This window comes from Pseudoduganella sp. R-32 (assembly GCF_049913245.1).
In the GTDB taxonomy this organism is placed as follows: domain Bacteria; phylum Pseudomonadota; class Gammaproteobacteria; order Burkholderiales; family Burkholderiaceae_D; genus Rugamonas.
Genome location: NZ_CP183987.1, coordinates 3,387,359 through 3,501,597 on the forward strand (window position 1 = coordinate 3,387,359; position 114,239 = coordinate 3,501,597).

Consider the following 114,239-nt stretch of genomic DNA (forward strand, 5'->3'; position numbering starts at 1 on the left):
TTATTCGTTTTGTGATGCAAGTCATCTGTGTGGCGGGAAAAACTATCTCCGTGATAAGATTTTTTCACAGTGCTTCCAGGAAGAGAGGCCGCGATGCCCAAGACAGGCGATTCACTGAAGTGGGTACTGGTTACCGGCTGCATCTGCAGCCAGTCGCTAACGGCAGTCGCTGCCGCCGGCGGCGCTGCTGCGCCGGAAAACTTTGCCAACCTCTCGCTCGAGGAATTGAGCGACGTGCGCGTGGTGTCCGTGTCAAAGCGCGAAGAGCGGCTGGGCGACGCCCCGGCCTCCGTCTTCGTGATTACCGCCGACGATATCCGCCGCAGCGGTGCGCGCAGCCTGGCCGAAGCGCTGCGCATGGCGCCCAACCTGCACGTCGCGCAGACGCCTGCCGGCAATTACACCATTACCGCGCGCGGTTTCGCCGGCAACAGCGCCAACAAGCAACTGGTGATGATCGATGGCCGCTCGGTGTATACGCCGCTGCTTTCCGGGGTGTCCTGGGACGTGCAGCAGGTGCCGGTGGACGCCATTGAACGCATCGAAGTGGTCAGCGGGCCAGGCGGCACGCTTTGGGGGACCAATGCGGTCAATGGCGTGATCAATGTGATTACCAAGCACGCGTCGTCCACCCTTGGCGCGATGGCCGACCTGCGCTGGGGGCAGGCGCAGTCCGGCGCAGCCTTCCGTTACGGCGCGGCGATGGACGATGGCGCCTGGCGCGCCTATGGCATGGATTACGCCATGCCGCACGGCGAAACGCTGGCCGGCAAGCCGCTGGGCGATGCCTGGCACAACGCGCAGGCGGGCTTTCGGGCCGACTGGCTGCGCGGCAGCGATGCGCTGACAGTGCAGGGCGATGTGTACCGTATCGGCGCAGGACAAATACCGACGCCCCCTGTCACCATGCTGCCTGCCGCATCCATGCGCGGCGCCAATCTGATGGGGCATTGGAGCCGCCAGTTGTACGGCGGCGCCAGCTTGTCCTTGCTGGCCTATTACGATCGCACCGAGCGCGACCAGGTCGGCGTTTACAAAGAGAACCTGGATGTGGCCGACCTGCAGGCACTCTACAACTTCGCCCCGCTTGGGCGGCATACGCTGGCGGCCGGCGCCGAATACCGCTTCGCGCGCGACAAGGTGGCGGTCACCAGCGGTACCGCCTTCCATCCCGAGCGCGCCGCCATGCATTGGGTGAGCTTGTACGGGCAGGACACCGTCGCCCTCAGCGAGCAACTGAACCTGACGGGAGGACTGCGCATCGAGCGCAATCAGTACACCGGGACGGAATTCCTCCCCAACTTGCGCCTGGCGTGGAAAGCAACAGCCTCGACCTCCTGGTGGGCCGCCTTGTCGCGCACGGTGCGGGCGCCGTCACGCGTTGACCGCGAGATTTTCTTCGCCAGCCCGCGCGGAACGCTGAGCGGCGGGCCGAATTTCCAGTCCGAGACGGCCCGCGTGCTGGAAACCGGCCTGCGCCAGCAGTTCGGCAACCGCGCCAGCTATTCGCTCACCGTTTATCGCGCACTGTATGACAAGCTGCGAACGATCAAGCCGGTTGCCCTGCAGGTTTTCGAGATCGGCAATGGCATGGAAGGCGAAACGCGCGGGCTGGAAGCCTGGGGCAGTGTCCAGGTCACGCCCGGCTGGCGGCTCAACGCGGGCCTGACCCTGATGCATGAAGAGTTTTCGCTCAAGCCGGGTGAAGCCGATTTCGGCAACCGTTCGGTCACCGGGAACTGGGATCCCCGCCGCGTGGCGAAGCTGCGCTCTTCTTACACCTTCGGCGAAGGGCGCGACCTCGACCTGACCTTGCGCCATGTCGGCCCGTTGCGCTTTACCGCGGTGGCTGGCTATACCGCGCTGGACGTGAACTTCAACTGGCAGGTCAAGCCAGGGCTTGAGTTGGCGCTGGGCGCCAGCAATGCGCTCGACCGCGATCACGAAGAGTTCGGCGGCAACAACCGGCTGTCGCTGGGACGCGGCGCCTATGTCAGGGTGGTAAGGCGCTTCTAAGGCGGGCATGTTAATATCGCTGCCCATGAAATCCATGATCCGTGTCATTGTACTTTGGCTAATGCTGGTGGCTTTGCCTTTCCAGGGTTTTGCCTCGGCCAGCATGCTGCTGTGCGGTACAGCCAAGCCGGCGGCACAGGCGATGCCGGACGGACCACACGATCATGCCGCCATGCAGGCGGCCGCCCAGCACGACGGCGATAAAACCGCCCATTGTGCCGGAGGCCAGCATGGCAGCCCCATGGGCGCTTGCTGCGTCGGCGCCGCGCCGGCCTACGCGATGCCGCAAGCTGCATCGCAGCCGCAGCTTGCCGAGCGCCTGCGCCTGCCCGAACCCGTGCCGCCGTTGCCGGTCGACCTTGCCCTTCCCAAACGCCCGCCGCGGGCGATCCTTGCCTGATCCATGCCAGCCGTGGCGGCTGGCTCATTCCTGCGTCCCCGCGCAGGACGACCAAGCATTGGAAAGACAAACATGAACCAAGCATTCAAGCTGGCGGCAATGGCCGCCGCGGCTGCGCTGCTCTCCGGTTGCGCCACGTTCTCGAACGATGGCGGTTTCGGCGCAGTGGCACAAGCCACGAAGAGCCGTAGCGGCGCCGAGACGCGCCTGTTGCGCAACGACGATGACCGGCGCGCGCTGGACGAACAGCTCAGGAAATTGCTGGCCGAGCCGCTGAGCGCCGACGCGGCTGTCCAGATCGCACTATTGAATAACCGCGGCCTGCAGGCCCGCTACTGGGATCTCGGCATCGCCGAAGCGGAACTGGTGCAGGCGGGCCGCATGGCCAATCCTGGCTTCAGTTTCAAGCGCACGCATGGCGGCGGCGAAGTCGCCATCGAGCGCACCTTGAGCATGAACTTCATCCAGCTGCTGACGCTGCCGCTGGCCAGCCGTATCGAAGCCCAGCGTTTCGAGCAGGTCAAGCTGGAACTGGCGGGCGAGGCGGTCTCGATGGCCCACCAGGCCCGCCTGGCCTGGATCGAGGCGGTGGCGGCGCAACAGGGCGTTGCGTATGCCCAGCAGATCAGCGATGCGGCGGAAGCCAGCGGCGAACTGGCGCGGCGCATGCAGGCGGCCGGCAACTGGAGCAAGTACGACGCCGCCCGCGAAGAAGCTTTCCATGCCGACGCCATGGCCGATGTGGCGCGCGCCCGCAAGGCCGCTAGCGCCAGCCGCGAAAAGCTGACCCGCATCCTGGGCCTGTCCGGCGCGGAAGCTACCAGCTACCGCCTGCCGGAGCGGCTGCCGGAACTGCCGGCAAGCCCGCGCAAGGTGGACGATGCGGAGGCCGCGGCCTTGCGCGACCGGCTTGACGTCCAGGCTGCCCGGCTGTCGTCGCAGCACACTGCCAGTTCCCTCGGACTGACCAAAACCACGCGCTTCATCAACGTGCTGGAGCTGAGCGGCATCAGTGAGCGGGACGGCGAGCGCCGTTCGCGCGGCTACGAGATTTCGCTGGAGGTGCCGCTGTTCGACTGGGGCGGCGCCCGCGTGGCGCATGCCGAAGCGACTTATATGCAATCGGTGAACCTGCTCGCCGCGGCCGCCGTCAATGCCCGCAGCGAAGCGCGCGAAAGCGACCAGGATTACCAGGCTTCCTACGAGCTGGCGAAACATTACCGCGATGTGGTGATACCGCTGCGCCAGAAGATCTCCGAAGAGACCCTGCTGCGCTACAACGGCATGTTGCTGTCGGTGTTCGAACTGCTGGCCGATGCCCGCGAACAGACTACCGCCGTCAATAATTACATCACCGCGCTCAAGGAATACTGGATCGCGGACGCCAATCTGGATGCCGCGATTGGCGGTAAAGGAGTACAGCAATGAGCAATCGTAGAACTTTTCTCGCAAATGGCGCTGCCGCCCTGATCGGAGCAGGCCTGGTGAGCCGCGCCGGCGCCGCCGGCCTGCCGGAAGCGCCTGTGCAATCGAGCGCGTCGACCGCGCCGCCGCTGATGCCGCCCAATGGCCGTCCTTACAACCCGGTCGTCACCCTGAACGGCTGGAGCCTGCCGTGGCGCATGAAAGATGGCGTCAAGGAGTTCCACCTGGTCGCCGAACCGGTCGTGCGCGAAATCGCTCCCGGCATGTATGCCAAGATGTGGGGCTACAACGGCCAGAGTCCGGGCCCGACCATCGAAGTGGTGGAGGGCGACCGCGTGCGCATTTTCGTCACCAACAAACTGCCTGAGCACACCAGCGTGCACTGGCATGGCCAGTTGCTGCCAAGCGGGATGGATGGCGTGTCCGGCGTGAGCCAGCCCGCGATCCAGCCTGGCAAGACCTTTGTCTATGAATTTGTCGCCAAACACGCCGGTACTTTCATGTACCATCCCCATGCTGACGAGATGGTGCAGATGGCGATGGGCATGATGGGCTTCTGGGTGACCCACCCGAAAGACCCGCGCCAGCATGCGGTGGACCGCGATTTCGTGTTCCTGCTCAGCGCTTACGATATCGAACCGGGGAGCATGGTCCCCAAGGTCAACACGATGACGGACTTTAATATCTGGACATTCAATAGCCGCGTCTTCCCCGCGATCGACCCGCTGGTCGTGCGCCAGGGCGACCGGGTGCGCATCCGCGCCGGCAACCTGACCATGACCAACCACCCGATCCACATCCACGGCCACCGCTTCGAGGTCACCGGTACCGACGGCGGCTGGGTGCCGCCAACCGCACGCTGGCCGGAAGTGACCACCGATGTCGCGGTGGGCCAGATGCGCGCCATCGAGTTCGTCGCCGACAATCCGGGCGACTGGGCCTTCCACTGCCACAAATCGCACCACACCATGAACGCCATGGGCCACAACGTGCCGACCCTGATCGGCGTCGACCACAAAGGCGTGGCCGAGAAGATCAACAAGCTCGTGCCGGGCTATATGGTGATGGGCGACAAGGGCGGTTCGATGGGCGGCATGGAGATGGAAATCCCCGAAAACACGCTGCCGATGATGACCGGCACCGGCCCGTATGGCGATATCGAAATGGGCGGCATGTTCACGCTGATGAAGGTGCGTGCGGACCAGAAGAAGGGCGATTACAGCGATCCGGGCTGGTACAAGGCGCCGCAAGGCACTACGGCTTACGAGTGGACTGGCGAACTGCCGCCGGCCCCCGCCGCGCCGAACGCAGCGCCGCCTGCCGGCGTCAAGCCGATGGAAGTGACCCGCGACAAGAAGGGACACGACCATCATTAAGCGACTGCGCTACCTGGGAAAATGGAGCCTGCTTTCCGGCATCGTCGCGCTGCTGGCGGGCAGTGCTTCCGCATTTTTCCTGCTGGCGCTGGACGTGGCCACGGCCTGGCGCGATGCCTATCGCTGGGTAGTGTGGCTGCTGCCGCTGGCCGGCTTTGCCGTCGGCTGGATCTACCTGCACGTCGGCAGCCGCGTCGAGGCGGGCAATAACCTGCTGATCGACGAGATCCACGATCCGAAGAATGTGGTGCCGCTGCGGCTCGCGCCGCTGATCCTGTGCAGCACTGTGGTGTCGCACCTGTTCGGCGCCTCCGTCGGGCGCGAAGGCACGGCTGTGCAGATGGGCGGCGCGCTGGCCGACCAGCTCACCCACGTATTCCGCCTGCCGCGCGAAGATCGCAGCACCGTGCTGATGGCTGGGATCAGCGCCGGTTTCGCTTCGGTGTTCGGCACGCCGCTGGCCGGCGCCATCTTCGGCCTGGAGGTGCTGGTGATCGGGCGCATGCGTTTTACTGCGATCTATCCCTGCATGCTGGCGGCGGTCCTGGCCGACCAGGTCACGCGCTGGTGGGGCGTCGGGCATACGCATTATCCTGCTGGCACGCTGGGAGCACCGGACGGCCCGCTGCTGCTGGCGCTGGCCGGGATCGTTGCCGCGGGCGTCGTGTTTGGGCTGGTGGGACGGGCCTTTGCCGCTGTCACGCATGGCTTGTCGGCATGGTTCAAGGAGCGCTTTGCGTACGCGCCGCTGCGGCCCCTGGCTGGTGGCGCGGTGATCGCGCTGGCCGTGGCCGCCGGCGGCGCGTTCGGCATCGACTTCTACCGCTATCTCGGCCTCGGCATCGGGCCGATGGTGGAGGCCTTCCGCGTACCGCTCGACTGGTGGGACTGGCTGGGCAAGTTCGTGTTCACCGTCGGCTCGCTTGGTTCCGGTTTCAAAGGCGGCGAAGTGACGCCACTGTTCTATATCGGCGCCACGCTTGGCAATGCCCTGGCGCCGATCCTGCACCTGCCGTTCCCGCTGCTGGCGGCAATCGGCTTTGTCGCCGTGTTTGCCGGCGCGGCCAACACACCGCTGGCCTGCACGGTGATGGCGATGGAATTGTTCGGCCCTGAAATCGGGCCATACGCCGCGCTGGCTTGCGCGGTCGCCTTCATGTTTTCCGGCCACTCCGGCATCTATCGCGCCCAGCGCCGGCCGTCAGCCGAGTAGGCGCTGCGCCAGGTTTTGCGCGTCGAACGGCGCGTGCACTTTCACATCGTTGTCGAAGTAGCAGTAGATGTCGCGCGAGGCGCGCTTGGGCGGGGCGCTGTCGGTGATCAGTTTTGCATCTGCCGGCTGCCCTCCCTTTGACCAGGCACGAATGCGGGCGGCCCAGCGGTCCAGGGACTCCGGCGTGTAGCCGCTGGCGTAAAGTTCCTTCTCGCCATGCAGCCGAAGGTACATGAAGCCGCCTGTCACATCTTCGTAGTCGGGCCATTTGCCCGCGGTATCGGCCACGACCAGTGCCACCTTGTACTTGCGCAGCAGCCGCACGAAGGCAGGATCGGCGAAGGATTCGTTGCGGATTTCTACGGCGTGCAAAAGCTTGCGCCTGGCGTCCGTTTCGGTGGCGGCACGGCCATTCATGCGAGGCTCGTGGCGGCGGGCGAGGGCAGATGCCTGTTCGGTGTCCCTCGGCAGCAGGCTGAAAAAGTGCTCGAACAGCTCTTCATCGAACTTGAAATTGGGCGGAAACTGCCACAGGAAAGGGCCAAGCTTCTCCCGCAGCAGCAGGACGCCGCTGGCAAAGACGTTGGCCAAGGCTTTATCAGGTTCGCGCAGGCGGCGGATGTGGGTGATGTAGCGGTTGCCCTTGTGTGCAAACACGAAGCCGTCGGGAGTGGCGTCGTACCAGGCCTGGTAGCTTTCGGGCCGCTGCAGCGAGTAGAAGGAGCCGTTGATCTCGATGGTGCGAACGGCGCGCGAGGCGAACTCCAGCTCGCGCGCCTGGGTCAGGTCGGGCGGGTAGAACACGCCGCGCCACGGGGTATAACGCCAGCCGGAAATGCCGATACGGATCACCGCGCCAGGCGCTTCAATGTGCCAAGCATGGCCAGGCCGGCCAGCAGCATTGCGTATTGTCCGGGCTCGGGGATGGGCAAGGGGGCGCCGCCGACCGTGATGGCATCCAGTGCGAGCCCGGAGTCGAAGTCGCGGTCATCCCAGTTGGTCACGCCGAATTCAAGCCGGTACTTGCCTGCGTTGGCGATGGCATACTGGCCGCGCACCCAGCCAGTGGCGCCGCAACCGGTGTCATAACATTCGTCGGAATCGGGACCCAGCGGCGACCACATGGTCTGGCCCGGCGCCACGGCGACCGGGAAAGGCGTCAGCGTGGCCTCGGACGGCGGCATGTCGAAGCCGGGGATGGCATTGCCGTCTTCGCTGGTGCGGGCAGTGAACAGTAGCGCCACTTGCTTGTCATCGGCATCGAGCAGGCGCGCCCACGCATAGTCGGCGTAGCCCGCACCATCGGTCGTCACGTAATTGAAGCGAAAGTCGAGCGCGGCGTTTGCGCCGGCCATGAACGAGACCGAGCGCAGGATCGAACCGTTGTTTGCGCCCTCAACGCCACCAGCGCCGGGTAGCGAGACTTCACTTGTGGAGTTATAGGTGGAAATCCAGCCGTAGGCGCTGCCTCCACCAGGCGCAAGGCCCACTACGCCGTCCGCGCCCAGGGTGCCGCACATCCCGGTGCAGCGCCAGGGAGCAGGCAAGCCGTTGTCAAACGTGCCTGCGAAAGCAGGTACAGCCAGTGCTGACGATGCCACGCAGGCGGCAAGCATCAGAAAGTTTCTTAGCTTCATTTTGCAACCCCGTCGAAGAGAACGCCATCATTCTCCACGCACAGGACGCATCCGCCGAAAGCTTGCCGCTATCGTGCGGGCGAGGGCCATAGCTAGTTTCGCGAAGGAACGGTAATAATGATGGGCTGCGGAGGCGGTTGGAACGCCGCTTGCCGAAGTGGGGAGGCATAGTTGAGCACGAAGGTCATGATGGTATTTCCCGCGATCAGGCTGCCGGCCAGCGTGTCGTTCTGAACGGGTTTCATACTTCCCCCATGTTCAATATAGGACATGGACTTGGAGTGCGCGGAGCAGGAAAAGTTCTATCTGAATGGTGCGGCAGGGCCCGGCCAGACGGTATCGGCCAACGGGCGGCCCTGGCAGCGCGATGGATCGACGAGGGCGCCGGTCTGTACGCCGCGGCAGGCCCAGATCTGGCTGCCATTCTCGCCGGTGTAGCGATCCCATGCCCACTCGCGGTCGGTGTTCGGGGCGTAGGTTGGCTCGGAAGAGTACCAGTCGTCGTTGTACAGGCCGATCGTGCCGCCAACGCCGATGCTGACGTCGTTATGCTTGCTGGCCGCGACGGCGAGCGCGACCACGCCGGCCGTGACGCCGACCGTCACCCAGGTTTCGCGTTCCTTGATGACTTCCGGACAGGCCGCTTCGGCAACGCCGCGCCGCCCCAGTTCCATGCGCAGGGCATTGGCAAAGTTCATGTCGGGCGAGCCGGTCGTGAGCGTCTTGCACATTTCGAACGGGCTCGCTGCCGATGGATTGGCGTAAAAGCTCTGCGCGCCAATGCCGGCACAGCCAGTGAGGAGCGCAGCCAGTGCCGCGGCAGGAAGCAGGGTTTTCATGCCGCTAGTATAGCAACCCCGGCAGAGCCCAGGTCACTCCCAGTGCCAGCTGATGCGGTGCTCCGGGTGTTTTTGCAACGCTGGCATCCAGGTCGAGGCGGCCCTCGACCAGCGCATAGCGCAAGCCTGCTTGCCTGGTCGGCGGGCGGTGATGGCTGCCGTAGCTTTCCAGCGAGGCGCTCCAGCGCGGGGCGAGCGCATATTCACCGCCCACGCTCCATGTGGCGCGTCCCGGTGCGGCGTACGGACGCATCCAGCCGGCGTTCAAGTGCAACAGCAGCGCATCGCCGGCGAACGAGATCGTCAGCGGCACGTTGACCGTGTGTTGGCGTGTCATGCCATGCTGGGTTGCGATGGCCAGGCCCAGGCCCCAGCCGTTCGTTTGCAGGCCGCGCAGCACCGTCTTTGCCTGCAAGGCGGCGTTGCGCGACTGTCCTTTGCCCGCAGCCAGCTCCCAGCCGCCGACGCGGCACGCCGGCATGGCCCACCATTCGTGCAGTCCACCGCTTTGCTGATGCCAGGCTTCGACCTGGCAATCGCCTGGTTCGAGGATCGTCGCGTCATCCGTGGCCAATGGCCGGCCGGCCCACGCTGTGGTCGACAGCAATGCTGCGGCGGCCAGCAACAGGCAATGTTTGTCAGGCAAGGCGCAAGCGGCGCGTGTGGAAATCAAACTCATAAATCTCTCCATAACGGCCCCATTCGATGGCGGTACGCATGATGCGGCGCGCCTCTTCAGGCTCGTTGGATTCCAGTAGTGGCGACAACACCTGCTCTTCCGGCAGCGCACCGTCCGCCGAGGCTCGCAGCATACTGTAAATGTGCTGCGGCAGCGTGACGTGCGCCAGCAACTGGCGGCCAAAGATGGCCTGCCGGGCTGCATGGTCGGCTGCTTCATAACGACGGCCAAGCGCTGTCATGGTGATGTCTCCGCCTTCCACGGAAGCCAGGCCAAGCTGGGACAGCGCTTCGCAGGCCGGGAATAGCGCCTCGTCCGGCAGTTCGCTTTCATCGGACAGGCGCGGCAAATCGGCGCGGCCTTCGAAGGGATCGGATGCCAGCAGCGACAGCACCGCTTCGATGCGCTCGATATCGGCATCGGGCAGGCGGTAGTCGGGACCGGCCTCGCGCGCCGGGCTGGCGGCCGGTGCGCGCATGGTCATCAGGCCATACACTTCGTCGATCAACTGGCGCACGGCCGGCCTGTCCGGATTGCGCGGACGCGGCAGGTCGATGCGGATTTCGGTGCGGATGCGGCCCGGGTCGCTGGAGAGCATGATGATCCGGTCCGACATCATCACCGCTTCCTCGATATTGTGCGAAACGACCAGGATGCCACGCGTCGGGATGCGGCCATGGTCCCACAGCTCGAGGATGTCGTTGCGCAGGGTCTCGCCGGTCAGCACGTCGAGGGCGGAGAAGGCCTCGTCCATCAGCAGCACGTCCGGGTTGGTGACCAGGGCGCGGGCGATGCCCACGCGCTGGCGCATGCCGCCTGACAGCTCGCGCGGCAGTGCGCCTTCGAAGCCGGAAAGGCCCATCAAGTCCAGCATCGCTTCGCTGCGTGCTGCGCGTTCGGCAGCCGGAACGCCTTGAGCCTCCAGGCCAAGTTCCACGTTCTGCTGCACGGTCAGCCAGGGGAACAGGGCGAAAGACTGGAACACCATGGCGATGCCCGGCACCGGCTCTGCCAGCGGCGCGCCGCGATACTTGGCAGCGCCGGCGTCGGCTTGCACCAGGCCCGCGATAATGCGCAGCAGGGTCGATTTGCCGGAACCTGACTTGCCAAGCAGCGCCACGATCTCGCCCGACTCCAGCGCGAAGTCGACGCCATCGAGCACGGTGCGGCTGGCGCCGTCGCCAGTGCGGAAGGATTTGCCGACGCCTTGCAGGTCGACCAGGATTTCTTTTTTCATGCTTGCTCCTGATACAAACGGCTCCAAACGAAGCGGTTGATTGCCATTACAAATACACACATGACGCCGATGCCGAGGGCGATCCGGGGGAAGTCGCCTGCATCGGTCATCTGCTTCACATAACTGCCAAGGCCATGCGCCACCAGGGTGGTTTTGCCCCAGGTGACGTATTCGGCCACGATGCTGGCGTTCCACGAGCCGCCGCTGGCCGTCACTGCGCCTGTTATGTAACTGGGGAATATGGCAGGCAGGTAGACCCGCCACCATTTCAGCCAGCCCTTCAAGCCCAGATTCGCCGCCGCCAGCCGCAGGTCGGTGGACAGGGTGGACGCACCGGCGACGACATTGAACAGGATGTACCACTGGGTACCGAACACCATTAGTGGACTGAGCCAGATGTCCGGATTGAGCCCCAGGTGCAGAACTGAATACACCACCACCGGGAACAGCAGGTTGACCGGGAAGGCGGCCAGGAACTGCGCCACCGCTTGGATTTTCTGTGCATAGCGTGGGCGTAGCCCGATCCAGACGGCCACCGGCACCCAGAACAGGGAAGCCAGCGCGATCAGCACTGCCACGCGCGCCAGCGTCGCCAGGCCGAGGCCAAACACGCCTGCTGCCTCGCGCCAACCAACCTCGGTATGGATGAAGGCCGCCACGCGGTAGCTGGCCCAAACCGCGAGCACCAGCAACAGCGTATCGGCGGCGCGCGCCGGCAGGCGCCAGCGGCGCGTGGCCTTGGCCGCAGCGGCCGCTTCGACCGGACGGGCCGGAAACCAGCCCAGGGTCGAGCGCATCAGCTTCCACGCGATGTCGGTGAGGCGGCTGGCGATACGGCTGCGGCGCACCCAGTCGAGCAGCCAGGAACGGCGGCCCACTTCACCGTCCAGTTCTTCAAAGCGGAACTTGTCCGCCCACACCAGCAAAGGACGGAAGAAGAGCTGGTCATACATGACGATGCCGACGAACATGGCGCCGATAGCCCATGCGATGGCACGGCCGTTTTCAGCTTCGATGGCCACCGCGATGTAGGCGCCGATGCCGGGCAGCTTGACGTCCTGCCCGGCGACGGAAATGGCCTCTGCCGCCACCAGGAAGAACCAGCCGCCGGACATGGACATCATCATGTTCCACAGCAGGCCCGGCATGGCGAACGGCAGCTCCAGGCGCCAGAAGCGCTGCCAGGCCGAGAGGCGGAACATGCGGCTTGCCTCGTGCAGTTCGGCCGGCACGGCACGCATCGACTGGTACAGGCTGAACGCCATGTTCCAGGCCTGCGAAGTGAAAATCGCAAAGATGGCCGCGCATTCGACGCCCATCTGGCTGCCCGGGAACAGGGCGATGAAGGGCGCGATGGCAATCGCCTGGAAGCCCAGCACCGGCACCGACTGCAGCACGTCCAGCAGCGGCACCAGGACCTTTTCAGCCAGCCGGTATTTGGCCGCCACCGCCGCGAAGACGAAGGCGAATACCAGCGACACTCCCAATGCGGCGAACATGCGCAAAATGGTGCGCAACAGGTAATAGGGCAGCGAGGCCGGGTCGAGGCTGACCGGCATAGGCTGGCCAAGCACGAAGGGGCGCGCCATCTGCATGGCGCCATAGGCGACAGCAATCAACACTGCCAGTACCAGTGGCAGCAAGGCCCAGTCCCAGCGATTGGGACGTGTGGTGAATGAAGCGAACATCAGGCTCTCCGCAAAGGATGCGGGCCCGCTATCTTGCGCGCTTGAGTATCAGAGTTTGGGATGGGTGACCATCATCCGCGACGGCGGATGACGTGAGGCGGGAGCCCAGGACGCGATCGTGCCGTTATGCGGGGCCGGAATGAACCGGCTGACAACTATGACTCGAACAAGTGCCCATGAAAGGGGACTCCAAAAATTGATAACGGTGCGGAGTGTAGGCGCATAAGATCCCCGGAGTCAACTTAGGGAGTCACGTAATTTAATGGCTCTCGGGCCGAATCAACATTGCCCTACCAATGCGGCGGCTTGCGAATTGGCTTTTTGTTTGTGGGTACTATGTCCGGTAAGCGGGCATGCTCAAGTTGACCGTCCTGGAGGTGAGGTAGGACCCAGTCCGCATGCCTGGACAGCGACCCGCTCGTCCGACGGTGCTTTTCTGTGCCTGGGACAGGTGGATGAATCGGCATCACAACGCCAATCATGATCCTGGGGAAGTCCGCGCGTATTGCTTCCAATGCTGGCTCAGCGTCGCTGTCGTTAGTGACCAGTATTATTCGATCGTAGAGGCCTTTACATGCATCGCGGTACATACAGAGTGCCAAATTTACGTCAGTCTTTTTCTCCTCCAGTTTCCAGACTCGTATGCGATTCGTCCGATCACATGGTTGACCAGCAACGAAACTCGGGAGCAGGGCGCCGCTTTTGTCATACGAATGGTTACCATAAATCACCTCGAAGCGGTCCTTATGCTTCGCTTTCAATGCGCGATGATATGCTGATTGCGCCTCCACGGAGGCCGCACCGTGTGTCGCAAAATGCGCCAGCGCCGGCGCGGTGAAGTGTTTCACCACCACTAATTGCTCATTTTGATCACGTTGCGCAAGAAGAGCATCGAACAGCTTAACAATATCAAGCCATTTGAAGTCGGTGCCCCTCAATCGGCCATAGTAGAGGTTATAGCCGTCAACGTAGACGGCGATCCTTAGAGGAGGCTTTGGAATTGTCGACACCACTGATATCTTTCCAAATGTGAAAAAGCCGCCCATGTGAGCGGCTTTTCCGTCTCAAGAGGAGCCAACCTAATGACACCTCAAAAGATGAGTGGTATGGATAGTGTGACGGATGCTGACAGCACTGTCAACTAGCACGGATCAGAGTGCTGAGCGAAGTTGAAGTTAGTTCAAATTAGTCAGCCGCACTGCAGCACATCTTCGGATATGCAGGCTTGGTGCCCCGGGCCGGAATCGAACCGGCACGCCCTTGCAGGCAACGGATTTTAAGTCCGGTGTGTCTACCAATTTCACCACCGGGGCACTTTGAAGCCCGCTATTATGACATGTCTCTTGGTTAACATCCAGTAGTGGCAATTCTGGCAATGCTTGTAATCGCCGCGGAATGTTGTAGCATGCTGGTCGCAGAATCCCCTGGAAAGCCCCATGCAAATCAAGATTAACGACGTCCTGCGGGACTATATCGAGCCGTTGACCGAGGCTGAGCGTACTGCGCTGGAGCGCAGCCTGCTGGCCGAAGGCTGCCGCGATGCGTTGGTGCTGTGGAACGATGTGTTGGTCGATGGCCATAACCGCTATTCGATCTGCCAGCAGCACGGCATTCCGTTTAAAGTCACCCAGAACACGAGCTTCAAGGATATTGAAGACGTGATGCTGTGGATGATCGATAACCACCTGGGCCGCCGCAGCGTGTCGGACTTCCAGCGTGGCGTGCTGGCCCTGCGCCAGCAGGAAATCCTGGGCAAGCGCGAACAGGCTGTGAAAGAGCAGGCCAAGGCGGAAGATGCCGCCATTGCGCCGCCGGACCCGGAAGCCGAGGAACCGGCGGCTCCGCCGAAGGCCAAGGCCAAGCGCGAAGACATTGCCCGCGCGGCGCGCCTGAGCGCCAATACCCTGGGCCAGATCGAAAAGATCACCCGCAGCGCGACGCCGGAACTGGTGGAAGCCGTGCGCTCCGGCACGATCTCGATCAATGCCGCCGCCACCGTGGCTTCGTTGCCGGAAGAAGACCAGAAGTCGGCCGTCGCCGGCGGCCGCAAGTTCCTGCAGCAGGCAGCGCGCGAGATCCGCGAACAGCGCGCCGCCAACCGCCCGCCGAAACCTCCGAAAGAAGATGCTGGCGAGGCGCATTACGAAGCAGCTGAGCGTCCGGCCCCGCTGACCGAGGTGGAGGTGCTGCGCCTCGAGATCTCGCAATTGAAGGAAAAGAATGCCGCGCTGCGCGCCGAAAACGCCGAACTGCGCGAACGCATTGCACAACTGGTGGAGCAATAAAGCATGCTGAAGCTGAATGCCGCGCTCGTCGCGTTCTGCGCCATTCCTGCGATTGCCGCCCCCGCCGCTTCACAGGCGGGTGGAGCCTTGAGTCCTGCGGAAGTACTGCGCCTGCAAGCGATTGCCAAGCGCGTCACCATCCTGCGCGACAAATGGGGCATTCCGCATATTTACGGCAAGAGCGACGCGGAAGCGGTATTCGGCATGATGTACGCGCAGTCGGAAGATGATTTCAAGCGTATCGAGCTGAATTTCATCAACGCCATGGGCCGGCTGGCGGAAGTGGAAGGCGAAAAGGCGCTGTATCAGGACTTGCGCATGAAGCTCTTCATCACGCCCGAGCAGTTGAAGGCCCAGTACAAGGCCAGCCCGGACTGGCTGAAGAAGCTGATGGTGGCATGGGCCGATGGCCTGAACTTCTACCTGCACACCCACCCGCAGGTGCAGGCGCGCTTGCTGAACCGCTTCGAGCCCTGGATGGCGCTCAGCTTCAGCGAAGGCAGTATCGGCGGCGACATCGAAACCGTCAATATCGAGCAGTTGAAGGCGTTCTACAGCAAGCGCCCGGCGCCGTCCGTGGCTGCCGTTGGCAGCGATCTGGATAACGAGCCGCGCGGCTCGAACGGCTTCGCGATCGCGCCGGCCATGAGCAAGTCTGGCCACGCGCTGTTGATGATCAATCCGCACACCTCGTTCTACTTCCGGCCGGAGATCCACGTGAACAGCCAGGAGGGCCTGAACGCCTATGGCGCGGTAACCTGGGGGCAGTTCTTTGTCTACCAGGGCTTTAACGACCGCATCGGCTGGATGCACACTTCCGGCGGCGGCGACGTGATCGACGAATACCTGGAAACCGTGGTGGAGAAGGACGGTAAATTCTTCTACCAGTATGGCAAGGAGCTGCGCCCCTTCCGCACCGTGCAAGTGCAACTGCCGTACAAGGCGGAGGATGGCAGCCGGGCTGAGAAGACGGTAACGGCCTATTTCACGCATCGCGGCCCTGTGGTGCGCGAACAGGATGGAAAGTGGGTCTCGGTGGCGATGATGAACGAACCGCTGAAGGCGCTGACACAGTCCTTCATTCGCACCAAGGCCCGCAACTATCCGGCTTTCTACAGGTCGATGGAGCTTCGCACCAACTCATCCAACAACACCGTGTATGCGGATGCGGACGGCAGTATCGCCTATTTCCACGGCAATTTCATCCCCGTGCGCGACCCGCGTTTTGACTACAGCAAGCCGGTCAACGGCGCCGATCCGGCGACCGACTGGAAAGGCTTGCACCAGGTGCGCGAAACCATCCAACTGTTCAACCCGAAAAATGGCTGGATTCAGAACACCAACAACTGGCCGTTCTCGGCCGCCGGCCCCTATAGCCCGCGCCCCGAGGATTATCCGGCCTACATGTCGGTCAACCCCGAGAATGCGCGCGGCATTCACGCCGTTCGCGTCCTGCAAGGGAAGAAGGACTTCACCATCGACAGCCTGATCGCCGCCGCCTACGACAGCCAGTTGCCCGCCTTCGAACCGCTGCTGCCGCTGCTGGTGCGCGCCTATGACGAGGCACCGGCCAGCGACCTGTCCAAGGCCGCCGTGATCGAACAGGTCACGCTGTTGCGCGATTGGGATATGCGCTATTCGCTGACATCGGTGCCGACTTCGGTCGCCATCTACTGGCTGCAGGACCAGGTGAAGCAATACGGTGCCGCGGCGAAAGCCAAGGGCATGCCGGTCCTCGATTACCTGGCGACCCAGCTGACGTCGAAACAGCGGCTGGAAGCGCTGGTGCGTGCTTCGAACAAGCTGGCCGCCGACTTCGGCAGCTGGAAAACACCATGGGGCGAGATCAACCGCTTCCAGCGCCTGACCGGCGATATCGCGCAGCCGTTTGACGATAACAAGCCAAGCATTCCAGTACCTTACGCGTCCGGCAATTTCGGCGCGCTGGCTGCTTACGGCATGACGTCGCAGCAGCGCACCAGGCGTATTTATGGCGAGCGCGGCAATAGCTTCGTGGCGGCTGTTGAATTCGGGCCGAAGGTGAGGGCCAAGAGCATCCTGGCCGGCGGCGAAAGCGGCGATCCTGCGTCGCCGCACTTCAATGACCAGGCCGAGATGTATGCGCGCGGCGAATTCAAGGACGTGCTGTTCTACAAGGAAGACATCGAAAAGAACCTGGAACGCAAGTACCATCCGGGCGAATAGGGTTCACGTTTGAGCTAGCGCAAAGTCCTCCCCGCCTTGGCAGGCGCACAATGAAGTGACAACATGCTAATAGGGAGGCGGGCATGTCTTCCAATCGTGAGGAAAATGGCGGCGAACCCTGCCAGCGGATCGAAGAGTTCATCTTCGTGCGTGAGCTGAATGAAGTCTTCCTGCTGCTTGACCACATCTCCGGACGCTGGGACAAGAGCCTCTACAATTTCCATAACCACGACGACGGCGAGCCGCACATCGATGAACTGTGTGCGATCGGCCTGGCGCAGCCCGATAGCGAGCAACAGCGCGTGGCGCAGGCGGTCAAGGTATTGTGTGCGAAGGATAAGCTGAATGCCGCGGCACGCCCGGCGACGGGCCTGACCATTGCCTTTACTTTGCTGGTGGTGGGCGAGGACAACCGGCGCGACTGGCGCAACTGGTTGCGCGACAAGATGTTCGGGGGCGGCGGCAGCGGGAACGGCTCCGCACACAGCCCGCACTGGGACAAGCCGACACGCCTGACCCTGGCCCGCACTGCATTTCCAGGCCTGGTACGGGTGGCTTCTAGTTTCAACCTGCGCATGAAGCTGGTGGTCTACCTGCTGCTGATTGGACTGGTGCTGACCTGTGTGACGTCCTGGCATGTTGCCGGTGGCAGCGCCATCCTGCAGCACCTCGATGCGGTGCAGGCCGCGCAAGCCGCCCTGTCCAAAGAGATTGCGGAAGCTGAATTCAAGCACACGGCCAGCACTACCGCGCCTCCGATGCAGTTCTGCACTGAGGCCGATACGGCGGGCTCGCCGCACTTCCGCAGTACGGAGGAGTACCAGCTTTGCACGCGGCGCCAGCAGCTGACGGCGCAGGCGGCCGCAATCAGCATGAACCTGCGCGATTGGCTTGTCCCCTGGCAGGCCTGCTACAGCGTGCTGGCTCGCCCGTTCGGCCGCATGCCGGAGAACGGCGCGGTGCAGGCGAGTGCGACACCGGCGGAAATGCAAGGCCGCGTTCAACGCGCCCTGGAGGAGCAGGCGCGCGTCGTCACGCTGGTGGTCGGAACGGCTGTGCTGCCGTTGTGCTACGGCGTGTTGGGCGCGGGCGCCGCAGTGGTGCGCGGCCTGTGGGCCAAGATGCGCGAAAGCCTGTTGTCGCCGCGCGATTTCACCCTGGCCTTGCTGCAGTTGGCGCTGGGCGCCACGATTGGCGCCTGCATTGCCTTGTTCGTCAATCCATCCGGCCAGACGCCGGGCAGTGAGATCGGGCTGTTGGGCAACTGGGCACTCAGCACGTCGGCGTTATCGTTCATTGCCGGCTTTGGGGTGGAGGGCGTGTTCGTGGCGCTGGAAAGCCTGGTCCGGCGCGTCTTCAACATCAGCGATCCTGCACGACGGCCAGCCGATTAACGCGCTTCCAGCACCTCGATGATGTGAAAGCCGTCCTCGGCAAGTAGTGGCGGGCTGATTTCATGGACAGGCAGGCAGAACGCTGCGCGTTCCACTGCGGCCAACGCTTCGCCGCGGCGAAAGAGGCCTGTCGGCAGGCTGCGTGGGTCCGCATTCGGTACGCCGAACTGTTGCTCGAGCATGTCAAATGCGCCGCTGGCTTCCCATTCGGCTCGCACGGTCTTGGCCTGCATGTAGGCTGCCTGCATCGCGCCGTAGGTGGCGTTGGCCGGCCCCGGCCCCGGCGCACCTGGCGCGATAATCAATTGGCGCACCCGCACTTCGCGCCTTACCGATGAATGCAGGTCGCACTTCAGCTCCGCCTCCTTGAAGCGCGGAGCGTACGAAATCAGCGGCGCCTCCTGGCGTTTCCAGTTGGCACGTTGCGCCGGCTGCCGGTACCAGGCCATGAGTGCGAGCGCAATGCCGCCAATCAGGAGTCCGACGGCCAGCCGGAATTCGACATTCCGCAGCCGCTGCGTGCGGCGGTCTTCGCCAAAATTGACCAGCGCATGCTGGCTTGCGGTCTTGAGTCGGGGGGAGTCGTCCCGCACGGAGGCCAATGCCGCCTCCGCCGCGCTAGCGGCTGCCGTGGCGGAAGCTGAGGCATCTTCTGTATCCCGGCGCAATACCGGCGTCTGGCAGTGGGGGCAATGGATGTCGCGCGTCAGGTCGATGGCGCCGCCGCATGCGTGGCATTGATGCTGTTCGACTGCCGGGGCATTAACGCTACTGGACGGACCGTCCGGCGCGACGGCCAGCGCCAGGCGGGCGGGGTCGATTACCCCGACGGCCGAGTGACAAGCCGGACACGCTTCGACCGGCCGCGCGGGAAGCGGACAACCGCAGCCTGCGCAAAAAACTTCCTTCCCTGCGGCATGCAGGGAACGGATATCGGACCATGCGAGGGGGCGGGCAAAGCCTTTCTCGGCCAGGTAGAGAATGTAGGTCTGGTAATAGCCATGCCCGTGCGGGCACTGGAGTTTGGAAGTGCGCCCGAAGCGCGACATGTCGAACACACGCTTGAGCGGCGCGTTGCAGACCGGGCAGGCCTGGATGCGCGCCAGCGACACCGCATGCGCGTGCTCGCCGCCGGCTTGCATTGCCCCATGGATCTCGCGCACGAATTCGGCGATGCCGGGGCCTGCCAGCCGCACCGATTCCGTGTCGTCGAACCACACCAGGCAGCAATGCGGGCAGGTGTCGATCTCCACCCGCCGCTGGTAATGGCCGGAGAGATCAAGCACCCGCATCGGGCGCTTGCAGTTGCTGCAGTGGCGTTCAGATGGCGTCAAGGGCATTGCGCAGGTCTTGGCGCAAATCCTCGATGTCTTCGATCCCGACGGAGAGACGGATCAGGCCATCGCCGATGCCCAGCGTGGCGCGCTGGGTCGCCGGAATCGATGCATGGGTCATCAGGGCAGGGTGCTCGATCAGCGATTCCACGCCGCCCAGGCTTTCCGCCAGCGCGAACACTTCGCAGCGTTCCAGGAAGCGGCGGGCGCCAGCCAGGTCGGTATCGAGGTCGATCGAAATGATGCCGCCGAAGCCGTCCATCTGCGCCTTGGCCAGGGTGTGCTGGGGATGCGACTCGAGGCCTGGATAGAACACCTTTTTCACCTTGGGCTCGCGTTCCAGCCAGCGCGCCAGCTCCAGTGCGCTCTTGCAGTGGCGTTCCATGCGGATCGCCAGCGTTTTCACGCCGCGCAGGGCCAGGAAGGCGTCGAACGGACCGGCAATGGCGCCGACGGAATTCTGCAGGAAGGCCAATTGCTCGCGCCAGGCCGACTGGCGTTCTTCGCCGCCAACCACCGCGATGCCGCCGATGATATCCGAGTGCCCGTTCAGGTACTTGGTGGCGGAGTGCACGACGACGTCGAAGCCCAGCTCCAGCGGGCGCTGCACGATCGGGCTGGCGAAGGTGTTGTCGGCCACGGCCAGGATGCCGCGTTCGCGGCAGATGCGCGCGATGGCCGCGAGGTCGGCCAGTTTCAGCATCGGGTTGGTCGGCGTTTCCACCCACACCATTTTCGTTTCCGGGCGCAGGGCGGCCAGCAGGTTTTCCGGGTTGGTCAGGTCGGCATAGGTGAACTCATGGCCCGCGCTGCGTCGCCGTACACGTTCGAACAGGCGGAAGGTGCCGCCGTACATATCGTCGCCCGCCACGATGTGCGAACCCGCATCGAGCAGTTCCAGCACGGTGGAAATCGCGGCCAGGCCGGAGGCAAAGGCGAAGGCCTGCGCGCCGCCTTCCAGGTCGGCCACGCAGCGCTCCAGCGCCCAGCGCGTCGGGTTGTGCGAGCGGCCGTAGTCCAGGCCCTTGTGCACACCGGGGCTTTGCTGGACGAAAGTGGACGTGGCATAGATCGGCGGCATGATGGCGCCGGTCGATGGATCAGGGTGCTGGCCAGCGTGGATGACGCGCGTGGCCAGGTGGGCTTTGGTCTTTTTTTCGCTCAAGATAAGGTCCTGCGCAGGTGGTTGAGTAAGTCGTAGCGGGTGATCAGGCCATAGAACTTGCCGCCTTCGGCAATCACGGCGGTCAAGCCACGGTCGAGGGTATCACGAAGGGCGGGCATGCCGGCAGATGGCGCCAGGGTTTCGACACGGCTGGTCATGGTGCCGCCTACGTCGCCCTTGAACCGGGCCGCATCCTTTTCGACTTTCAGCAGGAGGTCGGACTCGTCGATGAGGCCGACCAGCTTGCCGTTGTCGATTACCGGCAGCTGCGCCAGGTCGGCTGCACGCATGCGGTTGAAGGCGATCAGCAAGGTGTCGCCCGGCGCCACGCTGACCACGTCGCCGTTTTCGAACAGGCGCCCGATCAGGTCGCGCAGGTCGCCCAGCTTCTGGCGCTGCAGTAGGCCCTGGTCGAACATCCAGCTATCGTTGTAGACCTTGGACAGGTAGCGGGTGCCGGTGTCGCAGACGAAGGTCACCACACGTTGCGGCTTGCTCTGTTCGCGGCAGTATTTCAGGGCCGCTGCCAGCAGGGTGCCGGTCGAGGAGCCGGCCAGGATGCCTTCGGCGCGCAACAGGGCGCGTGCGCTGTCGAAGCTTTCCTGGTCAGTGATGGTGTAGGCCTGCGAGATCGCCTCCATATCGGCGATAGCGGGGATGAAGTCCTCGCCGATGCCTTCCACCGCCCAGGAGCCGCTGGTATCGGCGACTTTGCCGGTATCCACGTATTCCTTCAGGATCGAACCCTTGGGATCGGCCAGGATGAACCTGACGTGCGGGGCGACCTTGCGGAAGTAGCGCGCCAGGCCGGTCAGCGTGCCGGAGGAGCCGACGCCGACCACGATGGCGTCGATCTCGCGCGCCATCTGCTCCCAGATTTCAGGGCCGGTGGTGGTTTCGTGGGCCAGCGGGTTGGCCGGGTTGTTGAACTGGTCGGCGAAGAAGGCGCCGGGGATCTCGCTGGCCAGCCGGGCAGCGTAATCCTGGTAATACTCGGGGTGGCCTTTGCCGACGTCGGAACGGGTAATGCGCACGTCGGCGCCGAGCGCCTTCAGGTGCAGGATCTTTTCGGTGGCCATCTTGTCTGGCACCACCAGCAGCACCTTATAGCCTTTGATGGCGCCGACCAGGGCCAGTCCCAGGCCGGTGTTGCCTGCCGTGGCTTCGACGATGGTGCCGCCCGGCTTGAGCAAGCCTTCGCGCTCGGCGGCTTCGATGATGGACAGGCCGATGCGGTCCTTGATGGAGCCGCCGGGATTTTGCGATTCAAGCTTGAGGAACAGCCGGCACGGGCCGGTGTCGAGGCGGGTGACTTCGGCAAGCGGTGTATTGCCGATCAGGCTGAACAAAGCTGCAGGACGGGTATTCTGCATTTTCTCTCCTTGCGAAAAACGCGCATTGTGTGGCGATTCGATTGAACCAAGAAGGAATTTCTTTGCGCTAGCTTATACCTTTTTTGGCGGGTTGAGCCTCGCGTATAATCGCGCAGCGACTTTTAATATAATTTCCACCGTGGCAAAACTCTACTTCCGCTATTCTGCGATGAACGCAGGCAAATCGACCTCCATGCTGCAGGTCGCCCATAACTACGAAGAACAGGGCTTGATCGTGCGCCTGTTCACCGCCGCCATTGACGACCGCTATGGCGTGGGCAAGGTGACTTCCCGCCTGGGGCCGCAGCGCGAAGTCGAGCTGTTCTCGTCTGAGACCAACTTCCTGCAAGACATGCAGAAAGTGGCCTGTGTGCTTGTCGACGAGGCGCAGTTCCTGTCACCGGAGCAGGTCAAGCAGCTGCACCAGCTGGCGCAGGCCAAGGGCGTGCCGGTGATCTGCTACGGCTTGCGCAGCGACTTCCGCGGCGAGCCGTTCCCGGGTTCGGCCTACCTGCTTGCGCTGGCCGACGATATCGAGGAAATCAAGAATATCTGCACTTGCGGCAAAAAGGCCACGATGAACATCCGCGTGGACGAAAAGGGCGAGCGCATTCGCGAAGGCGAGCAAATCAGCATCGGCGGCAACGAGGCTTATCGCCAGGCCTGCGGCCGCTGCTTTTATACGGGTTAATTGGATAGACTGTTTTACCTGACGCCGTCGCTATGCCTTGCGGCGGCAATCTGGGTGCTGTCGCAGCGCTATGTGGCGTTCACGCTGATGCAGCTGCCGGGCACCCTGTGCCATGAACTGGCCCATTTCGTGGCCGGGCTGCTGACGTTTGCGCGGCCGGTTTCCCTGTCCATCATCCCGCGCCGCGAGGGCAAGGGCTATCGCCTGGGCGAGGTCAAGCTGGCCAACGCGCGCTGGTACAACTCCGCTTTCACCGCGCTCGCGCCGCTGCTGCTGGCGCTGATCCCGTGGTGTGTTGCCGTGCTGCGCACGCGCGGCACCTGGCATTTCGAAGCGCTGGACGCCGGCCTGGCCTTCCTTGTCGCGCCGCAGTTCCTGGCCTGCTGGCCGTCTGCGACGGACTGGAAGCTGGCCGTGCGCTCATGGCCGTTGCTGCTTATCGCAGGCGCAGGGTGGTACGCCTGGACGACGATCCCGTGGCTGCATGGCCTGGTAGCTTGAAGGCGCGCACTTCGCGGACCAGCGCTTCGGCCTGATCCTGCATGGCGCCGGCGGCTGCGGCGGCTTCCTCTACCAGGGCGGCATTCTGCTGCGTGACCTGGTCCATCTGGCCGATGGCCTGGTTGACCTGGTCGATGCCGGCGCGCTGTTCCTCGCTGGCGGCACTGATTTCGCCCATGATGTCGGTCACGCGGCCGACGCTGTTCACCACTTCTTCCATCGTCGCACCGGCCAATTCGACCAGTTTGGCGCCGGCTTCGACTTCACCCGTGGAGTTGGCGATCAATCCCTTGATCTCCTGTGCTGCAGCGGCGCTGCGCTGGGCCAGGTTGCGCACTTCGCTCGCCACCACGGCAAAGCCGCGGCCCTGTTCGCCCGCGCGTGCCGCTTCGACAGCCGCATTCAGGGCGAGGATGTTGGTCTGGAAGGCGATGCTGTCGATCACGGAGATGATGTCTTCGATCTTACGGGAGGCCTCGTTGATGGCTCCCATCTTCTCCACCACTTGCGCCACCTGCGCTCCGCCGCGCGAAGCCACGTCCGATGCTTCGCGCGCCAGCGCATTGGCTTGGCGGGCGTTGTCGGCGTTCTGGCGCACGGTCGAAGTCAACTCTTCCATCGAAGCGGCGGTTTCCTCCAGGCTCGAAGCCTGCTGCTCGGTACGCGCCGACAAATCCTGGTTGCCGGCTGCGATCTGCGACGAAGCAGTGGCGATCTGGTCGGCACCCTCGCGCACGCCTCCAACCACGTCCGCCAGGCGTTCGCTGATGCCGTTCATGGCGCCCAGGACCTTGCCGATTTCATCGCCGGTGGTCACGTCCAGCCGCACGGTCAGGTCGCCGCCGGCAATACGGTCGGCCGCGCCCTGCACCTGCAGCAACGGGCGGCTGACAATGGCGCGCACCAGCAGCAACAGGCTGGCGGCAAAGGCGAGCAGGGCGACGATGCCGCATACCGCATAACGGTTGCGAGCAGTGACGGCATCCCTGGTGATCTCCTGGACGTAGGTGCCGCCGGCAACGATCCATTTCCAGTCGTCGAAGTAGCGGTACACCAGCAGTTTTTCCTGGGGCGAGGTCTTGCCCTCTGCATCGGACCACATATAGCGCACCTCGCCCGATTTTTGCTCAAGCATCTCGCGGATGAAGGCCTTGCCGTTGCTGTCTTTGGTCTCCAGCATCGATGCGCCTTCGCTGGAAGGGTGGACCAGCAGCGTGCCGTAGTCCTTGCCGGGGGCTGCATTCAACACGTAGACGTAGCCGGTTTCGCCAATGCGGATGCCCTTGATCTTGTCCTTCAGGGCCGTAATGTTCTTGCTGATGTCCAGGCCGATGAACAGCACGCCGACAACCTTGCCCGAGGCGTCCTTCACCGGGTCGTATTGGGTGATGTAGGGCTTGCCGAACAGTTGTGCGAGTCCGGTATAGGAGCGGCCTTCGCGCAGCCGCGCATAACTTGGGTTGTTGTGATCGAGCTGGGTGCCGATGGCGCGCTCGCCGTTCTCTTTTTTCACCGAAGTGGTCACGCGCACGAATTCGTTGCCGTCGGCTGCAAAAATGGTGGCGATGGCACCCGTTTGGGCGGTGAAGTTGTCGGGAATGCTGAAATCGTTGTTGACGGCCTTGCCGCCGGCGGCCAGGTCGCTGCCTTCGAGTGAAAACGGGCCGGGCACCTGGGCGGCGAATTGGCGCGCGTAGTTCGCGGCATCGTTGACCATCGCAGCGTTGAATACGTCCAGCATATTGGAGACGCCATTCAGGTCGGCAGCAACCTGGTTGCGAGCGCGCTGCTCCAGCATGGCAGTGCTGTTCCAGTTGATGAAGACAATAAGTAGCGCTAACAGGGCGCTGACAAGGATAAACGTGAAGGCGGCAATCTTGGTGCCGACGCTCCAGCTGCGAATGGGAGGCGTTGGATGGGACATGGTTCTTGATTATTTTTGAGGCAGGGCCGATATGATATCGCGTTGCCACCTGGAAATTTCACCTGTTACAAAATGTTTCTTCGAAAATTCAATGACTTAGCGTAAATCTTGTCAGATGGCTCAGCCTTCAGGCTGGCTTAAGTGAAGCCCAGCACACTGCCCATCGTCCCCTCTCTCCCAGAGAGTGTCCTATCCTGTAGAATGGGATCAGCACTATTCTTATAGAATCACCTACGTTCGGAGCAAGCCGATGAAGAAGCACACCCTGTTGGCCACCCTGTCCCTGGCACTGGTCACCGCTTATGCGGGCGCCGCCCAGGCAGACAAGGCGACAGACGTCACCGTCAAGCCTGCAGCACAGCAGACCCAGGCCGCCTTGTGGGCGTCCCGCGTGCTGTCGCGCTACCATTACAAGGCTACGCCGCTGGACGACGCGATGTCGGAGAAGATCTTCGACCGCTATTTCAAATCGCTCGATGGCGAGAAACTGTTCTTTACCCAGGCCGATATCGATTCCTTCAGCAAGGAAAAGTCGCGCCTGGATGACGCGATCAACAGCGAAAACCTGCAAACGCCTTTCGCTATCTACAACCTGTACCAGCAGCGCTTCGCCGACCGCATGGCCTATGCCCGCGAACTGCTGAAATCCAAGTTCGACTTCACGCAGGACGAGAGCTACCAGTTCGACCGCGAGAAGGCCGACTGGCCGAAGTCGGAAGCCGAAGTGAAAGACCTGTGGCGCAAGCGTGTGAAGAACGACTGGCTGCGCCTGAAGCTGGCCGGCAAGGACGAGAAGTCGATCCGCGAGACGCTGGACAAGCGCTACGAAAACTACGTGACCCGTTCGCGCAAGCTGAATAGCGAAGACGTGTTCCAGATCTTCATGAACGCCTACGCCATGTCGATCGAGCCGCACACCAACTACCTGGGCCCGCGCGCTTCCGAGAACTTCGACATCGCCATGCGCCTGTCGCTGGAAGGCATTGGCGCCGTGCTGCAGAACCGCGACGAGTACACCGTGATTCGCGAAATCGTGCCGGGCAGCCCGGCCGGCCTGTCCAACAAACTCAAGGTGGGCGACCGCATTGTCGCCGTGGCACAGGGCGAATCCGAGAAATTCACCGACGTGCTGGGCTGGCGTATCGACGACGTGGTGCAGTTGATCCGCGGCCCGAAAGACTCGACCGTCAGGCTGCAGGTGCTGGGCGCTGATGCAGGCCCGGACGGCAAGCCCTTCGTGCTGTCGCTGGTGCGCAAGAAAATCAGCATGGAAGAGCAGTCGGCCAAGCGCTCGATCCTGGAAGTCAAGGATGGCGCCGTCAAGCGCCGCATCGGCGTGATCTCGCTGCCGACCTTCTACCAGGACTGGGATGCGCGCCGCAAGGGCGACAAGGACTACAAGAGCGCCACGCGCGACGTCGCCCGCCTGCTGGGTGAACTGAAGAAAGAGAAGGTCGACAATGTACTGATCGATCTGCGCAACAACGGCGGCGGTTCGCTGACCGAGGCGGTCGAGCTGACCGGCCTGTTCATCGACCGTGGTCCGGTGGTGCAGCAGCGTAACGCCGAAGGCCGCGTCGAAGTGGAAGCGGACAACGTGCCTGGCCTGTCGTGGGATGGTCCGGTGGGCGTGCTGATCAACCGCGGTTCGGCATCGGCTTCCGAGATCTTTGCGGCGGCAATCCAGGATTACGGCCGTGGCCTCGTGATCGGTGAACCGAGCTTCGGCAAAGGCACCGTGCAGACTCTGGTCAACCTGGACCGCTTTGGCCAGAGCGACAAGTCGCGCTTCGGTGAACTGAAGATGACGGTGGCCCAGTTCTTCCGCATCAACGGCGGTACCACCCAGCTGCGCGGCGTGACGCCGGACATCAAGCTGGCTTCCACCAGCGATGCTGAAAACTTCGGCGAATCGAGCTACGACAACGCGCTGCCATACACCCAGATCAAGCCTGCGGTGTATATCCCGGCCGGCGAGTTGAAGGAAATCGTGCCGATGCTGGATAAAAAGCACGAGGCACGCGTTGCCAAGGACAAGGACTACCAATACCTGCTGGACGACATCAGCTATGTCAAAAAGCAGCGCCAGGACAACGTGGTGTCCCTGAACGAAACCGTGCGCCGCAAGGAGCGCGACCAGCAGGAGGCGCGCGCCAAGCTGCGTGAACAGCGCCTGGCTGCCGGTCCATCGCCGGATGATCCGATCCTGGTGCCGGACCCGAAAGATGCGCTGAACAAGGCGATTGCCGCCAAGCCTGCCAACCCGCGCGCCGCCCAGCGCCAGGCCAACCAGGTGCGCGGCGCGATCCGCACCGATGACGGCCTGCAAGCGGACGAACGGTCGCTGTCGGCCGAATTGGATGCCGAAAAGGCCGCCAAGAATGCCAAGGACGTACTGCTGAACGAAGCAGTGCATATCCTGGCCGACGAGGTGAGCGTGCTGCGCACCGATACCCGTCTGGCCAGCCGTGTGCTGCCTTACGTCAGCGACAAGTGATATTGCGGATGGTTATATCTAGTATTACTACAATAAAGTAGACAGATATACCGCGCCGCAGCATACTTGCACCTGTCTCCTCTATTCTCCTCCAAGGAAATAGACTTCAGCCCGCTCCCAGAGCGGGCTTTTTTTTTGGTTCATCGCGGATGATCGGGCCAGTGCCGCGGCAAAGGACGGGTCAGACCCAAGGGTCTGACCCGGATAGGCTACGGCCGATGAACCCTGTTTGATCGCCCCGGCGATGGGACGGTAAAATCCCGCCTGTGCGTACATCTATCAAATTGACTGTTTTTGCGGCTGCAGTACTGGCGATTGCCGGGGCGGGTGGCTATTTCTACTATTCTTCGCCGGCGAACACCGTAGCGGCGCGTTTGCCCGAACTGGTCAAGCGCGGCCCGGCGCCGACCGAGCGCGCCTGGCCAGCGCGGCTGGAAACCTTGCTGGACGCCGGCTTGACCGACCCCTACGGCATCGCTGCCGACAAGCAGGGCAACGTCTATTTCTCGGACGGCGGCGAGAAAAATACCGTGTCGGTGTTGGCGCGAGATGGCAGCGTGCGCGTGCTGGCGGGTGGCATAGAGGGTTACCGCGACGGTGCAGGCGCCGCCGCCGCCTTCAACACTCCTTCCGGCATCGCGCTGGACAAGCAAGGCAACGTCTACGTCGCCGATACTGGCAACCACGTGATCCGCAAGATCGCAGTGGACGGCACGGTTTCGACCCTGGCCGGCAGCGGCATTGCCGGCTTTGCGGACGGGCAGGGCGCCCAAGCCCAGTTCAATGGCCCGGTCGGCGTGGCGGTCGATGCAGCCGGCGTGGTATATGTCGCCGATACCTATAACGACCGGATTCGCAAAATCGCTCCCGATGGCACCGTCACCACGCTGGCGGGCAGCGGGCGCCCCGGTTTCGTTGACGGCATGGGCGAGGGAGCGCAATTCGATACACCTTGCGGGATTGCGCTTGGCAAGGACGGCATCTACATCGCCGACACCAGCAACGATGCCGTGCGCCGCATTAACAAAGACGGCTCGGTGGTGACGATTGCCGTCGCGCCGGAGCTGGAAAAAGAGCCGCTGCTGCGCCGCCCCATGGCGCTGGCGGTGACGCATGATGGATTCGTCTACATTGCCGTGTCGTCGCGCGGACGCCTGCTGCAACTGGCGCCCGACGGCAACCTCGCCGGAATGCCGGACGCCGCGCGGCCCGCCGATCCTGTCACGGGCATCGATGGCAATATCCAGCTCTACGGCCCGCGCAGCCTCGCCCTGGCGGCCGATGGCACCCTGGTCATCGCCGACGGCTCCGCCCAGCGCCTGCACCGCGTGGTACATGCCGGCGCGGGGGCTGCCCCTGCGCAGCCAGCCGCGCAGGTCGCCAAGGCGCTGTCATCCAGCCCGGGCGTGCAGGCTGGCGCGCCGCTGATCGGCGCTGCACACGCCGCGGAGCCGATGCCGCCCGCCGGCGCACCGGCCGCGGCAGCCAGCGATCTCATGGCCCGGCGCAACGAAGGCCCAATGCCGTGGCCCGTTCTTCCGCAAAACCAGCCGCACGAGGTGGTTGGCCTGATGGGCGAGGTGAGGGGAAGCTATGACGGCGACAGCCGCCACCACTTCCACGCTGGCCTCGATGTACAGGCCGATGTCGGCAGCTCGGTCCATGTGGTCGAGAAAGCCAAGGTCAGCGACCCTCTGCCCAACTGGGCGTATGGTTCGCTCGGCGAGGGCATCAACCTCGGCACGACCAGCTACATCCATATGAAGGTCGGCCGCGACAAGAAGAACCGTGCGCTGGACAACCGGTTCCAGCTCCTGCTGAACGATCAAGGCAAGCCGGAACGGGTGCGCGTCCGCCGTGGCACGCGCTTCTATGTTGGCGAACAACTGGGCGTGGTGAACCAGATGGCCCACGTCCACCTCAACCTGTACGACCACGGTCGCGTGGTGAATCCGCTTGCGCTGCCATTCCCCGGCCTGCGCGACACCATTGCGCCGGTCATCCAGGGCATTGCGCTGTATGACGCCAGCGACAAACGCCTGCCGGCCAGGAAAGGCAAACGCGTGGAAGTAGCGCGCAGCCTGGGCGAAGTGAACGTGGTGGTGGACGCTTTCGACCAGATGGACGGCAACCTCGCACGCCGCCGCCTGGGCTTGTACAAGCTGGGCTACCAGTTGCTGCAGGCTGACGGCACGCCGGTTGCGGGCTATGAGCAGCCCCGCATCATGCAAACCTACGACCAGTTGCCCAAGCAGCGCGAAGCGGTGAAGGTGGTGTACTCCGCCGACAGCGGCATCACCGTTTACGGGAGCAAGGCCACGCGCTTCACCTATTCGCTGCTAAGCCATCTGTCTGAGGGCGAAGTCGTACCCGGCCGCTGGCAAGTAAGCGAACTGGCGCCGGGCGACTACACGCTGCGCATTTACGCCGCCGACTACGCCGGCAATACCGCCACCTCCGGCCGCGACCTCGCACTAACGGTCAACTGACTTCGTTATTGTATCGAGGTATTGCGGCCGTACAGGCTGCGCTGGGATGGGTTGCCGGTGACGGCGATGCGTCCGGAACCGTTGGCGCGGGCGTCGACCTTGTGCTGGACCCAGGCTTGCACGCCGCCGGAGCCGTTGCTGGTGATGTTGGCTTCGTCGGCGCGCAAGTCGTTCAGCTGGGCGCTACCCGAGCCTTGCACCTGCACGTCAAGCGCGTGCACGATGCCGCGCGCGTAGAAGCTGCCGGAGCCGGATGACGTGACGCGCAAGGCATTGCCGCGCACGGAGCCGATATTCACGCGGCCCGAGCCGACCATATCCACCACCGCCGACTTGCTTTCCAGGCCGTCCGCATACAACTGGCCCGAGCCGGCGTGGCGCAAATCCAGCTGCTCGACGCGGCCGCGCAGCTCGAGATAGCCGGAGCCTGTGTGCGAAACGGCCAACGGTCCGCCTGCCAGGCCTTGCACCTCCGTGCGCACGGAGCCGCTCGATTCCAGATTGTCCAGGCGCTGGACCGTGTACCGCACGTGGATCGGCTTGCGGCTGTCCAGGCGATCTTCCGTCCACACGCGCAGCGTATCGCCGCGCACTTCGGTATGCACCAGCGGCACCAGATTGCCGTCGCCCTCGATCACCAGCGATGGCGCGCTGCCTACCTTGACGTCGACATCCATATCGACGCGATGGCGGTTCTCGATTCGCAGGCCGGTGGCGCTGGTGATGTCGCGGGTTTCAGTAATGGTCGTTCCGTTGCCCTTGACGTAGTCGCTGCTGTCGTTCAGCACGATGACGCAGCCTGCCAGGGTGAGGGAGATCATGGCGGCGAGGGGGAGCTTGGTGCGCATGGTTGTGTCCTTGTTGTGCGAGCCAGTTTGGATGAGAGCATCCTATCGGCCATCTCGGTTGCATATGGCGGGAATGCGACGAAATGCAGAAATTGAGTGCTGAGTTGTAAAAATTGATAATATGAAAGTGTCGGCATACGGCCGGCCCGGCAGCTCCGCTGCTGAGAACAATCTAGGTAATACCCCTTACTTACGCCGCGGATAGGCCATCTGCGGCGTTTCTTTTGCATGCCCGTGCTTTTTCGGCCAGTCAAGGCTTGTGCCCGCACAAACCCCTCTAACGCCGGGCTACCTAAGCTGTTGAAAGGTTCAGTCTTTTTCAGAGGGGAGGGCTCTATCATGTGCGCAATTGCAAGAAAGCTGGCCTTGGCCGCCACCAGCCTGTTACTGGCGGCAAGCGCTTTTGGCGCGACTGGCATCGGCAATACTTCGGCCGATGACGTCACGCTCGGTGGTTTCGATGCGGATGCCTTTGTTTTTTCCGCTGGCTGGAATCCGCATGCAGGGGTGAACGGCGACACCACTGGATTTGGTACTGCCTTCGATGCGTATGGCAGCGGTGCCTGGAGCTTGCTCGACAAATACGACCTCAATGCCGGCTTCGCCAATATGGGCGTGTTGCAGTTCGGCTTTGCAATGAACAGCGGCACGGCGGGTACCTGGTCGGTGCACAACGCGGGCCCAGCGAACATGGTGCTTGACCTCGTCTTCGCCATGCACGCGGCAGATGCGGGCGCGGGCTTCCTGTTCGATAACCAGGCCATCAACGCCGGGCAGACCCTGAACGGGACCTGGCGCATCGAATGGTTCACGGGGGCCAACAACGCGTATCCGGACTTTTCCAACCTCGCCTTGTTTGGGCGCGACGTGTCGGCCCTGCCTGAGCCTGGCGAATACGGCATGCTGCTGGCGGGCCTTGGCGTGCTTGGATTGCTTGCGCGCCGGCGCAGCACGGAGTGACTATATTTCGGAAAGGTAATGAACGCCGTCGAGGTCGCTAAACCGCTACATTGAAGTGGCAGTCTTAACTTCACCAGAAGGGGAATCGGAATGGAACCAATTGCAAAGAAGTTTGCATTGGCTGCCAGCAGCATGCTCCTGGCGGCAAGCGCCTTCGGCGCTACAACTATCGGTAATACCTCCGCAGACGATGCCACGCTCGACGCGCAAAGCGCCGACGCCTTCGTTTTCACCTCGGGCTGGAATCCTCAGGCGGGCCTGAGCGGCAACACCAGCGGCATGGGCGCCACCTTCGACAGCTTCGGCAGCGGCGACTGGACCTTGCTGGGCAAGCACGAAGGCGGTTCCGGTACGGGCTTCAGCCTGTTTAACGCGTTGAATTTCAGCTTCGATGCAGGGGACGGCAAGACCGGCACCTGGACCGTCACCAATACCAGCGCGCAAAGCGTTTCGCTGGACCTGGTGCTGTCGCTCAAGGCTGCAAACGGCGCCGGTGCCTTCCTGTTCGATAACCAGGCCATCAATGCCGGCCAGACCCTGAGCGGCACCTGGAATATCGGCTGGTTCACCGGAAATAATCAAGCCCATCCCGACTTTTCCAACCTGACCATGTTCGGCCGTGATATCGCTGTTTCGCCGGCGCCTGAGCCTGGGGAATATGCCATGTTGCTGGCTGGCCTGGGCCTGATCGGCTTTGTGGCGCGGCGGCGCAAAGCGCTGTAGACTCTTTGAAACGGTCGTGCTATTTTGCTGGCGCGACCAATTCAAGGAGACAGCATGGACCTGAATTACTCTGCCAGGGATGAGGCCTTCCGCGCTGAAGTGCGGGCTTTCCTGGCAGCGAACCTGCCCGCCGACCTGCAAGCCAAAGTCCGCAAGCACCTTCGCCTGAAGCGCGAAGATTATGTGCGCTGGCACAAGATCGTCGCCAAACAAGGCTGGGCTGCACCGGCCTGGCCGACCGAATTCGGCGGCCCGGGTTGGGATGCTACCCAGCGCCACATATGGGAAGAGGAGTGCGCAATTGCCGGCACCCCGCCCATCCTGCCCTTCGGTGTCAACATGGTGGCGCCGGTCATCATGGCTTTCGGCAGCCCGGAGCAGAAGGCCTATTACCTGCCGCGCATCCTCGATTGCACCGACTGGTGGTGCCAGGGCTATTCCGAGCCGGGCGCAGGGTCCGACCTGGCGTCGTTGAAGACTACGGCGGTGCGCGCGGGCGATCATTACATCGTCAATGGACAGAAGACCTGGACCACGCTGGGCCAGCACGCCGACATGATCTTCTGCCTGGTGCGCACCGACCAGGACGTGCGCAAGCAGGAGGGCATTTCCTTCCTGCTGATCGACATGAAGACCCCAGGCATCACCGTACGGCCGATCATCATGCTGGACGAAGACCACGAGATCAATGAAGTCTTCTTCGACAATGTGCGTGTGCCGGTTGCGAACCTGGTCGGCCAGGAGAACAAGGGCTGGACTTACGCCAAGTACCTGCTTGGCCACGAGCGCACCGGTATTGCGGCGGTGGGACGCTCCAGGCGCGAACTGCTGTTCCTGAAAAAGATAGCGAACCAGCAGCAGAAGAACGGCAAGTCCTTGCTCGAGGACCCGCTGTTCGCGACGCGCGTGGCGAACCTGGAAATCGAGTTGATGGCGCTGGAGGTCACCGTGCAGCGCACCATCGCGCAGGAAGCGCATGGCCCCGGGCCGCAGGCTTCGGTGCTGAAGGTGCGTGGCTCCGAGATCCAGCAAATGCTGACGGAGCTGATGGTCGAAGCACTGGGCCCGCAAGCCTTGCCCTTCGATCCGGATTACCTCGATGGCAAGCGCGAACATGCATTGGCCGGTGACGACGAGGCGTCGCCCCTGGCAGCCTGCTATTTCAACTTCCGCAAGACTTCGATCTACGGCGGCTCGAACGAAATACAGAAGAACATCATCACCCAGATGATCCTGGGACTGTAAGGAGGCGGCATGGACTTCAGCTTCAAGGAAGAGCAACAACAATTTGCCGATGCGCTGCGACGCTGGGTCGACAAGGACTACAGCTTTGAGGTGCGCAAGAAGATCATCCATTCGGAGTCCGGCGTTTCCAGCCAGGCCTGGGCTACGCTGGTGGAACTGGGGATGCTGGCGCTGCCGGTGCCGGAAGAGCAGGGCGGTTTCAACGGCAGCGCGGCCGACATGATGGTCGTGATGCAGGAACTGGGTCGCGGCCTGGTGGTCGAGCCGTACTTTGCCACCGTGCTGGGGGCGCAGTTCCTCAAGCTGGCGGGAGGCCAGGACGATTTGCTGGAGCGCGTTGCCGCCGGCGAGCTGAAGCTGGCATGCGCGCTCGGCGAGCAGCAGTCGCGCCACGCGCTGAACGACATCCTGGTTACCGACGGCGCCGGCGCTGGCCGCATCTCGGGCCGCAAGACGGTGGTGCTGCATGGCGGCCAGGCCGGCGCCTTGATCGTCTCCGCACGCAGTAGCGGCGCCCAGGGCGATACTGACGGCATTTCGCTGTACCTGGTGCAGCGCGACGCGCCAGGCGTGCAGGTCACCGACTACCGGACCATCGACGGCCAGCGCGCCGCAACGGTGGAATTCAAGGACGCGCAAGGCACGCTGCTCGGCGCGCAGGGCCAAGGTTGGCCGCTGATCGAGGCGGCCACCGACTACGGCGCTGCGCTTCTCTGCGCGGAAGCCATTGGCGCCATGGACGCGCTCTTCGCCGCCACGCTCGAGTACTTGAAAACCCGCCAGCAGTTCGGCGCACCGATCGGGAAATTCCAGGTGCTGCAGCATCGGATGGCTGACATGTTCATCCACCTCGAGCAGGCGCGCTCGATGGCCATGCTGGCGGCGGCCAAGGCCGGGTCGGACGACCACGAAGAGCGCCGCCGCGTGGTTTCAGCCGCCAAGGCGCGGATAGGGCAAGCTGCACGCTTTGTTGGCCAGCAGGCGGTGCAGCTGCATGGCGGCATGGGCGTGACGGACGAACTGCCCGCCGCCCACTATTTCAAGCGACTGGCGATGATCGAGATCACGCTGGGCGACGCAGATCATCACCTGGAGCGCTTCATCGCGCAGCCGGGATTCAAGGAGGCAGCTTAATGGCGCGCTTGGTGCGTAACGTGGCGGAACTGGAAGCATTGGTGGGGCAGGAAGTGGGCGTCTCCGGCTGGGTCGACATCACGCAGGAGCGTGTCAACAGCTTCGGCGTTTCCACCAACGATGAGCAGTGGATTCACACCGATCCGGCGCGCGCCGCTGCTGAATCGCCCTATGGCGGCACGGTGGCGCATGGCTTCCTGACGCTGTCATTGTTGCCCGGGCTGCTGCAGGATGCCGTGTTCATGGAAGACATGCGCATGGGCGTGAACTACGGCCTGGACAAGGTGCGCTTTCCCGCGCCGGTCCCGGTCGGCAGCCGCGTGCGCGGCCACGTCGTCCTGCGCAGCATCAGCGCGGTGGCCGGCGGCCATCAGCTGGCATGGGAAGTCACGGTCGAATGCGAAGGCAGCGAAAAGCCCGCGTGCGTAGCGGAATTCCTGATGCGCCGCTACTCCTGATCTCAAACCTCGACATAGAAGCGGTTGCGGCCATCTTTCTTGGCCCGGTACAGGGCGTTGTCGGCGCAGCGCACCAGCGCATCCGGGGTGCCGCCCGTGCCGGGCAGCAGGGTGGCCACGCCCAGGCTGACTGTTACCGTGTCGCCGGCCGACGACATGCGGTGCGGGATCGCCAGCGCGCGCACGCTGGCCAGGATGCGCTCGGCCACCGTCTCCGCGCCCTGGGCACCGACCTGGGGCAGCAGGATGACGAACTCCTCGCCGCCGTAGCGCGCCAGCAGGTCCGGCGAACGGCCGGCGCATTGCAGCATGGTGTCGGCGACTTGCTTCAGGCAGGAGTCGCCGGCCTGATGGCCGTAGGCGTCGTTGTAAAGCTTGAAGTGGTCGATGTCGATCATGATCACTGAAAGCGGCATGGCCGAACGGGCGCAGCGCCGCCATTCGTTCTGGATTGCTTCGTTGAAGCTGCGGCGGTTGGCGACGCCTGTCAGGGCGTCGGTCAGCGTCAGCTCACGCATGGCGTCGGACTGGCGCTTCAATGTAAGGTGGGTGCGCACCCTGGCGCGCACTACGGCTACATTGAATGGCTTGGTGATGAAGTCGACCGCGCCCGCTTCCAGCGCCCGGGTCTCGTCCTCGGGCGTGGTCAGCGCGGTGACGAAGATGATCGGGATATCGCGCACATCCGACGCGGCGCGCAAGGCGGCGCATACTTCGTAGCCGTCCATGCCCGGCATGACTGCGTCCAGCAGGATCAGGTCGGGCTGGTGCTGGTGCGCCAGTTCCAGCGCCTTCTCGCCATTCATGGCAAACAATACTTCATGCTCCTCGCCCAGCACGTGGTTGAGGATCTGGATATTCTCCATGGCGTCATCGACGATCAGCAGGCGCCCATTGTGCGCCTGGTCGGTCCATGTCATGCGGTTTCCTCCCGTTTCATGATCTCCTGCAGCCGTTGCTCGGCGTCGCTGAAGTCGAGCGTTTCGATGGCATTGGCCAGGCCGGGCAGCAGGTCCGGGCAGCGCTGCTCAAGGATGGGGGTGAGCGCCTTGAACGCCGCCAGGGCGCGCATATTGCTGTTCCGGAGCAGCATTTGCAGGTCCCCAAGGGCTTGCGGCAAGTTGGACACGGGCGTGCTGCCGGCGGCGGCATGCACCGGCGCCGGCAATTCGCGTGCGGCGTTGATCACCACGGCCAGTGCCTGTTCAAGCGCCAGCAGCAGGGCGGCGGCCGAACTGTCCTGCCCTTCGGCGACAGCGCTCTCGGCCTGGGCGCTCAGGCGCGCCACATCGGTGGCGCCGAGGTTGGCGGCCACGCCTTTCAGCCGGTGCAGCACGCGCGTGGCGGCGTAGCGCTTGTCCTGGGCCAGGCAATCGCGCACTTCGCGCACGGCGTCGCCCTGCGAATTCTCGAAGCGCTTCAGCAGGCCGGCGAAGGCCGAATAATTGCCGGCCACGCGCCGCAATGCAGCTTCCAGGTCGATGCCGGGCACCGTGGACGGGCGGCCATCCTTGCGGTGCTCAGCGTGCGTTGCGGCCGATGGACCGTTCGCCAGCTCCGGGTGCAGGGGCGCGAGGCGCCTCAGGGTAGCGATCATTTCGTCGACGTCGATCGGCTTGGCGATATGCGCGTCGACGCCTGCCTCGATGGCGCGGATGCGGTCTTCCGGCATGACGTTGGCGGTCATGGCGATGATGGGCATGCTGCGCAGGCCCATGGAGCGAATCGCTTCGGTGGCGCGGTAGCCGTCCATCACGGGCATCTGCAAGTCCATCAGTACCGCGTCGAAACGTTGCGGGTCGTCGCGCAGCATGTCCAGTGCGATCTCGCCGTTGGACGCCACTTCCACCAAGGCCCCGCAGTGAAGCAGGATGTAGCGCGCCATTTCCTGGTTGATCTCATTGTCTTCCACCAGCAGCACGTGCATGCCGGCCAGGCTGCCGGAAAGCGCCGCCTGGCTGCCGCGGTGCTCCGGCTGGTTGATGCCGGTGATTGCGGCCAGGGCCGCATCGTGCAGGCGCGACGGCGTGAAAGGCTTGGCTAGCACCGCATCGATCTGCAGGCTGTCGGCCAGTTGCTGCAAATCGTCGCTGGCGCGCTCCGGCGCCATCAACACGACCTTGGGCAATGCCAGGTTTTCGTCGCGCGCCTGCACCAGCATGGCGATGCCGTCCGTGGCGGGCATTGCGCTGTCGAGCAGGAGCAGATCGAAGCGACGCTGGCGCAGCGCCTGCAGGGCCTCGGCAGCGGTGGCCAGGGTGGTTGCCGTCCATTGCATGGCGTTGCCCGCCCGCTGCAGCATCTGGCGTACGCTGGCGTTGTCGTCGACAGCCAGGACCTTGAGCCCGTGCAGGCTGGCTGTTGATGCGCGCGGTGCGCTGCCGGCAACGCGCTGCAGGGGACAGGTAAAGCGGAAGGTCGAGCCCCGGCCCAGCGTGCTTTCCACGGCGATGACCCCGCCCATCAAGTCCGACAGGCGGCGCGCAATGGCCAGGCCTAGCCCCGTGCCGCCGTAGCGGCGGCTGGTGCTGCTGTCGCCTTGCGAAAAGGCGTCGAACATATGGGGCTGCTGTTCGGCCGGGATGCCGATGCCGGTGTCGCGCACGGTGAATTCCAGCGTCAGCGAATTGGCGCTGCCTGGCGCCTCGCGTACCGTCAGCACGACTTCGCCCCGCTCGGTGAACTTGATGGCATTGCTCAGCAGGTTGAGCAACACCTGCTGCAGGCGCATCGCATCGCCCACCATTTCCGGCGGCAGCGCAGGCGCGATGTCGAACACGGGCTCCACGCCTTTGTCCCAGGCGCCGTTTGCCACGAGTACGGCAGTCGCGGCCAGCAACTGCTCGAGGTTGAAGCGCGCTTGCTCGAGCTGCAACTGGCCGGCCTCGATCTTGGAAAAGTCCAGCACGTCATTCACGACGCCAAGCAGGCTTTGCGTCGCGAGCTGGATCTTGCTGACGTAGCTGCGCTCGCGCCGTTCCAGCGGCGCCTCTTCCAGCAAGCGCGCCAGCCCGGTGATGGCGTTCATCGGCGTGCGGATCTCATGGCTCATGTTGGCCACGAATTCACTCTTGGCCCGGCTGGCGGCTTCCGCCCGGTCGCGGGCGCGCATCAGTTGTTCGTTCAGCTCCTGCAATTTCAATTCGCCGCGCTTTAGTTCGGTCACATCCGAGCCTAGGGCATAAAAGCCTCGCACGGCGCCCGCTTCGCCGCGGTCCGGAATGAAGTTGATCCACGCATAGCGCGGCTCGCCCGTCGGCAGTTCCAGCTCGCGCAGAAAGTGCTGCGGACTGCCTTCGAGCACGGCATTGATGTGCGGCCGGATCTGTTCCAACAGCGCGGCTGGCAGCACGTTGCCGATGGGTTCGCCCATGGCCTGCTCCAGCGTCTTGCCGAACCAGGCCAGGAAGTACTTGTTGGCGAAATGGCAGCGCAGCTCCGCGTCCCAGTAAGCCACCAGGCCCGGCAGGTTTTCCGTCACCGTATGCAGGAAGCTGGTGCTGCGCGCCAGGCTCAGGGAGGTTTGCTGCAGGGCTTCGTCGGCACGTTTGCGGTCCGTGATATCGAGCGAGATGCCCAGCAGGTGGGTGGCGATGCCCTGTTCGTTGCGCAGGGCCACCTTGCGGGTGGTCAGGTAGCGCATTTCCCCGGCGGCGATGCGCACCGCTTCTTCAGGTATTTCCATCACCTGTTCCGACGCCAGCACCTTGCGGTCGGCTTCCACGAACGCCGCTGCCTGCTCCGGCGGGAAGAAATCGCGGTCGCTCTTGCCGAGCAAATCCTCGCGCGGCCGGCCAAGCAGCAGTTCACCCTGGCGGTTGAGCAGTTCAAAGCGCAGGTGCTGGGCATCCTTGACGAAGACCATGGCCGGCATGTTCTCCAGCACCGACTTGAACAGGGCCTTGGACTGGCGCAGCGCCGCTTCCGACTCCTTCTGCTGGGTGATATCCATCAGCACGGCGGTAATGCCGGCCATCGCGCCATCGGCGCCAAAGACCGGGTAATAGCCGGCAATGAAATGGTTGCTGCGGCCGGGGCGCGAAGCGGTAGTGCCGCAGATTTCGGTGTTCGGCACCGCTTCCCCTGTGGCGAGTACCCGGCGGTAGGCCTGGTTCACCTGGGCCACCAGGTTGCGGTCGCTGATGACTTCATCGAAGCGGCGCCCGATATGGTCGTTGACCGCCAGTCCGTTCATCGAGGCGAGGTAATCGTTGATCATCAGGATGCGCAGGCGGGTATCGACAAAACTCAGGCCCACCGGCGCCGTGGCGTAAATCGTTTCCAGCAGGGCGTTGGAATTTTCCAGTTGCTGCGTGCGCTCTTCGACCACGCGTTCCAGGTCTTGCCGATGGCGGGTCAGGTCGCGGTCGAGCCGCAGCAGGGTGTCGCCAATCTGCTTCGCCTCCTGGAAGGATGCGCGCGGCGCTTCGATGGGCGCGCCGCTTGCCAGCGCCTGGGCCGGCGCGTGCAGGGCATCGATCGAGCTTGCGATGCGGCGCGCAGCCAGGGCAGCTGCGGCAAAGCCGGCCAATACCAGCGCCGCCAGCACGGCGAACACCGCGAAGAACAGGCCGTCGAAAGCAAGCAGCGCTTCCGGCCTTGGCGAGGCCACCGCCACGCTCCACGGGCTGGCTGCACCGCGCAGGTAGCCGACCTGCAGCGGCAGGCCATGCAAGGCGTCGGCCGCCGGCTCGCCGCTGGCCCGGCCGTCGTCATGGCTGCGGGCCACCAGCTTGCCGTCGGGCGCCAGTACGGCGATCACGGCGCCGGGGGCAAGCTGCATCTCCTCGGCCACCTTGTCCAGCGCGTCGCCGGGCAGCAGGACGCTGAGGGTGGCGGGCGCCTTGGCGGCGCGCTGGATCGGCACGTCAACCGCCAGGTGGGCCGGCTCCTTGCCGTTCGCGCGCAGCAGGCTGACTGCGGAACGCGCATTCGGCGCTAACCTGATGCGGGCCGCGTTGGCGGCGCGGTCGACCGGCAGCTCATTGCCGGCAATGAGCTGTGCCGCGCCGTTTTCGGTGAACAGGATGTGGGATTGGTAGGGCAAGGCTGGCGGCAGCGCGCCGCTTGCCTGGCTGCGCAGGGCCACCAGGTCGCCGCTACGGGCGCTGGGGCTGCTGGCCAGCGCGAGGGCCGCAGCTTCCGCGGCCAGCAACTGGCGGTCCACGATGGCGGCCGCAGCGCGTTCGACGCGCTGGACCTGCAGCTCTGCGCGGCCCAGGTCGCGCTGCTGGAAATACACCAGCAACAGGGCCACCGCCAATAGTGCTGGCGCCGCGCAGGCCGCGGCCAGCAGTGCGAGCTGCGACCGCAATGGTGGCAAGGGCTTGCTGGATTCATCCCGCACGGCACGTCCTTTCGGAAAAGTGACTGCAGGATGATGATAGCTTAGCTTGTCGTGGACGAGAAGCGCGCAATCTCCAGTTTGGCGATGGCGTTGCGGTGCACTTCATCCGGCCCGTCGGCCAGGCGCAGGGTGCGGTTGCCCGCCCACTGGTAGGCCAGCGGGAAATCGTCCGATACGCCGGCCGCGCCGTGGGCCTGGATCGCCCAATCGAGCACCTGTTGCGCCACATTGGGCGCCAGCACCTTGATCATGGCGATCTCGGACTGGGCGACCTTGTTGCCGACCGTGTCCATCATGTAGGCCGCTTTCAGGGTCAGCAGGCGCGCGGTATCGATCCTGATGCGCGATTCGGCGATGCGTTCGCGCCACACGCCCTGGTCCGACAGCCGCTTTCCAAATGCAACTCGCGAGGTCAGGCGCTGCACCATCAGTTCCAGCGCACGCTCGGCGACACCGATGGCGCGCATGCAGTGGTGGATGCGGCCCGGACCGAGGCGGCCCTGGGCGATTTCAAACCCGCGCCCTTCGCCGAGCAGGATGCTGGAAACAGGCACGCGCACGTTTTCGAACACCATTTCGCAGTGGCCGTGCGGCGCGTCGTCGTAGCCGAAGACCGGCAAGGGACGCAGCACCGTCAGGCCCGGCGCATCGGCCGGCACCAGGACCATCGACTGCTGCGCGTGGCGCGGGGCGCTGAAATCGGTCTTGCCCATGGCGATATACACCTGGCAGCGCGGATCGCCGGCGCCGGAGATCCACCATTTGCGGCCGTTGATCACGTAGTGGTCGCCGTCGCGCTCGATGCGCGTTTCGATATTGGTCGCATCGGACGATGCCACCGCCGGTTCGGTCATCGCAAAGGCGGAGCGGATCTCGCCGCGCAGCAGCGGTTCCAGCCAGCGCTGCTTGTGTTCTTCCGTGCCGTAGCGCTCAAGCGTTTCCATATTGCCGGTATCGGGTGCGGAGCAGTTGAACACTTCCGCCGCCCACGGTACGCGGCCCATGATTTCGCACAAAGGGGCGTAATCGAGGTTGGACAGGCCTTCCGGGGCGCGGCTGGAGCGGGGCAGGAACAGGTTCCACAAACCCTGCTCACGGGCCAGCGGCTTGAGGCGCTCAATCAGCTCGGTGGGAATCCAGCGGTTGCCTTTCTCGCGGCCGTTGCGGTCCACCTCCTCATGGAAGGCTTTCTCGTTCGGGTAGATGTGCTGGTCCATGAAGGCCAGCAGGCGCGCCTGCAATTCCTTGGTTCGCGGGGAGTAGTCGAAGTCCATGCCAATTCCTTATTCGATTGCCTTGCCCTGGGCATAGGCCCAGCCCATGGCCGCCATCGGGCGGGCCAGCTTGCCTGATTCCAGTGCCTGGGCGCTGGATGCCGTGCCGTCCACGTAGCGCTTCATGATGCCCTGCATGATGCTGGCCAGGCGGAACATATTGAAGGCGAGGTAGAAGTTGAAGTCCTCCAGGCGGATTGCCTTGCCGGTGCGTTCGGCGTAGCGCGCGATGTATTCGCGCTGCGAGGGAATGCCGAGCGCCTTCAGGTCCAGGCCGGCGATGCCGCGGAACTTGCCCGGCTCGATGTGCCAGCTCATGCAGTGGTAGCTGAAGTCCGCAAACGGATGCCCGAGCGTCGACAGTTCCCAGTCCAGCACTGCGAGGATGCGCGGCTCGGTCGGATGGAAGATCATGTTGTCGAGGCGGTAGTCGCCGTGCACGATCGAGGTGTCCTCGCCGGGCGGGATGTTGGCAGGCAGCCAGGCGATCAACTGGTCCATCGCCTCGATGGTCTCGGTCTCGGATGCCTTGTACTGCTTGCTCCAGCGTTCGATCTGGCGCTGGAAGTAGTTGCCCGGCTTGCCGTAATCGCCAAGCCCGATGGCGTTGTAATCGATGGTGTGCAGCTGCGCGATGACGCGATTGAGTTCATCGTAGATCGCAGCACGTTCGGCAGGCGTCATGCCGGGCAGGGACTGGTCCCACAGCACGCGGCCTTCGACAAATTGCATCACGTAGAAAGCGCGGCCGATCACTTCTTCGTCCATGCACAGGCAGTATTGGCGGGCCGCCGGGAAGCCTGCCTTGTGCAGCGCGTGCATGACGCGGAATTCGCGTTCGATGGCGTGGGCGGATGGCAGCAGCTTGGCCGCCGGAGCCGGCTTGGTGCGCAGGACGTACTGCTGGCCGCCGACCGTCAGCTTGAAGGTGGGATTCGACTGGCCGCCCTTGAACTGCTCGACCTTCAATTCGCCCTGCGGATAGCCTTCCACGTGCTGGCGCAGGTATGCGTCCAGCGCGGCGGTGTCGAAACGGTGGCGCTCCGACACCTCCTTGGTGCCCATGAATTCTTCGAACATAATGCCTCCTTCCGAACGATCGTACTATTTTTATGGGCGGGAAAGCAAGCGGGATTTGGAATATTCCTTGAACAACTGCTCCATTGTGGTGCTGCGGGTGGCCGCTTGCAGTGGCGCGGGCGGGGCGAAGTTCGAAAACCGCACGATCCAGTCGTGCCGTTCCTGGCCCACGTCGAGGGCGTTGATGCAGCCGGCAGCCTGCGACAGGTTGCCGAGGAAAAGGCGCTGGCCACCGGTCAGGGCATAGGACAGGATGGCGCGATTGACGCCGCCGTGCAGGACCAGCAGCACGGTATCCCAGCCATCGTCGGCCAGCAGCCTGGCGATGGCGGGATGGATGCGGTCCATCAGCTCGCCGACCGATTCGCCGCCGAGGAAGCGGCGCTGCTCCGGCACCACGCCCTCAAAAGCGCCGGTGAAGGCTTCCCGCAGTTGATCGTCCGGGATGCCGGACAGCTTGCCGCCGCGGATTTCGGCCAGCTCGGGCCAGGTTTCGAGCTGTACCTGCTGGCCGGTTTCCGCCAGCACGCGCTGCGCAGTTTCGACCGTGCGCGGCAGGCCGGAGACGATGACGCGGTCGAACTTGATGCTATCGGCGGCGAAGGCCTGGCCGGCGGCCGCAGCCTGCGCGCGGCCGGCCTCGTTGAGGGGGACGGTTTCGGGCAGGTAGGGTTTGCCGGCCTGGTCGAAATAGGTGACGCTGCCATGCCGCATCAGGAAGATGCGGCGCCGTTCAGGGTTTGCTGTCATAGGTCCGTTAGAAGAAGATTGCGAGGCGCGTAATGATGGTTCCGTTATTAGTATAAGGCCCAGTTGCGCGCACGTTGCCGGAATCGGGTTTGCCGTCATCCAGCTTGGCGTCGATCTGCTCGGCAAAGGTGTCGGGCAGGTTGTCGAAGCGGATGCCGTTGCCGCCACGGCCACCCACGACGTCGTTGTAGATGTACACCGCGCCGCCCTGGGCGCTGGTCATGAAGTCGGTGGTGCCGTTGTAGGAACCGGTGATCAGGCCCGCCAGTGCCAGATGCTGCGGCGCCAGCTGGTATTCCGTGATCTGGCCGTCGCCGTTGCCGTTGCCGGCCGCGCCGGGGACATGGGTGGTGGCCAGGATATCGTCGCCGGGCAGGGCGCGGAAGCGGTCCTGGTAGGAGTTGACGGCCGCCTGCAGTGCAGTAGCCTGCTGGATGATGCTCTTGACCTTGGCGCTGTCGATCAGGGCCTGGCCTTTGAGCACGCCGCCCAGCAGCAGGCCGATGATGACCAGGACGATGGCGATTTCAACGAGGGTAAAGCCGCGGTGTCTCATGGCGCTCTCCTTGGGTTGCATGTCATGGCAGCCTTTGCGCTGCGAGCATTCGATTGAACAGGATATTGGGCGACAGCCAGACGACGATGTCGTCGTAGGCGCCGCCCGCGGCGGCGGGATTGTCGGCGCGGTCGCGTGCAATGAACATGCGGCCGTCGGCCTGGAAGTTGGCCTTTTCGTCGACATTGCCCTGGCCCATGTCGGCCGCCTGCACGCCGACGTCGCTGAAGGCGCCGAAGCCATTGCGCCCTTGCGACAGCACGACCGCGGGAATATCGTTCTGCCCGCTGGCCGGCACCAGCGCGCCGCTGGCATCGCGGCTGGCAATGGTGATGTCGCGCGGGGTGCTGAGGCGGAACAGGGCGCCGCTGTCGCTGAAGGATGGCGTGACGCTGTACAGGTAGAGGTGTTGCCAGGCGTCGAGCTTCGGCAGGCCCAGGCTTGCCCACGGCAGGAATCCGAGACGTCGTTCGTTGCTGCAGCGCGTGCCGCTGCGGTCTTCCAGGCCATTCGAGGCGGAGATGGCGGGGCAGGGAAGGTAGCCGTTGCGGGCGGCGAATCCGGCCAGCGCATCGCGCGCTTCTTCCAGCGCCCTGCTGGTGTCGGCGGTGCGCCGTTGTTCCATCTGCGCCGACAACGGGGCCAGCATGCCGCCCAGCAGCAAGCCGACGATGACCAGCACGATCGCCATTTCAACCAGGGTGAAGGCTGTCTGCTTTCTCATGGCAGGGTCTTGGCGGCGGCCATCCTTTCATAGAGTACTTGCAGCGGCACGGCGGCGAGCAGGTCGTCGAAGGCGCCGCCGGGAGCATTCGCCTGCGCACTTCGCGGGCGCTGCATGAAATCGGTGGCGGCCTGCAGGTTGCCGGCTTCGTCCTGGCTGCCAGGCATATCGCTGGGACCACGCGAGAAGATGACGGCCGGTGCGCACTGTGCGGCCAGCGAGCAGTTATCCTGTCCGGCGACGAAGAACAGCGTGCCGCTCGCGTCGCGCGACAGCACGCGTTTGCTGGCGATGAGCGCAGTGCGTGCCAAGGGCGCGACCGTGAATGCTGGCGTTACGCTGTAGCGCAAATGGCGGCCCCAGTTGTCCGCGGCCGGCAGCCCGAGATCCATCCATGGCAGGAGGCCGGTGCAGTCGGCCTCTGTGGCGCAGGGTACTGTTCGTTCGCGCCCGGCCTCGCCCATCCCCGGTGCGGGTGCGGCCGGTGCGGGACGCGGCAGGCGGCCATGGGCCGCGGCGAAGCCGACCAGCGCCTCGCTGGCCTGCGCCAGCAAGGCGTGGGTGCGCTCTTCGCGGGCGCGCTCGCCGCTGCCGCCGCTGAATGCCGACAGCAAGACCGCCGACAGCGCCACTGTGGCGATCAGCAATAGCGTCAGGAGCGCTGCGCCGCGCTGTCTAGCGTGCCGCTTCATGGACCTCTCCCGTTGCCGGGTCATAGCGCTGGCCGGGCTTGAGCACGACGGACCGCCCGTCCGCCTGCAAGGTGACCGAGCCGCGCATCACCCCGCCCGGCGGCGCGGCTTGCGCTTCGCCGTTCACGATGATCATCGTGGGCCCATTGCTGCGGCGGATCACGCCCCCCAGACGAAGCCCGGGCGGCGCAGTCTCGCCAGCGCCTGGGCCCCCAGGCGTTTCGGCTGCCGCCGTGCCAGGCGCCGCAGCCGGCGGACATCCAGGCGCAGAGCCAGGCTGGCAATGCGCCGATGCCTCCATTCCCGGTGCGACAGGACCCGGGCCGGCTGCCTGGGCGTTGCCTCCCGGTGCCGGGACGGCCGCCGCTCCGGGAAGAGTGCCCTGGTTGCGCTGCGTATCGAGCTGCGCACGTTCGTCCGGGGTGGTAAACAACCTTCCCATGCTGACGAAACCCTGCGCGCCGGCCTGCGTCGCCAGCAGCAGGAGAAGTGCCGGCAATCCCGTTTTCATGACGACCCTCGCTGCGGCTTGGCCGAAGCGGAAACCGGCGTCAGCGTCAGCCAGTTCAGGGTGCAGTCGGCATTCAGGGTCGGCGACAGCACGCCCGCCACAGGCGCGGCGCCGGCGGCGCGGCGGATGACGCAGTCCTGGACCGCAAAGGTGCCTGACAGCCGCAGGTCCGACAGGAAGTTCAGCAGATCCAGTTCATGAAGGAGATCCATATGCAAGGCCATCCTGCTGCCCAGCAAGGCATACTCGCCCGTCGGCAAGCTCGTCTCGAGCCGGTACGGTTGCTGCACCTCGATCTCGTAGGTCAGGGGCAACAGGCGCCGCTGTTCCTGGATCTGCCGGATCGCCTCCACCCAGTCGAGCCGGCGTTCGGGTCCCACCAGGCCCCGGCGCCGCAATTCGACGAACTGCGGCTGGTACTGGCGGATTTCTTCCTTTTCCGTTTCGGCATGGGCAAGCCGCAAGCGCGCGGCATCACGCTCCAGCAGCGCCGCAGCCTCCTCGAAATGAACGCGCCTCAGGTGCCACGAGCTCGCGAAGACCGCGGCAAGCGACACTGCCAGCGTGCCAAGGAACGCCAGCACGGCGTTGCGCAGCAAGGAGAACTCGCGTAACACCGTCATGGCGACCACCTGAGATTCAAAGTGAATTTGGCGCGCTCGCCCAGCCCAGCCGGCGAACCGGCCTTGCCGCTCAGCTTCACGTTGGGCCGTATATCGAAGGGCAGCTGTTCGATTTCCACCACCATGCCGGGCGTGCGCGCCAGTTCCTGCGCAAAGCGGTTCATGCTGAGCAGCACGCTGCGATAGTCGTCCTGCTCCACCAGGACCTCGGCCTGCAGCCGCACCTGCTGCGGCGGCGCCTTCGGTATCCCGATCAGCATGGACGATTGTGGCGCCACCAGGGCCGGCGTGGTGGCCGCACCGGGAAAGGCGCTGCTGGCGGTCACCGGCACGACGCCCGGTGCGTTGACCCGCCAGTCGAGCTGCGTGAGACGGATCTGCGGCGAACGCTCCAGTGCTTCGCTCAGGATGGCCATCGCTGCCTGCGGCCATGGCCCCTGGCGAGCCACCATCTGCGCGATCTGCACGGCCGCCTTCATGTTGGCGGTCTTGTCGACAGCCGGCGGCATGCTCGACATGCTGCGTCGATAGGCAGCCGTGAACCCCTGCGTCTCCTGCTGCAATGCCTGCGTATGGCTGCGCGCCAGCGAGTAGCCGGCAATGTTCGCGCCGGTCCACAGCAGGCAGCAGGCCGCCATGACCGCACTTGAAGCGTACAGGCTTTGGCGTGTGCGCCACAGGCTGTAGTAGCGCCGGCGCGGCCCGAGCGGATAGTGGCTGGGCGGCGCCGTGCGCGCAGCCAGGCCAAGGAATACTTCATCGGGATTGTCGCAAGCAGCCAGCCGTTGCAGGGACGCCGCTTCTCCCAAAGGCATGACCCGCCAGTCCAGCAGCGGCGAAAGATTTGCCGCCGGTGGCGACGCGATCCGTGCCAGCGGTAGCAGGGCCAGCACCTGCAAGGGCACGTCGCGCCCCAGCATGTGCGCGCCGACGAGGAACTGCCGGGTGCGTTCGGCTTCCTGCTCGGCGTTGACTGCCGCCTGGGCGAGCCGGGAGAAGCGCACCTTGCCGTGCTGGAAAAAGGTCTGCCGTATGCCGCTGCCATGCTCGGTCACCAGCAACAGTTGCGCCTCCTGCCGCGCCTGGTCCGGCAGCAAGGCGCCACTGAGGAGGGCAGGCGTATACAGCGCCGCCAGCGGCATGCGCTGGCTTTCCAGCGCGTCGAGCCAGGGCGCCAGGGTGGCCGGGTTGGTCAAGGCCGAAAGGAGCACGATATCGTCGCGCCGGCCGCCTTCCTCGCGGCCCTGGATGTGCGCGCAGCGGAAAGGCGTGTCGCGCCATGACTGCGCCAGGCGGCGTTCGCGCATGGCCAGGCCTGCGCGGCCGGCAACGTGCGGCAGCAGGTGGCGCTGGAAGTCCTCTTCCACCAGGTCGGCCAGCATCAGGGCCGGCGTGTCCTGGCGGCCATCGAGCCAGGTGGCGAAACTTGCCCAGCCATCCGGCGACGGATCGAAGCACGGCCCCGTCCCGAGCCTGCCGCGCTCCCAGAGCCAGCAGCACAGCCGCTCGCCGGTCAGGTGGAGGAGGAGTTTGCGGGTCATGGCATCAGATCCTGATTGAGCTGATGGTGTCGTAAATCGGGCCGAGCACGGACAGCATGATCCATCCCAGCAGGAGGCCGAGGATGACGGTCATCGCCGGTTCGATCATCGATTGCATGCGTTCGATCCGTTCCCGCACTTCGCGGTTGTAGAAGTAGGCCACGTTGCGCAGCGTCGCATCGAGAGCGCCGGTCGATTCCCCGACGCGCAGCATGCGCACCACCAGCGGCGGAAACAGCTCGACCTGCCTGAAGGCTGCCGCAACGCTGTGTCCCTCCGAAATCAGTTCGCGCGCGCGGCGCATGGCGGCTGCCACGACGCGGTTGCCTGCTATTCCCTCCGAGAGCCGTATGCATTCGAGCACGGGAATTCCCGCGGCATACATCAGCGCAAAATAGGTCGCAAAGCGCGCCATGATCAGCTTTTGCAGAACCGGGACGGTACGCAGAAGCAGGCGGTCGAAGGCGAAGGCCGTGCGCTCGTTGGTGCGCAACTGCCAGCGCAGGAGCCACCAGGCCGCAAAGGGCAAAGCCAGCAGCAGATACCAGTAATGGATGAAGATGTCCGACAAGGCAATCAATGCGCGCGTGTGCAGCGGCAGTTCCTGGCCCATGTTCTTGATGAAGGCTGTCAGCTGTGGAACCAGGTAGATCATCAGGAAAAACAGTACGCCGCTGACGATCACCAGTACGAAAGCAGGGTAGGTGATGGCCTTGCGCGCCTGTGCCGCCAGCTCGTCCTGCCACTTCAGGTTCTCGGCCAGGTCGCGGAAGATCTCGTTGACCTTGCCGCTTTGCTCGCCGGCCCTTACCAGGCTGGTAAAGCCCTGGTCGAATACTTCCGGATAGGAGGCCAGGGCGTTGGAGAGCTGCAGGCCGCCTTCGATCTTTTCGACCAGGTCGGTGATGATTTCCCGCAGCCGCAGGTTGTCGGCGCTGTCGCGCAAGTCGCGCAAGCCGTCCAGCATCGGCACGCCGGCACTGCTCATTTGCTCCAGGTGGAAGCAGAAGTTGATCAAGTCGCGCCGCGTGACGCGCTGGCCGCCGATGCGCAGCTTGCGCCGGCGTGTTTCGCGGTAGTCGATCAGGTCGAGCGCCATGCGCTGCAAGCGCAACTCGAGGTCCGGCACATTATGCGCGTCCATATTCCCCGGCACGATGCTGCCGTTGGCGTCCATGGCGCGGTAGATGAACTGGGGCATGTCAGCTCAACCTGTCAGTGAGGTCGACCACGCGCGAGACTTCGTCCAGCGTGGTCAGGCCTTCCATCACACGGCGCATGCCGTCGTCGACCAGCGAATGCAGGCCGGCGGCGCCGGCTGCATTGCGCAATTCGCGGGCCGGCGCCCGGCGCGCCACCATGTCGTCGAGTTCACCGTTCATGCGCAGCAGCTCCATGATTGCCATGCGCCCTTTGTAGCCCTGGTGGGCGCAGCGGTCGCAGGCGCCGGCGCGGTAGATGGTGGCCGGCGGATGGTCGGCCGGAAGCCCCAGCAGCCGACGTTCCAGCTCGTCCGCTTCGACTGCCTGCCGGCAGTGGGGGCACAGCTTGCGCACCAGCCGCTGGGCGATGATGCCGATGATATTGCCGGCCAGGACGTCGGCTACCACGCCCAGGTCAAGCAGGCGCGGGATAGCGCCGACGGCGGAATTGGTATGCAGCGTGGAATAGACCTGGTGGCCGGTCATGGCCGCGGCCAGCGCCATGTCGGCGGTTTCCTTGTCGCGGATCTCGCCGACCAGGATCACGTCGGGGTCTTGCCGCATCATGGAGCGGATGCCGTCTGCGAATCCCAGCTTGGCCGATTCGTTGACCGAGGTCTGGCGGATCTGGTGCATCGGGTATTCGACCGGGTCCTCCATCGTCATGATGTTCACGGATTCCGTGTTGATGTGGTTCAGGATCGAATACAGGGTGGTGGTCTTGCCGCTGCCGGTGGGCCCGGTGACCAGGATCAGGCCGTCGGGACGGGCGATCATCAGTTTGAGCACATCGAGTTCGTGCTCGGCCAGGCCCAGCTTTTCCAGCGGGACGATCCCTTTTTGCCGGTCCAGCACGCGCAGCACGATGTTTTCGCCGTGGGTGGTGGGCTGGCTGCTGGCGCGGAAATCGATCTGGCGGCCGGAGAACTGGATCGATATGCGCCCGTCCTGCGGCGCGCGCGTTTCGGCGATGTTCATCTGGCTGATCACCTTCAGGCGCACCGCCATCGCAGGCCAGTAGGAGCGGTGCAGGCTGCGGATCTGGCGCAGGATGCCGTCGATGCGGTAGCGCACGCGCAGGAAGCTGTGCTCGGGTTCGAAGTGGATGTCTGAGGCGCTGTTCTGTACCGCGTCGGCCAGCAGGGCGTCGATCAGGCGCACCATGGGCTGGCTGTATTCATCGGAGGAAGCGTCCAGCGTGACCTCGCCGGTTTCGATTTCATGCAGGATGCCGTCGATCGACAGCTCGAAGCCGTAATAGTGGTCGATCGCGTACGCAATGTCGGAGTCGTTGACCAGCAGCGGCACCAGCGTGATGCCTTTGACCAGCATGGCGCTGATCTGGTCCAGCGCGACGATGTTGGTGGTGTCGGACATGGCCAGCACCAGTTCGTCGGTGGCCCGTTCATAGACGATGGGGAAGACGCGATAGCGCTTGGCCACTTCCTTGGGAATCAGCTTGAGCGCGACGGCGTCGACCACCAGGCTTTTCAGGTCCGCCGAGCGGGTATTGAGCTTTTCGCTGAGCGCCTCGCGCATCGTCGCTTCCGTCACGAAGCCGAGTGCGATCAGCAACTTGCCCAGGGGTTCGTTGTTGCGCGTTTGCTCGGTCAGTGCGATCCGGAGCTGGTCTTGGCTGATGACGCCCTTCTGGATCAGCAGTTTGCCGAGCGGGATTTTCTGCGTGTCGGCCATTGTGCTTTATTGGGGCGGCGTTTCGAGGGCTTGCAATCGCTTGCGGACTGTCTCGACGTTGAAGCCGGGAGGGCTGGCCTGCGCCAGTTCGAGCGCGCGCCGGTAATAGGTTTGCGCAAGGCGCGGCTGGTTCATGCGGTCCAGGCCGACCCCCAGGTTGAAGGCGTAGTCGGCGTTTTCGGGCATGGTGCTGAAGGCGCGGAAGTAGCTTTGCTGGGCTTCCGGCCAGCGTCCCTGGCGCGCAAACAGGTTGCCAAGGGCGAATTGCACGGGGCCGGAGTCGGGATGCTGGCGCGCCAGCCCGCGCAGCCTGGTTTCATCGGCCTGCAAGTCGCCGGGCCGCAGTTCGGTGAGGCCTGCCAGGGCTTCGGGGTCGTTGGGGTCCAGTTCGAGCAGGCGCAGGTAATTGCCCGATGCCTGCCTGCCATCGTGTTCGCGCAGCGCCACGGCGGCCGATCCGAGCAGCGCGTCGCGGTTGTTGGGGTCTTGCAGCAGGGCGAGATCGTATTGCTGGCGGGCCGTGGCCAAGTCGCCGGACTGCAGGGCAGCATAGCCGTTCTGCACGGCAGGCACAACCTGTACCGATCCTGTCCCGCGTACAAACTGCACCTTGCCTTGCTCGCCGACGGCGGTTTGTACGGTGGCGGCGCGTTCGCTGCCGGCACCTGCTTCGCCCTGGGGCCGGGCAGCCGGTGCCGAACGGCGTACCTTGAAAGTCTCTTCTGCGTGCGCGCGCGTCGCGGCTGATTCATGGGCCGGCGCCGGAGTGCCTTCCGCGCGGACCTGGCGGGCCGCGCGTTCGGCGGCATCGCGCATCGCTTCCGCACGAATCGCGGGGTCCGTGATGGCTGCCAGTTGCTCGGGCGTCGGGATGGTGACATCGGCAGCAGGCCTGGTGGCCGGTGCTTTTGCGCCGGGAGCCGTCGCAGTGCCGGTGGCCGCTGCGCTGCTGTCGGGTGTGCTTGTGCCGGCAAGGCTGGCAGTACCGTTCGCAGCTGCGCCTCCGGCGCCTGAGGCTGCGGCCGTGCTGCCGCCTTCGGCTGCTCCGGCGACGCTGGCGGGCGCCGTGGCCGGCAGGGCTGGATCAGCGCCCGGCGGCGTGACGTAAGGCGTCACAGGTATCGGTGCTCCCTGCTGCGAGCCGGCTTGTGCTACCGGCGCCGATCCCGGCGCCGGCATCGGGACCATGGGCAGGCGCGCCCCGGGGCCTGGGGCCGACACTGCACGCCAATAGATGAAGGCAAATACTGCAAGCAAGGCAGCCAGCGTCCCTGCCAGGAGGGCAAGCCGGCGCTGGGGCGAGGCGGCTGCACGGGACAAGCCCGGCCTGCGTGCGGGGCCAGGACGGGCGGCAGGGTCCCCGCCGGGGCCGGCGCCAGGACCCGCGGCGCGGGCGCCGTTGCCTGCGCCGTAGCCAGGGGATGCCGATGCGCGCAGGCTGTCGCCGGTGCTGGCCGCTGGCGGCAGGCGGGATTCGGCCGCTGGCCGCATTGGCTCATGGCGTGCCTGCGGCGGTACCGGATCATGCACGGCTTCCTGCGCCGCCATGACAGGCGGCTCGGCATCGAGAGGTTCGAGCCGCCACGCATCGGGCATCACGGCAAATGCCGGCCCGCCTTCGATTGGCGGAGGCGAGGGCACGGCATCGGCGCCAAAAGGCTGCTGCTCCCGGCCATGACCGAGCTCCGCGTCATGTCCGTTTTGCGTACGGGCGCGTTCGGCCTTGCGCAAGGCCTGCATCAGCAAGCTCATAGTTCCCCCGCCGGCCGCGCAGGCATGAGATAGCGGTAGTTGCGGTAATCGCCTGCAAGGCTGGCGTCCTTCACGACGACAGGCCGCAGGAAAATCACCAATTCGGTCTTGCTGGCAGTCTCGTTCCGGTACGAGAACAGGTTGCCGAGTACCGGCACGGAGCCGATCAGGGGGATGCTGTCCTTCTTGTTGTCGACGGAATCCTGCATCAGGCCGCCCATCACCGCCACCTGGCCGCTCTGGACTTTCAGGATCGATTCCATTTCGCGCGCCTGGATCACCGGCACCCGGCTCTTGACGTTCTGCTTGCTCAGTTCAGGATTGGGGTCTTCCACATAGTCGACGATGCGCGTTATGGTCGGCCGCACGTTCAGCGTGACTTCGTCCCCCGCCGAGATCTGCGGCGTCACGCTCATCACGAAACCCACGGGCACTGTTTCGACCTTCGATTCGTAGGTCGCGGGCGTTGCAATGGTGCCGGTCGACGTCAGCACGGCCGGCGTCACTTTCAGCGTGAAGAAGATGCTGTTGTCGACCACCTTCAGCAAGGCAGTCTGGTTATTCAGCACGCTGATCTTGGGACTGCTCAGCACTTTCACCTTACCGAATGATTCGAGCAACTGGATGGTAGCCGTGATATTGCCGAAGCGCGTGGTCGGGTTGGCATAGTCGAAGATGAAGATCCCGGCCGAACCGTTCGGCGCCACGCCGGAAGGCAGTGGCGTTGTGCCCACCTGTCCCTGTCCCAGCTTGCCGTTGTTGTTGATGCGCGCCCAGTTGATGCCCTGCTGGTACTGGTCGCTGAGCTTGACCTCGATAATGGTCGCCTCGATCAGCACCTGGCGCTTGGCAGTGGACATGATGATGTCCAGGAATTCCTGCACCTTTTCATGCTGCCGGCTGGTGGCGCGCACGGACAACAGGCCGCCTTCGGGATTGGCAATCACCGATGGCGCATTGCGTCCCTGCGAGGATGGGCCGGCGCCGAAAGCGGTATTGGCGCCCGGCCCGCCGGCCGGGGTTCTTGCTTGCGCGGCAGCCGCCTGGGCGCCGGGGTAGCCGGCATCGGGCGAGGCGGCGCCGGCCTGCATCTGCTGGACCATGGCGTTGGCCTGCTCGCGCATCTGAGCAAGAGGATCGGTGAGCTGGTCATTCAGCGTGGTCGGGCGCAGCATGTCGCGCACGTTCTTTTCCAGGCTGTACCAGAAATTGTTGTCCGAGCGATTGGCAACCGAGGTGGTCGAATTATTGTTGCCGCCGTTGCCCAGTGAGCTGCTGCTTGCCGGCACCGGGTTGGAGGGCGTGCCGCCGCCGTTGCTGTAGGCCGAACCGCCCGTGGTGGAAATCTGCGTTGCGATGTTCACGCTGCTGTTGGTACTGCGGGCGATATTGACGTAGTCGATCTTGTAGTGGTTCCAGTAAGGCTGGTCCGGCAGCACGAGCAGGTTATTGCCCTGCAATTCGTAGCGCATGTCGACCTGCTTGCTGATCCGCGCCAGCAATTGCGGCAAGGTCTGGTCCAGCGCGTTCAAGGTCACCGTTCCTTCCACGGCGGGATGCACGTCGACATTCAAGCCCGCGTCGCGTGCCAGCGCAAACAGGACCGACTGCACCGGCACGCGGTGCACCGACACGCTATAGGTCTCCTGCCGCGCTGCCGGCCGGGGCGGCGCAAGTGCGGCGCTTTGCTGCACCGGTTCCGGAATCGCACCCGCCACCGGCTCCGGCTCGGCCACATGGGTTGGAGACAAGGGAAGTTTCGGCGCGGCACAAGCCGCAAGCAGGACGCATAACAGGGAAGCCGTCAGGTTCTTCATGCTGATCGCCGCCTGAAGCAAGTTGCCAGGAGTTTATCGAAAACGATCATACTGCGATTGCCCGGAACCGCCGCGCACGAATAACGGCTGTCCTCGATCGCCTGGCGCACGTGGTACGAATTTACAAAAGGCAAATCTTCGGCATAGGCTGCCATCAGCGATTTGTCGGCCAGCACATTGATGCGCCGAACGATGCCCTGCGAGCTGCGAGCGATCAGGCGCACGGCGCCACGGCTGAACAGTTCGGGACCCTGGTAACCGGCGGCCCGCAAGCGATGCGAGAGGAAATAGGGGATCTGGTCGCGTGGCATCGGCGGCACATTGAAGCTGTGCGTGATGCGTTCACGCAGTTGCCGCATGCGCGGCAGTGCCAGGTGTTCATCGAGTTCGGGCTGTCCGAACAGCACGATCTGCAGCAGCTTGCTGCGGGCGGTTTCGAGGTTGGTCAGCAGGCGCACTTCCTCCAGCGTTTCAAGCGGCATGGCTTGCGCTTCTTCCACCAGCAGCACGACCCGGTGCGCGGCCGCGTGGCGGGCGATCAGCTCCGCGTGCAGGGCGCGCAACACCTGATCGGCGCGGCGGCCGGTGGTGTTGAGTCCCAGCTCGGCGGCAATCGCGTGCAGGACTTCCTGCGGGCCGAGCGTGGGATTGACGAGGTAGAGCACGTCGACGCCGCGCGGCAGGCGCGCTTCAAGCATCCGGCACAGCATGGTCTTGCCGCAGCCAACCTCGCCCGTCACCTTGACGATGCCTTCGCCCTGGGTGACAGCGTAGAGCAGGGCGGACAGGATCTCGCCGCGCGTATTCCCGCTGTAGAAAAAAGCGGGGTTCGGCGTAATGCCGAAGGGGGCCTCGTGCAGGCCAAAATGTTGCTGGTACATGGCGGCGTGCAGGCATCGGGTGGGTTGGAATAGGCCCTGCAATTGGAGCACGTATCGCAAGAATTCGTCGCCCTCCAGCCACGCTCTGTGGTGAATCTATTAACGAGTTTTGCTTTGCTTGCACGATTCGTTCGCATACAATGCCAGCAAATATTGGATACGGGGAAGCGGTATGACGAGGCCGGAAAAGGTTCGTTTGGGTGAAATCCTGGTGCAGCAGAAACTGCTGTCGGAAGAACAGTTGGGCATGGCGCTGGCGGAGCAGAAACGCAGCGGCCGAAAACTGGGGCGGGTGTTCGTTGAACACGGCTTTGTCACCGAGGAGCAGATTTCCGGTGCGCTGGCGCGCCAGCTCAATATCCCGTATATCAACCTCAAGTTCTACCAGATCAGTTCTGAGCTGGTGCGGCTGTTGCCGGAGACCCAGGCCCGCCGCTTCCGCGCGCTGGTGCTGGAAGACCGCAAGGGATCGATGCTGGTCGGCCTGTCCGATCCGACCGACCTGTTTGCGTACGACGAAATCTCGCGCCTGCTGAAGCAGTCCATCGAGCTGGCCGTGGTCAACGAAACGGAAGTGCTGGCAGCAATCGACCGCATCTACCGCCGCACCGAGGACATCTCCGGCCTGGCTCGGGAGCTGGAACAGGAAATGGGCGAGGGCTCGGTGGACTTTGGCGCGCTTGCCGCCGCCAGCCCCGGCCTGGAAGAAGCGCCGGTCGTCAAACTGCTGCAATCACTGTTCGATGACGCCGCCCAGGTGCGCGCATCGGACATCCACATCGAACCGCAGGAAAGCAGGCTGCAAATCCGCTTCCGCATCGACGGCGTGCTGCACCTGCAGACGGAAGCCGATATCAAGATCGCGCCCGCCCTGGCGCTGCGCCTGAAGCTGATGTCCGACCTGGATATTTCAGAGAAGCGCCTGCCGCAGGACGGCCGCTTCGCCGTACGGGTTAGGAACGCGCGCATCGACGTGCGTATCTCCACCATGCCGACGCAGTACGGCGAATCGATCGTCATGCGTTTGCTGAACCAGAGCGGCATGACCTTGCGGCTTGACGCCATCGGCATGCCCAAGCAGCTGCTCGAGCGCTTCCGCGCCATCGTGGCGCGTCCGAATGGCCTGGTCCTGGTGACCGGCCCGACCGGCAGCGGCAAGACCACCACGCTGTATTGCGCACTGGCGGAACTGAATTCGATGGAGAAGAAGCTGATCACCGTCGAAGACCCGGTTGAATACCGCCTGGCAGGCATCAACCAGGTGCAGGTCAATGAAAAGATCGAACTCGATTTCGCGCGCGTGCTGCGTTCGGCCCTGCGCCAGGATCCGGACATCGTGCTGGTCGGCGAGATGCGCGACCAGGAAACCGCGCAGATCGGCCTGCGCGCCGCCATGACCGGCCACCTGGTGCTCTCGACCCTGCACACCAACGACGCCGCAAGCACGCCGCTGCGCCTGATGGACATGGGAGTGCCGCGCTACATGGTGGGCAGTTCGCTGCAAGCGGTGCTGGCACAGCGCCTGTTGCGCGTGATCTGCGAGTCCTGCACCACGCCCTACACCCTGACGCCAAACGAGCACGAATGGCTCAGCCTCGAATTGAAGGACAAGGTCGACCTGGGCAGGTACTTCCATGGCAAAGGCTGCTCGCATTGCAATGGCCTCGGTTATCGCGGACGCACCGGTATCTACGAGCTGCTGGAAATGACCCAGTCCGTGGTCGACGCGGCCAATGATCCCGACCCGGCCACGTTCCTGAAGGCGGCGCAGCAGCAGATGGCTGGGCAGACGTTGCGGCGCCAGGCGGTACAGCTGGTGGTGCAGGGCCGTACCACCGTTTCCGAGGCGATGCGTATCAGTAACCAGCTAGAGGATTGAGTTGCCTTACTTTGCATACAAAGGCCGGAATGGCCGTGGTGAATTGCTCGCCGGCGTGCTGGAAGGGGCCGACAGCGGGGCCGTTGCCGACCAGCTGTTCGCAACGGGCGTGACGCCGGTCGAGATTACCGAAACCGCCGACCGCGCGCCGGGCAAGTCGGGGCTGGCCAACTTGTGGGAACGGCTGACGGAAAAGAGCGTCAATTCGATGGACGTGCAGCTGTTCAGCCGCCAGATGTACACCTTGCTGAAATCGGGCGTCCCCATCATGCGCGGCTTGGCAGGCTTGCAGGAATCGGCGATCAGCAAGGCCTTTGGCCGCGTGATCGCGGACCTGCGCGAGTCGCTCGATGCCGGCCGAGAACTATCGGCATCCATGCGCCGTCATCCGGAAGCGTTCACGCCGTTTTACCTGTCGATGATCCGGGTCGGCGAAATGACCGGCCGGCTGGACGAAGTCTTCCTGCGCCTGTTCGACCACCTTGAATTCGAGCGCGACATGAAAGAGCGCGTGCGTACCGCCTTGCGTTATCCGACCTTCGTGATGATCGCGATGGCCGTGGCGATGGTGGTGATCAATATGTGGGTGATCCCCGCTTTCGAAGGGGTGTTTCGCAGCTTGAATGCCGAGCTCCCGCTGATGACGCGCATCCTGCTGGCGACGTCGAATTTCACCGTGCAGTACTGGCCGTTCTTCGCGGCGGCCCTGGTGGTTGCCGGGTTTGGATGGCGCTCATGGATCGCAACCGAAAAAGGGCGCTATAAATGGGACCGATGGAAGCTGCGCCTGCCGATCGCCGGCAAGATCATCCACAAGGGCACCATGTCGCGCTTTGCGCGGAGCTTTTCGCTGTCGGCCCGCAGTGGCGTGCCGATCGTGCAGGCCCTGACGGTGGTGTCGCAGACGGTGGACAATGCCTACCTGGCGGCCCGCGTTGAGCAAATGCGCGATGGCGTCGAGCGCGGCGAAAGCATCCTGCGCACTGCGGTTGCGGCAAACGTGTTTACGCCTGTGGTGCTGCAGATGATCGCCGTCGGTGAAGAGACCGGATCGCTGGATGACCTGATGGAGGAAATCGCGGCGATGTATGAGCGCGAGGTCGATTATGAGTTGAAGACCTTGTCGTCACAGATCGAACCGATCCTGATCACCTTCCTGGGCATCATGGTGCTGATCCTGGCGCTTGGCGTGTTCCTGCCGATCTGGGACCTGGGCAAAGTCGCTTTCAAAAAATGAGAAGGCTAAGCAGGTTCAGGCGGTTTGAAGGGTTGGCGTGGTTGATCGTTGGTTTGGCGCTACTGGCGGTTTTCCTCAGCAAGATTCCGTTCTACACTAAAAGCGCAGAAGAGCGGGCAATAGATGTGACGCTGGCACAACTGCGCGCCGCAGTCGAATTGCATCGCCTAAGATCAACCGCAACAACTGATGATCTCGAGGGTAGCAATCCCATGCAATTGCTCGAGGTGAAGCCCGTCAACTACGACGGCGAGTTTGCAAATCGTGGCAGCGCTCCTGCACGACCGGGAACGTGGTTCTTTGATAGGGAGTCGAAAGAGCTGGTCTATGTTTTACTTGCTCCGGAGAAATCTTCATTGAAGCAACAACAAATGCTCTATTTCAAGTTAGAATTGCGCCGCTTGCCCGAACGAACTGTCAGGCCTTCAGAGCTGCCCGCAGAAAATGCCGGTGTTGTTCTGAATCAACTAAATGACTAGCCACGAAGCTGGTCCATATGATTTTTGAACTCATGGGAGAAGTGATGAAAAAGTTTCCAAATTCGATGCCCCGCTCGCAGCAAGCTGGCTTTACCCTGATCGAACTGATCGTTGTGATCGTGATTCTCGGCATCCTGGCCGCCACTGCGCTGCCGCGCTTCATGGACGTCGGCAGTGAGGCGCGCGCTGCGAGCGTCGCAGCAGTGCGTGGTTCGCTGAACGCTGCAAATTCGATGGTCCATAGCCGCTGGCTGATCTCGCAAGGGAGCACGGTCAAGATGGAAGGCCTGGATGTCCCGGTTGATACCGCCGGCTATCCAACTGTCTCGGCTACCGTAAATTCCCACATCGCCGACATGGCCGGCATCAATAGCAACGACTATACGACCATCGCCCCAAGCTCGTCGGGGACCACTAGCCCTACGACCTCGAGTAGCGAGGTTGCTTTTGTACCGAAGAGCGTGGCAGGTACCACTAAAGCTGCCAAGTGCTACGTGAAATTTACAGCAGCGATCATCTCTTCGGCGACTCCGCCGGTTGTAACGCCGCCTGCCATTTCGACGGACACGTCCGGCTGCTAAGCCGCCAGGCACTATAAGGAATCGATGGCAACCAGCGGAGCTTCGCCTGGGCGCGGCTTCACAATGGTCGAGCTGATCATTGTGCTGGTTGTTGTCGGCATTCTGTCGGCAGTCGTGTTCGGCCGCTTTTTCGTGCGCGGTGACTACGACGCGGCGGGATTTGCAGCGCAAATGAGGGCGACGCTGCGCTACGGCCAGCAGCTGGCCATTGCGCAGAACCGGCCGATTTATGTCTACCTGGACAGCTCAAGCGTGGCGCTTTGCTTCGCCGCCACCTGCAGCGCCGCCAATCACGTGCGCGATCCAGGCGGCGGCAACAGCTTCAGCGGTGGCCAGTGCGGCACTGACCGTTCGTGGGCCTGCGCGGCGCCGCCGGCCAATGTGGCCCTGGGACTGTCGCCGGCGGGTGCAGCAAACAATCATTTCTTTTTTGACGCTTCCGGCAAGCCGCAGTTGTCTTCCGGCGCGGAGTTCAGCTCCCTCAACCTTCAGGTGAGTGCCGGCAACACACAGCAGGCCGTCCGGGTGCAATGGGAAACCGGCTATGTCTATTAGACACGATCGCCAGTCGGGCCTGACTTTCATCGAACTGATCCTGTTCATCATCATTGTCGGCATTGCGGCTGCAGCCATCCTGCGCACGCTGGCCAATACCAGCAATGCCAGCGCGGACCCGCTGCGCCGCAAGCAGGCCTTGCTGATTGCCGAAGGCTTGCTGGAGGAAGTCCAGCTTGCCGCGTTCACGTTCTGCGATCCGCTCGACACCACGGAAAACCCGACAGCGCCGGCCGACTGTGCGATGCCGGAAGCGGTCGGCAACGAGGGTGGCACACGGCCGTACAACAACATCAATGACTATGTGCCGAGCCTCGGCGTGCCATACGCCGCCTTCAATAACGGGGCCGGAAAGCTGGTCGATGCCGCCGGCAACGAGCTGGGCGTGAGCGGCTACGCTGCAACGCTGACCTTGCGCGCCGAGCCGCTGAACGGCATCCCGTCGACCGCCGCCGTGGCGACGCAGGAAGTGCTGCGCCTGACGGTGCGCGTGACGCACGGCCCGCTGGCAAGCGACTTCGTGGAGCTTGACACCTATCGCACACGCCATTCGCCGCAGGTGGCGCAATGAAGCGGGCAGGGGGCTTTACGCTGATCGAGATGATCGTTGTGATCGTCCTGACCGGCATCGTGGCCGGCATGGTTGCCGTATTCCTGCGCGCGCCGGTGCAAGCCTATGTCGACAGCGCCGCGCGCGCCGAGTTGAGCGACGCCGCCGATATCGCGGTGCGGCGCATTGCGCGCGAGGTGCGCAGGGCGCTGCCCAATAGCCTGCGGGTCAGCGGCGGCGGGGCCACCGTGGAATTCTTTCCGACCAAATCCGGCGGACGCTATCTTGCCGAAGAAGACGACGAAGGCGCCGGCTACCTGGACTTCACCGATAGCACCAAGCGCAGTTTTACCGTAGTGGGCCAGATGCCTTCGCCTGCGATCGTGCCGGGAACCGATTCCATCGTGGTGTACAACCTGGGACCCGGCATCGACCGCGCAGATGCTTATGCTGGCGACAATATCGCCCTGGTCAGTTCCGTGGCGGGCAATGTCGTGACCCTGGCCAGCAATCCTTTCGCCAGCGCGGGCGCCACTGCTCCCATCCTGAGTTCGCCGGCGCGCCGCTTCCAGGTGGTGACCGGCCCGGTCAAGTTCGTGTGCGACCTGGCGAACCGCCAACTGGTCCGGCAATGGAACTACACGCCGCCGGCGACAGCCGATACTGCGATCCTGGCGACTAATGTCACGGCTTGCCGCTTCACCTACGAGGCGAATATCGCCAATACCCGCTCCGGATTGCTGGGCATTAGCTTGACGCTGGCGCGGCCGGACATGCCGGCGGAATCGGTGCAGCTATTCCACCAGATCCACGTGGACAACCCGATATGACAAGCATGCGCCAATATTCGCGGCAGCGCGGCGTGAGCCTGGTAGCGGCCATTTTCCTGGTCGTCGTGCTGGCATTCCTGGCGGTGGCGATCGTCAGCGTCACCTCCACGCAGCAGGCGGCCTTCGGGCTGGACGTGCAGGGCACGCGCGCTTACCAGGCCGCGCGCTCGGGCGTGGAATGGGGGCTGCACCGCCAGTTGCGCAGCAATGCCTTGTGTCCGGCAGCGAGCGGCGCCTCGTCCACGTCGAGCTTTGCCATGCCCGCCAACACTACCCTCAGCCCCTATACTGTCACGGTGACCTGCACCACGACCGTGCTGGGAGCGATCAAGCGCTATCGGATGCGATCGGTCGCCTGCAACCAGCCTGCGGCGGGCGCTTGCCCGAATGCGAACAATAGTTCCGACTACGTGCAACGCGTCATCCAGGTCGATTTCGGAGAATGAAGAAGTGAATAGCCTGTTGTGCCTTCGCCGCCTGCTGCACACTGTCGCCATGCTGATGGCGCTGGTGGCGAGCGCGCACGCCGACACCACCATTTCGCTGTTCAAGAGTTTTGCCGGCAACGTCAATTTTGTCGGGGCCGAAAGGACGCTGCGCAAGGCATCCAATACGACCAATCCTTGCACCATCTATGCGGCCAACGAGACCACGGACGTGACCTTGAGCGGGATTCCAACAACCGCCAAGATCCTCAGCGCCCAGCTTTACTGGGCCGCTTCCGGCACCACCACCGACTACGCCGTGGTGTTCGAAGGCAAGGCGATTACCGCGCCTGCCTCGCGCCAGTACAAGAGCGCTACCGTGGGCTACGATTTTTTCAGCGGCGCCTACGATATTACGGCCGAGGTCACAGCCAAGCGCAATGGCAAATATACGTTTTCCGGCCTGACCATCAATAACTCGGCGAAATGGTGCGATGTGCAGGCCGTGGTTGGCGGCTGGTCAATGGTGGTGGTCTACTCGCTGCCAAGTGAAACATTCAGGGTGCTGAACATCTATGAAGGCTTCCAGTACATCCAGTACAGCAGCGTGAGCCTGTCGCTGTCGAATTTCAAGATTCCGCCGCTGACGACCCAGACCGGTCGTGTGGCGCACATTACCTGGGAAGGCGACGCAACGCTGAGCAGTACTTCGAGCGGCGAATTCCTGACTTTCAACGGCTATTCGATGTCGAATAGCGTGAATCCGCCTGGTAACCAGTTCAATTCGGTCAGCACCATTGCCGGCACGGACTCGGTTTCCTATGGTATCGACTACGACTCGTACACGGTCAGCAGCCCGGTGATCCAGTCCGGGCAGACCAGCGCGACCACCGTGTACCGTTCCGACCAGGACTTGGTGCTGCTGAGCGCGGAGATTATCGCGGTACCGAATACGCCGGTGACCGACCTGGGCATTTCGATCTCGCGCGACCAGGCGCCGACGCTTGGCCAGACCATGGTGTACACGGTAGATGTCACCAATTACGGACCCGCGGCCGAGCCCGGAACCGTGCAGGTGGTCGACAACCTTCCTTCGCAAGTCAGCCTGGTGTATGCGGGCGGCGATGGCTGGACCTGCGCCCAGGCCGGCCAGAAAATTACCTGCAACTACAACACGCCGCTGGATGTGGGCGCCAGTGCGCCGCCGCTGCAACTGACCGTGATGGTCAACGCCGTGACCAATTTGCTCAGCAACACCGTCACCGTCAGCGGAAGCGAGTTCGACAACCAGATGTCGAACAACAGCGACACCGATACCGCTTCGGTCGCCGTCGCGCCTTATGTCTTTACGCAATCGAAGTGCACCAAGGGCGTTGCATTCGGCAGCACCGGGCAATGCCTGTTCATCGACTGGAAGAGCGTGATCGCCGGCGACGATATTCCGGTCTATATCACGCTGGTCAATTCTTCCGGCGTCCCGACCGCGCCAAGTACGACCTTGCCGACGGTGGTGTCGATGCGCTTTGGCATGTCCTGCCAGGACCCGGTCAAGGGATCGTCGGAGTTCGCATCCTTCCCCGACCGCGCCTCGCTGCTGCCGAAATGCGCCGAGAGCAGCGCCACGCCAAGCGGTGCGCAATGGTCGCTGTACCGTGCCCTGGTGGTCGATGCCAACCAGGCCAGCATCAGCAGCCCGCTGACGTTCAATTATTTCGATGTCGGCCGCATCAAGCTGTTCATGCAGGATTCGACAGGCAAGACCGGGGCCAGCGGGCCGGTGGTCATGCGTCCGTACATGCTGGAGATGGAGGTCTTCAAGACTGCCGCCAATGGCGCCCGCACCGACAATCCGGGCGCCAGTACCGCCAGCGGCGGCAAGTTCGCTGCCGCTGGCGAGCCGTTCACGATCCGCGTCGGCGTGCGCACCCGGGACAAGACCAGCGGCACCAAGTATTTTGCACAGAACTTCGGCAACGAGATTTCACCGCGCAGCGTGAACTTCGATCCGAATCCCAGCGATGGGCTGAGCTTCACCGACATGGTGGCGCAGCCAGAGCTGCAAGGCAGCCTCGATCCGTTTTCGCTGGGCCGCTCAAGCGGCACGTTCAAATATCCGGAGGTCGGCATCATTACCGTGAAGGCGACCCTGGCCGGCAACGACTACCTTGGCAGCGGCGGCATCAGCCCGGCCACCACCAATATCGGCCGCTTCGTGCCCGATCATTTCAATACCGCGGTGGAGGCCCCGGATTCGCTGGGCCCAATACTGCCGTGCCCGGCCGACGTTCCTTGCTCCGCCACCAGCGGCATGGTGTATTCGGGGTTGCCGTTTGCCGCCACGGTGACGGCGCATGACGTGGACGGCAACCTGCTGAAGAATTACCGCGGTGCATTTTCCAAAGCCCTTTACATGTGCGGCGCGGGCAACCAGACCCTTGCTCCGCCCAGCGGCGGTGTGTGCCCCGTACTGGTCTTCGGCGCCAGCGCGCCCGACAACGCGCTGCGGCGCGACAAGAAAGCGGCAATGGTGAAAGACAGCGGCGACATCGATTTCGATAACGACGACGGAACCCTGTCGCTATCGGTCGACTACAAGCTGGCGAACCCGTATTCGATTGCCGGCGCCGCAAACACCGGCCGCCAGGCGCCGGTGCTGGTGTACGTACGCGCGACCGATGCCGACGGTGTCAGCTCGCTGTATGGCTACGACGCCGCGCGCGACCTGGTCGAAGGCCAGGTGGTGCTGGTCAACGCGCGCCTGCAGCTGCCGAATCTTTTCGGCTCGGAGCTGCAGTACCAGCCGGTCAACGCGACCGTGCAATATTGGAACGGTACGCGCTGGGCCACCAGCGCCGGGAATTCCATGGCGGACGTGGTCAATCCGGCCTTGTTGCGCTTTACGAACTGCAAGAAAAACCTGCTGTCCGGGACTGCATGCAAGACCGTCCTCGGCGCGACCTCGACCGCGCTGCGGTCCATCAGCAATGGCCAGACGCGCTTCCTGATGAGCGCGCCGGGGGCGGGCAATAACGGCACGGCGGATTACTACTTCGACCCTCTGCTGGCGCCGGAATGGCTGCCCAGTACCGTGGGCAGGGCAACTTTTGGCATTTATCGCAACACACCTGTCACCTATATAAGAGAACTGTACTGACACCGGGGCTGAACGATGGCAAAATATGGCATATTAATCAAACAATTACGGTTGTTTCTTCATCTAAAAGTTTGAAGACAGGGCGCAATGCGATTCTTTTCGAAAGCTAAAAAGGAAAAAGACGCCTGGCTGGTCTTTGCGCCTTTGCCGCAGGGTATGGCCCTGGCGACGATGCGCCGCCAGGGCGCCAGCACGCCCGTGCTGCTTGGCTGTGTGGAGGCGGGGCTGGAAGGCCAAGGGGCGGAAGAAGCCCTGGCGCGTGCGGCGCGGTCGCGCAACGCCGCGCGATTCCGCTGCAGCACGCTGCTCGCCCCCAGCGATTACCAGCTGTTGACGCTGGAGGCGCCCAATGTGCCGCAAGACGAACTGAAAACCGCGGTGCGCTGGCGCATGAAAGACATGCTGGATTTCCACGTCGATGACGCGACCTTCGACGTAATGGCCATTCCGGTGGAACGCGCCAGCGGCCGCACGCCGAGCATGTTTGTGGTGGCGGCACGCAACAGCGTGATCCGCCAGCGCCAGGAACTGTTCTTCGGCGCCGGGATCGACCTGGAAGTGATCGACATCCCCGAGACTGCCCAGCGCAATGTATCGGCCCTGCTGGAACAGGATGGGCGCGGCCTGGCCCTGCTGTCGCTTGGCCCGCAGGGCGGCCTGTTGACCGTTACCTACCTGGGCGAGCTGTACCTGGCGCGCAGGATCGATGTCACGCCGGCGCTGCTGGAAGAAGGCGATGCCGATCGCCGCCATGCCGCGCTGGATCGGCTGATGCTGGAGGTGCAGCGTTCGCTCGACCACTTCGAGCGCCAGTTCGGCTTTGTTTCAATCTCCAGGATGGTTCTGGCCCCTGGTTGCGGCGAATCGCTGCTGAATTACCTGTCGTCGAATATGTACATGCCCGTGGTCCAATGCAAGCTGGAGGAAGTGATCGACTTGTCCGGGGTGCCTGAATTGCTGGACAGCGCGCAGCAGGCGCATTACTTCTTTGCCCTCGGTGCGGCATTGCGCCAGGAAGTGATCGTGCCATGAGCCAGCAGATCAACCTGTTCAACCCGATCTTCATGCGCCAGCGCCACAGCCTCAGTGCGCGCGGCATGGCGTTGGCCCTGTTGGCCTTGATCGCCGGCACCATTGCGATCGTTCTGTTCGCGGGCCGGCAATTGCAGCCTTTGCGCGAGCAGGCGTCGCAGCAAGAGAGCCGATTGAAGGAGCGGCAGGCCCGCATGCAAGCGGTGGCTGTGGAGTTCGCGCCGCGCGCCAGCGACCCGCTGCTGAAGACGGAGCTCGAGACCAAGGAAGCGCGCCTGAAATCCTTGCGGCAGGCGATGCAGATGCTGCACCAGGCTGAAGGCGAAGGCGGACAAGGCTTTGCGGAATATTTTCGCGCCCTGGCGCGCCAGAGCGTCAACGGCTTGTGGCTCACGGAAGTGACGGTGCAGGGCGAGCGGCGCGAGGTGAGCATGCAGGGCCGTGTGCTGCAAGCGGCCCTGGTGCCTGCCTACCTGTCGCGCCTCGGTGGCGAACCCGTATTGCGCGGCAAATCCTTCCGGACCCTGGAATTGGGTCCTGCGCCAGCGCAGGCGCCGGCTGTCGATGCAGCGGGACGCGTGCCGCTTGGCACGCTGCCTCCGGTAGCAGGCAGCACCGCAGCCAGCGCATTGGCCGCTGCCGCCCCTGCACCGGTCGAAGCGCCACCGGCACGTTTCCTTGAATTCCGGCTGCGCAGCACGGCTGCCGCGCCTGGCGGGGGGAATCCATGAAGGCCGCGCTGCTGAGACTGGAACAACGCATCGATGCGATGCCGCTGCCGCGGCGCGTGGCCCTGTTCGCTGCGGGGATCCTGCTGGTTGCAGGTATCGCATGGTTCGGAAAATTCGGACCCATGTTGGCGGAGCGCCAGTCCCTGCAGGCCTCGATCCAGCAAGGACAGGCCCAAGTCGACGCGATTGACAAGCAGATTGCCGCTGCGCTGAAGGCTTATGAATCGGACCCGAACGCCACCATGCGGCGCCGTCTGGCCGCAGTGCAGGAAGAAGCCCGCGCCACCAGCGAGGATTTACTGAACCGCAAGCAGGGCATGGTGCAGCCGCAGCGCATTGTCCCGCTGCTGCAACAGATGCTGGCCGGGCATCCCGGGCTGAAAGTGGTTGGGATGAAGACTTTGCCGGTCAGCGGCTTGCGGGACGGACAGTTCGACCAGGCCGGCACAGCTGCGCCGGGCACGGGGCCGCAGCCGGCCAGCCAGGCCCCGGCGATCCTGTATCGCCACGGTGTCGAGGTGGTGGTGGAGGGCAGCTATGCCGACCTGCTGGGCTATATGGCAACGCTGGAAAAAGTGACGCCGCGCCTGATATGGGGCAGCGCGCGCCTGAACGTGATCAAGCACCCCGAAACCAGCCTGACATTGACGGTGTACACATTGAGTCTCGACGAAACCTGGGTGCAGATATGAGAAAGATCCTGGCCGCCCTGGCGGTCCTCGCCGCCATCCCGGCGCTGGCGCAAACGGCGTTGCCCGACCCGACCAGGCCGCCGCCGGAAGTGCTGGCGCCGCAAGCGGAGCGCAGCGGCCCGGCCGCGGCAGTGCCTGCCGCCGGACCGCAACTGCAGTCGGTGCTGCTGGCACGCCGCCCGGGCGGACGCAAGCTGGCGGTAATCGACGGCGCCATTGTCCCGCTGGGCGGGAAGGTAGGCGGCGCCGTGCTGGTCGAAGTGCGCGAGGGTGCCGTCGTCCTGCAACGCGGGAAGCAAAAACAAGTATTGAAATTGGTATCATCGGGACAGGATAAGGCGCGACAGCCATGACAGAGAAAACGAGCATCTCGAAAGCTTCACAATTTTGCCGGCTGGCGATGGGCAGCGGCGCATTCGCGATGCTGGCAGCATGTACCCAGACGCCGATGCGCGACACCTACAGTTCCATCAGCAAGGAGGTGAAATCCGCCGCGCAGTCGGCTGCGGCCGCGCCCGTCCCGCAGCAGGTTTCGGACGCCTTGCTGCCGTCGGCCGAACAGCTGGCAGGACAGTTGCCCAAGGCACGGCCGGTGCTGGAGGAACGCTTCAATGTGGCGTTCAACGACGTGCCGGCAAACCAGTTCTTCAATTCACTGGTGGCGGGCACCCGTTACAACATGCTGGTGCATCCTGAAGTCAGCGGCAATATCACGGCCAACCTGAAGGACGTCACGATTGCCGAGGCGCTGGAAGCCGTGCGCGAAATGTATGGCTACGATTACCGGATCGAGGGCACGCGCATCACGATCAAGCCGCTGACCATGCAAAGCCGGATGTTCCAGGTGAATTACCTGACCGCATCGCGCCGCGGTTCGTCGAACCTGCGCGTGACGTCGACCTCGGTGCAAAATGCCGGCAACAACGGCAATAACAACAATAACAACGGCGACCAGAACAATAACAACCGCCAGAACCGCAACAACAATAACGGCGATCCGAATTCACCCAATGCCAACGTGCTGGATGAAGCGGCCAATGTCACCACGCGTTCGGAATCCGATTTCTGGGCCGAGCTGAAACTGTCGCTGGAAGCGATCGTCGGCGCCGGCAAGGATGGGCGCGCCGTCGTCATCAGCCCGCAATCGGGCCTGGTGGTGATCCGCGGCATGCCGGAGGACTTGCGCAACGTCGACCGCTACCTGAAAGCGACGCAGCTGGCGGTGGCGCGCCAGGTCATCCTCGAGGCAAAAATCCTGGAGGTGGAGCTGAGCGAAAAGGCGCAGTCCGGCATCAACTGGGCGGCTTTCGGCTCGCGCATTTCGGCCGGCATGGTCGGTCCCGGCACGACGCTGGCGCCGCGCATCAATGGCGTCAATTCCCTGCTGAGCCAGCCGAACGGCATGTCCGGTACGCCCGGCACGACCCTGGTAACGGCCACCAGCGCGGCTGGGTCGCTGTTCGGCCTGGCATTCCAGAACTCCAATTTTGCCGCGCTGATCTCCTTCCTGGAGTCGCAGGGCACGGTGCATGTGCTGTCCAGCCCGCGCATCGCCACGCTGAACAACCAGAAGGCGGTGCTGAAGATCGGCACCGACGAGTTCTTCGTCACTGGGGTCAGCACCACCACCAATACCAATGCGACCGGCAATGGCACGGTGTCGCCGAACGTGACGCTGCAGCCTTTCTTCTCCGGGGTGGTGCTGGACGTGACGCCGCAGATCGATGACAAGGGCAACATCATCCTGCACGTGCATCCCTCGGTAAGCCAGGTGTCGACGGTGAACAAGAATATCAACCTCGGCAATGCCGGCAGCCTGAACCTGCCGCTGGCGGCGTCGGCCACTTCTGAAATGGATAGCATGGTGCGCGGCGAGAACGGCAGCGTGGTGGCGATCGGCGGCCTGATGCGCCAGTCGACCAGTGCCGACCGCTCGCAGATTCCGGTTGCCGGCCGCATTCCCGTGATCGGCAGCCTGTTCCGCAGCACTGCGGACAGCATCCAGAAGCGCGAGCTGGTGGTCCTGATCAAGCCAACGATTGTCGATACGGCCAGCGACTGGAGCCAGGACCTGATGGAGAGCAGCCGCCGCATCGAGCTCCTCGATCCGAAGCAGACCACGGGGCGCCGCTGATATGTACGAGAGCCACTTCGGCTTGCGCGAGGCGCCATTCGGCATTACGCCGGATACCAGCTTTTTCTTCAAGAGCCCGCACTCGCAGGAAGCGCTGAACACCTTGCTGGTGGCTGCGCGCAGCGGCGAGGGCTTCATCAAGATCACGGGCGAAGTCGGCACGGGAAAGACCCTGCTGTGCCGCACGTTCATGAAAACGCTGGGCGAGGATTTCGTCACGGCCTATTTGCCCAATCCGCTGCTTGAGCCGCGCACCCTGATGCTGGCCCTGGCCGACGAACTGGAATTGCCGCTGGCGAGCGATGTCGACCAGCACCAGCTCCTGAAGTCGCTGACCGCACGCTTGCTGGAGCTGGCAGGGCAAGGCAAGCGCGTGGTGCTGTGCATCGACGAGGCGCAGACGATTCCGCGCGAGAGCCTGGAGGCGCTGCGCCTGCTGACCAACCTGGAAACCGAGAAGCGCAAGCTGCTGCAGATCGTGTTGTTCGGACAGCCCGAACTCAATGAACACCTGCAGGCGCAGTCGATCCGCCAGCTGGCGCAGCGCATCACATTCCAGCACGACCTCGGCGGGTTGACGCGCGACGACATGGAATACTACCTGGCGCACCGGCTGCGCGTGGCGGGGTTTACGGGCGCGCGCCTGTTCAGCAAAGGCGCGGTGAGCAAGCTGTTTGCCGCCAGCCGTGGCATACCGCGGCTGGTCAACATCATCGCGCACAAGGCCATGCTGGCCGCCTACGGCGAAGGGCGCCAGCGCATTGATGCGCACCACGTCAAGCTGGCCGCCAGGGATACCGCCGTGGCGCGCCAGCGCGGCTGGCCGTGGCTGGCCACGGGTCTTGCCCTGGCCGCACTGGCTGCTGCGGGCGCATTGCTGTCTTACCGGTTGACTTTATGAGCCTGATTAACAAAATGCTGCAAGACCTGGATGCCAGGGGTGGCGCGCCAAAAGGGGCCGGCCTGTCGGATTCCGTGCAGGCAGTCCAGCAACGGTCTTCCCGAAATCATGTGGTCTTGATTGCTGCTGCGGCAGCGATTGTCGTCGTATCGGTGGCCGGTTTTGCCGGCTGGCGCTATCTGCGCAATGCGCCGGCGGATGCGGTACCTGCGCCTGCCACAGGAGTGATCCGGCAGGCGACAGTCGCGGAAAAGCCGCAAGCGACGCCACCTGAACAAATGGTCGATGGCTTGCAACTGCCCGCCGCAAACGAGGCCGCGGCCCCTGCGCCGCCAGCGGCTGGCGCCAGGGAAGGAGCGGAAGCAGGGGCTCCGGCACTGGCCAAACCGCCTGGCGCCAGCCTGGTCAAGCGCGATGACAGCGGCGCGGCAAGCAAGGCTCCGGTGCGCCGTCGCGAAGGCGCCGGACCGGCGGCCGTGCCGTCGCCATTGCGCGCCGCGGCCAACGCCGGTGGTGCGGTGTCGCCTGCATCGCGAGAGACCGGTGCACAGGCCTCAGCGACGGCACTGTTCCAGCGTGCACAGGGCAAGCTCGCGTCCGGGCGCGTAGCGGAAGCCATTGTGGACCTCGAAGCTGCGCTCGACATCGACCAGCGCTACCTGGCGGCACGCGAGACTCTGGTTGGCGTACTGGTGGAGTCCGGCCAGCAGGCCGATGCGATGCGCCATTTGAGGCGCGCACTGGCGCTGAATCCGGAGCAGTCGGGCATGGCCATGCTGCTGGCGCGCCTGCAACTCGAGCACGGCAGCGGCGCCCTCGATACACTGGAACAAAGCCTGCCTTACGCGCAATCGAATCCCGACTACCGCGCGATGATGGCCGGAGTGCTGGAGCGGGCTGGCCGTCATCGCGAGGCCGCCCTGCATTATCAGGCGGCCGTGCAGCTGCAGCCGGCCAATGGCGTCTGGTGGATGGGGCTTGGGATTGCGCTGCAGGGCGACAAGCGTAACGCGGAAGCAAAGCCGGCCTTCCAGCGTGCGCTGGATTCAGGGCGCCTGTCGCCGGAACTGCAAGCCTTCGTCGAACGGCGCCTCCAGCAGCTCAATTAAAGCGCGGCCTGAGCGCCCCAGATCTGCTTCATGCTGAAGCGCAGTTCCGCCTGGTCCTCGGTGAGGGCCTCGAGGATTGCGCATTGCGGCTGGTCGGTGCGGCGTTGCACCGACGCTGGCAGGGCCTTGCCGGCCGCATCGCGCATGCAGTGCACCTCCAGCGCGCCGTCGCCGCTGTCGCGCCCCGTCACCACGCCCAGTTCTCCGTTCGCCAGGCGCACCAGCACGCCGGGCGGGTATTTGCCGAGCTGGCGGTGGAATTGCTCCTGCAAGACCGGATCGGCTGGATGCAGAGGGTCGTGCAGGAGCTTTTCGAGCGCCTCGTCCGGCAGCATGGAGCAGCGGTAATTGCGCGCCGAAACACGTGCGCAATAGCGATCGGCCAGGCTAAGCAGGCGGGCGTTGTGAGTGATCTGCTCGCGAGTCATGCCGGCCGGGTAGCCGCTGCCGTCGTCGTTCTCATGGTGCATCAGGACGCAGGAAATCCACTCGTCATCCTCAACGCCTGCATACTTCAGCATTTCCGCGCTGTCTTCCGGGTGCCGGCGCACGATCGCCATTTCTTCGCTATTCAGCGTGCCGGGCTTGCACTGGAAGTTGTCGTGGTGCCGCAGCATGCCGACGTTCATGGTGAGCGCGGCGGCAGTCAAGGAAATCACTTCATCGGATGCCTTGTCCAGGCCGCGCGCGACCAGGATCACCACGATGGCGGTTTCAATGCAATGGCGTACCGCATACGTGCCGGCGATCTGGTTCAGGAACAGGCAGGCCAGTGCGATGTCGGGGTTCATTTCGACCGCGCGCACCACTTCGCGCGCGATGTTGCGCAAATCGGCATCGGCATTGCGCTCGTTGCGCAAATCCCCCAGCAGCTTTTCCAGGCGCTTGTTGGCGAGGTTGAGTTCATGCAGCACGGACGGAGGCGGCTCCAGCCGCGATCCGCCTTCCATGCCGAGGTCCTGCAAGCTGTTGAGGTACTGGTTCATGGTTTTTCCCCTCGTGTTACACGCGCGCCAGTCGCTTCAATGCAAGCGCCAGCGTCTCGTCCTTCTTGGCAAAGCAGAAGCGCACAATGCCCGAATCCTTGCCGTTGCGGTAGAACGCCGAAACCGGAATGGCGGCGACCTTGATTTCGCTGGTCAGCCATTCCGCGAAGTCCGCTTCCGATTGCGCGGAAATGCGGTCGTAGCGCACGCACTGGAAGTAGGTGCCATCCGCCGGCAGCAACTCGAAGCGGCTGCCTTCCAGGCCTTTGCGAAACAGGTCGCGCTTGTGCTGGTAGAAGGCGGGCAGTCCCACATATGGCGCGGGATCGGCCATGTAGCTGGCAATGCCGTGCTGCATGGGAGTGTTCACCGAGAACACGTTGTACTGGTGGACCTTGCGGAATTCGAGCGACATCATGGCAGGCGCGGCGACATAGCCAACCTTCCAGCCCGTGACGTGATAGGTCTTGCCGAAGCTGGAGACCACGAACGAGCGCTCGGCCAGGTCCGGGTAGCGGGACATGGACTCGTGGCGCTGGCCGTCATAGACCATGTGCTCATACACTTCATCGGACAGGATCAGGATCCCGGTGTCGCGCACGATTGCGCGCAGCGCCTCCATGTCGGCCGCGCGCAGCACGCTTCCGGTTGGATTGTGCGGCGTGTTGATGATGATCATGCGGGTGCGCTCCGTCACGGCTGCATCCACCCGCGGCCAGGGCACGCTGAAGCCGCCGTGCGGCGAAAGGTCCATCTGCACCAGCACCGGCACGCCGCCGGCCAGTTCGATGGCGGGCAGGTAGCTGTCGTAGGCTGGCTCGATCACGATCACTTCGTCGCCGGGGTGCACGCTGCACAGGATGGCCGTGGTCAGCGCTTCCGTCGCACCCGGCGTGACGGTGATCTCGGTGTTGACGTCGTAATGGTGGCCGTAGACGCGGCTGATTTTCTCGGCGATGGCCTGGCGCAGTTCGAGCGCGCCGATGCCGGGCGGGTACTGGTTAAAGCCTTCGCGCATGGCGACGGTGACCATGTCGACCAGCTTGGGGTCGCAGGCGAAATCAGGAAAGCCCTGGCCCAGGTTGACCGCACCGTGTTGTCCGGCCAGGGCCGACATGCGCGAAAAAATAGTGGTACCGATGTGCGGCAGCCGGGAAGTCAGTTGTTTCATCGTGCTTAGGAAAAGGACATTTTTTCCATTCTAGCGCAGCGGAATAAAACAAGTGTTGCCCCGAGGGTAAAACTGGAATGTCAAGCCTCCAGGCTCCATTTTTCCGGCTGCATGACCTTGAACATGCCGGCTTTCGCGAGTCGCTTGGCAAGTTTGAGCAGGGCCTTGTCCTTGGTGATCAGGATGTCGGCCTGGGCGTCGCGCGCCAGCTCCAGGAACTTCTGGTCGTCGCGGTCGGTGCAAACCGGCAGCCGCGCGCCCGATTCCGGTGGCTGCACTACCTTGATGTACTGGTCGAAACGGGCCGCGCTGGCAGGGCGCGTGCTTTCATCGAGCGGCAGGTGAGGGTAGTTCAGGACGAACAGGTATTCGGCGCGGCAATCGGCGCGGGTGATCGCTTCGACCGCGCCGCTTTCGATTGCCGCCAGCAGCGATGCCCAGCGCGGATCCTGGAAAACGAACAGGTCGAGGCAGACATTGGTGTCGATGACGATGCGCTTCGGAGCATTTTGCAGTGGAACAGGTATCATGTCGGGGTTTTTCGTTTTGAATATTGAATCTTATGCTGATTGTGCTGTCGCCTGCCAAAAGTCTTGACCTGGAAACTCCGCCAACCACCAAACTCGCAACGCAGCCTGCGTTCCTTGATCATTCGGAGCAGTTGATCGATCGCCTGCGTGGTTTTTCGCCAAATGAACTGGGCGAGCTGATGGACCTGTCCGATGCCTTGTCGACGCTGAACGTGGCCCGCTATGCTTCATGGACCAAAGATACCAGCGAGGCGCGCCAGGCAGTCATGACCTTCAACGGCGACGTCTATGACGGTCTTGATGCGCGCAGCATGTCGGCGAAACAGCTCGATTACACCCAGTCGCGCATCCGCATCCTGTCCGGCCTGTACGGCATGCTGAAGCCTTTGGACCTGATTCACCCGCACCGCCTGGAAATGGGCACCCGCCTGCAAAACCCGCGCGGCAAGAATCTCTACGAATTCTGGGGCGACATGATCACCGAGGCGCTGAACAAGGAAGGCTCGCCGGTGCTGGTCAACCTGGCTTCGGACGAGTATTTCAAGTCGGTCAAGCCGAAGAAGCTGGATATGCCGGTCATTACGCCAGTCTTCGAAGACTGGAAGGGCGGCAAATACAAGATCATCTCGTTCTTCGCCAAGCGCGCACGCGGCATGCTGGCGCGCTATGCGGCGGTGAACAACATCACCGATCCGGTCAAGCTGAAGAAATTCGATGTGGATGGCTACAAATTCGAAGCTGACGCCTCGAACGATACTACCTGGGTATTCCGCCGCAAGATCGCAGCCTGACAAGGGCTTGGGGTCTGACCCTATGGGTCCGACCCCGGTTTGCCGGTTTTACCAAATGTTATACCAGGCCTTCTTCTTGAGCCCGTCATCTGCCAGCATCTTGCTTTCAGGGAAGTTCTTGTCGAAGACGCGCTTGGTGTCATCGCGCAGGGTCGTGTTGCCCATCTTATCGTAGCCGCGGTACATGATGGCCAGCGCTTCTTCGATCGAAGGCGAGTCCGCGTAATCGGTCAGCACGCCCTGTGCACGGTTGATCGCTGCCAGGTAGGCGCCGCGGCGGTAGTAATAACGCGCCACATAGACTTCATACTTGGCCATCGCGTTGATCAGGTACTTCATGCGATCGATGGCGTCCGGCGTGTATTTGCTTTCGGGAAACTTTTCAACCAGTGCCTTGAAGGCGGCGAACGCTTCGCGCGTTGCTTTCGGGTCGCGTTCCGCCGGGTCCTGCTCATACAGGAAGTTCAGCAAGCCGATCGAATCGTTGAAATTCACCAGGCCGCGCAGGTAGTACATGTAGTCAACGTTCGGATGGTTCGGGTGCAGCTTGATGAAGCGCTCCACGGCTGCCAGCGCCTGGGCCTGGTCTTGCGCCTTGTAGTGGGAATAAGCGATTTCCATTTGCGCCTGCTGCGCATACGTGCCGAACGGGTAGCTGGATTCAAGGCGTTCGAAGAGCTGGACGGCACGTTCATAGTTGCCGCTAGCCTGTTCATCCTTGGCCTCCGAGTATAATTTCGTTGCGGACCAGCCTCGAGTCTCGTCTGCACGTTCTGGTAACAGGCCACAAGCTGACAAACTAAACAGTACGACTGTTGCTGCAACTACTGATAATTTTTTTTGCATGTTGATGTGCAAGGAATCGTTAACCAAAATACTAAACTTGGCTGATTATAGCCGATGGGAATGCTGTGATATTGAAACCTGAGATGAATTCGGCAGAACAAGTGCCTGATAACGATTTTGACGCCGATTTTGAAGGTGATTTAACGGCCGATCCCCTCGCGCCGATCGAACTCGAACTGAGTAAATCCGATTGCGGCGAGCGCCTGGACAAGGTGGTGGCGCGCATGGTGCCCCAGTTTTCGCGCGGCCGCCTGCAATCCTGGATTGAAGAGGGCCATATTACCGTCGACGGCAAGCCGGCCAAAGTGCGCGCCACCGTGTATGGCGATGAAAAGATCCTGGTCATCCCCCAGCCGGCGCCGGAAGACGTGGCATTTACGCCGGAAGACGTGCCGCTGGATATCGTTTTCGAAGACGATAACCTGCTGGTGATCAATAAACCGGCAGGCCTGGTGGTCCATCCGGGCGCCGGCAACTGGTCCGGCACCATGCTGAACGGCTTGCTGCACCGTTGGCCGCAACTGGGCGGGGTGCCGCGCGCCGGCATTGTGCATCGCCTCGACAAGGATACCAGCGGCCTGATGGTAGTCGGCAAGGACTTGCCGACCCAGACCGACCTGGTGCGCCAACTGCAAGCGCGTACCGTGAAGCGCGTGTACTGGTGCATCGTTTGGGGGACTCCGCGCATGAGCGGCACCATCGATGCGTCCATGGGCCGCGACCAGAAGGATCGCGTGAAAATGGCGGTGTCGACCAGCATGGGCTCGAAACCGGCCATTACCCATTACCAGCGCCTGGCCGAAGGCGTGCTGGACGGCCGTCCTGTATCGCTGGTGCAGTGCCGCCTGGAGACGGGCCGCACCCACCAGATCCGCGTGCACATGGCGCATTTGGGCTTCTCGCTGATCGGCGACCAGGTCTACGGCAAGCAGCATATGGCCAGCGTGTTCCCTCGCCAGGCGCTGCAGGCGCGCCGCCTCGGCCTGGTGCACCCTGCGACCGGCGAACAGATGGAATGGGTAGTGCCGCTGGCGGATGACTTCAAGGAGCTGATGGACCGGGCCGGCATCGAGGAGCCGGACGAGTCGGTACTGTCGGCCGCCGCGGCGACGCACGGGGAGTTTGAAGACTACGATATCTACGACGACGAATTCGACGACGAATAATGCAGCAATCTTTCCAGGGAGCGCAATGGCTGGTGCCTGACTGGCCCGGTGCTCCGGCCAATATCGGTTTTGTCTGTACCACGCGGCGCGGCGGCGTGAGCCCCGATCCTTATGGGCCGGGCCCGCAGGCCATCGCTACCAGTGGCGGCGGCCTGAACCTGGGTGTTCATGTCGGCGACGATCCATCGAATGTCGCGTTCAACCGGGCAATCCTGCGCGGGCGCTTGCCGACGGAGCCGGCGTGGCTGTCGCAGGTGCATGGTGCGGCGGTCGTGCGTGCGGATCGCCTGGGGCGCGGCAGCACCCCGGAGGCCGATGCCAGTATCGCGGCCATGCCGGGCGCAGTGTGCGCCATCCAGACGGCGGACTGCCTGCCGGTGCTGTTCACCGACCGGGCCGGCACGGTCGTGGGCGCAGCCCATGCGGGCTGGCGCGGCCTGGCGGGCGGCGTGCTCGAGGCGACGGTCGACGCCATGCGCGCCGAGGCCGGCGAAGGCGAGATCATCGCCTGGCTTGGCCCGGCAATCGGTCCGCAAGAATTCGAGGTCGGCGAGGAGGTGTTGGCAACCTTCCTGGCCGGTGCTGCTTCGGCGGGCGAACGGGCGGCGGGCGAGGCCGCCGTGCGTGCCGCCTTCGTGGCGCGGCCGGAACAGCCTGGCAAATACCTGGCGGATATTTACGCACTGGCCCGGCTTGCGCTGCGCCGGGTCGGCGTAACAGATGTCAGCGGCGGCGATTTATGTACAGTCACCGACGCCAGCCGCTTCTATTCCTACCGCAGGGACAAGGTCACTGGAAGGCAGGCGAGTTTGATCTGGATCAAGGAGTAGGTGGTTCATTGCGACGGGCGGCTTCGGCTGCCCGTTTGCGTTTGCGGCGTTTGCCGCCTGTTAGATAAAATAGTATTCCTAATGGCAACAGGCCATACAGCAGGAAGGTCATGATGCCCGCGACCACGGTTGGTTCCGTGAAAGCCATCAGGATTGTGACGTAGAGCCAGGCAACAGCAACAATCAACATTTTTTTCCAAAATTGTATTTTTAACGGACTCAAAAAATGAACATGCCCGACCCGCAAGCCTTCGCAAACGCATGGATGACGCAAATCAGCGATCCTCAGCAATGGCAATCCTGGTTCAAGATGATGCCGGAGATGGATGCTGTCCCAGGCGCCGCCCTGCTGCGCGATGCAGGTGCAACCGTCCGCCCGGAGGCGATGGAGCAGCTGCGCAACGAGTATATGGGCGAGTTCGGCGCGCTGTGGCAGGAATTCCTGGCCGGTAAGGCGCCTTCCCTGAAGGACCGCCGCTTTTCGTCCGAAGCCTGGCAGGGCAATCCGGTGTCCGCGTTCAATGCGGCATCATACCTGCTAAACAGCAAATTCCTCATGCAAATGGCGGAAGCCGTTGACGCGAGCCCTCACCAGAAACAGAAAATCCGCTTCGCCGTCCAGCAGGTGGTCGATGCCATGTCGCCGGCCAACTTCCTGGCTACGAACCCGGAAGCGCACCAGAAGCTGATCGAGACCAAGGGCGAAAGCCTGACCAAGGGCCTGGCCAACCTGCTGGGCGATATCCAGAAGGGCCATATTTCCCTGTCCGACGAGAAAGCGTTCGAAGTGGGCCGCAACCTGGCCACGACCGAAGGCCAGGTAGTGTTCGAAAACGAGCTGTTCCAGTTGATCCAGTACACGCCGCTGACCAAGACCGTGCATGAGCGGCCCTTGCTGATGGTGCCGCCTTGCATCAACAAATACTACATCCTCGACCTGCAACCGGAGAATTCCCTGGTGCGTTATGCGGTGGAGCAGGGCAATACCGTGTTCCTGGTCTCCTGGCGCAATCCCGACCAGTCGCTGGCCGGCACCACCTGGGATGACTATATCGAGAAAGGCGTGATCAACGCGATCAACATCGCCCGCGACATCACGAAGCAGGACAAGCTCAATGTGCTCGGCTTCTGCGTCGGCGGAACCTTGCTGTCGACAGCACTGGCGGTGCTGGCGGCGCGCGGCGAACAGCCGGCGGCCGGCATCACGCTGCTGACCACCTTCCTCGATTTCAGCGACACCGGCGTGCTGAACGTCTTCGTCGACGAACCGCAGGTGCAATTGCGTGAGCAGACCCTGAAGTCGGGCGGCCTGATGCCGGGCCGCGACCTGGCCAGTACCTTCTCCAGCCTGCGCCCGAACGACCTGGTGTGGAATTACGTGCAGTCCAACTACCTGAAGGGCAATGAGCCGCCGCCGTTTGACCTGCTGTACTGGAATTCCGACTCGACCAACCTGCCAGGCCCGATGTTCTGCTGGTACCTGCGCAACACCTACCTGGAAAACAGCCTGAAAGTGCCGGGCAAGCTGACCGTGGCGGGCGAAAAAGTCGACTTGTCGAAAATCCAGGCGCCAGCTTTCATCTACGCTTCGCGCGAAGACCACATCGTGCCATGGAACTCGGCCTACCTGTCGACCAGGATCCTGAACAACAAGAATCCCGAGCTGAACAAGTTCATCTTGGGCGCCTCCGGCCATATCGCCGGCGTAATCAATCCGGCCGCCAAGAAAAAGCGCAGCTACTGGACCAATGACGCCCGCCCGGCCTCGCATGAAGAGTGGTTCAGCGGCGCGGCCGAGCATCCGGGAAGCTGGTGGGGCGAGTGGTCGGAATTCCTGGCGGCGCACGGCGGCAAGGGCGTCAAGGCGCGCACCAAGCTGGGTAATACCAGATACGAACCAATTGAGGCGGCACCTGGGCGATATGTAAAAGCTAAGGCTGATTGATTTTTGGTAACGTTAAGTTGCAATGCAATATTGTCGTGCCAAAAGCTTTTTTTTCGCCCTATAATGGGCTAGCAAATATTATCAACGGGACACAGCGATGAGTAGTGCAAAGAAAAGTACTGAACGTTTGATTAAGAAATACCCAAATCGCCGTCTTTACGATACCCAGACCAGTTCCTACATTACGCTGACGGACGTGAAACAGCTCGTGCTGGATGCCGAGGAATTCACGGTCGTCGACGCCAAGACCAATGAAGACCTGACCCGCAGCATCCTGCTCCAGATCATCCTGGAAGAGGAGGCGAGCGGCGTTCCGATGTTCTCTACGGACGTACTTGCACAAATCATCCGTTTCTACGGCCATGCAATGCAAGGCATGATGGGTTCTTACCTGGAAAAGAATATCCAGGCATTTACCGATATCCAGCGCAAATTCACGCAAGGCGCTGCAACTTTCGATGGCAAGACTTTCAGCCCCGAAATGTGGACCCAGTTTATGAATGTGCAAGCGCCTATCATGCAGGGCATGATGAATAACTACATCGACCAGTCGAAGAGCCTGTTTGTGCAAATGCAGGAGCAAATGCAAAACCAGAGCAAGAATATCTTCGGCACTTTCCCGTTTGCTGCACCGCCAACAGATAAAAAGTAAGGCCAAAAAGAGGGGCGTCCAGCCCCTCTTTTGCTATAATGGTGGATTGCCCTGAATCATCATCAGCACTCTGCCATGCAATCCAAGCAAATCACCCGCATCACTCCCGCCGACGGCGCACCAGCTCCAAAAGTAGGTTTTGTTTCCCTCGGCTGCCCTAAGGCGCTGGTCGACTCCGAACAGATCCTGACCCAGCTTCGCGCCGAAGGCTATGAAACCGCCAAGTCCTACGACGGCGCCGACCTCGTGATCGTGAACACCTGCGGCTTCATCGACGCCGCCGTGCAGGAATCGCTGGATGCCATCGGCGAAGCGCTGGCTGAAAACGGCAAGGTGATCGTGACCGGCTGCCTGGGCGCCAAGAAGGACAAGGACGGCGACGACATCATCCAGAAGGTGCACCCGAAGGTGCTGGCCGTGACCGGCCCGCATGCCGTGGGCGAGGTGATGGCACAGGTGCATACCCACTTGCCTAAGCCGCACGAGCCGTTCATCGACCTGCTGCCGCCGCAGGGCATCAAGCTGACCCCCAAGCATTACGCTTACCTGAAGATTTCCGAAGGCTGCAACCACCGCTGCTCGTTCTGCATCATCCCTTCGATGCGCGGCGACCTGGTGTCGCGCCCGATCGCTGAACTGATGCTGGAAGCGGAGAACCTGTTCAAGGCCGGCGTGAAGGAACTGCTGGTGATCTCGCAGGATACTTCCGCTTACGGCGTGGACGTGAAGTTCCGCTCCGGTTTCTGGAATGGCCGTCCGGTGAAGACCCATATGACCCAGCTGACCCAAGCTCTGGGCGAGCTGGCCAGGCAGTACGGCGCGTGGGTGCGCCTGCACTATGTTTATCCTTACCCGCACGTGGATGAAATCATTCCGATGATGGGCGACGGCCATGTCCTGCCTTACCTGGACGTTCCGCTGCAGCACGCGCATCCGGATGTGCTGAAGCGCATGAAGCGTCCGGCTTCCGGCGAGAAGAACCTGGAGCGCATCCTGAAATGGCGCGAGATGAATCCTGAGCTGGTGATTCGTTCGACCTTTATCGCCGGTTTCCCTGGCGAGACCGAGGCTGAATTCGAGTACCTGCTGGACTTCCTGAAGGAAGCGCAGATCGACCGCCTGGGTTGCTTCGCATACTCGCCGGTGGAAGGTGCTACTGCGAATGAGCTGGCGAATCCGGTGCCGGATGAAGTGCGCGAAGAGCGCCGCGGCCGCGTGATGCTGCTGCAGGAAGAGATTTCGCGCAACCGGCTGAAGGCCAAGGTTGGCAAGACCGTGAAGGTGCTGATCGATGAGCTGACGCCTAGCGGTGCGATTGGCCGTTCGGCTGCGGATGCGCCGGAGATTGATGGCGTGGTGCACGTCAAGCGTCCGTTTGATCCGAAGAAGAAGCTGGCGGTTGGCCAGTTCTACGATGTTGAGATCAGCACTGCCGATGCTCACGACTTGTGGGGGGAAGCGCAGTAAAACCGGTAAACCAGGGTCCGACCCAAGGGTCAGACCCAGTCTACACAGCGGCCGCGGGTCAAAAGCGCACAAGCAAACTGATACCGGCTGAGCCGAGAGTGTCAGACCCTTGGGTCTGACACTGGTTTACCGGTTTTGGCTAGAATAGGTGCCATGACCTCCAAAAAGCACCTCCAAACCCAGATCATCCACACGGACTACGTGCCGCCCGAAGGCTTCGCCGCCTTCCCCAGCGCGATCCACCACGCGTCCACGGTCCTGTTCAAGAACGTCGCCGCCATGCGTTCCGGCGACTGGAAAGAAAAGAACGCCTATACCTACGGCCTGCACGGCACGCCCACCACCTTCACCCTCGAAGCGCGCCTGGCTGAAATCGAAGGCGGCCAGCACTGCCTGCTGGCCCCCAGCGGCCTCGCCGCCATCGCCATGTGCGACTTCGCACTGCTGAAATCCGGCGACGATGTGCTGCTGCCCGATAACGTCTACAGTCCCAACCGCGATCTCGGCAAATGGCTGACCGCCGATTTCGGCATCACCGCGCGCTTGTACGACCCCATGATCGGCGCCGGCATCGCAGAGCTGATTCAGCCCAACACACGCCTGATCTGGACCGAAGCCCCCGGCTCTGTATCGATGGAAGTGCCTGACCTGCGCGCGATCTGCGACGCGGCCAAGCAGAAGGGCGTGCTGGTCGCACTCGACAATACCTGGTCCGCCGGCCTGGCCCTGCGCGGTTTCGACCTCGGCGTCGACATCGTGATGCAGGCGCTGACCAAATACCAGTCGGGCGGCTCCGACGTGTTGATGGGTGCCCTGGTCACGCGCGATCCGCTGTTGCACGAGCGCCTCAGCATGGCCCACATGCGCCTGGGCATGGGCGTCAGCGCCGACGATACCTACCTCGTGTTGCGCAACCTGCCGACGTTGAAGATCCGCTTCGAGACCCACGACGCCTCCGCGCGCAAGGTTGCAAGCTGGCTGAAGGCCCGTCCGGAAATCCGCAAAGTGCTGCACCCCGCCTTCGAAGATTGCCCCGGCTACGAAAACTGGAAGCGCGATTTCACTGGCGCGGGCGGCCTGTTCTCCGTGCTGTTCGACGAGAAATTCACTGAAGAGCAAACCGACCGTTTCGTCGACTCGCTCAAACTGTTCGGCATTGGTTACAGCTGGGGCGGCGCGCACAGCCTGTGCATCCCCTATCGCATCCAGGCCATGCGCAAGAACTGGAAAGAGAAGGGCACCCTGGTGCGTTTCAACATCGGCCTCGAAGATCCCGAAGACCTGATCGCCGACATCGAGCGCGCGCTGGCAACCATGTAGCTAGTTAGCTATCTATGCGATTGATCAATACTATGGCGTGCGCGTATTGATCGATCATCTCTACTTGCTTACATTGGTCGGACATCAAGCAGGGGAGACCGTCATGCAAATTCTGAAGATTGCAGCAGGCGCCGTGCTGTGTGGCGCTACGTGTTTGATTTCTGCGGCGCCGCCATCCAGCTATATGCCCGTGGTGGCGAAGGAAGATTTCCAGACTACATTTGAACGGATGAAGGCTGCGCGGGCAGGCCTGATGCGCGAACAGGCGGCTTTTCTTGAGAGCCGGTATGACTTGTCGAACAAGCCGGCGAATGGCGTCACCATGTTTCGCGGTAAGCCGGTGCAAGAGGGGATACGGGTCAAACTGCCGCGCGGGGCCACCTGGGACAAGCTGGGCGCAATGAGCCCGGATGAAATCCGCGAGAAAGGCCTGTACCCGCATGGCTTCCTGCCGCTGCCGCACCCGAATCATCCGGAAGGCGGCATGCTGTTCCCGCAGTTCCACATCGACGAAATCAAGAAACAGGAGCAGCGCGACCTGAATCGCTTCGACCTGGCATTCGATTTCCCTGACCACCTGCTGCCGGAATTCCCGGCGCCGATCTTCCTGACCACGCGTCCCGACCTGGGCGACGTATCGAAGGGCAAGCTGCTGACCATCGACAATTTCCACCAGATGTTCAACGGGATACTGAATCCAAAGCAGCTTGAAGGCCTGCGCCTGTTGCTGACGCCGTTCCCGCAGCAGCAGTTCAACCAGACCGAAGACCGTCGCTCCGAACGTCCGAGCCGCGGCGTAACCTGCTTCGACTGTCACGCGAACGGACACACCAACGCCTCAACCCACCTGGCCGGCGACGCGCGGCCGCAGGCATTCCGGCACCGGATCGATACGCCATCGCTGCGAGGCGTGAACCTGCAACGGCTGTTCGGCTCACAGCGCGCATTGAAATCGGTGGAGGACTTTACGGAATTCGAGCAGCGGGCCGCGTATTTCGACGGCGACCCCGTGATCGCAACCAAGAAGGGCGTGAATGTCCTTGAGCGCGGAAGCCAGGTGCATTTCATGGCCGAGTTCCAGGAACTGCTGGATTTCCCACCTGCGCCCAAGCTGGGCGTGACCGGCAAGCTCGATCCGCGCAAGGCCAATGAACAGGAACTGCGGGGCCAGGCGCTCTTCTTCGGCAAGGCCCAATGCTCCACCTGCCATATGCCGCCGCATTACAGCGACAACATGATGCACAACCTGCACACGGAGCGCTTCTTCAAACCGCACGAAGTGAAGGGCGCGATGATGGTGGGCGACGGCCCGATCAAGACTTTCCCGCTCAGGGGCATCAAGGAATCGCCACCCTATCTGCACGACGGGCGGTTGTTGACGCTCGAGGATACGGTGGAATTCTTCAACCTGATCCTCGAGACGAAAATGACAGCGGCAGAGAAGGCCGACCTGGTGGCCTTCCTGCGCACTTTATGAATTGCCGACAGGGACGTTGTTATTCAGGGCGGTGATGCCGCGAATCAGGCGGTAGATCTTCCACAGCCAGGCTCCGACCCAGACCAGCCAGGCCAGTGGAATGCCGAAAATGGTGATGAAAAGGAGCCAGCCGACGGCGATCCACACCAGGTACCACCAGAACGAGCGGATCATCCAGCCATGGTGGCTGTGGACGAAGGTGCCGGCGCTGTCATCGCGTTTGATGTAGTTCAGGATCAGTGGAATAAAGGACGCGGCCCCGAGCGTGAAGAACACGCTCAGGCCGTGGCCGAGGTAAAGCCAGAAAGCCCAATCCTTGGCGGAACGGGTCTGGTCATCGAAAACGAGTTCTTGTGCCATATCGGCTCCTCACAGTTTGCGACCGTCGTAATGCTGGACAGGGTAGGCGTCCAGTTCGATGTCCTCCAGTACGCGAGCGTTGACGGCAGCCATTTCGCTGCCATTTGGAGCAGTGCCCTCGCCGTAGGTGTGGATGCCGCACTTAGGGCAGAAGCGATGCTTGATCACGTGCTTGTTGAAGACGTAGCTTGCCTGGTCTTCTTCGCGCGTCAGCAGTTTCAGGCTGGTGCGCGGAATGAACCACATCAATGCGCCTTTGCGCTGGCAGATGGAGCAGTTGCAGGCTACCAGCCCTTCGATATCGCCTTCTGCTTCAAATTTCACATTGCCGCAATGGCAGCTTCCCTTGTACAGCATTTTTCTCCTCCGGTTAGAATAATTAGCTTGGCGCTAATGATAATGTAATTGCAAGAGGAGTGGGCAAAATGGCGGGTCCGTTGCAGGGAATTAAAGTTATCGAGATTGGAACGCTGATTGCGGCGCCGTTTGCGGCGCGGCTGATGGCGGAATTCGGGGCGGAAGTGATCAAGATCGAGGCGCCGGGCGAGGGCGATCCGATCCGCAAATGGCGCAAGCTGCATAAAGGAACCTCGCTGTGGTGGTATCTGCAGTCGCGTAACAAGAAGTCCATCTCCATCAACCTGAAGGCGCCGGAGGGCATCGCGCTGGTCAAGCAATTGTGCGCGGATGCCGATGTGCTCATCGAGAACATGAAGCCAGGCGCGCTCGAGAAGCTTGGCCTTGGCTGGGATGTGCTGCATGCGCTGAATCCCAAGCTGACCATGGTGCGCATTTCCGGCTACGGCCAGACCGGCCCGTACAAGGACCGGCCGGGCTTCGGTGCCATTGGTGAGGCGATGGGCGGGATTCGCTATACCACGGGCGAGGCGGGCGGCGTGCCGGCACGCGTGGGCGTAAGCCTTGGCGACTCGCTGGCCTCCTTGCATGCCGTGATGGGGGCGCTGATGTCTGTGCTGCGGGTGAAAATGGGAAATGGCGATGGCCAGGTGGTTGATGTGTCGCTGGTCGAGAGCGTGTTCAACCTGATGGAATCCCTGGTGCCCGAGTACGATCTGCTTGGCCATGTGCGCGAGCGCAGCGGCGGTGCGTTGCCCGGTATCGCACCTTCCAATACTTACCCGACGCGCGACGGTTCGTACGTGGTCATTGCCGGTAACAGCAACCCGATCTACAAGCGCCTGATGCACGCAATCGGCCGCACCGACATGGCGGAAGACCCCCAATTCGCGCAAAACGACGGCCGCGCGGCGCAGGAAAAGCTGATCGATGCTGCGATCGCCGGCTGGACTTCGGCGCATACGATCGACGAAGTACTGGCAATACTGGAGCGCGCCGAAGTGCCTGCGGGCCGCATCTATTCGGTAAAGGATATCGTCGCCGACCCGCATTACCAGGCGCGCGATATGCTGCTGGATACCGAGTTGCCGGATGGCGTGCATGTGAAGATGCCGGGCATCGTGCCCAAGCTCTCTGAGACGCCTGGCGAAGTGCGCTGGCAGGGACCGACGCTGGGTGAGCACACCGACAGCGTGCTGTCTGTGTTGGGCATGACGACTGCGGAAATTGCCTCGCTACGTCAACGTGGCATCGTAGCGTAACTGACGACCGGATCACCGTTATGTTTACATTATTTCGCACGCCTTCGTGGCCTGGCCAGTCGCTGCTGCGCCGTTGCGGCTACATTGAGTCGAAACTTCCGGCGAGCCCGCTTTATAGCTTTGCACCCGGCGACCTGGTGTTTCGACGAAGTGCCAACCCTGACACCAAGATTACTTCGTAAGCAGTTTTATGAGAAAGCTTAAGGATTCGGTCGGAGTCGTGGCCAAAATCGACTTCATTCGTGGCTACGACGCATATGCCGGGATGCTGGAAGGTACGCCGTACCTGGCACGTCGGTTCCGACTGCTTCAGGAAAAGAAGGTCATGGAAGGGCGGGGCCAATTTGTGTATGGCCTGGAGTTGCTCGAACAGGAAATCGCTGTGCTTCCTAAAGACACTGGACGCTGGGCACCCAACGAACGGTGGTCGGCCAAGCCGGTTTGGGACGAGGATTTCCAGCGTGCGGTGCGGCGCTACGTCATCGTCCATTGGTACCAGGAAGCCGACGATCCGATGCAGCGATTGGCTTATATTGTCGAGTCCATGGCCCTGAATGACTACGGCAATGAAGAAGCTTTTGAGATCGACTAGGCGAGAAGGGGAGACGATTGATCGCAATGAATTCCAACGAGGCTTGTCATCCGCTTCGACTTCCTCCAAACATCCCTGCCGAATTGGAGGGGTACGAGTGGGTGCCTAATACTGTTGGTCAATCTGGGGGGGCGGTCTACCGCCTTTGCGGTAAGGAGGGGGCTCCTGACATGTTTTTGAAGTATGGCGAAGGTGTACTCGCAGACGATATAAGTGACGAAATGGCGAGACTACGCTGGCTGGGCGGACATGTGCCCGTGCCGAAAGTCGTGCATTTCGTTCGCACTTCCAATGAGGCATGGCTACTGATGTCTGAGGTGCCCGGAGAAAGCGCCTACCAGGTCATGGCGTCGTGTCCGGATCACCGCATCGCGATCGTCGACGCCATTGCGAAGTTTCTGCGGCGGCTACACGCAATCCCGATCGGTGACTGCCCGTTCACAAGCAATCACGAATATCGACTGCTCCGTGCGCGAGCACGCATCGATGCAAACCTGGTGGACGAAGACGATTTCGATGAGGATCGCGAAGGCTGGACTGCTGAACAGGTTTGGGGTGCCATGCAAAGTCTGCTGCCGCTCGCGCCTGATCCAGTCGTCACCCACGGTGACTTCTCACTGGATAACATTCTCCTGCAGGACGGGAAAGTCGTTGGCTGCATTGACGCCGGCCGGGCCGGCATCGCTGATCGCTACCAGGATCTTGCCATCGCCTGGAATTGTCTTGGAGAGTTCGGCACGCCGCTCCAGAGACGATTTCTGGCGCAATATGGCGTGCACGATCCTGATCCATCAAAACTGCAATTTCATTTGATGCTGGATGAGCTATTTTGAGTCGGACGCAGATCGAAAGCCGGGGTCAGGTCTGGTAATCGGACATCTTTTCCGTAATGCGAAAAGGATGGCGGATTGCCAGACCTGACCCCGACTTTTAATGCGCTAGCAGGTTGAGGATGCCGTCCAGGCCGACGAAGTTGAGGGCGACGTTGGCTTGTTCGCGGACCACGGGCTTGGCGCGGAAGGCGACGGACAGGCCGGAAATGCCCATCATCTTCAGGTCGTTGGCGCCGTCGCCCATGACGATGGCTTGCTCGGGGAGGATGCCGATGGCAGCGCAGACGTGTTCGACGGTGTCGCGCTTGACGGTAGCGTCGACGATCTCGCCGATCACTTTGCCGGTCAGCTTGCCGTCGACGATTTCCAGTTCGTTGGCGCGGGTGAAGTCCAGGCCGAGGCGGGTTTTCAGGCGTTCGGTGAAGAAGGTGAAGCCGCCCGATACCAGCAGGGTTTTCAGGCCGGCGGCTTGGACGGCTTTCAGCATCTCCTCGGCGCCCGTCGACAGGCGCAGGCGTTCGTCGTAGACGCGCTCCAGGGCGGCGGCGTCAAGGCCTTCCAGCAGCGCTACGCGGCGGCGCAGGCTTTCGGAGAAATCGAGTTCGCCGCGCATGGCGGCCTCGGTGATTTCGGCGACTTGCGGCTTCAGGCCCTGCATGTCGGCGATTTCGTCGATGCATTCGATGGTGATCAGGGTCGAGTCCATATCCATCGCCACCAGCTTGAATTCGTCCAGGCGGCGCACGCCCATCATGTAGGTGGCGTCGAGCTGGGCTGCCTGGGCTGCGATCTCGATGGTCTGGCGCAGCGCTGGCGTGAAGCTGATTCCTTCGCAGCGCAGGGCGTTGTCGGAAACGGTTACCACGTTTTTCGGCGCGGTCAGGGCGGCAATGCGCTGCAGGCGGGCGGCGCAGTCGCCGACGCCCTGCAGCACAAGGTTCATGGTCATGTCGTTGTTCATGTCAATTGTTTGATGGCGGTCTTGATCTGGTTCACGCGGGCCGCCAGGTCAGGCATGTTCGCTGTGATCTTGAGCTTGTCCTGTCCGTTCAGCTTGATGTGGCGCTGATTCTGGATCAGGTGGATGATGCGCATCGGGTCGATCGGCGGCTTGGGCATGAACTGCAGGTTGACCGCTTCGGTGTGGGCATCGATCTTGATGATGCCGACGGTCTTGGCGGCGATGCGCAGGCGGTGGGTTTCCACCAGGGCCTTGGCGGAATCGGGCAGTTTGCCGAAGCGATCGATCAGCTCCTCCTGCAGGTCGTCGATTGCGTTCTGGGTTTCGCAATTGGCCAGGCGTTTGTAGATCGACAGGCGTTCGTGCACGTCGCCGCAGAAGTCCGCTGGTAGCAGGGCTGGCGTGTGCAGGTTGATTTCGGTGGTTGTGGCAAGCGGTGCGGCCAGGTCGGGCTCTTTGCCGGCCTTCAGTGCGCGCACTGCTTCGTTCAGCATGTCGGTGTAGAGCTGGAAGCCGACTTCCAGCATTTCGCCGGACTGGTTTTCGCCCAGCACTTCGCCTGCGCCGCGGATTTCCAGGTCGTGCATCGCGAGGTAGAAGCCGGAGCCCAGTTCTTCCATCTGCTGGATGGCGTCGAGGCGGCGCTGCGCCTGCTTGGTCAGGCCTTGCACGTCGGTCACCAGCAGGTAGGCGTATGCCTGGTGGTGCGAACGGCCCACGCGGCCGCGCAGCTGGTGCAGCTGTGCCAGGCCGAACTTGTCGGCGCGGTGCATGATGATGGTGTTCGCGGTCGGCACGTCGATACCGGTTTCGATAATCGTGGTACAGAGCAGGATGTTGTAGCGCTGCGCCACGAAGTCGCGCATCACTTTTTCCAGGTCGCGTTCGTGCATCTGGCCGTGGGCGACGGCGATGCGCGCTTCGGGCAGCATTTCCGTCAGCTTGGCCAGGCGGTTCTGGATGGTTTCGACTTCGTTGTGCAGGAAGTAGACCTGGCCGCCGCGCTTCAATTCTCGCAGCACGGCTTCGCGGATGATGGAGTCGTTCTCGCTGCGCACAAAAGTCTTGATGGCCAGGCGCTTTTGCGGCGCGGTGGCGATCACGGAGAAGTCGCGCAAGCCTTCCAGCGCCATACCGAGCGTGCGCGGGATCGGCGTGGCGGTCAGGGTCAGCACGTCGACTTCGGCGCGCAGCGATTTCAGCGCTTCCTTCTGGCGCACGCCAAAGCGGTGTTCTTCGTCGATGATGACCAGGCCGAGGCGGTCGAACTTGACGTCGTCCGACAGCAGCTTGTGGGTGCCGATCACGATGTCCAGCGTGCCGTCCTGCATGCCCTTGATGGCGTTGGCGATTTCCTTGCCGGTGCGGAAGCGCGACATTTCGGCGATGCGCACGGGCCAGTCGGCAAAGCGGTCGGCGAAGGTCTGGGCGTGCTGCTCGGCCAGCAGCGTGGTTGGCGCCAGCAGGGCAACCTGCTTGCCGCCCATGACGGCGATGAAGGCTGCGCGCAGCGCCACCTCGGTCTTGCCGAAGCCCACATCGCCGCATACCAGGCGGTCCATCGGCTTGCCGGAGGTCATATCCTTGATCACGTTGCCGATGGCGGCTGCCTGGTCCGGCGTTTCGTCGAAGCCGAAGCTGTCGGCGAAACGTTCGTAGTCGTGCGAGGAGTAGTCGAACGAGTGGCCCTGGCGCGCGGCGCGGCGGGCGTACAGGTTGAGCAATTCGGCGGCAGTGTCGCGTACCTGTTCGGCGGCTTTGCGCTTGGCTTTGTCCCACTGGCCGGAACCGAGGGTGTGCAGCGGTGCGTCGTCCGGCGAGGCGCCGGAGTAGCGCGAGATCACGTGCAGCTGCGACACCGGCACGTACAGCTTGCTCTCCTTGGCGTATTCCAGATGCAGGAATTCGGTTTCGCCTTCGCCCAGGTCCATGCTGACCAGGCCCATATAACGGCCAATGCCGTGGTTGATGTGCACCACCGGGTCGCCGATCTTGAGTTCGGACAGGTCGCGCACCATCGATTCGACTTGCGTGACCGCTTCCTGTTTCTTGCGGCCGGCGCGGCGGCCGCTGCCGGCATACAGCTCGGTTTCGGTGATGAAGGCCAGGCCGTCATCGAGCTCAAAGCCGGCATGTAGGGGCGCGACGCCCAGCACCAGCTTGGCGTCGCTGGCCAGGAAACCGTCGAAGCCTTCGATCAGGGCCGGCGACAGGTCGAATTCGGCGAAGTACTGCTGCAGCGTTTCGCGGCGGCCGTTGGTTTCGGCGCAGATCATCACGCGCCGGCCGGACTGCATCAGGTAGGCGCGCAGGTTGGTCAGCGGGTCGTCCAGGTGGCGGTTGACGGCGATGTTCGGGATCGGCGCCGACAGTTCCGACGACGGCAGCGACATGTCGCGCGAGATGGCGATGCGCGGATGCGGCTTGGCCAGGATGAAGAACTGTTCGTCGCCGAGGAAGATGTCCTGCGGCGGCAGGATAGGGCGCTCGCGGTCGGCCTTCAGGAATTTGTAGCGCGATTCGGTGTCGGCCCAGAAGCGCTTGATGGCGGCGTCGATATCGCCGACCATTGCCACGCTGGCTTCTGCCGGCAGGTAGTCGAAGAAGGTCGCGGTTTCGTCGAAGAACAGCGGCAGGTAGTATTCGATACCGGCGGAGGCGATGCCGCTGCTGATGTCCTTGTAGACCACGGCGCGCGACGGGTCGCCTTCAAAAGTCTCGCGCCAGCGGCTGCGGAAAGCGGTGCGCGATGCTTCGTCCATCGGGAATTCGCGGCCTGGCAGCAGGCGCACTTCCTTGACCGGATACAGCGAGCGCTGGGTGTCGGCGTCGAAAGTGCGGATGGTTTCGATGGTGTCGCCGAACAGGTCCAGGCGGTACGGCAGGGCGGAACCCATCGGGAACAGGTCGATCAGGCCGCCGCGCACGGAATATTCGCCGGGCGACATCACCTGGCTGACGTGGGTGTAGCCGGCCAGGGTCAGTTGCGACTTCAGTTTGGCCTCGTCCAGCGATTCGCCCTGCTTGAAGAAGAAGGTGTAGGCGGCCAGGAAAGAGGGCGGCGCCATGCGCACCAGCGCGGTGGTGGCAGGAATGATGGCCACGTCGCACTGGCCGGTCTGGATCTCATGCAGGGTTGCCAGGCGCTCGGATACCAGGTCCTGGTGCGGCGAGAAGGCGTCGTAAGGCAGGGTTTCCCAGTCGGGCAGAAGGTGGCAGCGCAGGCCGCCATTGGCGAACCAGGGGATTTCGGCCAGCAGGCGCTGGCCGTCGCTGGCCTGGGCCACGACCACGGCCAGCATCTGGCCGCGTGCTTTCAATTCGAGTGCCGTTTGCGCCAGCGCGTAGGCGTCACCGGAGCCGAACAAATTGGGCAACGCGAAGCGGTTGCCGGGCTTGGGAAGTGCTTTTTTGAAGTCGAAGGGCATGCAAACGTGGCGCTAACTGAGGAGACACTAATATGCTGGCCCCACATTATAGTGCAAGCACCTATTCGTAGGCGCCCAGCCGTTTTTGTTCCGATGATGTAAAAAGATTATCACGCAGCTGCTGGATTGCAGCCTGGTTTTCGCCCAGGCCGGCGCTGGCAGCACGGTAGGCGGCGATCCGGCGCAGCCAGGCGGCCTGTTCGCGGTCGAGTTGGGCCAGCCGGTTGGCGGCTTGCGGGTCGAATGCTGCTGCGCGCAGCCGGAAGATATCGTCTTCGCTGGCGCCGCCATTGCGGGCGGCTTCGACCTGCTGTTCCAGGTTCAGCACGCGCTGCGGGGCGGCCCGCTCTTCCTGCAGGGCGGGCGGCAGCTTGCGGTCCAGCTCTGCCAGCTTTTGCCGGCGCTGGGCGGGCGTCAGCGACTTGTCGTCCACCAGTTCCAGGCGGGCGATGGCATCCTGGTCGCGGGCATCGGTATCGCCGAACAGGCCGGCGGCTTCGGCCGGGCTGAAATAGCGCTTGCGCAGCTCCTGCATGGCGAGCAGGCGCTGGCGGGCGGCGGCGGCGAATGCGGTGCCGGCAGCGGGCGCGTTCACGTCCTGGCCTGCCTCGGCCAGGGCGCGTTTGTAGGCCAGGTATTGGCCAAGCAGGCGCCTGGCTTCGGCCGCCGCAGCGGGCTTCAGGCGCCGCGCCAGCTCTTGCTCGATGCCGGCGCGGATGGCCGGCAGCTCCGCTTCGCCCAGCGCGGACAGGTAGTAGTCGAACAGGTGGCGCAATTCGGCGTCGACCTTCAGCGCGTCGCCGGCGGCGCCCAGCCGGCCGTCCGGCTCGGTGCCGGCCATGGAGGGAACGAAGGGGACCGGCGCCGGACCGGTCCCCTGCGGCATAGGCGGCGCGGCGGCCACGGGCGATTGCGCTGGCGGCGTGCTGCCGCCAGTCGCCCAGAGTGCGAGCGCGCCGCTTGCGGCCAGCGCGAATGCCATCAAGCCCGCCCGGCCGCGGGCGCTCACAGGCCCATTCCTTGCAGGCGGTTGGCGTGCTGGCGGAACAGCGTCACCGGGCTGGTCTCGAACAGGTGGGTGATGCCGACCATCTGGTTGACTTCGTCGAGGTGGTTCATCCAGTAGTCGTCGCGGATCACGCAGCCGAGGTGGGATGAGCAGCTCGCGACCAGGCCATCGTTTTTGGCGCCGCCAAAGGCGATCGAAGTGATTGCGAGGAAGGGATCGGCGGGATCGAAGACGTTGGTATAAGGCGTGGCGCCGCTCCAGGAGAAGTAATACACGCCGTTGGCCTGGTGCGCGCCTTCGCCGCAGCTTGTCGTCGGCAGGCCGGCGGGATGGCGGGCATTGAAAGTCGCGGTGCCGGCAGTGCTGAGCGACTGGGCCGCCGCGTAGGCGTCCTGCGGCAGCGGCGGGCTGCCGGAAATCAGGCCGAGGAAGCCGCCCAGCGCGTTGCCGACACTGTAGACCAGGTCCGGGGCCGCGCCCACCAGCACGTCCGCCACCTTCGAGCCCTTGTTCACGCCGCCGATGCTGGTCACCGAGGCCACCAGGTCCGGCCGCACCGAGGCCACATAGCGCGAGGTCGGGCCGCCGTGGCTATGGCCAATCAGGTTGACCTTTTCCGCCCCCGTAGCCGCCAGGATCTGGCGCACCTGGAACAGGAGCTGTTCACCGCGCACTTCCGTGCTGTTGGCCGCCGAAACCGACGTCACATAGACCCGCGCCCCTCCGCTGCGCAGCGCGCCGGGAACGCCGTAAAAGTATTCGAGCGGGCCCAGGCTGTCGAAGCCGAACAGGCCGTGGACCAGGACGATGGGGTAACGGGTTTGCGTGTAGCCGGTTGCGGAAGCGGGGATTGCGACGATTGCGGTGATCGCGATGAACAGTACCGAGAGCAGCTGCCGGACGAACTTCTTCATAAAGCCTCCTGTGCTGATGGGTTGTTGGAGAGCCCAATCTAGCATCGGCGGCGCGGCGCGCGACAACATCGCTGAATTAGCACGGTGGGTTCCTTCAGTGCCAAAGCACTTTGTTGCGTAGAAGGCGCGCGGAAGCGGTATTTCGTTGGCGAAGGGGAATATTTCAGGCCGGGTAAAGCAACAGGATGGCCGTGATGTTATCGCGGCTGCCATCCTGCTTGGCTTTTTCGACCAGGGCGGCACAGGTTTCTGGCAGGTTATCCGGTCCGGCCTGGGACAGCAGCGCGGACAGGGACTCCTGCTCCGAGGCGCCATACAAGCCGTCACTGCACAACAGGTAAAGGTCGCCCGGGGCCGGCTTATGCGAGAACACGTCCGGCCGCACCTCTTCGCCCGGCCCGATCGCCTGCAGCAGCAGGTTGCGCGGCGGCAGGATGCCCTTCATGCCGGCTTCCAGCGCCTGCTGGTACAGGGTCTGGTCGTGCGTAAGCTGGACCAGTTGCCCGTTGCGGTAGCGGTAGATGCGGCTGTCGCCGACGTGGAAAATGAAGGCTGGACCGTCTGCGTGCGGCTGCCACATGCCTGTCAGCGTCGTCCCCATGCCATAGCCATCTGCCAGGCCAGCGGCCGCATTGTTGCGGAACAGGGTGGTGTTGGCAAACAGGACTGCCTCATGCAGCTGGCGCAGCGCCTCGGCATCGCTGCCCGGTACATGCTGGGCGCGCAGGTGCTTCCACACCAGCAGCAAGGCTTCGGTGCTCGCGATGTCGCCGCCGACATGGCCGCCCATGCCGTCGGCGACGGCAACAAGGTGCAAGTCCGGCAGCAGGAGCAGGTTGTCCTGGTTGCTGGGGCGTACAGTGCCGACGTCTGTCAATCCATAGGCCAGGCCCATGGTCATCTGCTGCAATACCGGCGGCGACAGCGGGATCATTTGATTTGCTCCGCAAACTGCAGCACGCGGGCCGGCGGCATCATGCCGAGCTGGCGTGCCACGTCCATGTTGACGAGGTAAGAGTAGCTGCCCGGCGTTTCGATCGGAAGCGCGGCAGCCTTGACGCGATGGTACAGGATCTGGGCCGCTTTATGGGCAGTCAGGCGTCCCACGTTCGCATATCCGGCGACCAGGCCAAACAGGGCGCTGCCGTCGCGCAGCGCCACTTCAGCGGCGGAAAATACCGGCAGGCCAAGCGCCAGGGCGGCTTCCGTGACCAGGATGCGCTGCGAAGCGATGAAACTGTCGGGGCCAATATAAAGCAACTGCGCCCTGTGTTCCGCCAGGTCCGCCAGCAGGTCCGGAATCACGTCGGCGCGCGGCTGCCCTTGCGCGTCCAGCGGAAGCGGATGGGAGGTGAATTCGGCGCCCACCCGCTCTGCTTCGGCGCGCATTTCGCGCATGGCGACCCGTGCGTTCACTTCGTTGGGATTGAAGATTGCTGCGATGCGGTCGAAACGGCGGTAGCTGCGGATGGCGGCCATTTGCTGGCGCGCCGGCACCACGTGGCTGACGCCGGTCAGGTTGCGCCCGGACGAGGCGAGGTTTTGCACCAGCCCGGCCGCGATCGGTGCGGAGACCATGGTGAACACGATGGGAATGTCAAATTCCCGGGCCGCCGCCGCCAAGCTTACCGGCGTGCCCCAGGTGTAGATCAGGTCCGCATGCCAGGCGCGGGCTTCTTCGAGCAGGGCCGGCACGCGAGAGGCGTCCATGTCAACGCTGCGCACCACGAATTCAGGCTGCAGGCGCTTGTCCTTGAACCATTGGAGAAAGCCGGCTTCAACGTCGGTCTCGCCGCGGAACAGGATCATGTAGATGCGCGGGACATGCGGGCTCGCGCTGTGCGCGCAGGCTGCGGGGGCGAAGGCCGCCAGCGGCGCCAGCGCTGCCGCGGCGCCGAGCAGGCGCCGGCGCCGGAACGATGGAGCCCTTTGGCCCGGCATGTTCAAGTACCTGCCGGGGCTTGCTGTTGCGGGACCTGCTGCAGCGCGGGCTGGTTCGGTGGCGCCGGCTGCTGCGGGGCGCCGTCGGCCGGCGCTGGTGGCTCGCCTTCCGCCGGAACGTCGCCCATGTCGATCGCCAGCACGGTCGGGTCGCTGGCATATTCTTCCAGCAGCCAGTCGCCGTTCAACTGCACCACGCCTTCGGGTACCGGACGGTCGATCGCTGGATGCTTCGGCAGCGCCGAGCGCATATAGTCCATCCAGATCGGCAGCGACAGGGTTGCGCCGAACTCGCGGCCGCCCAGCGACTTCGGATCGTCATATCCCATCCAGGCCACTGCCACCACGCCACCGCCATAGCCGGCGAACCAGCCGTCGAAGGAGTCGCTGGTGGTGCCGGTCTTGCCGGCCAGGTCGGGGCGGCCCAGGCGGCCGGCGGCAGCGCCGGTGCCGCTGCGGGCGACGTCGCGCATCATGCTGTCCATGATGAAGACGTTGCGCTCATCAAGCACGCGCTCGCCGGCAGTGGCCGGCGCGGGCGGCTCGATATCCATGACGAGCACGCCCTTGGCGTCGGTCACCCGGGAGATCAGATAGGGCGTGGCCTTGTAGCCGCCGTTGGCGAAGACCGCATAGGCGCCGGCCAGTTGCAGCGGCGTGACGGCGCCGGTGCCGAGCGCCATGGTGAAGTTCTTCGGATGGCGCGACAGGTCGAAGCCGAAGCGGGCCAGGTAGGCGTGCGTATCGTCCAGGCCAGAGGCGCGCAGGATGCGCACCGAAGGTACGTTCTTCGATGCTGCCAGCGAGCGGCGCATGGTGACCTGGCCGTCGAACTTGCCGTCGTCGTTTTGCGGCTTCCACGGCTGTCCGATCGAGCTGCCCGGCAGCTCCAGCGGTTCGTCGGCGATTACCGTACCGGGGCCGAAGCCCTTGGACACTGCAGCGGAGTAGATGAATGGCTTGATCGAGGAACCAGGCTGGCGCCAGGCCTGCGTCACGTGGTTGAACTTTTGCAGGCCGTAGTCGAAGCCGCCCACCATGGCCTGGTAGGCTCCGGTATTGGCGTCCAGCGCCACGAAGGCAGCCGCGACCTGCGGCACCTGGGTGATGGCCCAGCCTTTCTTTTCGGTCTGCATGACGCGGATCACCGCGCCGGGACGGATCGCGGAAGCAGGCTTGGCCTTGCTGGACAGTGCGGACGCTGCCAGTTTCAGGCCCTCGCCGCTGATCGACAGCACGTCGCCGTCCGATGTTTCGGCCTTGACCAGGGTAGGGCTGGCTTCCAGCACCACGGCCGGAATCAGGCCGTCGCTGACCACGCGCTTGCCCAGCACCTCGTCGATGGCGTCGCCGCGTTCTTCTTCGTCGGCGGGCAATTCAATATAGGTTTCCGGGCCGCGGTAGCCGTGGCGCTGGTCGTAGGCCAGCACGTTGCGGCGCACGGAGTCGTAGGCCGCTTCCTGGTCGCGCGACTGGATGGTGGTGTAGACGTTGATGCCCTTGGTGTAGGTCTCTTCCTTGAACTGCGCGAAGACAGCCTGGCGCGCCAGTTCGGCCACGTATTCGGCGTGGACGTCGAACTCCTGGCCGCGGTGGTTGACGTGCAGCTGTTCCTTCTTCGCCTTTTCGTACTGGGCTTCGGTAATGTATTCGAGTTCGAACATGCGGCGCAGCACCACCTGCTGGCGCGAGCGCGCTTTCTTCGGATTGACGGCAGGGTTGTTGCGCGAAGGGTTTTGCGGCAGGCCTGCCAGCATCGCCGTTTCGGCGATCGACAATTCCTTCAGCGATTTGCCGAAGTAAGCCTGGGCGGCGCTGGCGAAGCCATAGGAGCGCTGGCCCAGGTAGATATTGTTCATGTACAGCTCGAGGATCTTGTCCTTGTCCAGCGCATCCTCGATGCGGTAGGCGAGCATGGCCTCGGCCAGCTTGCGGGAGATGAATTTGTCCTTGCTGAGATAGAAGTCGCGCGCCACCTGCATGGTGATCGTCGAGCCGCCCTGGCGGAAGCTGCCGCGCAGGTTGGCGCGGGCGGCGCCCAGCACGCGCTTCCAGTCAATGCCGCCGTGTTCATAGAAGCGCGAGTCTTCAATTGCCAGCACGGCCTTCTTCATCAGCTCCGGCACCTGGTCAATCGGCGTGAAGTCGCGGTGTTCCTCGCCGAATTCGCCGATCAGCACCTTGTCTGCCGTGTAGATGCGCAGCGGGATCTTGGGACGGTAATCGGTGACCGCTTCCAGCGTTGGCAGGTTGGGGCGGATCACGAAGGCGGCATAGCAGGCCAGGGCGATGCCGCCGGCCATGGCGGCGAGGCCTGCGCCGATGCTGGCGCGGATGACGTTACGGCGGTTCAGCCAGGAAGGACGATTGATCAAATCAGCTCTCTCGATTGCTAAGTCGGGGCATTATAGACTACTCGATAGTTGCTACTTCATTGCTATTTATGCCATAGTCCTAGGTGTTTTAGTCTAAAAGGATTCACGTGTTCCGTCCCTATATCCCCGACGAGGCGCGGCTGCCGGAAATGACGTTCCGCGCCTTGTTCCTCGGAACCTTGCTGGGCATGGTGTTTGGCGCTTCTTCGTTGTACCTGGTCCTCAAGGTGGGCCTGACGGTCAGCGCTTCGATTCCCGTCGCAGTCATCGCAATCACTTTCTTCGGCCTGGCCAAAAAACTGGGCGGCAAGGATGCCAGCATCCTGGAAAACAGCATCGCGCAGACCGCCGGTTCTGCCGGCGAATCGATTGCGTTCGGCCTCGGCGTGACCATGCCGGCCATCCTGATCCTGGGCTTTGAACTGGAAATCTGGCGCGTCATGCTGGTGGGCGTGCTGGGCGGCCTGCTGGGCATCCTCATGATGATTCCGATGCGCCGAACCATGATCGTGGACCAGCACCACGAGCTGAAATTCCCAGAGGGGACCGCTTGCGCCGAGGTGCTGAAGGCCGCGGCCAGCGATTCCTCGCGCCAGGCGGCCGGTGAACCGGTGCGGGGCGAGTCCGACGCGGCGCGCGATGCACGCCGCCGCGCACGGCTGATCTTCGGCGGCTTTGGCATCGGGCTGCTGTACAAGGCGCTCAACGTTTCCTTCAAAGGCTGGAAGGACACGCCGGAAGTCGTGCTGGGCGCGCCGCTGAAGGGCGGTTCGATCGGCGCCGAAGTGTCGCCGGAGCTGCTGGGCGTGGGCTACATCATCGGCCCCCGCATTGCGCTGACCATGACAGCGGGCGGCGTGCTGTCCTACCTGCTGCTGATCCCGATGATCAGGTTCTTCGGCGACCCGCTCACCACCATCCTGGCGCCGGCCACCATGCTCATTTCCGACATGGGGCCGGACGATGTGCGCGGCGCCTATATCCTGTACATCGGCGCCGGTGCTGTGGCGGCGGGCGGCCTGATCGCGCTGCTGCGTGCAATGCCGATGATCTGGCGCAGCCTGGCGGCCGGCCTGTCCGGCGTGGGCAAGGGCAGCAAAGCCGACGCTACACGCCGCACCGAGCAGGATATCCCGATGAAGTGGGTGGTGCTGGGTTGCCTGGGCCTGATCGCGGTGATCACGGCGTCCGCGCCGCTGCATATGAATTTGCTGGGCGCCTTGCTGATCCTGGTGTTCGGCTTCCTGTTCTCCACGGTTTCCTCGCGCCTGACCGGCGAGATCGGTTCTTCTTCCAACCCGACCTCCGGCATGGCGGTGGCGACGCTGCTGTTTACCTGCCTGATCTTCCTGATGGTCGGCTGGACCGGCGGCCAGTATTACGTCACGGCGCTGTCGGTGGGGGCGATCGTCTGCATCGCCTCGGCCAACGCCGGCACGGTGTCGCAAGACCTGAAGACTGGCTTCCTGGTCGGTTCCACGCCGCGCCTGCAGCAGTACGCCATGCTGGTCGGTTCGCTGGCATCGGCCCTGCTGCTCGGTCCCATCCTGCTGCAACTGAATAATTCCAGCACGGTCTATGTGCCGGCGGCCCAGGTTGCGCCGGGACTGGCGACCGATGCCTCGCGGCTCACGGCGAGCGCGCGCCTGGAGGGGCCGCAGGCGGCCGGCGACAGCACTACCTACAAGGTGTGGCAGAAGCCCGATGCGCAAGGCGGGCCGGAGGGCAAATACCTTGTCGCGCCGGACGGCAAGGCGGTCTGGTTCGTCGATCCGGGCATCAACGGCACGCACCACAAGCGCCCGGACGGCACCGAGGTGCGCAAATACGATGCGCCGAAGGCGGTGCTGGTGTCGTACATTATCAAGGGCATCCTCGACCAGCAACTGCCCTGGACGCTGGTGATGCTGGGCGTGATGATTGCGTTGGTGCTGGAGATGTCGGGCGTGCAGTCGCTGTCGTTTGCCGTGGGCGTGTACCTGCCGCTGTCGGCCACGCTGCCGATTGCGGTGGGCGGCGTGCTGCGCTGGCTGGCCGACCGCCGCAACAACAGGCTGCCGCAATATGCAGGCATGAACGAGGAAGAGCTGCAGGCGGCTGGCGACCGCAGCGAAGGCGTGCTGCTGGCCTCCGGCTACATCGCCGGCGGCGCCCTGGCCGGCATTGTGATCGCCATCACGGCAGGCGTGATGACCAATTTCGATGCCGCGGTGACCGCGTGGGCCGAAAACAGCAATCCTTTCTTCAGCGGACCGGCGGCCGATTTGCTGTCCTTGCTGCCTTATGCTGTAATCATGGCGCTGCTCCTGTGGGCGGCGCGAGAAAAATCCACACCTTAAAGGAGACTGGGCGATGAGGAAACTGGGTGCGGCGGGCCTGCTGTTGACGATGGGAGCGGCCAGCGCCGCCACGCAAACGGTCGACTGCGGCCGCCTGCTGGACGTCAAGGCCGGTGTCTGGCGCGAGAAGGTCACGGTGCATATCGAGAACGGCTCGGTGAAGGCGATCGAGCCCACCCAAGGCAAGGGCGACGTGGACCTGGGAGCCATGTCCTGCATGCCGGGCTTCATCGACATGCACGTGCACCTGACCAGCCAGACGCAGCCCCAGGTCGAAGCCTTGCGCGGCCAGATGACGCTGGACGCCATCGACCGCGCCTATGACTCGGTCGCCTTTGCCGAACGCACGTTGAAAGCCGGCTTCACCACGGTACGCGACCTTGGCGCCAACGAGGGCCTGAACATTGCGATGAAGCGCGCCATCAATACCGGCGCCATCGTCGGCCCGCGCATGTTCACAGCCGGCAAAGCCATCGCCACCACCGGCGGCCACGCCGACCCAAGCAACGGCCAGTCGCGCGAATTGCGCCACCTGCATGGCACGCCGGGACCGGACGAAGGCGTGATCAACAGTCCCGATGAAGCGCGCCAGGCGGTGCGCGCTCGCTACCAGGAAGGTGCGGACGTTATCAAGATCACCGCCACCGGCGGTGTCCTCAGCCAGGCCAGCAGCGGCATGAACTCGCAGTTTGACGACTCTGAACTGAAAGCGCTGATCGCTGCCGCCAGGGATTACGGCTTCAAGGTCGCCGCGCATGCCCACGGTGCGGATGGCATGAAGCGCGCACTGAGGGCGGGCGTGGACTCGATCGAGCACGGCACTTTCATGGACGACGAAGCGATTGCCCTGTTCAAGAAGACCGGTGGCTGGTATGTGCCGACCATCAGCGCCGGCCGCTATGTGGCGGACAAGGCGAAGGAGCCGAACTACTATTCGCCGCTGGTACGCCCCAAGGCTGCAGCCATCGGGCCGCAGATCCAGGGTACTTTTACCCGGGCCTACAAGGCTGGCGTGAAGATCGCCTTCGGCACCGACGCTGGCGTGTTCCCGCACGGCGAGAACGCAAAGGAATTCGCCTACATGGTGGAGGCGGGCATGCCGGCGCTGGAAGCAATCCGTTCGGCCACGCTCGGCGCCGCCTCGCTGCTGGGCCAGTCCAGCCGCCTGGGGGCGCTGGAGCCGGGTTTCGCGGCCGATATCGTGGCGGTGGCCGGCGATCCATTGAAGGACATCACCCTGCTGCAGAAGGTAGGATTCGTGATGAAGGAAGGCGTTGTTTATAAACTGTAATCGGGGAGCGCATGGCGGACGTAGATTGCGATGTACTGGTAGTTGGCGGCGGGATCAATGGGGCGGGCATCGCCCGCGACGCGGCGGGCCGCGGCCTGTGCGTCGTCCTGTGCGAGAAGGACGACCTGGCGTCGCATACCTCGTCTGCCTCCACCAAGCTGATTCACGGTGGCCTGCGCTACCTTGAGTACTATGAATTCCGGCTGGTGCGCAAGGCGCTGGCCGAACGCGAAGTGCTGTTGCGCAGCGCGCCGCACATCATGTGGCCCATGCGTTTTGTGATGCCGCACGACGCCGGGCAGCGTCCCGCGCTGCTGATCCGTGCCGGACTTTTCCTCTACGATATGCTGGCCAAGCGCGAGCTGCTGCCCGGCTCGCGCGGCATCAACCTGCGTTGCCATCCTGCGGGGCGGCCGCTGAAGGAAACCTACACTGCCGGCTTCGAATACTCCGACGGCTGGGTGGACGATGCCCGGCTGGTCGTCCTGAATGCCGTTGATGCCTGTGCCAAAGGCGCATGCATCCTGACCCGCACCAGTTGCATCGGCGTCGAGCGTCATGCCGATCACTGGGTGGCGACGCTGCGCAAGGCCGACGGCACTGAAAAGCGGATTACCACCCGTGCCGTGGTCAATGCGGCCGGACCCTGGGCGCAGTCCTTCATCCAGTCGGCAGGCGGCAAGCAGCAGTCGCGCCATTTGCGCCTGGTCAAAGGCAGCCATATCGTGGTGCGCCGCATCTTCGAGCATGACCAGGCGTATATCTTCCAGAACAAGGATGGGCGCATTGTGTTTGCCATCCCGTATGAACGCGATTTCACGCTGATCGGCACCACCGACCTTGAATACAAGGGCGACCCGCAGCGCGTGGCGATCGACGAAAGCGAGATCCGCTACTTGTGCGAACTGGCCAGCGGCTACTTCCGCGAGCCGGTGCGCCCGGCCGACGTGGTGTGGACCTACGCCGGCGTGCGCCCATTGCTGGAAGATGCCGCAGCCGACGCCAAGGCCGTGACGCGCGACTATTTCCTGGAGCTGGACAAGGAAGGCGCGCCGCTGCTGAACATCTTCGGCGGCAAGATCACGACGTTCCGCAAGCTGGCCGAGGATGCGGTGGACATCCTTTGCAAGACGCTTGGCCGGCCGGAAAAAGGCTGGACCGAAAGGGCCTGCTTGCCAGGCGGCGACCTGTTTGGCGCCATGCCTCAGAATCGTTCAGTGCAAGAGTTTTGCGCCTGGGCCGCCGCCGTGCAGGTGAAGTACGACTGGCTGCCGCAGGAGCTGGTGAAGCGCTATGTGCGCGCATATGGCACACGGGTGCACACCCTGCTCGAAAGCTGTGCATCGCTGGCGGACATGGGGGAGGAAATCCTGCCCGGCGTGTACGCGGCGGAAGTGAACTACCTGCGCCGCAAGGAATGGGCAGTGACGGCTGCCGACATCCTGTGGCGCCGTTCCAAGCTCGGCCTGCATTTGCCGGCAGGAGCCGAAGCCCGGCTCGACGCCTGGCTAGCAGCGAACTGAAACAAAAAAAGGCAGCCGAAGCTGCCTTTTTTGTTGCCTGATAAATGGGGTGCGTCCCCATTTATTTATTTGACGCCGTGCATCAGTTTCTGGATGACCGGGGCGAGGACGAACAGCAGCACGCCGCCGCCGATCAGGATCCAGAAGCCCTGGGTGTAGCCGGTCAGCGCCGATTCCACGGTCATGCCATGTTCGCCGGACATCATCGATGCGACGATGCCGGACAGGTTGTTGCCGATGCCGGTGGACAGGAACCAGCCGCCCATGCCCATGCCGACCAGGCGGGTCGGAGCCAGCTTGGTCACCATCGACAGGCCGATCGGGGACAGGCACAGTTCACCGATGGACTGGATCACGTAGACCATGAACAGGGTCCAGAACGGAATCATCCTCTTGTCGTCGACCAGGTGGGTCAGGGCGTACATCAGCAGGCCGAACGCCAGGCCGTTACCGATGATACCGAGGGCGAACTTGCGCGGGATCGATGGGTTCTTGCCGCGTTTGCCCATCCAGACCCATACCGCTGCCACGACTGGCGCGAAGAAGATGATGGCGAGCGAGTTCACGGACTGGAACCAGGCGGTCGGGAAGATCATGAAGCCCAGGTCGCGGTTCACGATCTCGTCAGCCAGGAAGGTGAACGACGAACCTGCCTGTTCGAAGAAGCACCAGAACATGATGTTGAAGGCGAAGATCACCATCATGGCGATGGTCTTGTCGCGGGACACGGGACCGTTGCGCACACCTTCCACGATCAGCATCACAACCAGGATCAGGAACAGCACGGTCAGCACGCCCTGCAGTTTTTCCGCGCCCAGCGCCAGCAGGGAGTACACGACAGGAATCATGGCCAGTGCGCCCAGCGCCACGTAGGCGATGCGCATCGGACTCTTGGCTTCCGGTGCCGGTTCGCCAATGCCCTTCAGGCCGCGGCGGCCCAGGTAGAACCAGAACAGCGAAATGATCATGCCGACGCCGGCGGAAATGAACACGATCTTGTAGGCCGGCGTATTGCCGGTGTTGAAGACCTTCTGCGCCAGAAGCTGGGTAACGATCGGGGCCAGGAAGCCGCCGACGTTGATGCCCATGTAGAAGATGGTGAAGCCGGAATCGCGGCGGGTATCGCCCAGCGAATACAGCTTGCCGACCATGGTCGAGATATTCGGCTTGAACATGCCGTTACCGACGATGATCGTCGCCAGGCCGAACTTGAAGATCGTCGGATCGGGAATCGCAATCATGAACAGGCCAGCTGCCATGAAGCTGGCGCCGACCAGGATAGAACGCTGGTAACCAAGTATGCGGTCGGCAACGTAGCCGCCGAACAGCGCACCGGCATACACCAGCGCCAGGTAGGAACCGTAAGTCAGGTTGGCTGCTGCCTGGCCCGACTTGTCGCCATGGTAGAACTCGGAAACGACGTACAGTACCAGCGCCCAGCGAATCCCGTAAAACGCAAAGCGTTCCCAAAATTCGGACATGAACAGCATCCAGAGCGGAGCAGGGTGACCCATGATCTGCCTGAATTCAGGGATCTTAGCCTCAGTGGTTTGCGTGATAGGACCGCTCATGCGGTTTCTCCTGGTCGAAAAAAAGCCGAATTGTAATCCACCCCGCACGGTTAAGGGCAAATTCGCGTGCTGCAAAGCAGCATTGTGGTATGTTTGCCAAGCTTACGTCTGTGAATCGGCATACCAAGAGCGTATATTGAAGGTGCGGCGCCCCAAAAGTTAAATAAAAGGATTTACGTATCATGGACAGCAACGTTGTCGATACTCTCATTGCTCCGGAGGGCAGGCTGGAAGTCCTGTCCAAGGCGGAGGTGGTCCAATTGCTCGACTCGGGCAAAGGCGGCCTCTATAACATCTTTCGCAACTGCGCCCTGGCGGTGCTGAATTGCGGCAGCACGATCGACGATGGAAAGGAATTGCTGGATCGCTTCAAGTCGTTTGACATCAACATCCTGCAGCGCGAGCGCGGCATCAAGCTGGAAATCAAGGGCGCCCCGGCGATCGCCTTCGTCGACGGCAAGATGATCAAGGGCATCCACGAGCACCTGTTTGCGGTGCTGCGCGATATCGTCTTTGTCAGCAACGAAGTCACGGGCAATCCGAAGTTCGACCTGGCCCGCAGCGAGGGCATCACCGATGCGGTGTTCCATATCCTGCGCAATGCCAATGTGCTGAAGCCGCAGCTTAACCCGAACCTGGTGGTGTGCTGGGGCGGGCACTCGATCAATCGCGCGGAATATAACTATTCGAAGGAAGTGGGCTACCAGCTTGGCTTGCGGGGGCTGGATATCTGTACCGGTTGCGGGCCGGGGGCGATGAAGGGGCCGATGAAGGGGGCCACCATTGGCCATGCCAAGCAGCGCTTTACCGGCGGGCATTACCTGGGCATTACGGAGCCGGGCATCATCGCGGCGGAATCGCCAAACCCGATCGTGAACGACCTGGTGATCATGCCCGATATCGAAAAGCGCCTGGAGGCTTTCGTGCGTGTCGGCCACGGCATTTGCGTGTTCCCCGGCGGCGCGGGCACGGCGGAGGAAATCCTGTATATCCTCGGCATCCTGCTGCATCCGGACAATGCGGAAATCCCGTTCCCGCTGATCTTCACCGGGCCGGAAACTGCGCGCGAGTACTTTGTGCAGATCAATGAGTTCATCGGCCTGACCCTCGGCGCCGAGGCGCAAAAGCGCTACAAGATCATCGTCGATGACCCGGAGCTGGTGGCGCAGGAGATGCAGGAAGGGATGAAGCAGGTGCGCGAATTCCGCAAGTCGCGTTCGGACGCCTATTACTTCAACTGGGCGCTGAAGATCGACGACGAGTTCCAGCGCCCGTTTGCGCCGACGCACGAAAACATGCGCAACCTGAGCTTGCACAAGAACCAGCCGGTGCATGTGCTGGCGGCGAACTTGCGCCGGGCTTTCTCCGGCGTGGTGGCGGGCAATGTGAAGGAAGAGGGCATCCGCACCATCGAAAAGTATGGCCACTTCGAGATCCACGGCGACAAGGAAATCATGGGGCCGATGGATGCGCTGCTGGCATCGTTCGTGGCGCAGAGCCGGATGAAGCTGGCGGGCAAGGCGTACACGCCTTGCTACCGGGTGATCCAGTAAAACAGCTGAGCCCGTGTCACACCCTGGGGTCTGACCCCAAGGTGTGACACGGGCTCGTGCGTATGGCTGGTTTTAGTCTTCTTTACGCAGGTGCGGGAACAGCAGCACGTCGCGGATGTTCGGCGAGTCGGTCAGCAACATCATCAGGCGGTCGATGCCGATGCCGCAGCCGCCGGCTGGCGGCATGCCGTATTCCAGCGCGCGGATGAAGTCGGCGTCGTAGTACATCGCTTCGTCGTCGCCGGCTTCCTTGGCCTTCATCTGGGCCAGGAAACGTGCCGACTGGTCTTCGGCGTCGTTCAACTCGGAGAAGCCGTTGGCGATTTCGCGGCCCACCATGAACAGTTCGAAGCGCTCGGTGATGCCTTCGCGGGTGTCGGAAGCGCGGGCCAGCGGCGACACTTCAATCGGGTAGTCGATGATGAAGGTCGGTTCCCACAGCTGCGCTTCGGCGGTTTCCTCAAACAGCGCCAGTTGCAGCGCGCCGAGGCCGGCGGTGGCGAATGGCTTCACGCCGAATTTCAGCAGTTCGGCCTTCAGGAAGGCGACGTCGTTCAGTTGCGCTTCGGTGTAGCCCGGAGCGTACTTGTTGATGGCGCCGCAGATGGTCAGGCGCTGGAACGGCTTGGACAGGTCCAGTTCGCGGCCGCCGTAGGTCAGCACGGCGGTGCCCTTGGCGTCGATCGCCGCCTGGCGGATCACCTTCTCGGTGAAGTCCATGATCCATTCGTAGTCGGTGTAGGCCGCGTAGAACTCCATCATGGTGAATTCAGGGTTGTGACGGACCGACACGCCTTCGTTGCGGAAGTTGCGGTTGATCTCGAACACCCGGTCGAAGCCGCCCACCACCAGGCGCTTCAGGTACAGTTCGGGAGCGATACGCATGAACATCTGCATGTCCAGCGCGTTATGGTGGGTAATGAATGGCTTGGCCGATGCGCCGCCCGGGATCGGGTGCAGCATCGGGGTTTCGACTTCCATGAATTCGTTCGCTTCCATGAAGCGGCGGATCGAGGAAATCGCAGCGGTGCGCGCCTTGAAGGTGCGGCGGGTTTCTTCGCTGGTGATCAGGTCGACATAGCGCTGGCGGTATTTGGTTTCCTGGTCGGCCAGGCCGTGGAATTTGTCCGGTAGCGGGCGCAGGGCCTTGGTGATCAGCTTGATCTCGCTGACTTTCACGGTCAGTTCATCGGTCTTGGTCTTGAACAGGGTGCCGGTCACGCCCAGGATGTCGCCCAGGTCCCAGCCGCGGAAGGCTTCCATTGCCTCTTCGCCGGTGGTGTCCACGGTGACGTAGATCTGGATGCGGCCGTCGGCTTTCTGGCCGGAGGCGTCCTGCAGGGTTGCGAATGCGGCTTTCTTGCCGGCTTCGCGGCGCAGCATCATGCGGCCGGCGATGACGACGGGAACCGGCTCGGCTTCCAGCTCTTCACGGGTCTTCTCGCCGTACTGCACGTGCAGGTCGGCAGCTTTGTGCTGAGGTCGGAAATCGTTAGGGAAGGCGACGCTCTGTTTCTCGCGGATGGCGGCCAGCTTGGCGCGGCGCTCGGCGATGATCTTGTTGTCGTCCTGGCCTGGTGCCTGGTCTTGCACTTGGTTTTCCGTAGTCATGTTTTTGGTGGTGGTCAGTTTATTGATATCGATTTCGCTGAAGTCGCGTGCAATGCAGATCACATTGTCGAACGCCTTAAACGCTTCAGCAGGCAAAGTGGTTGTCAGGACGACGCAGCGCATGCCGGCTCGGCGCGCTGCTTCCACGCCCAAAGGCGCGTCCTCGAACACGATGCAGTGCGCCGGATCGGCGCCGCAGCGTTCGGCCGCCAGCAGGAACACGTCGGGTTCCGGCTTGCCGCGTTTGACGTCGGCGGCGCCGACGACGGTGTCGAACTGCGGGCGCACACCCAGGCCGTCCAGCGTGAAGTCCACGTTGCAGGGCGGGGCGGCGGTGCCGACCGCCAGGCGGATGCCGGCGGCTCGCGCTTCGTTCACCAGGGTGACGAAGCCTTTGACCGCACGCAGGTGCGGCCCGTAGATTTCGCGGTACAGCACTTCCTTCTCGTCGATCAGCGCGGTCACGTCGTCGTGCGCCAGGTCCTCGCCGAGGTATTGGCGCATGATTTCGTGGCCGGTGCGGCCGGCGGTGGCGGCAAAGAATGCCGCTTCGTCGACAGCATGGCCGCGGCGGCTGAAGAATTCCAGCCACGAGCGGGTGTGGAAACCCATGTTGTCGACGATGGTGCCGTCCATGTCGAAGATGAAGGCGCGCTGCTGCGTCATTGCTTAGATGCCTTGCTTCAGGGACGCGGAGATGAAGTCGTCCAGGTCACCGTCCAGCACGCCCTTGGTATTACCGGTCTCGAAGTTGGTGCGCAGGTCCTTGATGCGGGACTGGTCCAGCACGTAGGAGCGGATCTGGTGGCCCCAGCCGACGTCGGTCTTGGAGTCTTCCAGCGACTGCTGTTCGCTCATGCGCTTGCGCAGTTCCAGTTCGTACAGCTTGGCCTTCAGCATGTCCATCGCTTCGGCCTTGTTGCGGTGCTGTGAGCGGTCGTTCTGGCACTGCACGACGATGCCGGACGGGCCGTGCGTGATACGCACCGCGGAGTCGGTCTTGTTAATGTGCTGGCCGCCGGCGCCGGATGCGCGGTAGGTGTCGATGCGCAGGTCGGCCGGGTTGATCTCGATCTCGATCGAGTCATCCACTTCCGGATAGACGAACAGCGACACGAAGGAGGTGTGGCGGCCGCCGGAGGAGTCGAACGGCGACTTGCGCACCAGGCGGTGCACGCCGGTCTCGGTGCGCAGGTGGCCATAGGCGTATTCGCCGTCCACTTTCAGGGTGGCGGTCTTGATGCCGGCAACCTCGCCCTCGGACTCTTCCATCACTTCGACCTTGAAGCCCTTGCGTTCGCAATAGCGCAGGTACTGGCGCAGCAGCATGGAGGCCCAGTCCTGGGCTTCGGTACCGCCGGCGCCAGCCTGGATGTCGATGAAGCAGTTGTTCGGATCCATCGGATTGCTGAACATCCGGCGGAATTCCATCTGTTCGATGGTCTTCTGGATTTCTGCGGTATCCGCAATCACGGCTTCGAGCGTATCGTCGTCGCCTTCTTCCTTGCCCATCGCGAACAGTTCGTTCATGTCGCGCAGGTCGCTTTCTGCCTTTTGCAAGGTCAGGACCACGCCTTCGAGGGCTTTCTTCTCGCGGCCCATATCCTGGGCTTTTTTCGGGTCATTCCAAACGGCCGGATCTTCCAGTTCGGCGTTCAGTTGTTCCAGTTTCTCCGACTTCTTATCGAAGTCAAAGATACCTCCGAAGTTCGGCTTCGCGGGTGGTCAGGTCCGCGAGCAGGTTGGCGAGGGAATTGATGCGTTCAGCTTCCATGGTTTTTCAGGTCTGATAGTTGTTAAATCGAACCTGAAATTATACCTCAGAGGCTGGCGCATCGGGCAGCTCACACAAGCAGGCTGAATTCGGCGCGGTAGAGGGCGCCCCGGCCGCTCGCCGGGCCGCGGCCCGCCGGTTCCATGAAGATGGACAGGCGTCCGGAAAGTGGGTTGTCGATTTCATAAATCCCGGCGTCCAGGCCGGGCGCGCCGCTGAAGAGCAGGGTGAACTGCTCCTGGTGGGGCGCTTCCTTGCCCGGGCGCACGGCGTGCAGGTCGAGCGAAGTGCCGCGCATGCCCTGGTAGGCGATGAATTGCTGGCCAACCAGGTCGCGGAAGCCGGCCATGCGCAGGGTGGACGGCGTAGGCGGCAGGGCGGCCAGCGATGCGGCGCGGGCGACGGCCGGGGCGCCGACCAGGCTTCCGGCGGCGAGGATGAAGTTGCGACGTTCCATGACTTATTCCTTTAACAAGATAGGTTGCCATTCCATGGACAGGTGCATGCCCTCGGTCGCGCCAGGCTGGAATCCGAGCCGGCGGTACAGATCGCCCGCTGGATTGCCGTGCAATACATGCAAGCGCAAGGGCAGCCCTGATTGCTGGCTCTCGTCCTGCAGCCGGGCCAGCAGGCGGCTGCCGATGCCCTGGCCGCGGCAGGAGGGACTCAGGCTGATGTCGACCAGGCGGATCTCGTCCCGGCTGCGCGCCACGTACAGGCGGCCGGCCGCAGCGCCGTCGGCCAGCACGATGTTTTCTTCCAGGCCGGGGAAGCGGCGGCGGTAGTCGGTCACCTGGGCTTCGTCTTGCATGCAAACCAGCATGGCCCTGACATTCGGGTCGAGGATGGCAAGGTCCTCGCGTGTGCTTTCCACCAGCGCCAGCAGGAAGGGCTGGTCACCGGCTTCAACGGGCCGCAAAGTGAGCTGGCTGTGCATGTTCAATCAGCTGCGTGGCGGGTAAATGCCGGTGAGGGCAATGATGAAGTTAACCACCAGGTAAGGCTGCAAATTGTTGTGGGGGCTGCTGCCGCCGGCAACGCCGAGAGGTCCTTCCGGCGATGGCGCCACGGCGGCGGCATCGTGGTAAGGGGCGCTGACCGTGATCGGCTTGGCAAGCAGGGCGTTTGCCGGCGATTGCACCGTGGCGCTCGTGTTGGAGGCTGACATGCCGTGGCTGTGTGACGGCATCTGAAGCGCGGTCAGTGCAGTGCTTGCCTCGCCGCCTTGTTCACCCAGGCCGCGCGGGCTCAGGCCAGGACCGGCCCCAGCGTGCATCGGGATGCGCTGGCGCAGGTCCGGGAGCGCGAAGTTGGTCTTGCCATTGCCGCCGTAAGTGGTGCCGAGAATGGAAAACAGTGCCGTGTTCTGCGCAATGGGAAGAAGCTGGCCATTGCACATTGCCCAGCCCACGGGTGCGAAATTCCCGCTGAACATGCGGACTTCGCCGATATATCGCTCTGCCATGCTGGACTCCTCGACTAGCTCTGCGAAGGGAAGATGCCTTCAATGGCGATGATGAAGCTGAGCGCCAGGAAGGGAGCCATATTGTTATGGGGCTGGTTGCCGCCGGCCGGCTGGATCGCCTGGGGCGACATGGGCACCATGCTGGAGCCGGCCGGCGCGTAAAACTTGGGCTTGGCCGGCGCGGCCGGAACATAGGTTGTTGGCCCGGTCAGGTTGATGCCGGTCCCGGTGGCGGGCGGCACGGCGGTGCTGGCGCTGGCGCTATGGTTGTGCGATGGGAGCTGGTTGCTGGTCAGGGTCACTGTCTCGACGCCCGCCTGCTGGCCCATGACATAGGTGTTGGCGGTTCCCGGTTGCGTGCCCTGGTGCAGCGGCACGCGGCCGCGCAGGTCCGGCAGCGCAAAGGTGGTTTGACCGTTACCGCCGTAGGTGGTGCCGATCAGGGCAAACAGGGCTGTGTTCTGTGCGATCGACAGCAGGCTGCCGTCGCAAAAAGCCCAGCCAAGGGGCGGGAAGTTACCCGCGAACAGGCGAATCTCGCCGATGAAGTTGTCCATGTGCCGGCTCCGGTCTGGTTCAGCTCTGCGACGGGAAAATACCCTGCAGCGCGATGATGAAGTTGACGGTCAGGTAGGGCTGCATGTTGTCGTGCGGCTGGCCGGCGCCGGCATTGCCCACCGTGGCGGGTGCCAGCGTTGCGGTGCCGTCCTGCGGCGCGTAGTAGTTGAGCGCCCCGGCTTCGACGTTGCCGAGCACGCGCCCGGAGAGATCGGCCTGGTGGCTGACGGCTGTGGAAATGCCCAGGGCGTGGGTATGCGCCGGCATTTCACTGGCGATCAGGGTGTGGCTGGCTTCGCCTCCCTGCTGGCCCAGGTTGAAGCTGGCGTGCACGTGGGCCGGAACCCGGCCGCGCAGGTCGGGCAGGGCGAATGTGGTCTGCCCGTTGCCGCCGTAAGTGGTGCCGAGTATGGAGAACAGGGCCTGGTTCTGGTTGATCGGGAGGATCTGGCCATTGCACAGGGCCCAGCCCTTGGGCGCAAAGCTAAATCCCGTCATCCTGATTTCTGCGAGATACGGTTCAGACATGCAGCCTCCTTGCAGGTGCAGACGCCCCGGCCGGGGCGTTGCGGCCGATTCAGTGGATGGAAGGGGTCAGGAGCGGATGGCGCGCCGGCGGCTCAAGCGCATGGCCATCAGGCCGCCCGCCAGCAAGGCCAAGGTGGCGGGTTCGGGTACGCCAGGGCCGCCCGGATCATTGGGGCCGCGCAGGAACTCAAGGCTGATGTTGTCGAGCTGGTTCCAGAAGATCGGGTCGTTGTTGAAGTTGCCGAACTCGAGGATCGTTCTGTTGCTGAGCGCAGTGACGATCAGGGTGTGGGTGCCCCAATCGCCGGTAATATCCGATTCATTGAAGACGGTGGTTGCGCCG

General features: G+C 63.3%; 99 protein-coding genes, 1 tRNA gene and 1 pseudogene (1 of these 101 cut by a window edge). 48 read left to right on the top strand and 53 right to left on the bottom strand.

The window, feature by feature from the left end:
- The first annotated feature begins 93 nt into the window (after window positions 1–93).
- The 5 genes from ACN9MU_RS15630 (at window position 94) to ACN9MU_RS15650 (ending at window position 6,430) form a co-directional block, all read left to right on the top strand.
- Entirely contained in the window at window positions 94–2,016 is a 1,923-nt protein-coding gene (locus tag ACN9MU_RS15630) for a TonB-dependent receptor plug domain-containing protein (RefSeq protein WP_426337602.1), read from the top strand.
- A gap of 34 nt (window positions 2,017–2,050) precedes the next feature.
- Window positions 2,051–2,416, top strand: a complete 366-nt coding sequence (locus tag ACN9MU_RS15635) for a hypothetical protein (RefSeq protein ID WP_426171906.1) — start codon at window positions 2,051–2,053, stop codon at window positions 2,414–2,416.
- Window positions 2,417–2,488: 72 nt separating this feature from the next.
- The gene (locus ACN9MU_RS15640; RefSeq protein ID WP_426171908.1) at window positions 2,489–3,844 is read left to right on the top strand and encodes a TolC family protein; all 1,356 of its coding nucleotides are present in this window, start codon (window positions 2,489–2,491) and stop codon (window positions 3,842–3,844) included.
- Window positions 3,841–5,217 (top strand): multicopper oxidase family protein, encoded by a 1,377-nt coding sequence (locus ACN9MU_RS15645; RefSeq protein ID WP_426171910.1) that lies wholly within the window; start codon window positions 3,841–3,843, stop codon window positions 5,215–5,217. The genes ACN9MU_RS15640 and ACN9MU_RS15645 overlap by 4 nt, the downstream gene beginning before the upstream one ends.
- Window positions 5,213–6,430: a voltage-gated chloride channel family protein gene (locus tag ACN9MU_RS15650; protein WP_426344889.1), complete on the top strand. Its 1,218-nt coding sequence runs from the start codon at window positions 5,213–5,215 to the stop codon at window positions 6,428–6,430. Before ACN9MU_RS15645 ends, ACN9MU_RS15650 begins: the two co-directional genes overlap by 5 nt.
- Here the strand turns inward: ACN9MU_RS15650 and ACN9MU_RS15655 are convergent.
- The 8 genes from ACN9MU_RS15655 to ACN9MU_RS15690 all read right to left on the bottom strand — a co-directional run bounded on the left by ACN9MU_RS15655 (window position 6,419) and on the right by ACN9MU_RS15690 (window position 13,823).
- Complete coding sequence (locus tag ACN9MU_RS15655) at window positions 6,419–7,282, bottom strand: DUF72 domain-containing protein (protein WP_426344846.1); 864 nt, start codon at window positions 7,280–7,282, stop codon at window positions 6,419–6,421. The two genes, ACN9MU_RS15650 and ACN9MU_RS15655, sit on opposite strands and share 12 nt — an antisense overlap.
- Window positions 7,279–8,046, bottom strand: coding sequence for an NF038132 family protein (locus tag ACN9MU_RS15660; RefSeq protein ID WP_426344847.1), 768 nt, complete (start codon window positions 8,044–8,046; stop codon window positions 7,279–7,281). Before ACN9MU_RS15660 ends, ACN9MU_RS15655 begins: the two co-directional genes overlap by 4 nt.
- 323 nt (window positions 8,047–8,369) lie before the next feature.
- Window positions 8,370–8,906, bottom strand: coding sequence for a hypothetical protein (locus ACN9MU_RS15665; RefSeq protein WP_426337605.1), 537 nt, complete (start codon window positions 8,904–8,906; stop codon window positions 8,370–8,372).
- 4 nt (window positions 8,907–8,910) lie between these two features.
- Window positions 8,911–9,585, bottom strand: a complete 675-nt coding sequence (locus ACN9MU_RS15670) for a hypothetical protein (protein WP_426337606.1) — start codon at window positions 9,583–9,585, stop codon at window positions 8,911–8,913.
- Window positions 9,545–10,822: a nitrate/sulfonate/bicarbonate ABC transporter ATP-binding protein gene (locus ACN9MU_RS15675; RefSeq protein WP_426337607.1), complete on the bottom strand. Its 1,278-nt coding sequence runs from the start codon at window positions 10,820–10,822 to the stop codon at window positions 9,545–9,547. The genes ACN9MU_RS15670 and ACN9MU_RS15675 overlap by 41 nt, the downstream gene beginning before the upstream one ends.
- On the bottom strand, window positions 10,819–12,510 hold the full coding sequence (locus tag ACN9MU_RS15680; RefSeq protein WP_426337608.1) for an ABC transporter permease: 1,692 nt from the start codon (window positions 12,508–12,510) through the stop codon (window positions 10,819–10,821). Before ACN9MU_RS15680 ends, ACN9MU_RS15675 begins: the two co-directional genes overlap by 4 nt.
- 290 nt (window positions 12,511–12,800) lie before the next feature.
- On the bottom strand, window positions 12,801–13,556 hold the full coding sequence (locus tag ACN9MU_RS15685; protein WP_426344848.1) for an NYN domain-containing protein: 756 nt from the start codon (window positions 13,554–13,556) through the stop codon (window positions 12,801–12,803).
- A 180-nt stretch (window positions 13,557–13,736) separates the two neighbouring features.
- Window positions 13,737–13,823, bottom strand: a tRNA-Leu gene (locus ACN9MU_RS15690).
- 123 nt (window positions 13,824–13,946) lie between these two features.
- On the opposite strand from ACN9MU_RS15690, the gene ACN9MU_RS15695 reads away from it, so the two are divergent.
- From ACN9MU_RS15695 to ACN9MU_RS15705, 3 genes are all read left to right on the top strand, one after another.
- On the top strand, window positions 13,947–14,795 hold the full coding sequence (locus ACN9MU_RS15695; protein ID WP_426171922.1) for a hypothetical protein: 849 nt from the start codon (window positions 13,947–13,949) through the stop codon (window positions 14,793–14,795).
- Window positions 14,796–14,798: 3 nt separating this feature from the next.
- Complete coding sequence (locus ACN9MU_RS15700) at window positions 14,799–17,000, top strand: penicillin acylase family protein (protein WP_426344849.1); 2,202 nt, start codon at window positions 14,799–14,801, stop codon at window positions 16,998–17,000.
- Between the two features lie 83 nt (window positions 17,001–17,083).
- The gene (locus ACN9MU_RS15705; protein WP_426323531.1) at window positions 17,084–18,394 is read left to right on the top strand and encodes a hypothetical protein; all 1,311 of its coding nucleotides are present in this window, start codon (window positions 17,084–17,086) and stop codon (window positions 18,392–18,394) included.
- On the opposite strand, the gene ACN9MU_RS15710 is transcribed toward ACN9MU_RS15705, so the two are convergent.
- The 3 genes from ACN9MU_RS15710 to ACN9MU_RS15720 are packed head-to-tail and all read right to left on the bottom strand — an operon-like array spanning window position 18,391 to window position 22,266.
- Window positions 18,391–19,728, bottom strand: a complete 1,338-nt coding sequence (locus ACN9MU_RS15710) for a zf-TFIIB domain-containing protein (RefSeq protein ID WP_426344850.1) — start codon at window positions 19,726–19,728, stop codon at window positions 18,391–18,393. The genes ACN9MU_RS15705 and ACN9MU_RS15710 overlap by 4 nt on opposite strands.
- Window positions 19,715–20,893, bottom strand: a complete 1,179-nt coding sequence (locus ACN9MU_RS15715) for a trans-sulfuration enzyme family protein (protein WP_426323535.1) — start codon at window positions 20,891–20,893, stop codon at window positions 19,715–19,717. Before ACN9MU_RS15715 ends, ACN9MU_RS15710 begins: the two co-directional genes overlap by 14 nt.
- Window positions 20,890–22,266, bottom strand: a complete 1,377-nt coding sequence (locus ACN9MU_RS15720; RefSeq protein WP_426337610.1) for a pyridoxal-phosphate dependent enzyme — start codon at window positions 22,264–22,266, stop codon at window positions 20,890–20,892. Before ACN9MU_RS15720 ends, ACN9MU_RS15715 begins: the two co-directional genes overlap by 4 nt.
- 139 nt (window positions 22,267–22,405) lie before the next feature.
- Here ACN9MU_RS15720 and ACN9MU_RS15725 point away from each other — a divergent pair, with 139 nt between their 5' ends.
- Window positions 22,406–22,957 (top strand): thymidine kinase, encoded by a 552-nt coding sequence (locus ACN9MU_RS15725; RefSeq protein ID WP_426171930.1) that lies wholly within the window; start codon window positions 22,406–22,408, stop codon window positions 22,955–22,957.
- The gene (locus tag ACN9MU_RS15730) at window positions 22,958–23,458 is read left to right on the top strand and encodes a hypothetical protein (RefSeq protein WP_426344851.1); all 501 of its coding nucleotides are present in this window, start codon (window positions 22,958–22,960) and stop codon (window positions 23,456–23,458) included.
- Here ACN9MU_RS15730 and ACN9MU_RS15735 read toward each other — a convergent pair.
- Window positions 23,394–25,382 carry a methyl-accepting chemotaxis protein gene (locus ACN9MU_RS15735; protein WP_426344852.1) on the bottom strand — a complete coding sequence of 663 codons (1,989 nt, stop codon included), beginning with the start codon at window positions 25,380–25,382 and terminating at the stop codon, window positions 23,394–23,396. The genes ACN9MU_RS15730 and ACN9MU_RS15735 overlap by 65 nt on opposite strands.
- A gap of 250 nt (window positions 25,383–25,632) precedes the next feature.
- Between ACN9MU_RS15735 and ACN9MU_RS15740 the strand changes: the two genes are divergently transcribed.
- Entirely contained in the window at window positions 25,633–27,879 is a 2,247-nt protein-coding gene (locus tag ACN9MU_RS15740; protein ID WP_426171934.1) for a carboxy terminal-processing peptidase, read from the top strand.
- A gap of 266 nt (window positions 27,880–28,145) precedes the next feature.
- A complete protein-coding gene (locus ACN9MU_RS15745; protein ID WP_426344853.1) occupies window positions 28,146–30,368 on the top strand; it encodes an SMP-30/gluconolactonase/LRE family protein in 2,223 nt (740 codons plus the stop codon).
- A gap of 5 nt (window positions 30,369–30,373) precedes the next feature.
- Here ACN9MU_RS15745 and ACN9MU_RS15750 read toward each other — a convergent pair whose 3' ends face one another.
- Window positions 30,374–31,216, bottom strand: a complete 843-nt coding sequence (locus tag ACN9MU_RS15750) for a head GIN domain-containing protein (protein WP_426171938.1) — start codon at window positions 31,214–31,216, stop codon at window positions 30,374–30,376.
- A gap of 339 nt (window positions 31,217–31,555) precedes the next feature.
- On the opposite strand from ACN9MU_RS15750, the gene ACN9MU_RS15755 reads away from it, so the two are divergent.
- From ACN9MU_RS15755 to ACN9MU_RS15775, 5 genes are all read left to right on the top strand, one after another.
- Entirely contained in the window at window positions 31,556–32,176 is a 621-nt protein-coding gene (locus ACN9MU_RS15755) for a PEP-CTERM sorting domain-containing protein (RefSeq protein ID WP_426337613.1), read from the top strand.
- A gap of 90 nt (window positions 32,177–32,266) precedes the next feature.
- Entirely contained in the window at window positions 32,267–32,899 is a 633-nt protein-coding gene (locus ACN9MU_RS15760; RefSeq protein ID WP_426171946.1) for a PEP-CTERM sorting domain-containing protein, read from the top strand.
- A 54-nt stretch (window positions 32,900–32,953) separates the two neighbouring features.
- Window positions 32,954–34,144, top strand: coding sequence for an acyl-CoA dehydrogenase family protein (locus tag ACN9MU_RS15765; protein ID WP_426171947.1), 1,191 nt, complete (start codon window positions 32,954–32,956; stop codon window positions 34,142–34,144).
- Window positions 34,145–34,153: 9 nt separating this feature from the next.
- Window positions 34,154–35,278 (top strand): acyl-CoA dehydrogenase family protein, encoded by a 1,125-nt coding sequence (locus tag ACN9MU_RS15770; RefSeq protein WP_426344854.1) that lies wholly within the window; start codon window positions 34,154–34,156, stop codon window positions 35,276–35,278.
- Window positions 35,278–35,736 (top strand): MaoC family dehydratase, encoded by a 459-nt coding sequence (locus ACN9MU_RS15775; RefSeq protein ID WP_426344855.1) that lies wholly within the window; start codon window positions 35,278–35,280, stop codon window positions 35,734–35,736. The genes ACN9MU_RS15770 and ACN9MU_RS15775 overlap by 1 nt, the downstream gene beginning before the upstream one ends.
- Window positions 35,737–35,738: 2 nt before the next feature.
- Here ACN9MU_RS15775 and ACN9MU_RS15780 read toward each other — a convergent pair whose 3' ends face one another.
- Genes ACN9MU_RS15780 through ACN9MU_RS15855 form a run of 16 tightly spaced genes read right to left on the bottom strand, consistent with a single transcriptional unit; the run spans window position 35,739 to window position 56,181 of the window.
- On the bottom strand, window positions 35,739–36,656 hold the full coding sequence (locus ACN9MU_RS15780) for a diguanylate cyclase domain-containing protein (protein ID WP_426171953.1): 918 nt from the start codon (window positions 36,654–36,656) through the stop codon (window positions 35,739–35,741).
- Window positions 36,653–41,083, bottom strand: coding sequence for a PAS domain-containing protein (locus ACN9MU_RS15785; protein WP_426344856.1), 4,431 nt, complete (start codon window positions 41,081–41,083; stop codon window positions 36,653–36,655). The genes ACN9MU_RS15780 and ACN9MU_RS15785 overlap by 4 nt, the downstream gene beginning before the upstream one ends.
- Window positions 41,084–41,124: 41 nt before the next feature.
- Window positions 41,125–42,357, bottom strand: coding sequence for an acyl-CoA dehydrogenase family protein (locus tag ACN9MU_RS15790; RefSeq protein WP_426171957.1), 1,233 nt, complete (start codon window positions 42,355–42,357; stop codon window positions 41,125–41,127).
- Between the two features lie 9 nt (window positions 42,358–42,366).
- Window positions 42,367–43,437, bottom strand: a complete 1,071-nt coding sequence (locus tag ACN9MU_RS15795) for a phosphotransferase (RefSeq protein ID WP_426344857.1) — start codon at window positions 43,435–43,437, stop codon at window positions 42,367–42,369.
- A gap of 30 nt (window positions 43,438–43,467) precedes the next feature.
- Window positions 43,468–44,187: a histidine phosphatase family protein gene (locus ACN9MU_RS15800; protein ID WP_426344858.1), complete on the bottom strand. Its 720-nt coding sequence runs from the start codon at window positions 44,185–44,187 to the stop codon at window positions 43,468–43,470.
- A gap of 7 nt (window positions 44,188–44,194) precedes the next feature.
- Window positions 44,195–44,743 carry a prepilin-type N-terminal cleavage/methylation domain-containing protein gene (locus ACN9MU_RS15805; RefSeq protein ID WP_426323568.1) on the bottom strand — a complete coding sequence of 183 codons (549 nt, stop codon included), beginning with the start codon at window positions 44,741–44,743 and terminating at the stop codon, window positions 44,195–44,197.
- A gap of 22 nt (window positions 44,744–44,765) precedes the next feature.
- Window positions 44,766–45,467, bottom strand: coding sequence for a type II secretion system protein (locus tag ACN9MU_RS15810; RefSeq protein ID WP_426344859.1), 702 nt, complete (start codon window positions 45,465–45,467; stop codon window positions 44,766–44,768).
- Window positions 45,464–46,159, bottom strand: coding sequence for a hypothetical protein (locus ACN9MU_RS15815; protein WP_426335692.1), 696 nt, complete (start codon window positions 46,157–46,159; stop codon window positions 45,464–45,466). The genes ACN9MU_RS15810 and ACN9MU_RS15815 overlap by 4 nt, the downstream gene beginning before the upstream one ends.
- Complete coding sequence (locus ACN9MU_RS15820) at window positions 46,143–46,670, bottom strand: hypothetical protein (protein ID WP_426344860.1); 528 nt, start codon at window positions 46,668–46,670, stop codon at window positions 46,143–46,145. Before ACN9MU_RS15820 ends, ACN9MU_RS15815 begins: the two co-directional genes overlap by 17 nt.
- Window positions 46,667–47,293: a hypothetical protein gene (locus ACN9MU_RS15825; RefSeq protein ID WP_426171969.1), complete on the bottom strand. Its 627-nt coding sequence runs from the start codon at window positions 47,291–47,293 to the stop codon at window positions 46,667–46,669. The genes ACN9MU_RS15820 and ACN9MU_RS15825 overlap by 4 nt, the downstream gene beginning before the upstream one ends.
- The gene (locus ACN9MU_RS15830) at window positions 47,290–48,834 is read right to left on the bottom strand and encodes a hypothetical protein (protein ID WP_426171970.1); all 1,545 of its coding nucleotides are present in this window, start codon (window positions 48,832–48,834) and stop codon (window positions 47,290–47,292) included. The genes ACN9MU_RS15825 and ACN9MU_RS15830 overlap by 4 nt, the downstream gene beginning before the upstream one ends.
- Before the next feature lie 4 nt (window positions 48,835–48,838).
- Window positions 48,839–50,035 (bottom strand): type II secretion system F family protein, encoded by a 1,197-nt coding sequence (locus ACN9MU_RS15835; RefSeq protein ID WP_426335695.1) that lies wholly within the window; start codon window positions 50,033–50,035, stop codon window positions 48,839–48,841.
- A 1-nt stretch (window position 50,036) separates the two neighbouring features.
- Window positions 50,037–51,731: a GspE/PulE family protein gene (locus ACN9MU_RS15840; RefSeq protein ID WP_426171973.1), complete on the bottom strand. Its 1,695-nt coding sequence runs from the start codon at window positions 51,729–51,731 to the stop codon at window positions 50,037–50,039.
- 6 nt (window positions 51,732–51,737) lie between these two features.
- Entirely contained in the window at window positions 51,738–53,483 is a 1,746-nt protein-coding gene (locus tag ACN9MU_RS15845) for a hypothetical protein (protein ID WP_426343031.1), read from the bottom strand.
- Window positions 53,480–55,300 carry a pilus (MSHA type) biogenesis protein MshL gene (gene mshL / locus ACN9MU_RS15850; protein WP_426343032.1) on the bottom strand — a complete coding sequence of 607 codons (1,821 nt, stop codon included), beginning with the start codon at window positions 55,298–55,300 and terminating at the stop codon, window positions 53,480–53,482. The genes ACN9MU_RS15845 and mshL (ACN9MU_RS15850) overlap by 4 nt, the downstream gene beginning before the upstream one ends.
- Window positions 55,297–56,181, bottom strand: a complete 885-nt coding sequence (locus ACN9MU_RS15855; RefSeq protein ID WP_426171978.1) for an ExeA family protein — start codon at window positions 56,179–56,181, stop codon at window positions 55,297–55,299. The genes mshL (ACN9MU_RS15850) and ACN9MU_RS15855 overlap by 4 nt, the downstream gene beginning before the upstream one ends.
- A 172-nt stretch (window positions 56,182–56,353) precedes the next feature.
- Between ACN9MU_RS15855 and ACN9MU_RS15860 the strand changes: the two genes are divergently transcribed.
- The 16 genes from ACN9MU_RS15860 (at window position 56,354) to ACN9MU_RS15935 (ending at window position 72,470) form a co-directional block, all read left to right on the top strand.
- A complete protein-coding gene (locus ACN9MU_RS15860) occupies window positions 56,354–58,060 on the top strand; it encodes a GspE/PulE family protein (protein WP_426171979.1) in 1,707 nt (568 codons plus the stop codon).
- Window position 58,061: 1 nt separating this feature from the next.
- Window positions 58,062–59,297 (top strand): type II secretion system F family protein, encoded by a 1,236-nt coding sequence (locus ACN9MU_RS15865; RefSeq protein WP_426343033.1) that lies wholly within the window; start codon window positions 58,062–58,064, stop codon window positions 59,295–59,297.
- Between the two features lie 32 nt (window positions 59,298–59,329).
- On the top strand, window positions 59,330–59,776 hold the full coding sequence (locus ACN9MU_RS15870; protein WP_426171983.1) for a hypothetical protein: 447 nt from the start codon (window positions 59,330–59,332) through the stop codon (window positions 59,774–59,776).
- A 17-nt stretch (window positions 59,777–59,793) separates the two neighbouring features.
- Window positions 59,794–60,357, top strand: coding sequence for a type II secretion system protein (locus ACN9MU_RS15875; RefSeq protein WP_426335700.1), 564 nt, complete (start codon window positions 59,794–59,796; stop codon window positions 60,355–60,357).
- A 24-nt stretch (window positions 60,358–60,381) separates the two neighbouring features.
- Window positions 60,382–60,912 (top strand): prepilin-type N-terminal cleavage/methylation domain-containing protein, encoded by a 531-nt coding sequence (locus ACN9MU_RS15880; RefSeq protein ID WP_426343034.1) that lies wholly within the window; start codon window positions 60,382–60,384, stop codon window positions 60,910–60,912.
- The gene (locus ACN9MU_RS15885; protein WP_426343035.1) at window positions 60,902–61,483 is read left to right on the top strand and encodes a type II secretion system protein; all 582 of its coding nucleotides are present in this window, start codon (window positions 60,902–60,904) and stop codon (window positions 61,481–61,483) included. The genes ACN9MU_RS15880 and ACN9MU_RS15885 overlap by 11 nt, the downstream gene beginning before the upstream one ends.
- Complete coding sequence (locus ACN9MU_RS15890) at window positions 61,480–62,292, top strand: PulJ/GspJ family protein (RefSeq protein ID WP_426343036.1); 813 nt, start codon at window positions 61,480–61,482, stop codon at window positions 62,290–62,292. Before ACN9MU_RS15885 ends, ACN9MU_RS15890 begins: the two co-directional genes overlap by 4 nt.
- Window positions 62,289–62,738, top strand: a complete 450-nt coding sequence (locus ACN9MU_RS15895; RefSeq protein ID WP_426323595.1) for an agglutinin biogenesis protein MshP — start codon at window positions 62,289–62,291, stop codon at window positions 62,736–62,738. Before ACN9MU_RS15890 ends, ACN9MU_RS15895 begins: the two co-directional genes overlap by 4 nt.
- Before the next feature lie 4 nt (window positions 62,739–62,742).
- Window positions 62,743–65,871, top strand: a complete 3,129-nt coding sequence (locus tag ACN9MU_RS15900) for a DUF6701 domain-containing protein (protein ID WP_426343037.1) — start codon at window positions 62,743–62,745, stop codon at window positions 65,869–65,871.
- 87 nt (window positions 65,872–65,958) lie between these two features.
- Window positions 65,959–66,903, top strand: a complete 945-nt coding sequence (gene pilM / locus ACN9MU_RS15905; RefSeq protein WP_426323599.1) for a type IV pilus biogenesis protein PilM — start codon at window positions 65,959–65,961, stop codon at window positions 66,901–66,903.
- Window positions 66,900–67,634 (top strand): MSHA biogenesis protein MshA, encoded by a 735-nt coding sequence (locus tag ACN9MU_RS15910; RefSeq protein ID WP_426323601.1) that lies wholly within the window; start codon window positions 66,900–66,902, stop codon window positions 67,632–67,634. Before pilM ends, ACN9MU_RS15910 begins: the two co-directional genes overlap by 4 nt.
- On the top strand, window positions 67,631–68,326 hold the full coding sequence (locus ACN9MU_RS15915; protein WP_426171999.1) for a hypothetical protein: 696 nt from the start codon (window positions 67,631–67,633) through the stop codon (window positions 68,324–68,326). Before ACN9MU_RS15910 ends, ACN9MU_RS15915 begins: the two co-directional genes overlap by 4 nt.
- Window positions 68,323–68,679 (top strand): MSHA biogenesis protein MshK, encoded by a 357-nt coding sequence (locus tag ACN9MU_RS15920; RefSeq protein WP_426172001.1) that lies wholly within the window; start codon window positions 68,323–68,325, stop codon window positions 68,677–68,679. Before ACN9MU_RS15915 ends, ACN9MU_RS15920 begins: the two co-directional genes overlap by 4 nt.
- Window positions 68,676–70,460: a pilus (MSHA type) biogenesis protein MshL gene (gene mshL, locus ACN9MU_RS15925; protein ID WP_426343038.1), complete on the top strand. Its 1,785-nt coding sequence runs from the start codon at window positions 68,676–68,678 to the stop codon at window positions 70,458–70,460. Before ACN9MU_RS15920 ends, mshL (ACN9MU_RS15925) begins: the two co-directional genes overlap by 4 nt.
- Window position 70,461: 1 nt before the next feature.
- The gene (locus tag ACN9MU_RS15930) at window positions 70,462–71,361 is read left to right on the top strand and encodes an ExeA family protein (RefSeq protein WP_426323606.1); all 900 of its coding nucleotides are present in this window, start codon (window positions 70,462–70,464) and stop codon (window positions 71,359–71,361) included.
- Window positions 71,358–72,470, top strand: coding sequence for a tetratricopeptide repeat protein (locus ACN9MU_RS15935; protein WP_426343039.1), 1,113 nt, complete (start codon window positions 71,358–71,360; stop codon window positions 72,468–72,470). Before ACN9MU_RS15930 ends, ACN9MU_RS15935 begins: the two co-directional genes overlap by 4 nt.
- On the opposite strand, the gene ACN9MU_RS15940 is transcribed toward ACN9MU_RS15935, so the two are convergent.
- The 3 genes from ACN9MU_RS15940 to ACN9MU_RS15950 form a co-directional block, all read right to left on the bottom strand.
- On the bottom strand, window positions 72,467–73,456 hold the full coding sequence (locus ACN9MU_RS15940; RefSeq protein ID WP_426172007.1) for an HD-GYP domain-containing protein: 990 nt from the start codon (window positions 73,454–73,456) through the stop codon (window positions 72,467–72,469). The genes ACN9MU_RS15935 and ACN9MU_RS15940 overlap by 4 nt on opposite strands.
- A 16-nt stretch (window positions 73,457–73,472) precedes the next feature.
- Window positions 73,473–74,627: a pyridoxal phosphate-dependent aminotransferase gene (locus ACN9MU_RS15945; RefSeq protein ID WP_426343040.1), complete on the bottom strand. Its 1,155-nt coding sequence runs from the start codon at window positions 74,625–74,627 to the stop codon at window positions 73,473–73,475.
- Between the two features lie 80 nt (window positions 74,628–74,707).
- Window positions 74,708–75,157 (bottom strand): putative toxin-antitoxin system toxin component, PIN family, encoded by a 450-nt coding sequence (locus ACN9MU_RS15950; RefSeq protein ID WP_426172011.1) that lies wholly within the window; start codon window positions 75,155–75,157, stop codon window positions 74,708–74,710.
- A 32-nt stretch (window positions 75,158–75,189) separates the two neighbouring features.
- On the opposite strand from ACN9MU_RS15950, the gene yaaA reads away from it, so the two are divergent.
- Entirely contained in the window at window positions 75,190–75,948 is a 759-nt protein-coding gene (yaaA, locus tag ACN9MU_RS15955) for a peroxide stress protein YaaA (protein ID WP_426343041.1), read from the top strand.
- A gap of 48 nt (window positions 75,949–75,996) precedes the next feature.
- On the opposite strand, the gene ACN9MU_RS15960 is transcribed toward yaaA, so the two are convergent.
- Window positions 75,997–76,794 carry an outer membrane protein assembly factor BamD gene (locus ACN9MU_RS15960; RefSeq protein ID WP_426172014.1) on the bottom strand — a complete coding sequence of 266 codons (798 nt, stop codon included), beginning with the start codon at window positions 76,792–76,794 and terminating at the stop codon, window positions 75,997–75,999.
- An 83-nt stretch (window positions 76,795–76,877) separates the two neighbouring features.
- Here ACN9MU_RS15960 and ACN9MU_RS15965 point away from each other — a divergent pair, with 83 nt between their 5' ends.
- Both ACN9MU_RS15965 and pgeF read left to right on the top strand, forming a co-directional pair.
- Entirely contained in the window at window positions 76,878–77,960 is a 1,083-nt protein-coding gene (locus ACN9MU_RS15965; RefSeq protein ID WP_426172016.1) for an RluA family pseudouridine synthase, read from the top strand.
- Complete coding sequence (gene pgeF, locus ACN9MU_RS15970) at window positions 77,960–78,790, top strand: peptidoglycan editing factor PgeF (protein WP_426323617.1); 831 nt, start codon at window positions 77,960–77,962, stop codon at window positions 78,788–78,790. The genes ACN9MU_RS15965 and pgeF overlap by 1 nt, the downstream gene beginning before the upstream one ends.
- On the opposite strand, the gene ACN9MU_RS15975 is transcribed toward pgeF, so the two are convergent.
- Window positions 78,780–78,980 (bottom strand): hypothetical protein, encoded by a 201-nt coding sequence (locus ACN9MU_RS15975; protein ID WP_057265381.1) that lies wholly within the window; start codon window positions 78,978–78,980, stop codon window positions 78,780–78,782. The two genes, pgeF and ACN9MU_RS15975, sit on opposite strands and share 11 nt — an antisense overlap.
- A 36-nt stretch (window positions 78,981–79,016) precedes the next feature.
- Here ACN9MU_RS15975 and phaC point away from each other — a divergent pair, with 36 nt between their 5' ends.
- From phaC to ACN9MU_RS16000, 5 genes are all read left to right on the top strand, one after another.
- Window positions 79,017–80,735 (top strand): class I poly(R)-hydroxyalkanoic acid synthase, encoded by a 1,719-nt coding sequence (phaC, locus tag ACN9MU_RS15980; protein ID WP_426323619.1) that lies wholly within the window; start codon window positions 79,017–79,019, stop codon window positions 80,733–80,735.
- Window positions 80,736–80,832: 97 nt separating this feature from the next.
- Window positions 80,833–81,387 (top strand): polyhydroxyalkanoate synthesis repressor PhaR, encoded by a 555-nt coding sequence (gene phaR / locus ACN9MU_RS15985; protein ID WP_426172021.1) that lies wholly within the window; start codon window positions 80,833–80,835, stop codon window positions 81,385–81,387.
- A 75-nt stretch (window positions 81,388–81,462) separates the two neighbouring features.
- Entirely contained in the window at window positions 81,463–82,854 is a 1,392-nt protein-coding gene (rimO, locus tag ACN9MU_RS15990; protein ID WP_426343042.1) for a 30S ribosomal protein S12 methylthiotransferase RimO, read from the top strand.
- A gap of 153 nt (window positions 82,855–83,007) precedes the next feature.
- A complete protein-coding gene (locus ACN9MU_RS15995) occupies window positions 83,008–84,174 on the top strand; it encodes a cystathionine beta-lyase (protein ID WP_426343043.1) in 1,167 nt (388 codons plus the stop codon).
- A 103-nt stretch (window positions 84,175–84,277) separates the two neighbouring features.
- Window positions 84,278–85,651 (top strand): hypothetical protein, encoded by a 1,374-nt coding sequence (locus ACN9MU_RS16000; protein WP_426343044.1) that lies wholly within the window; start codon window positions 84,278–84,280, stop codon window positions 85,649–85,651.
- Here ACN9MU_RS16000 and ACN9MU_RS16005 read toward each other — a convergent pair.
- The gene (locus ACN9MU_RS16005) at window positions 85,646–86,011 is read right to left on the bottom strand and encodes a DUF4870 family protein (RefSeq protein ID WP_426172028.1); all 366 of its coding nucleotides are present in this window, start codon (window positions 86,009–86,011) and stop codon (window positions 85,646–85,648) included. The two genes, ACN9MU_RS16000 and ACN9MU_RS16005, sit on opposite strands and share 6 nt — an antisense overlap.
- Before the next feature lie 9 nt (window positions 86,012–86,020).
- On the bottom strand, window positions 86,021–86,368 hold the full coding sequence (locus ACN9MU_RS16010) for a GFA family protein (RefSeq protein WP_426172030.1): 348 nt from the start codon (window positions 86,366–86,368) through the stop codon (window positions 86,021–86,023).
- Window positions 86,369–86,436: 68 nt separating this feature from the next.
- On the opposite strand from ACN9MU_RS16010, the gene ACN9MU_RS16015 reads away from it, so the two are divergent.
- The 3 genes from ACN9MU_RS16015 (at window position 86,437) to ACN9MU_RS16025 (ending at window position 89,055) form a co-directional block, all read left to right on the top strand.
- Window positions 86,437–87,630, top strand: coding sequence for a CaiB/BaiF CoA transferase family protein (locus ACN9MU_RS16015; RefSeq protein ID WP_426343045.1), 1,194 nt, complete (start codon window positions 86,437–86,439; stop codon window positions 87,628–87,630).
- A 220-nt stretch (window positions 87,631–87,850) separates the two neighbouring features.
- Complete coding sequence (locus ACN9MU_RS16020) at window positions 87,851–88,222, top strand: hypothetical protein (RefSeq protein WP_426343046.1); 372 nt, start codon at window positions 87,851–87,853, stop codon at window positions 88,220–88,222.
- A gap of 26 nt (window positions 88,223–88,248) precedes the next feature.
- Window positions 88,249–89,055: an APH(3')-I family aminoglycoside O-phosphotransferase gene (locus ACN9MU_RS16025; RefSeq protein WP_426344890.1), complete on the top strand. Its 807-nt coding sequence runs from the start codon at window positions 88,249–88,251 to the stop codon at window positions 89,053–89,055.
- Window positions 89,056–89,152: 97 nt separating this feature from the next.
- Here the strand turns inward: ACN9MU_RS16025 and serB are convergent, their stop codons facing one another.
- From serB to ACN9MU_RS16060, 7 genes are all read right to left on the bottom strand, one after another.
- Window positions 89,153–89,998, bottom strand: coding sequence for a phosphoserine phosphatase SerB (gene serB, locus ACN9MU_RS16030; RefSeq protein ID WP_426337637.1), 846 nt, complete (start codon window positions 89,996–89,998; stop codon window positions 89,153–89,155).
- Between the two features lie 14 nt (window positions 89,999–90,012).
- Window positions 90,013–93,444 carry a transcription-repair coupling factor gene (gene mfd, locus ACN9MU_RS16035; protein ID WP_426335712.1) on the bottom strand — a complete coding sequence of 1,144 codons (3,432 nt, stop codon included), beginning with the start codon at window positions 93,442–93,444 and terminating at the stop codon, window positions 90,013–90,015.
- 61 nt (window positions 93,445–93,505) lie between these two features.
- Window positions 93,506–94,453, bottom strand: coding sequence for a lipase secretion chaperone (locus ACN9MU_RS16040; protein ID WP_426323638.1), 948 nt, complete (start codon window positions 94,451–94,453; stop codon window positions 93,506–93,508).
- On the bottom strand, window positions 94,450–95,367 hold the full coding sequence (locus ACN9MU_RS16045; protein WP_426343047.1) for an esterase/lipase family protein: 918 nt from the start codon (window positions 95,365–95,367) through the stop codon (window positions 94,450–94,452). Before ACN9MU_RS16045 ends, ACN9MU_RS16040 begins: the two co-directional genes overlap by 4 nt.
- A 163-nt stretch (window positions 95,368–95,530) precedes the next feature.
- A complete protein-coding gene (locus ACN9MU_RS16050; protein WP_426323642.1) occupies window positions 95,531–96,301 on the bottom strand; it encodes a PP2C family protein-serine/threonine phosphatase in 771 nt (256 codons plus the stop codon).
- Complete coding sequence (locus ACN9MU_RS16055; protein WP_426343048.1) at window positions 96,298–97,308, bottom strand: ABC transporter substrate-binding protein; 1,011 nt, start codon at window positions 97,306–97,308, stop codon at window positions 96,298–96,300. The genes ACN9MU_RS16050 and ACN9MU_RS16055 overlap by 4 nt, the downstream gene beginning before the upstream one ends.
- A 2-nt stretch (window positions 97,309–97,310) precedes the next feature.
- Window positions 97,311–99,683 (bottom strand): penicillin-binding protein 1A, encoded by a 2,373-nt coding sequence (locus tag ACN9MU_RS16060; protein WP_426343049.1) that lies wholly within the window; start codon window positions 99,681–99,683, stop codon window positions 97,311–97,313.
- Window positions 99,684–99,790: 107 nt separating this feature from the next.
- On the opposite strand from ACN9MU_RS16060, the gene ACN9MU_RS16065 reads away from it, so the two are divergent.
- Genes ACN9MU_RS16065 through glpD form a run of 3 tightly spaced genes read left to right on the top strand, consistent with a single transcriptional unit; the run spans window position 99,791 to window position 104,836 of the window.
- Window positions 99,791–102,022, top strand: coding sequence for an OPT family oligopeptide transporter (locus ACN9MU_RS16065; RefSeq protein ID WP_426343050.1), 2,232 nt, complete (start codon window positions 99,791–99,793; stop codon window positions 102,020–102,022).
- Window positions 102,023–102,035: 13 nt separating this feature from the next.
- Complete coding sequence (locus tag ACN9MU_RS16070; protein ID WP_426172042.1) at window positions 102,036–103,313, top strand: amidohydrolase family protein; 1,278 nt, start codon at window positions 102,036–102,038, stop codon at window positions 103,311–103,313.
- Window positions 103,314–103,324: 11 nt separating this feature from the next.
- The gene (glpD, locus tag ACN9MU_RS16075) at window positions 103,325–104,836 is read left to right on the top strand and encodes a glycerol-3-phosphate dehydrogenase (RefSeq protein ID WP_426172043.1); all 1,512 of its coding nucleotides are present in this window, start codon (window positions 103,325–103,327) and stop codon (window positions 104,834–104,836) included.
- Window positions 104,837–104,901: 65 nt separating this feature from the next.
- On the opposite strand, the gene ACN9MU_RS16080 is transcribed toward glpD, so the two are convergent.
- Entirely contained in the window at window positions 104,902–106,407 is a 1,506-nt protein-coding gene (locus ACN9MU_RS16080) for a peptide MFS transporter (RefSeq protein WP_426323654.1), read from the bottom strand.
- 182 nt (window positions 106,408–106,589) lie between these two features.
- Between ACN9MU_RS16080 and ppnN the strand changes: the two genes are divergently transcribed.
- Window positions 106,590–107,960 carry a nucleotide 5'-monophosphate nucleosidase PpnN gene (gene ppnN, locus ACN9MU_RS16085; RefSeq protein WP_426343051.1) on the top strand — a complete coding sequence of 457 codons (1,371 nt, stop codon included), beginning with the start codon at window positions 106,590–106,592 and terminating at the stop codon, window positions 107,958–107,960.
- Window positions 107,961–108,032: 72 nt separating this feature from the next.
- Here ppnN and lysS read toward each other — a convergent pair whose 3' ends face one another.
- From lysS to ACN9MU_RS16130, 9 genes and pseudogenes are all read right to left on the bottom strand, one after another.
- Entirely contained in the window at window positions 108,033–109,571 is a 1,539-nt protein-coding gene (gene lysS, locus ACN9MU_RS16090; RefSeq protein ID WP_426323766.1) for a lysine--tRNA ligase, read from the bottom strand.
- Between the two features lie 111 nt (window positions 109,572–109,682).
- A pseudogene (locus ACN9MU_RS16095) lies at window positions 109,683–110,237 on the bottom strand (HAD family hydrolase); the annotation flags it as partial.
- 3 nt (window positions 110,238–110,240) lie between these two features.
- Window positions 110,241–111,345, bottom strand: a protein-coding gene (gene prfB / locus ACN9MU_RS16100) for a peptide chain release factor 2 (protein ID WP_426172047.1) whose coding sequence is annotated in 2 segments (ribosomal slippage) — window positions 110,241–111,263 and window positions 111,265–111,345 — 1,104 coding nt in all. Because the reading frame shifts where the segments join, the coding sequence is not laid out codon by codon here.
- Between the two features lie 70 nt (window positions 111,346–111,415).
- A complete protein-coding gene (locus tag ACN9MU_RS16105) occupies window positions 111,416–111,802 on the bottom strand; it encodes a DUF6916 family protein (RefSeq protein ID WP_426172048.1) in 387 nt (128 codons plus the stop codon).
- Between the two features lie 3 nt (window positions 111,803–111,805).
- Window positions 111,806–112,282: a GNAT family N-acetyltransferase gene (locus tag ACN9MU_RS16110; protein WP_426343052.1), complete on the bottom strand. Its 477-nt coding sequence runs from the start codon at window positions 112,280–112,282 to the stop codon at window positions 111,806–111,808.
- A gap of 6 nt (window positions 112,283–112,288) precedes the next feature.
- Window positions 112,289–112,810 carry a phage tail protein gene (locus ACN9MU_RS16115; protein WP_426343053.1) on the bottom strand — a complete coding sequence of 174 codons (522 nt, stop codon included), beginning with the start codon at window positions 112,808–112,810 and terminating at the stop codon, window positions 112,289–112,291.
- Window positions 112,811–112,824: 14 nt separating this feature from the next.
- Window positions 112,825–113,367 carry a phage tail protein gene (locus tag ACN9MU_RS16120; protein ID WP_426343054.1) on the bottom strand — a complete coding sequence of 181 codons (543 nt, stop codon included), beginning with the start codon at window positions 113,365–113,367 and terminating at the stop codon, window positions 112,825–112,827.
- A gap of 19 nt (window positions 113,368–113,386) precedes the next feature.
- Entirely contained in the window at window positions 113,387–113,896 is a 510-nt protein-coding gene (locus tag ACN9MU_RS16125) for a phage tail protein (protein ID WP_426343055.1), read from the bottom strand.
- Between the two features lie 66 nt (window positions 113,897–113,962).
- Window positions 113,963–114,239 carry the 3' end of a PEP-CTERM sorting domain-containing protein gene (locus tag ACN9MU_RS16130; protein WP_426343056.1) on the bottom strand. Its footprint extends 344 nt past the window's final position, so only the last 277 of its 621 coding nucleotides appear in the window; the start codon falls outside the window, past its right edge; its stop codon occupies window positions 113,963–113,965.

Coding starts and splice junctions, on each gene's coding strand:
- ACN9MU_RS15910 (WP_426323601.1), top strand. CDS start 66,900: ATGAGCCAGCAGATCAACCTGTTCAACCCGATCTTCATGCGCCAGCGC.
- ACN9MU_RS15700 (WP_426344849.1), top strand. CDS start 14,799: ATGCTGAAGCTGAATGCCGCGCTCGTCGCGTTCTGCGCCATTCCTGCG.
- ACN9MU_RS15740 (WP_426171934.1), top strand. CDS start 25,633: ATGAAGAAGCACACCCTGTTGGCCACCCTGTCCCTGGCACTGGTCACC.
- rimO (WP_426343042.1), top strand. CDS start 81,463: ATGCAATCCAAGCAAATCACCCGCATCACTCCCGCCGACGGCGCACCA.
- ACN9MU_RS15805 (WP_426323568.1), bottom strand. CDS start 44,743: ATGAGACACCGCGGCTTTACCCTCGTTGAAATCGCCATCGTCCTGGTC.
- ACN9MU_RS15720 (WP_426337610.1), bottom strand. CDS start 22,266: ATGCAGAATACCCGTCCTGCAGCTTTGTTCAGCCTGATCGGCAATACA.
- ACN9MU_RS16105 (WP_426172048.1), bottom strand. CDS start 111,802: ATGGAACGTCGCAACTTCATCCTCGCCGCCGGAAGCCTGGTCGGCGCC.
- ACN9MU_RS15775 (WP_426344855.1), top strand. CDS start 35,278: ATGGCGCGCTTGGTGCGTAACGTGGCGGAACTGGAAGCATTGGTGGGG.
- ACN9MU_RS16070 (WP_426172042.1), top strand. CDS start 102,036: ATGAGGAAACTGGGTGCGGCGGGCCTGCTGTTGACGATGGGAGCGGCC.
- ACN9MU_RS16045 (WP_426343047.1), bottom strand. CDS start 95,367: ATGAAGAAGTTCGTCCGGCAGCTGCTCTCGGTACTGTTCATCGCGATC.
- serB (WP_426337637.1), bottom strand. CDS start 89,998: ATGAACCTTGTGCTGCAGGGCGTCGGCGACTGCGCCGCCCGCCTGCAG.
- ACN9MU_RS16025 (WP_426344890.1), top strand. CDS start 88,249: ATGAATTCCAACGAGGCTTGTCATCCGCTTCGACTTCCTCCAAACATC.
- ACN9MU_RS16050 (WP_426323642.1), bottom strand. CDS start 96,301: ATGATCCCGCTGTCGCCGCCGGTATTGCAGCAGATGACCATGGGCCTG.
- ACN9MU_RS15750 (WP_426171938.1), bottom strand. CDS start 31,216: ATGCGCACCAAGCTCCCCCTCGCCGCCATGATCTCCCTCACCCTGGCA.
- ACN9MU_RS16010 (WP_426172030.1), bottom strand. CDS start 86,368: ATGCTGTACAAGGGAAGCTGCCATTGCGGCAATGTGAAATTTGAAGCA.
- ACN9MU_RS15640 (WP_426171908.1), top strand. CDS start 2,489: ATGAACCAAGCATTCAAGCTGGCGGCAATGGCCGCCGCGGCTGCGCTG.
- ACN9MU_RS15770 (WP_426344854.1), top strand. CDS start 34,154: ATGGACTTCAGCTTCAAGGAAGAGCAACAACAATTTGCCGATGCGCTG.
- ACN9MU_RS15795 (WP_426344857.1), bottom strand. CDS start 43,437: ATGTTCGAAGAATTCATGGGCACCAAGGAGGTGTCGGAGCGCCACCGT.
- ACN9MU_RS15705 (WP_426323531.1), top strand. CDS start 17,084: ATGTCTTCCAATCGTGAGGAAAATGGCGGCGAACCCTGCCAGCGGATC.
- ACN9MU_RS15880 (WP_426343034.1), top strand. CDS start 60,382: ATGGCAACCAGCGGAGCTTCGCCTGGGCGCGGCTTCACAATGGTCGAG.
- ACN9MU_RS15660 (WP_426344847.1), bottom strand. CDS start 8,046: ATGCTTGCCGCCTGCGTGGCATCGTCAGCACTGGCTGTACCTGCTTTC.
- ACN9MU_RS15645 (WP_426171910.1), top strand. CDS start 3,841: ATGAGCAATCGTAGAACTTTTCTCGCAAATGGCGCTGCCGCCCTGATC.
- lysS (WP_426323766.1), bottom strand. CDS start 109,571: ATGACTACGGAAAACCAAGTGCAAGACCAGGCACCAGGCCAGGACGAC.
- ACN9MU_RS16120 (WP_426343054.1), bottom strand. CDS start 113,367: ATGGACAACTTCATCGGCGAGATTCGCCTGTTCGCGGGTAACTTCCCG.
- ACN9MU_RS16110 (WP_426343052.1), bottom strand. CDS start 112,282: ATGCACAGCCAGCTCACTTTGCGGCCCGTTGAAGCCGGTGACCAGCCC.
- ACN9MU_RS15995 (WP_426343043.1), top strand. CDS start 83,008: ATGACCTCCAAAAAGCACCTCCAAACCCAGATCATCCACACGGACTAC.
- ACN9MU_RS15940 (WP_426172007.1), bottom strand. CDS start 73,456: ATGAACCAGTACCTCAACAGCTTGCAGGACCTCGGCATGGAAGGCGGA.
- ACN9MU_RS15945 (WP_426343040.1), bottom strand. CDS start 74,627: ATGAAACAACTGACTTCCCGGCTGCCGCACATCGGTACCACTATTTTT.
- ppnN (WP_426343051.1), top strand. CDS start 106,590: ATGGACAGCAACGTTGTCGATACTCTCATTGCTCCGGAGGGCAGGCTG.
- ACN9MU_RS15695 (WP_426171922.1), top strand. CDS start 13,947: ATGCAAATCAAGATTAACGACGTCCTGCGGGACTATATCGAGCCGTTG.
- ACN9MU_RS15830 (WP_426171970.1), bottom strand. CDS start 48,834: ATGACCCGCAAACTCCTCCTCCACCTGACCGGCGAGCGGCTGTGCTGC.
- ACN9MU_RS15820 (WP_426344860.1), bottom strand. CDS start 46,670: ATGAAAACGGGATTGCCGGCACTTCTCCTGCTGCTGGCGACGCAGGCC.
- ACN9MU_RS15840 (WP_426171973.1), bottom strand. CDS start 51,731: ATGGCCGACACGCAGAAAATCCCGCTCGGCAAACTGCTGATCCAGAAG.
- ACN9MU_RS15915 (WP_426171999.1), top strand. CDS start 67,631: ATGAAGGCCGCGCTGCTGAGACTGGAACAACGCATCGATGCGATGCCG.
- pilM (WP_426323599.1), top strand. CDS start 65,959: ATGCGATTCTTTTCGAAAGCTAAAAAGGAAAAAGACGCCTGGCTGGTC.
- ACN9MU_RS16000 (WP_426343044.1), top strand. CDS start 84,278: ATGCAAATTCTGAAGATTGCAGCAGGCGCCGTGCTGTGTGGCGCTACG.
- ACN9MU_RS15825 (WP_426171969.1), bottom strand. CDS start 47,293: ATGACGGTGTTACGCGAGTTCTCCTTGCTGCGCAACGCCGTGCTGGCG.
- ACN9MU_RS15885 (WP_426343035.1), top strand. CDS start 60,902: ATGTCTATTAGACACGATCGCCAGTCGGGCCTGACTTTCATCGAACTG.
- ACN9MU_RS15810 (WP_426344859.1), bottom strand. CDS start 45,467: ATGAGAAAGCAGACAGCCTTCACCCTGGTTGAAATGGCGATCGTGCTG.
- ACN9MU_RS15875 (WP_426335700.1), top strand. CDS start 59,794: ATGATTTTTGAACTCATGGGAGAAGTGATGAAAAAGTTTCCAAATTCG.
- ACN9MU_RS15895 (WP_426323595.1), top strand. CDS start 62,289: ATGACAAGCATGCGCCAATATTCGCGGCAGCGCGGCGTGAGCCTGGTA.
- glpD (WP_426172043.1), top strand. CDS start 103,325: ATGGCGGACGTAGATTGCGATGTACTGGTAGTTGGCGGCGGGATCAAT.
- ACN9MU_RS15960 (WP_426172014.1), bottom strand. CDS start 76,794: ATGCAAAAAAAATTATCAGTAGTTGCAGCAACAGTCGTACTGTTTAGT.
- ACN9MU_RS15800 (WP_426344858.1), bottom strand. CDS start 44,187: ATGACAGCAAACCCTGAACGGCGCCGCATCTTCCTGATGCGGCATGGC.
- ACN9MU_RS15675 (WP_426337607.1), bottom strand. CDS start 10,822: ATGAAAAAAGAAATCCTGGTCGACCTGCAAGGCGTCGGCAAATCCTTC.
- ACN9MU_RS15680 (WP_426337608.1), bottom strand. CDS start 12,510: ATGTTCGCTTCATTCACCACACGTCCCAATCGCTGGGACTGGGCCTTG.
- ACN9MU_RS15780 (WP_426171953.1), bottom strand. CDS start 36,656: ATGACATGGACCGACCAGGCGCACAATGGGCGCCTGCTGATCGTCGAT.
- ACN9MU_RS16015 (WP_426343045.1), top strand. CDS start 86,437: ATGGCGGGTCCGTTGCAGGGAATTAAAGTTATCGAGATTGGAACGCTG.
- ACN9MU_RS15890 (WP_426343036.1), top strand. CDS start 61,480: ATGAAGCGGGCAGGGGGCTTTACGCTGATCGAGATGATCGTTGTGATC.
- ACN9MU_RS16005 (WP_426172028.1), bottom strand. CDS start 86,011: ATGGCACAAGAACTCGTTTTCGATGACCAGACCCGTTCCGCCAAGGAT.
- phaR (WP_426172021.1), top strand. CDS start 80,833: ATGAGTAGTGCAAAGAAAAGTACTGAACGTTTGATTAAGAAATACCCA.
- ACN9MU_RS15630 (WP_426337602.1), top strand. CDS start 94: ATGCCCAAGACAGGCGATTCACTGAAGTGGGTACTGGTTACCGGCTGC.
- ACN9MU_RS15815 (WP_426335692.1), bottom strand. CDS start 46,159: ATGAAGCGGCACGCTAGACAGCGCGGCGCAGCGCTCCTGACGCTATTG.
- phaC (WP_426323619.1), top strand. CDS start 79,017: ATGAACATGCCCGACCCGCAAGCCTTCGCAAACGCATGGATGACGCAA.
- ACN9MU_RS15635 (WP_426171906.1), top strand. CDS start 2,051: ATGATCCGTGTCATTGTACTTTGGCTAATGCTGGTGGCTTTGCCTTTC.
- ACN9MU_RS15950 (WP_426172011.1), bottom strand. CDS start 75,157: ATGATACCTGTTCCACTGCAAAATGCTCCGAAGCGCATCGTCATCGAC.
- ACN9MU_RS15835 (WP_426335695.1), bottom strand. CDS start 50,035: ATGCCCCAGTTCATCTACCGCGCCATGGACGCCAACGGCAGCATCGTG.
- ACN9MU_RS15920 (WP_426172001.1), top strand. CDS start 68,323: ATGAGAAAGATCCTGGCCGCCCTGGCGGTCCTCGCCGCCATCCCGGCG.
- ACN9MU_RS15735 (WP_426344852.1), bottom strand. CDS start 25,382: ATGTCCCATCCAACGCCTCCCATTCGCAGCTGGAGCGTCGGCACCAAG.
- ACN9MU_RS15935 (WP_426343039.1), top strand. CDS start 71,358: ATGAGCCTGATTAACAAAATGCTGCAAGACCTGGATGCCAGGGGTGGC.
- ACN9MU_RS16080 (WP_426323654.1), bottom strand. CDS start 106,407: ATGAGCGGTCCTATCACGCAAACCACTGAGGCTAAGATCCCTGAATTC.
- ACN9MU_RS15855 (WP_426171978.1), bottom strand. CDS start 56,181: ATGTACCAGCAACATTTTGGCCTGCACGAGGCCCCCTTCGGCATTACG.
- yaaA (WP_426343041.1), top strand. CDS start 75,190: ATGCTGATTGTGCTGTCGCCTGCCAAAAGTCTTGACCTGGAAACTCCG.
- ACN9MU_RS15765 (WP_426171947.1), top strand. CDS start 32,954: ATGGACCTGAATTACTCTGCCAGGGATGAGGCCTTCCGCGCTGAAGTG.
- ACN9MU_RS15665 (WP_426337605.1), bottom strand. CDS start 8,906: ATGAAAACCCTGCTTCCTGCCGCGGCACTGGCTGCGCTCCTCACTGGC.
- mshL (WP_426343038.1), top strand. CDS start 68,676: ATGACAGAGAAAACGAGCATCTCGAAAGCTTCACAATTTTGCCGGCTG.
- ACN9MU_RS15755 (WP_426337613.1), top strand. CDS start 31,556: ATGTGCGCAATTGCAAGAAAGCTGGCCTTGGCCGCCACCAGCCTGTTA.
- mshL (WP_426343032.1), bottom strand. CDS start 55,300: ATGAAGAACCTGACGGCTTCCCTGTTATGCGTCCTGCTTGCGGCTTGT.
- ACN9MU_RS15860 (WP_426171979.1), top strand. CDS start 56,354: ATGACGAGGCCGGAAAAGGTTCGTTTGGGTGAAATCCTGGTGCAGCAG.
- ACN9MU_RS15790 (WP_426171957.1), bottom strand. CDS start 42,357: ATGGACTTCGACTACTCCCCGCGAACCAAGGAATTGCAGGCGCGCCTG.
- ACN9MU_RS15965 (WP_426172016.1), top strand. CDS start 76,878: ATGAATTCGGCAGAACAAGTGCCTGATAACGATTTTGACGCCGATTTT.
- ACN9MU_RS15685 (WP_426344848.1), bottom strand. CDS start 13,556: ATGGGCGGCTTTTTCACATTTGGAAAGATATCAGTGGTGTCGACAATT.
- mfd (WP_426335712.1), bottom strand. CDS start 93,444: ATGCCCTTCGACTTCAAAAAAGCACTTCCCAAGCCCGGCAACCGCTTC.
- ACN9MU_RS16055 (WP_426343048.1), bottom strand. CDS start 97,308: ATGCCGGGCCAAAGGGCTCCATCGTTCCGGCGCCGGCGCCTGCTCGGC.
- ACN9MU_RS15930 (WP_426323606.1), top strand. CDS start 70,462: ATGTACGAGAGCCACTTCGGCTTGCGCGAGGCGCCATTCGGCATTACG.
- ACN9MU_RS15760 (WP_426171946.1), top strand. CDS start 32,267: ATGGAACCAATTGCAAAGAAGTTTGCATTGGCTGCCAGCAGCATGCTC.
- ACN9MU_RS15670 (WP_426337606.1), bottom strand. CDS start 9,585: ATGAGTTTGATTTCCACACGCGCCGCTTGCGCCTTGCCTGACAAACAT.
- pgeF (WP_426323617.1), top strand. CDS start 77,960: ATGCAGCAATCTTTCCAGGGAGCGCAATGGCTGGTGCCTGACTGGCCC.
- ACN9MU_RS16115 (WP_426343053.1), bottom strand. CDS start 112,810: ATGGCAGAGCGATATATCGGCGAAGTCCGCATGTTCAGCGGGAATTTC.
- ACN9MU_RS15845 (WP_426343031.1), bottom strand. CDS start 53,483: ATGAGCTTGCTGATGCAGGCCTTGCGCAAGGCCGAACGCGCCCGTACG.
- ACN9MU_RS15975 (WP_057265381.1), bottom strand. CDS start 78,980: ATGTTGATTGTTGCTGTTGCCTGGCTCTACGTCACAATCCTGATGGCT.
- ACN9MU_RS16125 (WP_426343055.1), bottom strand. CDS start 113,896: ATGTCTGAACCGTATCTCGCAGAAATCAGGATGACGGGATTTAGCTTT.